Annotated in this window: 106 protein-coding genes and 1 other RNA gene (1 of these 107 only partly in view); 66 read left to right on the forward strand and 41 right to left on the reverse strand. The window is 65.4% G+C overall.

The window, feature by feature from the left end:
* Positions 1–130: 130 nt before the first annotated feature.
* Positions 131–1,483, reverse strand: coding sequence for a magnesium transporter (gene mgtE, locus E0702_RS06850; RefSeq protein ID WP_132042246.1), 1,353 nt, complete (start codon positions 1,481–1,483; stop codon positions 131–133).
* 155 nt (positions 1,484–1,638) lie between these two features.
* On the opposite strand from mgtE, the gene E0702_RS06855 reads away from it, so the two are divergent.
* Complete coding sequence (locus tag E0702_RS06855) at positions 1,639–2,655, forward strand: quinone-dependent dihydroorotate dehydrogenase (protein ID WP_132042247.1); 1,017 nt, start codon at positions 1,639–1,641, stop codon at positions 2,653–2,655.
* A gap of 129 nt (positions 2,656–2,784) precedes the next feature.
* On the opposite strand, the gene rmf is transcribed toward E0702_RS06855, so the two are convergent.
* Positions 2,785–2,991 carry a ribosome modulation factor gene (gene rmf / locus E0702_RS06860; RefSeq protein WP_132042248.1) on the reverse strand — a complete coding sequence of 69 codons (207 nt, stop codon included), beginning with the start codon at positions 2,989–2,991 and terminating at the stop codon, positions 2,785–2,787.
* Between the two features lie 243 nt (positions 2,992–3,234).
* Here rmf and rlmKL point away from each other — a divergent pair, with 243 nt between their 5' ends.
* Positions 3,235–5,433: a bifunctional 23S rRNA (guanine(2069)-N(7))-methyltransferase RlmK/23S rRNA (guanine(2445)-N(2))-methyltransferase RlmL gene (gene rlmKL, locus E0702_RS06865; RefSeq protein WP_132042249.1), complete on the forward strand. Its 2,199-nt coding sequence runs from the start codon at positions 3,235–3,237 to the stop codon at positions 5,431–5,433.
* On the forward strand, positions 5,430–5,777 hold the full coding sequence (locus E0702_RS06870) for a glutaredoxin family protein (RefSeq protein ID WP_132042250.1): 348 nt from the start codon (positions 5,430–5,432) through the stop codon (positions 5,775–5,777). The genes rlmKL and E0702_RS06870 overlap by 4 nt, the downstream gene beginning before the upstream one ends.
* A gap of 98 nt (positions 5,778–5,875) precedes the next feature.
* Here E0702_RS06870 and E0702_RS06875 read toward each other — a convergent pair whose 3' ends face one another.
* On the reverse strand, positions 5,876–6,154 hold the full coding sequence (locus E0702_RS06875) for a hypothetical protein (RefSeq protein ID WP_132042251.1): 279 nt from the start codon (positions 6,152–6,154) through the stop codon (positions 5,876–5,878).
* A 90-nt stretch (positions 6,155–6,244) separates the two neighbouring features.
* Here E0702_RS06875 and pdxB point away from each other — a divergent pair, with 90 nt between their 5' ends.
* Entirely contained in the window at positions 6,245–7,444 is a 1,200-nt protein-coding gene (gene pdxB, locus E0702_RS06880) for a 4-phosphoerythronate dehydrogenase PdxB (protein WP_132042252.1), read from the forward strand.
* A 73-nt stretch (positions 7,445–7,517) separates the two neighbouring features.
* On the opposite strand, the gene htpX is transcribed toward pdxB, so the two are convergent.
* The 11 genes from htpX to E0702_RS06935 form a co-directional block, all read right to left on the reverse strand.
* Positions 7,518–8,423: a protease HtpX gene (gene htpX, locus E0702_RS06885; protein ID WP_132042253.1), complete on the reverse strand. Its 906-nt coding sequence runs from the start codon at positions 8,421–8,423 to the stop codon at positions 7,518–7,520.
* Positions 8,424–8,549: 126 nt separating this feature from the next.
* Positions 8,550–9,779: a pyridoxal phosphate-dependent aminotransferase gene (locus E0702_RS06890; protein WP_132042254.1), complete on the reverse strand. Its 1,230-nt coding sequence runs from the start codon at positions 9,777–9,779 to the stop codon at positions 8,550–8,552.
* A gap of 35 nt (positions 9,780–9,814) precedes the next feature.
* Complete coding sequence (ylqF, locus tag E0702_RS06895; RefSeq protein WP_132042255.1) at positions 9,815–10,777, reverse strand: ribosome biogenesis GTPase YlqF; 963 nt, start codon at positions 10,775–10,777, stop codon at positions 9,815–9,817.
* Positions 10,778–11,044: 267 nt separating this feature from the next.
* Positions 11,045–11,446, reverse strand: coding sequence for a peptide-methionine (R)-S-oxide reductase MsrB (msrB, locus tag E0702_RS06900; RefSeq protein WP_132042256.1), 402 nt, complete (start codon positions 11,444–11,446; stop codon positions 11,045–11,047).
* 160 nt (positions 11,447–11,606) lie between these two features.
* Positions 11,607–12,698 carry a redox-regulated ATPase YchF gene (gene ychF / locus E0702_RS06905; RefSeq protein ID WP_132042257.1) on the reverse strand — a complete coding sequence of 364 codons (1,092 nt, stop codon included), beginning with the start codon at positions 12,696–12,698 and terminating at the stop codon, positions 11,607–11,609.
* 152 nt (positions 12,699–12,850) lie between these two features.
* On the reverse strand, positions 12,851–13,441 hold the full coding sequence (gene pth, locus E0702_RS06910; RefSeq protein ID WP_132042258.1) for an aminoacyl-tRNA hydrolase: 591 nt from the start codon (positions 13,439–13,441) through the stop codon (positions 12,851–12,853).
* 87 nt (positions 13,442–13,528) lie between these two features.
* Entirely contained in the window at positions 13,529–14,176 is a 648-nt protein-coding gene (locus E0702_RS06915) for a 50S ribosomal protein L25/general stress protein Ctc (protein ID WP_132042259.1), read from the reverse strand.
* A 129-nt stretch (positions 14,177–14,305) separates the two neighbouring features.
* Positions 14,306–15,247 carry a ribose-phosphate pyrophosphokinase gene (locus tag E0702_RS06920; protein WP_195689480.1) on the reverse strand — a complete coding sequence of 314 codons (942 nt, stop codon included), beginning with the start codon at positions 15,245–15,247 and terminating at the stop codon, positions 14,306–14,308.
* Positions 15,248–15,298: 51 nt separating this feature from the next.
* Positions 15,299–16,168 carry a 4-(cytidine 5'-diphospho)-2-C-methyl-D-erythritol kinase gene (gene ispE / locus E0702_RS06925; RefSeq protein ID WP_132042260.1) on the reverse strand — a complete coding sequence of 290 codons (870 nt, stop codon included), beginning with the start codon at positions 16,166–16,168 and terminating at the stop codon, positions 15,299–15,301.
* The gene (gene lolB, locus E0702_RS06930; protein WP_132042261.1) at positions 16,161–16,778 is read right to left on the reverse strand and encodes a lipoprotein insertase outer membrane protein LolB; all 618 of its coding nucleotides are present in this window, start codon (positions 16,776–16,778) and stop codon (positions 16,161–16,163) included. Before lolB ends, ispE begins: the two co-directional genes overlap by 8 nt.
* A gap of 13 nt (positions 16,779–16,791) precedes the next feature.
* Positions 16,792–18,558: a tetratricopeptide repeat protein gene (locus E0702_RS06935; protein WP_132042262.1), complete on the reverse strand. Its 1,767-nt coding sequence runs from the start codon at positions 18,556–18,558 to the stop codon at positions 16,792–16,794.
* A gap of 209 nt (positions 18,559–18,767) precedes the next feature.
* On the opposite strand from E0702_RS06935, the gene hemA reads away from it, so the two are divergent.
* The 13 genes from hemA to E0702_RS07000 all read left to right on the forward strand — a co-directional run bounded on the left by hemA (position 18,768) and on the right by E0702_RS07000 (position 33,077).
* Positions 18,768–20,039, forward strand: a complete 1,272-nt coding sequence (hemA, locus tag E0702_RS06940) for a glutamyl-tRNA reductase (protein ID WP_132042263.1) — start codon at positions 18,768–18,770, stop codon at positions 20,037–20,039.
* A 9-nt stretch (positions 20,040–20,048) separates the two neighbouring features.
* Positions 20,049–21,140: a peptide chain release factor 1 gene (gene prfA / locus E0702_RS06945; protein WP_132042264.1), complete on the forward strand. Its 1,092-nt coding sequence runs from the start codon at positions 20,049–20,051 to the stop codon at positions 21,138–21,140.
* Positions 21,141–21,153: 13 nt separating this feature from the next.
* Complete coding sequence (prmC, locus tag E0702_RS06950) at positions 21,154–22,005, forward strand: peptide chain release factor N(5)-glutamine methyltransferase (RefSeq protein WP_132042446.1); 852 nt, start codon at positions 21,154–21,156, stop codon at positions 22,003–22,005.
* Positions 22,006–22,204: 199 nt separating this feature from the next.
* Complete coding sequence (locus E0702_RS06955) at positions 22,205–22,705, forward strand: Lrp/AsnC ligand binding domain-containing protein (RefSeq protein ID WP_132042265.1); 501 nt, start codon at positions 22,205–22,207, stop codon at positions 22,703–22,705.
* 8 nt (positions 22,706–22,713) lie between these two features.
* Entirely contained in the window at positions 22,714–23,475 is a 762-nt protein-coding gene (locus tag E0702_RS06960; protein ID WP_132042266.1) for a HesA/MoeB/ThiF family protein, read from the forward strand.
* A gap of 268 nt (positions 23,476–23,743) precedes the next feature.
* Positions 23,744–25,030: an NAD(P)/FAD-dependent oxidoreductase gene (locus tag E0702_RS06965; RefSeq protein ID WP_132042267.1), complete on the forward strand. Its 1,287-nt coding sequence runs from the start codon at positions 23,744–23,746 to the stop codon at positions 25,028–25,030.
* Between the two features lie 113 nt (positions 25,031–25,143).
* Positions 25,144–26,253 carry an ABC transporter ATP-binding protein gene (locus E0702_RS06970; protein ID WP_132042268.1) on the forward strand — a complete coding sequence of 370 codons (1,110 nt, stop codon included), beginning with the start codon at positions 25,144–25,146 and terminating at the stop codon, positions 26,251–26,253.
* A gap of 10 nt (positions 26,254–26,263) precedes the next feature.
* On the forward strand, positions 26,264–27,187 hold the full coding sequence (locus tag E0702_RS06975; protein WP_132042269.1) for an ABC transporter permease: 924 nt from the start codon (positions 26,264–26,266) through the stop codon (positions 27,185–27,187).
* Entirely contained in the window at positions 27,184–27,981 is a 798-nt protein-coding gene (locus tag E0702_RS06980) for an ABC transporter permease (protein WP_132042270.1), read from the forward strand. The genes E0702_RS06975 and E0702_RS06980 overlap by 4 nt, the downstream gene beginning before the upstream one ends.
* Positions 27,982–28,020: 39 nt before the next feature.
* Positions 28,021–29,085 (forward strand): ABC transporter substrate-binding protein, encoded by a 1,065-nt coding sequence (locus E0702_RS06985; protein ID WP_132042271.1) that lies wholly within the window; start codon positions 28,021–28,023, stop codon positions 29,083–29,085.
* 52 nt (positions 29,086–29,137) lie between these two features.
* The gene (locus E0702_RS06990; RefSeq protein ID WP_132042272.1) at positions 29,138–30,502 is read left to right on the forward strand and encodes a glutamine synthetase family protein; all 1,365 of its coding nucleotides are present in this window, start codon (positions 29,138–29,140) and stop codon (positions 30,500–30,502) included.
* A gap of 52 nt (positions 30,503–30,554) precedes the next feature.
* Positions 30,555–31,631, forward strand: a complete 1,077-nt coding sequence (locus E0702_RS06995) for a polyamine ABC transporter substrate-binding protein (protein ID WP_132042273.1) — start codon at positions 30,555–30,557, stop codon at positions 31,629–31,631.
* A 153-nt stretch (positions 31,632–31,784) separates the two neighbouring features.
* Complete coding sequence (locus E0702_RS07000; protein WP_132042274.1) at positions 31,785–33,077, forward strand: NAD(P)/FAD-dependent oxidoreductase; 1,293 nt, start codon at positions 31,785–31,787, stop codon at positions 33,075–33,077.
* A gap of 59 nt (positions 33,078–33,136) precedes the next feature.
* Here the strand turns inward: E0702_RS07000 and E0702_RS07005 are convergent, their stop codons facing one another.
* Positions 33,137–34,876 carry a formate--tetrahydrofolate ligase gene (locus E0702_RS07005; protein WP_132042275.1) on the reverse strand — a complete coding sequence of 580 codons (1,740 nt, stop codon included), beginning with the start codon at positions 34,874–34,876 and terminating at the stop codon, positions 33,137–33,139.
* Positions 34,877–35,072: 196 nt separating this feature from the next.
* Here E0702_RS07005 and E0702_RS07010 point away from each other — a divergent pair, with 196 nt between their 5' ends.
* Positions 35,073–36,095: a GlxA family transcriptional regulator gene (locus E0702_RS07010; protein ID WP_132042276.1), complete on the forward strand. Its 1,023-nt coding sequence runs from the start codon at positions 35,073–35,075 to the stop codon at positions 36,093–36,095.
* Between the two features lie 5 nt (positions 36,096–36,100).
* Here E0702_RS07010 and E0702_RS07015 read toward each other — a convergent pair whose 3' ends face one another.
* Positions 36,101–38,668 (reverse strand): GcvT family protein, encoded by a 2,568-nt coding sequence (locus tag E0702_RS07015; RefSeq protein WP_132042277.1) that lies wholly within the window; start codon positions 38,666–38,668, stop codon positions 36,101–36,103.
* Between the two features lie 236 nt (positions 38,669–38,904).
* On the opposite strand from E0702_RS07015, the gene E0702_RS07020 reads away from it, so the two are divergent.
* The 3 genes from E0702_RS07020 to E0702_RS07030 all read left to right on the forward strand — a co-directional run bounded on the left by E0702_RS07020 (position 38,905) and on the right by E0702_RS07030 (position 41,887).
* A complete protein-coding gene (locus tag E0702_RS07020; protein ID WP_132042278.1) occupies positions 38,905–40,101 on the forward strand; it encodes a glycine cleavage T C-terminal barrel domain-containing protein in 1,197 nt (398 codons plus the stop codon).
* A gap of 6 nt (positions 40,102–40,107) precedes the next feature.
* Positions 40,108–40,974, forward strand: coding sequence for a methylenetetrahydrofolate reductase (locus tag E0702_RS07025; protein WP_132042279.1), 867 nt, complete (start codon positions 40,108–40,110; stop codon positions 40,972–40,974).
* Between the two features lie 214 nt (positions 40,975–41,188).
* Positions 41,189–41,887, forward strand: coding sequence for a glycine zipper 2TM domain-containing protein (locus tag E0702_RS07030; protein ID WP_132042280.1), 699 nt, complete (start codon positions 41,189–41,191; stop codon positions 41,885–41,887).
* Between the two features lie 136 nt (positions 41,888–42,023).
* Here the strand turns inward: E0702_RS07030 and E0702_RS07035 are convergent, their stop codons facing one another.
* Both E0702_RS07035 and E0702_RS07040 read right to left on the reverse strand, forming a co-directional pair.
* The gene (locus E0702_RS07035; RefSeq protein ID WP_132042281.1) at positions 42,024–43,517 is read right to left on the reverse strand and encodes a Na+/H+ antiporter NhaC family protein; all 1,494 of its coding nucleotides are present in this window, start codon (positions 43,515–43,517) and stop codon (positions 42,024–42,026) included.
* Between the two features lie 78 nt (positions 43,518–43,595).
* The gene (locus E0702_RS07040; RefSeq protein ID WP_132042282.1) at positions 43,596–44,972 is read right to left on the reverse strand and encodes a glutamine synthetase family protein; all 1,377 of its coding nucleotides are present in this window, start codon (positions 44,970–44,972) and stop codon (positions 43,596–43,598) included.
* Between the two features lie 268 nt (positions 44,973–45,240).
* Here E0702_RS07040 and E0702_RS07045 point away from each other — a divergent pair, with 268 nt between their 5' ends.
* On the forward strand, positions 45,241–46,554 hold the full coding sequence (locus E0702_RS07045) for an NAD(P)/FAD-dependent oxidoreductase (RefSeq protein ID WP_240721690.1): 1,314 nt from the start codon (positions 45,241–45,243) through the stop codon (positions 46,552–46,554).
* 94 nt (positions 46,555–46,648) lie between these two features.
* Entirely contained in the window at positions 46,649–47,392 is a 744-nt protein-coding gene (locus E0702_RS07050; RefSeq protein ID WP_132042283.1) for a gamma-glutamyl-gamma-aminobutyrate hydrolase family protein, read from the forward strand.
* A gap of 151 nt (positions 47,393–47,543) precedes the next feature.
* On the opposite strand, the gene E0702_RS07055 is transcribed toward E0702_RS07050, so the two are convergent.
* Positions 47,544–49,490 (reverse strand): Na+/H+ antiporter NhaC family protein, encoded by a 1,947-nt coding sequence (locus E0702_RS07055; protein WP_132042284.1) that lies wholly within the window; start codon positions 49,488–49,490, stop codon positions 47,544–47,546.
* A gap of 266 nt (positions 49,491–49,756) precedes the next feature.
* On the opposite strand from E0702_RS07055, the gene E0702_RS07060 reads away from it, so the two are divergent.
* The 3 genes from E0702_RS07060 to E0702_RS07070 all read left to right on the forward strand — a co-directional run bounded on the left by E0702_RS07060 (position 49,757) and on the right by E0702_RS07070 (position 53,009).
* Positions 49,757–51,157: an aspartate aminotransferase family protein gene (locus E0702_RS07060; RefSeq protein ID WP_132042285.1), complete on the forward strand. Its 1,401-nt coding sequence runs from the start codon at positions 49,757–49,759 to the stop codon at positions 51,155–51,157.
* Between the two features lie 26 nt (positions 51,158–51,183).
* Positions 51,184–52,671, forward strand: a complete 1,488-nt coding sequence (locus tag E0702_RS07065) for an aldehyde dehydrogenase (protein WP_240721693.1) — start codon at positions 51,184–51,186, stop codon at positions 52,669–52,671.
* 167 nt (positions 52,672–52,838) lie between these two features.
* A complete protein-coding gene (locus E0702_RS07070; protein WP_132042286.1) occupies positions 52,839–53,009 on the forward strand; it encodes a DUF6435 family protein in 171 nt (56 codons plus the stop codon).
* Between the two features lie 10 nt (positions 53,010–53,019).
* On the opposite strand, the gene E0702_RS07075 is transcribed toward E0702_RS07070, so the two are convergent.
* The 4 genes from E0702_RS07075 to gatC are packed head-to-tail and all read right to left on the reverse strand — an operon-like array spanning position 53,020 to position 56,836.
* Positions 53,020–53,571, reverse strand: coding sequence for a cupin domain-containing protein (locus tag E0702_RS07075; protein ID WP_132042287.1), 552 nt, complete (start codon positions 53,569–53,571; stop codon positions 53,020–53,022).
* Between the two features lie 36 nt (positions 53,572–53,607).
* The gene (gene gatB, locus E0702_RS07080) at positions 53,608–55,062 is read right to left on the reverse strand and encodes an Asp-tRNA(Asn)/Glu-tRNA(Gln) amidotransferase subunit GatB (protein ID WP_132042288.1); all 1,455 of its coding nucleotides are present in this window, start codon (positions 55,060–55,062) and stop codon (positions 53,608–53,610) included.
* Entirely contained in the window at positions 55,062–56,522 is a 1,461-nt protein-coding gene (gatA, locus tag E0702_RS07085; RefSeq protein ID WP_132042289.1) for an Asp-tRNA(Asn)/Glu-tRNA(Gln) amidotransferase subunit GatA, read from the reverse strand. Before gatA ends, gatB begins: the two co-directional genes overlap by 1 nt.
* A gap of 26 nt (positions 56,523–56,548) precedes the next feature.
* Positions 56,549–56,836 carry an Asp-tRNA(Asn)/Glu-tRNA(Gln) amidotransferase subunit GatC gene (gatC, locus tag E0702_RS07090; RefSeq protein ID WP_132042290.1) on the reverse strand — a complete coding sequence of 96 codons (288 nt, stop codon included), beginning with the start codon at positions 56,834–56,836 and terminating at the stop codon, positions 56,549–56,551.
* 173 nt (positions 56,837–57,009) lie between these two features.
* Here gatC and E0702_RS07095 point away from each other — a divergent pair, with 173 nt between their 5' ends.
* From E0702_RS07095 to tldD, 7 genes are all read left to right on the forward strand, one after another.
* On the forward strand, positions 57,010–58,047 hold the full coding sequence (locus E0702_RS07095) for a rod shape-determining protein (RefSeq protein ID WP_132042291.1): 1,038 nt from the start codon (positions 57,010–57,012) through the stop codon (positions 58,045–58,047).
* 75 nt (positions 58,048–58,122) lie between these two features.
* On the forward strand, positions 58,123–59,013 hold the full coding sequence (gene mreC / locus E0702_RS07100; protein ID WP_240721691.1) for a rod shape-determining protein MreC: 891 nt from the start codon (positions 58,123–58,125) through the stop codon (positions 59,011–59,013).
* The gene (gene mreD / locus E0702_RS07105) at positions 59,013–59,507 is read left to right on the forward strand and encodes a rod shape-determining protein MreD (RefSeq protein WP_132042293.1); all 495 of its coding nucleotides are present in this window, start codon (positions 59,013–59,015) and stop codon (positions 59,505–59,507) included. Before mreC ends, mreD begins: the two co-directional genes overlap by 1 nt.
* 13 nt (positions 59,508–59,520) lie before the next feature.
* Positions 59,521–60,120 (forward strand): Maf family protein, encoded by a 600-nt coding sequence (locus E0702_RS07110; protein ID WP_374708617.1) that lies wholly within the window; start codon positions 59,521–59,523, stop codon positions 60,118–60,120.
* A gap of 153 nt (positions 60,121–60,273) precedes the next feature.
* Positions 60,274–61,737, forward strand: coding sequence for a ribonuclease G (rng, locus tag E0702_RS07115; protein ID WP_132042294.1), 1,464 nt, complete (start codon positions 60,274–60,276; stop codon positions 61,735–61,737).
* Positions 61,738–61,741: 4 nt separating this feature from the next.
* Positions 61,742–65,581, forward strand: a complete 3,840-nt coding sequence (locus E0702_RS07120) for a YhdP family phospholipid transporter (protein WP_132042295.1) — start codon at positions 61,742–61,744, stop codon at positions 65,579–65,581.
* Entirely contained in the window at positions 65,578–67,032 is a 1,455-nt protein-coding gene (gene tldD / locus E0702_RS07125) for a metalloprotease TldD (protein ID WP_132042296.1), read from the forward strand. Before E0702_RS07120 ends, tldD begins: the two co-directional genes overlap by 4 nt.
* Before the next feature lie 141 nt (positions 67,033–67,173).
* Here tldD and yjgA read toward each other — a convergent pair whose 3' ends face one another.
* Entirely contained in the window at positions 67,174–67,710 is a 537-nt protein-coding gene (gene yjgA, locus E0702_RS07130; RefSeq protein WP_132042297.1) for a ribosome biogenesis factor YjgA, read from the reverse strand.
* Positions 67,711–67,822: 112 nt separating this feature from the next.
* On the opposite strand from yjgA, the gene pmbA reads away from it, so the two are divergent.
* Positions 67,823–69,163 carry a metalloprotease PmbA gene (pmbA, locus tag E0702_RS07135; RefSeq protein ID WP_132042298.1) on the forward strand — a complete coding sequence of 447 codons (1,341 nt, stop codon included), beginning with the start codon at positions 67,823–67,825 and terminating at the stop codon, positions 69,161–69,163.
* A 149-nt stretch (positions 69,164–69,312) separates the two neighbouring features.
* Here the strand turns inward: pmbA and E0702_RS07140 are convergent, their stop codons facing one another.
* The 11 genes from E0702_RS07140 to E0702_RS07190 form a co-directional block, all read right to left on the reverse strand.
* Positions 69,313–69,582: an HPr family phosphocarrier protein gene (locus E0702_RS07140; protein WP_132042299.1), complete on the reverse strand. Its 270-nt coding sequence runs from the start codon at positions 69,580–69,582 to the stop codon at positions 69,313–69,315.
* Positions 69,583–69,584: 2 nt separating this feature from the next.
* The gene (gene rapZ, locus E0702_RS07145) at positions 69,585–70,490 is read right to left on the reverse strand and encodes an RNase adapter RapZ (protein ID WP_132042300.1); all 906 of its coding nucleotides are present in this window, start codon (positions 70,488–70,490) and stop codon (positions 69,585–69,587) included.
* Positions 70,491–70,533: 43 nt separating this feature from the next.
* Entirely contained in the window at positions 70,534–71,001 is a 468-nt protein-coding gene (gene ptsN / locus E0702_RS07150) for a PTS IIA-like nitrogen regulatory protein PtsN (protein WP_132042301.1), read from the reverse strand.
* Between the two features lie 7 nt (positions 71,002–71,008).
* Positions 71,009–71,317, reverse strand: coding sequence for a ribosome hibernation-promoting factor, HPF/YfiA family (gene hpf, locus E0702_RS07155; protein ID WP_132042302.1), 309 nt, complete (start codon positions 71,315–71,317; stop codon positions 71,009–71,011).
* Positions 71,318–71,463: 146 nt separating this feature from the next.
* On the reverse strand, positions 71,464–72,870 hold the full coding sequence (locus E0702_RS07160; protein WP_132042303.1) for an RNA polymerase factor sigma-54: 1,407 nt from the start codon (positions 72,868–72,870) through the stop codon (positions 71,464–71,466).
* Positions 72,871–73,033: 163 nt separating this feature from the next.
* Entirely contained in the window at positions 73,034–73,759 is a 726-nt protein-coding gene (gene lptB / locus E0702_RS07165; RefSeq protein WP_132042304.1) for an LPS export ABC transporter ATP-binding protein, read from the reverse strand.
* The gene (gene lptA, locus E0702_RS07170; protein ID WP_132042305.1) at positions 73,756–74,301 is read right to left on the reverse strand and encodes a lipopolysaccharide transport periplasmic protein LptA; all 546 of its coding nucleotides are present in this window, start codon (positions 74,299–74,301) and stop codon (positions 73,756–73,758) included. The genes lptB and lptA overlap by 4 nt, the downstream gene beginning before the upstream one ends.
* Positions 74,298–74,882, reverse strand: a complete 585-nt coding sequence (lptC, locus tag E0702_RS07175; RefSeq protein WP_132042307.1) for an LPS export ABC transporter periplasmic protein LptC — start codon at positions 74,880–74,882, stop codon at positions 74,298–74,300. The genes lptA and lptC overlap by 4 nt, the downstream gene beginning before the upstream one ends.
* A gap of 4 nt (positions 74,883–74,886) precedes the next feature.
* Positions 74,887–75,444 carry a KdsC family phosphatase gene (locus E0702_RS07180; RefSeq protein ID WP_132042309.1) on the reverse strand — a complete coding sequence of 186 codons (558 nt, stop codon included), beginning with the start codon at positions 75,442–75,444 and terminating at the stop codon, positions 74,887–74,889.
* A gap of 21 nt (positions 75,445–75,465) precedes the next feature.
* On the reverse strand, positions 75,466–76,455 hold the full coding sequence (locus E0702_RS07185) for a KpsF/GutQ family sugar-phosphate isomerase (RefSeq protein ID WP_132042310.1): 990 nt from the start codon (positions 76,453–76,455) through the stop codon (positions 75,466–75,468).
* Positions 76,456–76,487: 32 nt separating this feature from the next.
* A complete protein-coding gene (locus E0702_RS07190) occupies positions 76,488–77,444 on the reverse strand; it encodes a calcium/sodium antiporter (protein ID WP_132042312.1) in 957 nt (318 codons plus the stop codon).
* A 148-nt stretch (positions 77,445–77,592) separates the two neighbouring features.
* Here E0702_RS07190 and E0702_RS07195 point away from each other — a divergent pair, with 148 nt between their 5' ends.
* The 9 genes from E0702_RS07195 (at position 77,593) to hisD (ending at position 84,460) form a co-directional block, all read left to right on the forward strand.
* A complete protein-coding gene (locus tag E0702_RS07195; protein WP_132042313.1) occupies positions 77,593–78,405 on the forward strand; it encodes an ABC transporter ATP-binding protein in 813 nt (270 codons plus the stop codon).
* Complete coding sequence (gene mlaE / locus E0702_RS07200) at positions 78,402–79,184, forward strand: lipid asymmetry maintenance ABC transporter permease subunit MlaE (protein WP_132042315.1); 783 nt, start codon at positions 78,402–78,404, stop codon at positions 79,182–79,184. Before E0702_RS07195 ends, mlaE begins: the two co-directional genes overlap by 4 nt.
* 35 nt (positions 79,185–79,219) lie before the next feature.
* A complete protein-coding gene (gene mlaD, locus E0702_RS07205; RefSeq protein WP_132042316.1) occupies positions 79,220–79,684 on the forward strand; it encodes an outer membrane lipid asymmetry maintenance protein MlaD in 465 nt (154 codons plus the stop codon).
* Positions 79,685–79,746: 62 nt separating this feature from the next.
* Positions 79,747–80,385 carry an MlaC/ttg2D family ABC transporter substrate-binding protein gene (locus E0702_RS07210; protein ID WP_439952324.1) on the forward strand — a complete coding sequence of 213 codons (639 nt, stop codon included), beginning with the start codon at positions 79,747–79,749 and terminating at the stop codon, positions 80,383–80,385.
* Complete coding sequence (locus E0702_RS07215; protein ID WP_132042320.1) at positions 80,382–80,717, forward strand: STAS domain-containing protein; 336 nt, start codon at positions 80,382–80,384, stop codon at positions 80,715–80,717. The genes E0702_RS07210 and E0702_RS07215 overlap by 4 nt, the downstream gene beginning before the upstream one ends.
* A gap of 149 nt (positions 80,718–80,866) precedes the next feature.
* Complete coding sequence (locus E0702_RS07220) at positions 80,867–81,121, forward strand: BolA family protein (protein ID WP_132042322.1); 255 nt, start codon at positions 80,867–80,869, stop codon at positions 81,119–81,121.
* Between the two features lie 14 nt (positions 81,122–81,135).
* Complete coding sequence (gene murA / locus E0702_RS07225; protein WP_132042323.1) at positions 81,136–82,398, forward strand: UDP-N-acetylglucosamine 1-carboxyvinyltransferase; 1,263 nt, start codon at positions 81,136–81,138, stop codon at positions 82,396–82,398.
* A 25-nt stretch (positions 82,399–82,423) separates the two neighbouring features.
* Positions 82,424–83,077, forward strand: a complete 654-nt coding sequence (hisG, locus tag E0702_RS07230) for an ATP phosphoribosyltransferase (protein WP_132042325.1) — start codon at positions 82,424–82,426, stop codon at positions 83,075–83,077.
* 63 nt (positions 83,078–83,140) lie between these two features.
* The gene (gene hisD, locus E0702_RS07235; RefSeq protein ID WP_132042326.1) at positions 83,141–84,460 is read left to right on the forward strand and encodes a histidinol dehydrogenase; all 1,320 of its coding nucleotides are present in this window, start codon (positions 83,141–83,143) and stop codon (positions 84,458–84,460) included.
* A 70-nt stretch (positions 84,461–84,530) separates the two neighbouring features.
* On the opposite strand, the gene E0702_RS07240 is transcribed toward hisD, so the two are convergent.
* Positions 84,531–85,796 carry a S1C family serine protease gene (locus E0702_RS07240; protein ID WP_132042328.1) on the reverse strand — a complete coding sequence of 422 codons (1,266 nt, stop codon included), beginning with the start codon at positions 85,794–85,796 and terminating at the stop codon, positions 84,531–84,533.
* 100 nt (positions 85,797–85,896) lie between these two features.
* On the opposite strand from E0702_RS07240, the gene E0702_RS07245 reads away from it, so the two are divergent.
* Positions 85,897–86,658: a Nif3-like dinuclear metal center hexameric protein gene (locus E0702_RS07245; protein ID WP_132042330.1), complete on the forward strand. Its 762-nt coding sequence runs from the start codon at positions 85,897–85,899 to the stop codon at positions 86,656–86,658.
* A gap of 76 nt (positions 86,659–86,734) precedes the next feature.
* Here the strand turns inward: E0702_RS07245 and E0702_RS07250 are convergent, their stop codons facing one another.
* Positions 86,735–87,193, reverse strand: coding sequence for a YhcB family protein (locus tag E0702_RS07250; protein ID WP_161422518.1), 459 nt, complete (start codon positions 87,191–87,193; stop codon positions 86,735–86,737).
* Between the two features lie 205 nt (positions 87,194–87,398).
* Between E0702_RS07250 and zapE the strand changes: the two genes are divergently transcribed.
* The 8 genes from zapE to E0702_RS07290 all read left to right on the forward strand — a co-directional run bounded on the left by zapE (position 87,399) and on the right by E0702_RS07290 (position 93,759).
* Positions 87,399–88,568: a cell division protein ZapE gene (gene zapE / locus E0702_RS07255; RefSeq protein ID WP_132042334.1), complete on the forward strand. Its 1,170-nt coding sequence runs from the start codon at positions 87,399–87,401 to the stop codon at positions 88,566–88,568.
* Positions 88,569–88,787: 219 nt separating this feature from the next.
* Entirely contained in the window at positions 88,788–89,216 is a 429-nt protein-coding gene (gene rplM / locus E0702_RS07260) for a 50S ribosomal protein L13 (protein ID WP_132042336.1), read from the forward strand.
* 13 nt (positions 89,217–89,229) lie between these two features.
* A complete protein-coding gene (gene rpsI, locus E0702_RS07265) occupies positions 89,230–89,619 on the forward strand; it encodes a 30S ribosomal protein S9 (protein ID WP_132042338.1) in 390 nt (129 codons plus the stop codon).
* A gap of 216 nt (positions 89,620–89,835) precedes the next feature.
* Complete coding sequence (gene petA, locus E0702_RS07270) at positions 89,836–90,435, forward strand: ubiquinol-cytochrome c reductase iron-sulfur subunit (protein WP_132042340.1); 600 nt, start codon at positions 89,836–89,838, stop codon at positions 90,433–90,435.
* Positions 90,435–91,694 carry a cytochrome b gene (locus E0702_RS07275; RefSeq protein WP_132042342.1) on the forward strand — a complete coding sequence of 420 codons (1,260 nt, stop codon included), beginning with the start codon at positions 90,435–90,437 and terminating at the stop codon, positions 91,692–91,694. The genes petA and E0702_RS07275 overlap by 1 nt, the downstream gene beginning before the upstream one ends.
* Positions 91,694–92,461 (forward strand): cytochrome c1, encoded by a 768-nt coding sequence (locus E0702_RS07280; protein ID WP_132042344.1) that lies wholly within the window; start codon positions 91,694–91,696, stop codon positions 92,459–92,461. The genes E0702_RS07275 and E0702_RS07280 overlap by 1 nt, the downstream gene beginning before the upstream one ends.
* 138 nt (positions 92,462–92,599) lie before the next feature.
* Positions 92,600–93,226, forward strand: a complete 627-nt coding sequence (gene sspA / locus E0702_RS07285) for a stringent starvation protein SspA (RefSeq protein ID WP_132042346.1) — start codon at positions 92,600–92,602, stop codon at positions 93,224–93,226.
* Positions 93,227–93,279: 53 nt separating this feature from the next.
* Positions 93,280–93,759, forward strand: coding sequence for a ClpXP protease specificity-enhancing factor (locus E0702_RS07290; protein ID WP_132042348.1), 480 nt, complete (start codon positions 93,280–93,282; stop codon positions 93,757–93,759).
* A 106-nt stretch (positions 93,760–93,865) separates the two neighbouring features.
* Here the strand turns inward: E0702_RS07290 and E0702_RS07295 are convergent, their stop codons facing one another.
* The 4 genes from E0702_RS07295 to E0702_RS07310 are packed head-to-tail and all read right to left on the reverse strand — an operon-like array spanning position 93,866 to position 97,165.
* A complete protein-coding gene (locus E0702_RS07295; protein WP_132042454.1) occupies positions 93,866–94,444 on the reverse strand; it encodes a BON domain-containing protein in 579 nt (192 codons plus the stop codon).
* Complete coding sequence (locus E0702_RS07300) at positions 94,444–95,037, reverse strand: phosphoheptose isomerase (RefSeq protein WP_132042350.1); 594 nt, start codon at positions 95,035–95,037, stop codon at positions 94,444–94,446. Before E0702_RS07300 ends, E0702_RS07295 begins: the two co-directional genes overlap by 1 nt.
* A 24-nt stretch (positions 95,038–95,061) precedes the next feature.
* Positions 95,062–95,430, reverse strand: a complete 369-nt coding sequence (locus tag E0702_RS07305; protein WP_132042352.1) for a YraN family protein — start codon at positions 95,428–95,430, stop codon at positions 95,062–95,064.
* Positions 95,414–97,165: a penicillin-binding protein activator gene (locus E0702_RS07310; protein ID WP_132042354.1), complete on the reverse strand. Its 1,752-nt coding sequence runs from the start codon at positions 97,163–97,165 to the stop codon at positions 95,414–95,416. Before E0702_RS07310 ends, E0702_RS07305 begins: the two co-directional genes overlap by 17 nt.
* A 51-nt stretch (positions 97,166–97,216) precedes the next feature.
* Between E0702_RS07310 and rsmI the strand changes: the two genes are divergently transcribed.
* The 14 genes from rsmI to E0702_RS07380 all read left to right on the forward strand — a co-directional run.
* Positions 97,217–98,074: a 16S rRNA (cytidine(1402)-2'-O)-methyltransferase gene (gene rsmI, locus E0702_RS07315; protein WP_132042356.1), complete on the forward strand. Its 858-nt coding sequence runs from the start codon at positions 97,217–97,219 to the stop codon at positions 98,072–98,074.
* Between the two features lie 91 nt (positions 98,075–98,165).
* Positions 98,166–98,518: RNase P RNA component class A (gene rnpB / locus E0702_RS07320), an RNA gene on the forward strand.
* Between the two features lie 72 nt (positions 98,519–98,590).
* A complete protein-coding gene (gene rsmH / locus E0702_RS07325; protein WP_132042358.1) occupies positions 98,591–99,544 on the forward strand; it encodes a 16S rRNA (cytosine(1402)-N(4))-methyltransferase RsmH in 954 nt (317 codons plus the stop codon).
* Between the two features lie 10 nt (positions 99,545–99,554).
* Positions 99,555–99,878: a cell division protein FtsL gene (gene ftsL / locus E0702_RS07330; RefSeq protein ID WP_132042360.1), complete on the forward strand. Its 324-nt coding sequence runs from the start codon at positions 99,555–99,557 to the stop codon at positions 99,876–99,878.
* Complete coding sequence (locus tag E0702_RS07335) at positions 99,875–101,596, forward strand: peptidoglycan D,D-transpeptidase FtsI family protein (RefSeq protein WP_132042362.1); 1,722 nt, start codon at positions 99,875–99,877, stop codon at positions 101,594–101,596. The genes ftsL and E0702_RS07335 overlap by 4 nt, the downstream gene beginning before the upstream one ends.
* Positions 101,597–101,637: 41 nt before the next feature.
* Positions 101,638–103,143 (forward strand): UDP-N-acetylmuramoyl-L-alanyl-D-glutamate--2,6-diaminopimelate ligase, encoded by a 1,506-nt coding sequence (locus tag E0702_RS07340; RefSeq protein WP_132042364.1) that lies wholly within the window; start codon positions 101,638–101,640, stop codon positions 103,141–103,143.
* Positions 103,140–104,507 carry a UDP-N-acetylmuramoyl-tripeptide--D-alanyl-D-alanine ligase gene (locus E0702_RS07345; RefSeq protein ID WP_132042366.1) on the forward strand — a complete coding sequence of 456 codons (1,368 nt, stop codon included), beginning with the start codon at positions 103,140–103,142 and terminating at the stop codon, positions 104,505–104,507. The genes E0702_RS07340 and E0702_RS07345 overlap by 4 nt, the downstream gene beginning before the upstream one ends.
* Before the next feature lie 9 nt (positions 104,508–104,516).
* The gene (gene mraY, locus E0702_RS07350; protein WP_132042368.1) at positions 104,517–105,599 is read left to right on the forward strand and encodes a phospho-N-acetylmuramoyl-pentapeptide-transferase; all 1,083 of its coding nucleotides are present in this window, start codon (positions 104,517–104,519) and stop codon (positions 105,597–105,599) included.
* On the forward strand, positions 105,599–107,011 hold the full coding sequence (gene murD / locus E0702_RS07355; RefSeq protein WP_132042370.1) for a UDP-N-acetylmuramoyl-L-alanine--D-glutamate ligase: 1,413 nt from the start codon (positions 105,599–105,601) through the stop codon (positions 107,009–107,011). Before mraY ends, murD begins: the two co-directional genes overlap by 1 nt.
* Complete coding sequence (gene ftsW / locus E0702_RS07360) at positions 107,008–108,228, forward strand: putative lipid II flippase FtsW (protein WP_132042372.1); 1,221 nt, start codon at positions 107,008–107,010, stop codon at positions 108,226–108,228. Before murD ends, ftsW begins: the two co-directional genes overlap by 4 nt.
* The gene (gene murG / locus E0702_RS07365; protein WP_132042374.1) at positions 108,225–109,313 is read left to right on the forward strand and encodes an undecaprenyldiphospho-muramoylpentapeptide beta-N-acetylglucosaminyltransferase; all 1,089 of its coding nucleotides are present in this window, start codon (positions 108,225–108,227) and stop codon (positions 109,311–109,313) included. The genes ftsW and murG overlap by 4 nt, the downstream gene beginning before the upstream one ends.
* A gap of 13 nt (positions 109,314–109,326) precedes the next feature.
* Complete coding sequence (murC, locus tag E0702_RS07370) at positions 109,327–110,808, forward strand: UDP-N-acetylmuramate--L-alanine ligase (RefSeq protein ID WP_132042456.1); 1,482 nt, start codon at positions 109,327–109,329, stop codon at positions 110,806–110,808.
* A complete protein-coding gene (locus E0702_RS07375) occupies positions 110,805–111,734 on the forward strand; it encodes a D-alanine--D-alanine ligase (RefSeq protein ID WP_132042376.1) in 930 nt (309 codons plus the stop codon). The genes murC and E0702_RS07375 overlap by 4 nt, the downstream gene beginning before the upstream one ends.
* Positions 111,731–111,825, forward strand: the start of a protein-coding gene (locus E0702_RS07380; RefSeq protein ID WP_132042378.1) for a cell division protein FtsQ/DivIB. Its footprint extends 631 nt past the window's final position; 95 of the gene's 726 nt are visible here — the first part of the coding sequence; the start codon lies at positions 111,731–111,733; its stop codon lies off the right edge, out of view. Before E0702_RS07375 ends, E0702_RS07380 begins: the two co-directional genes overlap by 4 nt.

Below are 111,825 nucleotides of genomic sequence, written 5' to 3' on the forward strand. Positions count from 1 at the left end.
TGGTACGGACCCGTATGCCCGGTGGTGTGGGAGGGCGCCGGGGGCAACCCCGGCCCCTACCCGATGTGTGGGGAGATGGCGGGCGAGATGGTGGGGCGGGCAGAAGTGGCCTGGCCTTGGGGGCGGGAGCCTAGAGCAGGAAGTAGGTGGCCAGGCCCAGAAAGGACATGAAGCCCACCACATCGGTCACCGTGGTCAGAATCACCGAACCCGACAGCGCCGGGTCGATACCCACACGCTTGAGTAGCAGCGGGATGAGAATGCCCGCGACACCCGCCGCCAGCATGTTGATCGTCAGGGCGGCGGCGATGATCACGCTGATGGCGATACTCTTGAACCACAGCAGGGCCAGTACCGCCACGACCAGTGCCCAGAGCACGCCATTGAGGATGGCGATGCCGATCTCCTTGCGCAGCAGCCAGGCGCTGTTGGTATTGCTGATCTGCCCCAGGGCCAGGCCACGTATGGCCAGGGTCAGGGTCTGGCTGCCGGCGATGCCGCCCATGCTGGCGACGATTGGCATCAATACCGCCAGGGCGACAATCTGGTCCAGGGCATTCTCGAAACGTCCGATCACCCCGGCGGCCAGGAAGGCGGTGAGCAGGTTGATGCCCAGCCAGACGGCGCGCCGCTTGGCGCTGGGCAGCACGGGGGCGAACAGGTCCTCCTCCTCGTCGAGGCCGGCCATGTTCATCAGCGCCTGTTCGGAATCCTCGCGGATGACGTCGACGATATCGTCGATGACGATGCGACCGAGCAGCAGGCCCGATTCGTCCACCACGGGCGCCGAGGCCAGATCGTGCGTCTGGAACAGGGTGGCCACGTCACGCGACTTCATGTCGACTCGGATGCTATCGACCTCGTGGTCCATCAGGTCGGCCACCGCCATCTCGGGCGGGTGACTGATCAGCCGTGCTACCGGCAGGGTGCCCTGGAACAGGCCGTCACGGTCGACCACCATCAACAGGTGGGTGTTGTCGGGGATCGACTCCTTCCAGCGCAGGAAGCGGCACACCGTCTCGAGACTGACGTCGCTGCGCACCGTGATGGTATCGGTGCGCATCAGCCGACCTGCGCTGTCCTCCTCGAAGGAGAGGGTCTCCTCCAGGCGTTCGCGCTGCAGGGCGTCCATGGAGCGCAGCATGTCCTCGGCCACCTGCTGGGGCAGGTCCTCGAAGATCTCAGCCAGGTCCGTGGTGTCCATGCTGGTAGCAGCGGCCACGATCTCCTCGTGGTCCATATCATCGAGCAGGGTGCTGCGTACTTCATCATGGACGTGCAGCAGCACCTCGCCGTCGACCTCCCCCGGAACCCGTTTCCAGAGCTGGATACGAGCCACTGGCGGCAGCGACTCCAGCAGCAGGGCAATCTCGGCGGGTTCCAGATCGGCCAGCACGGCGTCGACGTCGTCGAGACGGTTCTCCCCCAGGGCGCGATGGATCCGGGACAGGCGGTGTTCGAGGGTTTCGGTGGTGTCGGCCATGTCAGTCTCCCTGGCTCCTCGGCGGTGTGGCAGTGATGCCGCACCCTTGGCGGCCTACAGTAGATCATAAAATTGGCAGCGGCTGTGACGTCGTTTCTGGCGTGAGGCACTGCTATACTCTCGCCCGCTCGCGACCACCACCCGCCGGAGATGCCATGTATTCCCTCGCTCGCTCGCTGCTCTTTCGCCTGGACGCCGAAACCGCCCATGGCGTGGCCTTGAAGGGGCTGGATCTGGCCAACCGCCTGGGCGTGGCGGCACGCCTCGGGGGCGAGCGGGTGGAGCACCCGGTAGAGCTCATGGGACTGCGCTTCCCCAACCGGGTGGGGCTTGCCGCCGGGCTCGACAAGAACGCCGATCATCTCGATGCCCTGGGTGCGCTGGGGTTCGGGTTCGTGGAGGTGGGGACCGTGACGCCCCGGCCTCAGTCCGGCAATCCGCGCCCACGGCTGTTTCGCCTGCCGGAGGCGGGCGCCATCATCAACCGCATGGGGTTCAACAACGCCGGGGTCGACCACCTGGTGGCCAGGGTCAGGGCCAGTCGCTTCGACGGCGTGATCGGCATCAATATCGGCAAGAATCTGACGACCCCGGTCGAGCAGGCGGTAGATGACTACCTGGCATGCCTGGAGAAGGTGCACCCTTACGCTCACTACATCACCGTGAACATCTCCTCACCCAACACCCCTGGGCTGCGTAACCTGCAGTTCGGTGATCACCTCGATGGTCTGCTGTCGGCGCTACGCGAGGCGGGTTCGCGTCTCGATCGCGACAGCGGGCGCCGGGTGCCCCTGGCGGTGAAGATCGCGCCGGACATGGATGCCGACGAGGTGGGGCTGGTCTCCCAATGTCTGGCGGCGAATGACATCGATGGGGTGATTGCCACCAACACCACCGTCTTGCGGGAGGCCGTCGAGGGGCTGGCCCATGCCGACGAACAGGGGGGACTCTCGGGGCGGCCGGTATTCGAGCCCTCCAATCGCGTTATCCGCGAGCTTCGCCGCCGTCTTCCCGAGATGCCGATCATCGGGGTGGGTGGCATCGACAGCGGCGAGGCGGCGGTGGCCAAGCGCGAGGCCGGCGCCGATCTGGTACAGCTCTATTCGGGGTTCATCTACCGCGGCCCGGCGCTGGTGGCGGAGTGCGGCCGAGCCTTGCGCGAGGCGCGCTGAGAGATAAGTGTGCTGGATAGAAGTGTACTAGATAGAAGCGTGCTAGATAGAAGTGCACGGAACGCAAAAAGCCCGCGGCTCGCCGCGGGCTTGAGGAAGCGTGAATCTCGCTTGATTCAGGTTTCGGGTTCACACCACCATGGGGTTCTTGTGGATGCCGGAAATGCCGGTCATGCCGTCCCATTGATCCCCACGACCTTCACGCCAACCGCTCATCCAGTATTCACGAAGATTGACGTCCTGACTGGGACAGTCATCACGGGAACGTCCTGAGACACCTGCCTTGTAGCCATGCGTATAGGCACGCTGGAAGCGATCACGTTTCTGTCGTTTCATTGGACTACCTCTTGATAAGGTATCTAACTGGCTCGGGAGTGACTCGCGCCGAGCCGTAACAAGCCTCGAGCCCAGTAATGTGGTAAGGCGGGCTCGATGACAGCAAACGCATGCGTGTTCTTAGTAGCTACTGCCCTATTGATAGCCCAACTCGCTCCGCGTTGTCGACCAACGATTTGTAACAACTCGTTCACCTGCCTGACATGGTGCACATTTATCCTTCTGCCTTCGCGGTGATTGCCGATGACTCCGACTCCATCCGACCCTTCCCTTGATCTACAGGTAACCTGCCCCCGTGGCCTCGAGGAGCTGCTGAGCGAGGAGCTGGAAGCCCTCGGTGCCGTGCCCGTCAAGAGCACGGTGGGAGCGGTAAGTGCGCGAGCCGATCAGGTCACCGCCTATCGGGTCTGCCTGTGGTCACGTCTGGCCAACCGGGTGATCCTGTGTCTGGTTCGCGATGAGGGCATCGACACGCCCGAGCAGCTTCGAGAGGCGGTAGCTGCGATCCCCTGGGAGTCGCACCTGCCCCTCTCCGCCAGCCTGGCGGTGGACTTCCATGGTCGCAGCGAGGCGATCCGTCATACCCGCTTCGGCGCCCAAACGGTGAAGGATGGTGTGGTGGATCGCCTGCAGGCCCGCGGCCTGCCGCGCCCTTCGGTGGATCTCAAGCAGCCCGATCTGCGCTGTTACGCCAACCTGCATCGCGGTCGCCTGGTGGTGGGCATCGACCTCTCGGGCGTGAGTCTTCATCGTCGTGGCTATCGCCGCGATGTCGGTCATGCGCCGCTCAAGGAGAACCTGGCCGCGGCACTGCTGTTGCGTGCCGGCTGGCCCGAGCTGGCTCGCCAGGGCGCCCCGCTGGTGGATCCACTGTGTGGAGCGGGCACACTGTTGATCGAGGCGGCGATGATGGCGGCCGATATGGCCCCTGGTCTGGCGCGTGACCGCTTCGGCTTTCACGGTTGGGCGGGCCACGACGAGGGGGGCTGGCGAGAGCTCAGGCGCGAGGCCGAGGCGCGGGCGAGCATCGGCCGCAAGCGCTGTCGCTCGCGATTCTACGGCTTCGACCAGAGTCCGACGGCGCTTGCCGCCGCCAAGGCCAATGCCATGCGTGCCGGTATCCCGGCGCTGATTGAGCTTCGCGGCGCGGGGCTCGGTGAGCTGACATGCCCCCAGGGCCTCGAGGAGGCGTCACCGGGGCTATTGATCACCAACCCACCCTATGGCGAGCGCCTCGGCGAGCTGCCCGAGCTGGTGACCCTCTATGCCCGGTTGGGCGAGAGGGTGCGTGATGCCTTTCCTGGCTGGCAGTTGGCGGTTTTCACCGGTAATCCCGATCTCGGCCATCGCATCGGCCTGCGCGCTCACAAGCAGTACGCACTGCGCAATGGCCCTCTGGAGACCAAGCTGCTGCTGATGGCGGTGCCTGAACGGCAGGATGGGCAGGCGGAGGCTACGCCGGCGCGCTCTCAAGGGGCGCAGATGTTCGCCAATCGGCTGGAGAAGAATCGTCGGCGCCTGAAGAAGTGGCTCAAGCGCAGCGGCGAGCAGTGCTATCGCCTCTATGATGCCGATATGCCCGAGTATGCGATGGCGGTGGACGTCTACGCCGACTGGGTGCATGTGCAGGAGTATGCCGCACCGAAGTCGGTGGATGCCGATCAAGCCCAGAAACGGCTGTTCGAGGCATTGGCGGTGATCCCCGAGGTGCTCGAGGTGGCCCCCACACGGGTGGTGGTCAAGCGGCGGCAGCGTCAGAGCGGCCGTGCCCAGTATGAGAAGCAGGCCGCCACCGGCGAGCGTTTCGAGGTTCGGGAAGGGCCGGCCAGGCTGTGGATCAACCTGCGCGACTACCTGGACACCGGCCTGTTCCTCGACCATCGTCCGGTTCGCCGAATGCTTGGCGAGATGGCGGTGGGCAGGCGCTTCCTCAACCTCTTCTGCTATACGGGGGCCGCCACCGTGCAGGCGGCGCTGGGTAGCGGGGAGGCAGGCGGTGCCTCGGAAAGCGTCAGTGTCGACCTCTCCAACACCTACCTGCAATGGGCGCGAGATAACTTCGCCCTCAACCGTCTCGATCCGGGCCGGCATCGCGTGGTGCGCGAGGATTGCCTGCGCTGGCTGGAGCGTGCCAACGCCGAGTTCGATCTGATCTTCATGGATCCGCCCACCTTCTCCAACTCCAAGAAGATGGAGGACACCCTGGATATCCAGCGCGACCATGGCCGGCTGGTTCGCCTGGCCATGGCGCGCCTGGCGCCGGGCGGGACGCTGGTGTTCTCCAACAACCAGCGCCGCTTCAAGCTGGATGCCGATCTGGTCGAGCACTATGCGGTGAAGGAGATCTCGGGACAGACCTTCGATCCCGACTTTGTGCGCAATCCCGATCTGCATCATGTCTTCCTGATCCGTCATCGCGAGGACGGGGAGGCGTCGGCATGATCCAGCTGACTCTCTACACGACGCTGGGGTGCCATCTCTGCCAGCAGCTGGAGGGGCTGCTGGCTCAGCTATCTCGTGAGCCGGTGGCGCTCGAGCGAGTCGAGATCAGCGAGGATGATCTCCTGCTGGCTCGCTACGGGGTGCGTATTCCGGTACTGGTGGATGCCGTAGGCAACGAGCTCGACCGCGGCTTCGAGGCAGAGCGCCTGGCGACCTGGCTCGAGGCGCGTGGCTGGCTGGATGACAAGGCCTGGCAGGCGCTGCGTTGTGGGCTGAATGGTGAGGACGAGGCACCTGAAGCCTGTGGTTCGATAATGCGCGGTGGGCGGCGCTATCTGAGCTAAGCCGGCTTGAGCTTGAAGAGCGTCGCTTCGTTCCTGGAAGCGAGAAGCTTGAAGAAGAGGCTTGGCCCCCTGATGGGCCAACTCATGCTGCCTTCCAGCTACGGCTCAAGTAGGGATAGCTGGCTCATGGCTTCTCGTCCCTCGGGGCTGTGATCCTCCACTTCCAGCACCTTGCGAAAGCCTCGTGATGCCTGGATGGTGGCCTCATCGGCCAGCCACATCAGGGTTTGCTCGCGGTCATCGGCCAGCTGGTGCTTCAGCCCGCCGAACTGGGTGCCGATCTGCCCCCAGGCGCGGCTGAAGATCCAGTCGCCAAACATGTCCTGGTGGATATGCACCAGGACATAGTCATGGTCGGTTTCCCAGCGAATGATCATCGAAGCTCCCGAGCTGCTCTGTGCCGGCCTGGACGGCGAGGTGATAAGGTAGGACGTATTGTAATGCCTTGTCGGAGTGGAACAACGCCCATGAAGATCCTCGTTGATGCCAATGTGCCTGCCGCGGAGACGTGCTTCGCGGCACTGGGCGAGGTGGTGCGTCTGCCGGGCCGCGAGATCGATGCCGCGTCCCTGCGGGATATCGATGCACTGGTGGTTCGATCCATCACGCGGGTCGACGAGACGCTGCTCGCCGAGGCATCACGCTTGCGCTTCGTGGGCACCTGCACCATCGGGACCGATCATGTCGATACCCGGCTGCTGGCCGAACGCGGCATCACCTTCGCCAGCGCCCCGGGCTGCAACGCCGAGGCGGTGGTCGACTATGTGCTGATCAGCCTGCTGACGCTCGCCGAGCGGCAAGGCTGGCGGCTTGCCGAGCGCCGGCTGGGCGTCGTCGGAGCCGGCAATGTGGGCGGGCGGCTGCTGGCGCGTCTCTCGGCCATGGGCATTGATTGTCTGGCCTGCGACCCGCCCCGGGTTGAAGCAGAGAGTGTCGAGGCGGAGCGTGCCGGGAGGGGGGGCGCCGAGGACGAGGCGTCGGCCGGCTTCGTGAACCTGGATACCCTGATCGACGAGTGCGACGTGCTCTGCCTGCATACCCCTCTGGTTCGCCAGGGTCTCCATGCCACCCACCATCTGCTGGATGCCGAGCGCATCGCCGCTCTGGCACCGGGGTCGTTGCTGCTCAACGCCGGGCGCGGTGATTGTGTCGATGGCCAGGCCCTGCGCGCCCGCCTGAGCGGAGAGGGAGATATCAGCGCGATTCTCGATGTCTTCGAGAATGAACCGGGCGTCGACGCCTCGCTGGCCGACCTTGCCGAAGTCGCCACACCGCATATTGCCGGCTACAGCCTCGACGGCAAGCTGCGCGGTACCCACCAGATCACTCGTGCGCTCTGTCGCGCCTTCGGCCTGCCGTGCCGGATGACCCTGGAGGAGCTGCTGCCGACGCCACCGCTGCGCTCCCTCGAACTTGGTGAAGGGCTCGAGCAGGAGGAGGCGCTGCGCCTGGCCATGCGAGCCGTCTACGACCCGCGCCGTGATCATGACTCTCTGAGGCGTGCTAGTCGCCGGCAGGGCATGGCCAGAGGTTTCGACGCCTGCCGGGCCAACTACCCCCTGCGCCGTGAATTCGCCACCCTGGAGGTGGCCCTGGCCGAAGAGGATCGGCACCTGGCCACATTGATGGCGGGGGCGGGGTTTCGTATGAGGCGACGGCTTGAGTGACAGGACAATGTTTTCCTCCTAACGCAGAGGGCCCGCCATTGGCGGGCCCTCTGTGGTTGTGCATTGGGGAGGCTTACTGTCGGTAGGCGGCCTCCTTGAGGGCGCGGATGCGGTCATCCAGTGGGGGGTGGCTGGCGAACAGGCGCTCCACCAGCGAACGGGTCTGCCCCTTGGTGATGGCCATGGCACGCAGGGTATCGGGCATCTGGTCGGGCAGCTCGGTCTCGGCCTTGAGGCGGGCGAGGGCGTTGATCATCGCGCCGGAGCCGGCCAGCTCGGCACCGGCAGCGTCGGCGCGATACTCGCGGAAGCGCGAGAACCAGGCGACGATGGCGGAGGCGGCGATGCCGAAGATGATCTCGGCGACCATCACCACGGCGAAGTAGCCCATGAAGCCCAGGCCACCCTCGCCATCGCTGCGGGCACGCAGAAACTGGTCGACCAGCTGGGCGACCACCCGGGCGAAGAACATCACGAAGGTATTCACCACACCCTGGATCAGCGCCAGGGTGACCATGTCGCCGTTGGCCACATGGCCGATCTCGTGGGCCAGTACCGCGCGCACCTCTTCCGGACGCATTCGGTTGAGCAGGCCGGCGGAGACCGCCACCAGGGCATCATCCTTGTTCCAGCCCGTGGCGAAGGCGTTGGACTGCTGGGCCGGGAAGATACCGACTTCCGGGGTCTTGATGCCGGCATCCCGGGCCAGCTCCGCCACGGTGTCCACCAGCCACTTCTCGGTGGCGTTGGAGGGCGTCTCGATGACCACGGTGCCGGTGCTGCGCTTGGCCATCCACTTGGAGATGAACAGCGAGACCATCGAGCCGGCCATGCCGAAGATGAAGCAGAAGATCAGCAGGCTCTGGAAGTTGATGCCCTGGCCGCTGAGGTAGCTGTCCACGCCCAGCAGGCGCAGGGTGACACTGGCCACCAGTAGTACTGCCAGGTTGGTGGCCAGGAAGAGCAGGATTCGCATCATGTCGGTGGATCTCCATCGATCATCGAAAGGAAGCCGCCCGATGTGGGCGGCAGGAACAGACTATTGCTTAGATACGACCGGGCGGTGCGGGTTTCAAGCCCTGAATTCGCTCGGCTCGTTAGGGAGTTACTGGCGATAGCGCGACAGGAAGCGGGCGAAACGGTCCAGGGCATCGCCGAGCTGGTCGGCCCAGGGCAGGGTGACGATCCGCACATGGTCGGGGTCCGGCCAGTTGAAGGCGGTCCCCTGGACCAGCAGGATCTTCTCCTGCAGCAGCAGGTCGAGCACCAGCTGCTGATCGTCCTGGATGTTGTAGACCTTGGGGTCCAGGCGCGGGAAGGCATAGAGCGCTCCCTTGGGCTTCACGCAGGAGACGCCGGGGATGGCGTTGAGCCTTTCAAAGGTGATATCGCGCTGGGCCCGCAGGCGGCCGCCGGGCAGGATCAGGTCGTTGATCGACTGGTAGCCACCGAGGGCGGTCTGGATGGCATGCTGGGCCGGCACATTGGCGCACAGGCGCATGGAGGCGAGCATGGTCAACCCCTGGATGAAGTCGGCGGCACGCTGCTTGGCGATGTTGCCGGATAGGATCATCCAGCCCGAGCGGAAACCGGCACAGCGGTAGCTCTTGGAGAGACCGTTCAGGGTGACGACCAGCTGGTCCTCGCCGGCCAGGGCGCCGGTGGAGACGTGTTCCACATCGTCGTAGAGGATCTTGTCGTAGATCTCGTCGGAGAACACCACCAGATCGTGCTGGCGGGCGATCTCGAGCAGTTCACGCACCACCTCCGGGGGGTAGACCGCCCCGGTGGGGTTGTTGGGGTTGATGATCACGATCGCCCGGGTGTGGGCGGTGATCTTGGCGCGGATATCGTCGAGGTCCGGTGCCCAGTCCGCCTGTTCATCGCACAGGTAGTGCACGGCATGGCCGCCGGAGAGGTTGGCGGCGGCGGTCCATAGCGGGTAGTCGGGCGCCGGTATCAGTACCTCGTCGCCGTCGTTGAGCAGTGCCTGGAGCGTCATCACGATGAGCTCGGAGACGCCGTTGCCGATATAGATATCCTCGATTCCCACACCCGGGATTTCCCGGCGCTGGCACTCCTGCATGATCGCCTTGCGCGCCGAGTATAGCCCCTTGGAGTCGCAGTACCCCTGGGCCGTGGGCAGGTTGCGCATCACATCCTGCAGGATCTCCTCGGGGGCCTCGAAGCCGAATGGCGCGGGGTTGCCGATATTGAGCTTGAGGATGCGCTGGCCCTCCTCTTCCAGACGCTTGGCGTGGTCGAGTACCGGACCGCGGATGTCGTAGCAGACATTATGCAGCTTGTGGGATTTGCGAAGCGGAGGGGTGTCCATGTCGTTCGGTGTCCTGGTCGGCGAGGGCGATAGGATTAGGGGGTGTCTGGATCGGCGTCATCGCCGCCGTCCGGCTCCAGGGCGGGCTCGGGCGGGATATCATCCGGGGTTTCCAGGGTCAGGCGACCGAGTTTGCCGTCGCGCAGCTCATGCAGCAGCACCTCGGCGCCACGGTGCAGGTCCACTTCGCCGCCGGGACGCAGGCCACCGCGCTTGGCGGCGATCTCGGCCAGGATCGCATGACCGTCGAACCCGGCCACGGCGAGCAGGTCCACTCGCGCCGGGCCATCGGCCTCTACCCGGTCGGCATCGGGGTTGGCCTGGTAGCCGGGCAGCGCCTTGAGCCGGTAGCGTGCCGTGAGGGCCTCGGGGTAGCGCCTGGCCAGTTCGGCGGCGGTGACCATGGCGACATCCACGTAGTCGATGGCAGTGTCACGGATGGCACCGCTCGCCGCCAGGCGGTAGGCGCTGGCCTGGTCCTCGATCTTGGGCCAGAGCACCCCGGGGGTGTCGATAAGGGCCACGCGCCCGTTGATGCGAACCTTCTGCTGGCGCTTGGTCACCGCGGGCTCATTGCCGGTCCTGGCGATGCTCTTGCCGGCCAGGCCATTGATCAGGGTCGACTTGCCGACATTGGGGATGCCCATCACCATCACGCGCACGTCTCGGTCGGCGCGAATCTGGCCGGCAAGCTCGTGGCAGAGCCTGGGGATGCGCTTGAGTTCCTTGACCTTGGTGGTGGTCACGGCGAGCGCTCGCATATCGGGCTGGGCATCGAAGTGGGCGGTCCACTCCCGGGTTCGCTCCGGATCGGCCAGGTCGGCCCGGGAGAGGATCTTGAGCACCGGCTTGTGGCGCGTCAGCTCCGCCAGCATGGGGTTGGCGCTGGAGTAGGGCAGGCGGGCGTCGAGGACCTCGACCACCACGTCGATCTCCGGCAGCGCCTCGGTGATCTGGCGCCGCGCCTTGTGCATGTGTCCCGGGTACCAGCCGAGCATGGGCCTCTCCTGCCTGTAGAAATCGGCCGCCCATGTTAGCAGATACACGGCCCTGTCAGGGGCACCCTGGGTCATCGCAGATGGCAGTACCGCTCAAGGCTGTTCCGGCGACAGGCCGTCGAGGGGGCGCTACGAGTACTTCCCTGTAGGCTACCTCGGCCATCCCTGGTCCTCGGACCCCCTCTCCGACCTGCCCCCGGCGCCTTTCACTATCATCCTGTCAGTAACTGCGATACTGCTGGGAGGCACCCGGGCCGATTGCGCGGCCTACTCGCCGGCGTGGAAGTCGAGCGCCACGGAGTTGATGCAGTAGCGCAGGCCGGTGGTGTCGCGTGGGCCGTCGGGAAAGACGTGCCCGAGATGGGCGCTGCAGCGCGCGCAGGTCACCTCGGTGCGGCGCATGCCGTGGGAGGTGTCGACGTGCTCCTCCACGCAGGAAGGGGTCATGGGACGGTCGAAGCTCGGCCAGCCACAGCCGGCGTCGAACTTGTGCTCGTTCTCGAACAGGGGCGCGTTGCAGCAGACACAGTGGTAGATGCCGTGCTCGTCGGTGACCCGGTAGTCGCCGCTGAAGGGAGGTTCGGTGCCCTTCTCACGGGTGACGCGGTACTGTTCCGGGGTAAGCGTCTTACGCCATTCGGCGTCGGGCTTGTCGATCTTCAAGGGCATGGGGCTCTCCTTGTCATCGGGGTGATGTCTCCATTGTGGCATGCACCTGGCCAGGTGGGGGAGCCCCCTACCGGCAAGGATTCACGCCCCCTCAACGCAGACGCCCCCGGTAGGATGCCGGGGGCGACTGGCGTCGAGCGTGGAATGTGGCGGTGAAACGTTAGACGTTGAAACGGAAATGGATCACGTCGCCATCCTTGACGATGTACTCCTTGCCTTCCAGGCGCCACTTGCCGGCGTCCTTGGCGCCCTGCTCGCCACCCAGCGTGACGAAGTCCTCGTAGGCGACGACCTCGGCGCGGATGAAGCCCTTCTGGAAGTCGGTGTGGATCACGCCGGCGGCCTCGGGGGCGGTGGCACCCACCTTCACGGTCCAGGCGCGGACCTCCTTCACTCCGGCGGTAAAGTAGGTCTGCAGGCCGAGGAGGGCGTAGCCGGCACGGATGACGCGATCGAGACCGGGCTCTTCCATGCCCATCTCGTCGAGGAACATGGCGCGCTCCTCGTTGTCCAGCTCGGCGATCTCGGCCTCGAGCTGGTTGCACACCGGTACCACCACGGCCCCTTCCTCTGCTGCTATCTCCCGGACCACGTCCAGGTAGGGGTTGGACTCGAAGCCGTCCTCGTTGACGTTGGCGATGTACATGGTGGGCTTGAGGGTCAGGAAGCCGAAGCCCTTGAGCTGATGCTGCTCCTCCTCGTCCAGCCCGAAGCTTCTCAGCGGCATGCCCTCGGCCAGGTGGGGCTGGATGCGCTCGAGGATCGCCTTGGTGGCGATGGCCTCCTTGTCACCGCCCTTCGCCACGCGGACCAGGCGCTGGATGGCGCGTTCCACGGTGTCGAGGTCGGCCAGCGCGAGTTCCATGTTGATGATCTCGATATCGGCACGCGGGTCGACCTGGTTGGCGACATGGATCACGTTGTCGTTATCGAAGCAGCGCACCACATGGGCGATGGCCTGGGTCTCGCGGATATTGGCCAGGAACTTGTTGCCAAGACCTTCGCCCTTGGAGGCGCCGGCGACCAGACCGGCGATATCGACGAACTCCATCGTGGTCGGCAGCACCTTCTGCGGCTTGACGATCTCCGCCAGCTTGTCGAGTCGCGGATCGGGCATCGGCACGATGCCCACGTTGGGCTCGATGGTGCAGAAGGGGAAGTTCTCGGCGTCGATGCCGGACTTGGTCAACGCATTGAAGAGGGTCGACTTGCCGACATTCGGCAGGCCGACGATACCGCAGTTGAAACCCATGGGATCATCCTGGAAAGCGTGTTCGCGAGTGAAAAGTAGCGAGTATTCTACTCGACCGAGCGGTAAGCCATAAGCGGTAAGCCCTAACAAAGCCCTTCTGGCCAGCAAAGGGTGCGACTTACCGCGTGTACCTTCAGCCTGTGGCTGGCCTGTCAGCCGGCGGCTGAAAAGCTGTGCAGCCGGTTCATGGCCTTGGTCCAGTGGCCGTCGATGGCGTCGGGCAGGGTGGCCAGGCTCTCGTCGATGGCGGCCTCGATGGCGATATGCTCGGCCTTTCCGGGGCGGCCCAGCACGTAGTTGGTGACCTGGCGCGAGTCGCCGGGGTGGCCGATGCCGAGACGCAGGCGGTGGAAGTCCCGTGTGTTGCCCAGGGCGCTGATGATATCGCGCAGGCCGTTATGGCCGCCATGGCCACCGCCGGTCTTGAACCGGGCGCTGCCCGGCGGCAGGTCGAGCTCGTCATGAACGACCAGCAGCTCATCGGGAGCCAGCTTGTAGAATTGACAGAGTCCCGCCACCGCACCGCCGCTGCGGTTCATGAAGGTGGTGGGGTTGAGCAGATGGAGGTCGCGTCCCTCGAACTGGACCCTGGCATGCAGGCCCAGGAACTTGCGGTCGGCGCGCAGCTCACCCCCGGCGCGGCGCGCCAGGGCCTCCACCAGCCAGGCCCCGGCATTATGGCGGGTGGCCTCGTAGTCGGCGCCGGGATTGCCCAGCCCGATGATCGCTCTGACCTGACTCATGTGTCACCTCCAAAAAAAATCAAGCGCCGGGGCGCTTGATCATCGGCAGAGGGGCCGCGCCAGGCGCGGCCCCTGAGCGGGTAAGGATTACTCCTCGCCCTGCTCGCCTTCTTCGCCGCCTTCGGCATCTTCCGCGTCATCATCCGCGGAGCGCACCTTGGCCTTGACGATGCTCAGGATCGGACCGTCGTGGTCTTCGCCCAGTGACAGTGCCGGGATGGTGACGCCGGCCGGCAGGCTCAGGTCGGAGAGGTGCTTGATGGCACCGACCTCGAGATCGCTGATGTCGAACTCCAGGTAGTCGGGCAGGTCCTTGGGCAGACAGCTGATCTCGACGTCGGAAGCCAGCTGGTGCAGCTCGCCGTCCTGGTCCTTGATGCCCACACAGGCCTCTTCACCGGCGAGGTGCAGCGGCACACGGGTGGTGAACTCCTGGTTGGCTGCCACACGCAGGAAGTCGGCGTGGGTGATCAGCGGCTTGAAGGGGTGACGCTGCAGGTCGCGTACCACGACCTGCTCGCTCTTGCCGTCGACGACCAGGTTGATGATGGAGGAGAAGAACACCTCTTCCTCGATCGCCTTGTAGAAGGCAGCCTTCTCGACGGAGATCGGCTGTGGCTCCTTCTCACCACCATAGATAATGGCGGGAACCTGCTCGTTCGCACGACGCAGGCGGCGGCTCGCACCTTTCCCCAGGTCGTTACGAACGCTGGCATTAAGAATAAAATCGGACATGGAATTGCCTCTTGCTTGAAGTAGGAAAGCGTCAGGGACCGCGACCAGAGCCCTGACACTTCCGGGTGCCCCGAAGGGCGCTTTCCGGCGCCTGTCGTGCCGAGGTGGAGCTAACTAAGTGGAGCTCTCTCAGTGGAACATGGCGCTGACGGATTCCTCGTTGCTCACCCGGCGGATCGCCTCGGCGATCAGGCCGGCGACGCTCAGCTGGCGGATCCTGCCGCTGCGGCATGCCGTCTCGGAGAGCGGAATGGTATCGGCGACGACGACCTCGTCGAGCACCGAACCGACGATATTGTCCACCGCCGGGCCCGAGAGAATGGGGTGGGTAGCGTAGGCCACCACGCGCTCGGCGCCGTGATCCTTGAGCGCTTCGCCGGCCTTGCACAGGGTGCCGGCGGTATCGATCATGTCATCTACCACGACGCAGTTGCGCCCTTCGATCTCGCCGATGATGTGCATCACCTGGGCCTGGTTGGCCGCGGGGCGACGCTTGTCGATGATGGCAAGATCGGCATTGAGCTGCTTGGCGATGGCGCGGGCACGCACCACGCCGCCGACGTCAGGAGAGACCACCACCAGGTTCTCGTAGTTCTGACGCTCGATGTCATCGAGCAGGATCGGCGAGCCGTAGACGTTGTCGACCGGCACGTCGAAGAAGCCCTGGATCTGGTCGGCGTGGAGGTCCATGGTCATGACACGGTCAACGCCGGCCTTGACCATCATGTCGGCGACGATCTTGGCCGAGATCGGCACACGGGCGGAGCGCACGCGACGGTCCTGACGGGCATAGCCGAAGTAGGGCACCACGGCGGTGATCCGCGATGCAGATGCCCGGCGCAGGGCATCTATCATCAGGATCAGCTCCATCAGGTTCTCATTGGTCGGCGCACAGGTGGACTGCAGAACGAACACGTCCTTGCCGCGCACGTTCTCGTTGATCTCAACCGCTATCTCGCCGTCGCTGAACTGGCCGACCGTGGCATTGCCCTGGCGGGTGTCCAGACTCTCGGCGATCTTGCGGGCGAGTTCGGGATTGGCATTCCCGGCGAAAACCATCAATTTTGACACGCGCAGCCACCTATGCAGTGTGTTGGGTCATCGGGGGGGGATCGTCCGTGATCAGCGATCCAGAGCGTCATGCAGCGGAGAACGGTTCAGACCGCGGGCCTTGAAGGCTTGCCAGCGGCCATCGATCTCACCCAGCAGCCGGTCGGCTTCCTGTTCGTCTGCCAGACGGGCGAAGACGCAGGCACCGGTGCCGGTCAGCATGCTGGGGGCACGTCGAGCCAGCCAGTCCAATGCCGAGGTTACCGCTGGATAGAGCGACCTGACTGTTGCCTCGCAGTCGTTGCGCCAGCTGGACGCTCCCCCCTGCAGGGCGCGCGCCATGGTAATAGGGGGGGTGTGGCGTGTCAATTCAGGAGCCTTGAAGACTGCCGGTGTCGCCACCTCGATGCCGGGGTGAACCACCACGAACCAGGGCGTGTCGAGATCCACCGGGGTGAGGCGTTCGCCGACGCCTTCGGCCCAGGCGGCATGGCCGTGCACGAAGACCGGCACATCGGCACCCAGGGTCAGACCCAGCTCGGCGAGAGTGTCGAGCGACAGCCCCAGGCCCCATAGGGCATCGAGGCCAAGCAGGCTGGTGGCGGCATCCGAGCTGCCGCCGCCCAGGCCACCCCCCATGGGCAGCCGCTTCTCGAGATGAATGTCGGCGCCCAGGGTGCAGCCGCTCCGCTCCTGTAGCAGGCGTGCCGCGCGCACGATGAGGTTCCGCTCGTGGGGGACACCGGCAACTTCCGGCGCAAGGCGGATCTCTCCGTCTTCGCGTCGGGTGAAATGCAGGGTGTCATCGTGATCGAGGAATTGAAACAGCGTCTGCAGCTCGTGATAGCCGTCGGGACGGCGGCCGGTGATATGCAGCATGCGGTTGAGCTTGGCGGGGGCGGGCAGGCGAAGGCTCGCGCCTTGGGTGCTGTGTTCAGGCATCGTCGATCACCGGGCGCCACTCGTTGATCACCAGGGTGACGCGTAGATCCCCGTAGTGCATTACCAGCCGGCGTGGCAGCCACAGGCCGTCGGTATGGGTCCAGTCTCGGTAGTCGATCTCCCAGCCGGCCTGTTGTAGTCGAGCCGGGAACCCCAGCTCGTCCTTCTCGAGTCGATAGGGATGACCGTCACCCGGCAGGCCACGCACCCAGTCGGACAGGGCGCCGAGTGGCAGCGACCAGCCCAACTGCTGCTCCATCAGCGCCTCGGGGGTTTCGGCCTCGAATCGTCCCTCCGAGGTGGTCATCGAGAAGCGACCCTCGCGCCCCTCCAGGGTGCTGCGGCCGCTGCCGAAGGGCCCGCTGATCAGCAGTCGGTAGTAGTGGGGGTGCTGGCTCCAGTCGAGGTTGGCGCTGGTGGAGTCCTCGGGAGTGCGCAGTCCGGCCTTGCCGGCCAGCCGCCAGGTATCCAGTGCTTCGAGGCGCTGCTGCTGGGTCTGCCACTGCCCCGAGGCACGCTCCCCTTCGGGGAGTGGTGCCTGGCGTGCACAGCCGGCGACCAGGGTCAGCAGCAGGGTGGCGATGACAAGCGGCGAGTAGTGACGTTGCATGGTTGTCTCGTGGTCAGTTGGGTGTGGCGGCGGGGGCCAGCTCGGGGATCCGGCGCAGCAGGTCGTCGATCAGTGGGTGCTCATCGAGGCGATCGAGGATCCCGCGGATCAGCTCCCGGGCCTCGTCGCGTCTCTCCAGGGTCCATAGCACCTCGGCCAGGTGGGCGGCGATCTCCTGGTCGGGCATGGCGCGATAGGCTCGCTCGAGCCAGGGAAGGGCGCCCTGGGGGTCACCTTCGCGGTAGTGCACCCAACCCAGGCTATCAAGAATCGCCGGGCTGTCGGGGTCGAGGGCATGGGCTCGCTCGATCAGTTCGCGGGCCTCGTCGAGCCGTGCCCTGGATCCCTGGTCGACGAGGGTATAGCCCAGTGCGTTGAGTGCCAGGGCGCTATCGGGGTTATGCTCGATGATGCGCCGGAGATCACGCTCCATGCCATCCAGGTCATCCGCCTCCCAGGCGCGCATGCCGCGCAGATAAAGCAGCTGTTCGTCGGCAGGCGCGCGTGTCAGTTCGCGGTCGAGCAGGGCATCGGCCGCGTCGCCGAGCCCCTCACGATCGAGCAGCTCCACCTCCAGGGCGACCAGGTCGCTATGGCTGTCGGCATGACGCAGCCGCTCGCGGCGCAGGAAGACGCGTGCATCGTTCAGTCGGCCATTCTCCATCAGCATCTCGGCGGCACGCAGACGACTGAGCAGAAAGGCCTCCTCCGCCGGTACCTGACGGTAATAAAGCAGGGCGTTGTCGATCTCGCCTTCGTCACGGGAAATATCGCCCAGCAGCAGGAGCGCCTCGGCCGAGGGCTCGGGACGCGCCGCTAAAGGAAGAAGCAGGCGCCGCGCCGGCTCTCGGTGTCCCTCCTCCAGGTAGAGGCGCGCCAGGCCGATGCGCAGTGCGTTATCGCCGGTGTGCTTCTCGAGCAGGGCTTCGGTCTGCACCTCGGCAGCGGCGACATTGCCCAGACGAAGCTCGCTTTGCGCCAGCAGAAGAATGAAGCGCGCATCGTCGGGCGAGACGGCGAGGCCGCGGCGCGCGGCGGCGCGAGCGGCGTGGGGGTCGTCCGCCGCCTGGGCCAGCCGGGCTCGGGTCAGCCACAGGGCCGGCAGCTCCGGAGCCCGGGCATCGAGACGCGCCAGGCGTCTGCTGGCGGCGGCGGTTTCCCCGGCGGCCACTTCGAGCATCGCGGTGGCGAGCTCGGCATCATGGCGGCGGGCATCCTCGGGGGCCGTGTCCAGATGGTCACGCAGCCGGGCCAGCAGGGGTGCCGGGGCGGCGTTGGTGGCCAGGGCGGCCTCCACCAGCGAAGAGATCTCGCTGTCGCCGCCTTCTCGAACCAGTGCCAGTCGCTGGCGCAGCGCTTCATCCCAGTCGCCACGCTGCACGGCGAGGCCGGCCAGCAGCCGGGCCGGGGCGACGCTGTCGGGGGCCAGCCCCTGCCACTCCCTGGCGGCACGGTCGAGCAGCTCGCGCTCATTGCCGAAGCTTGCGGCCAGCGCCGCCCGCTCTGCCAGGCCGGCGCTGCGGTAGCGTTGGCTGGCTGTGAGGTAGCCCTCGGCGGCACGCCGGTAGTCGCCGCGCTGTCCGGCCAGCTCCGCGGTGATAAGGCCGGCCAGGCCCTCGGCGTCCAGGCCCTGCTCGATAGGCGGGGCACCGACCAGCGGGTCCTCCATCACCTGGGGCGCACCATCGTCGAGCGGCCACGACTGGCAGCCGGCCAGCAGCAACGCCAGTGCCGACGTCGCCAGCGATTGAGGTATCAGGGAGTAAAGGGCGCGGGCCATGGGTGTCTCGCTTGTGGTGCGGTGGTCTCAGCATAACGGCTCGGCCGGCGTGGGCAAAGGCACGCCCTGTCGTCGGAACAGCCTTGTGCGGTGCTGTCATCCGGGCTAGCCCGGATGGGCCGCCATCGGCTGTCGGATGTGATAGAATCCATGCGCCTCGATTGCGAGGTCTTAATGGCCGCACACCCCACGTTCAAGATGCCCGACGCATGACGCTGCTTGCCCTTGGAATCAATCACCGTACCGCCACCGTCGAGGTGCGCGAACAGGTGGCCTTTGCCCCCGCCGAGCTCGATGCCGCGCTAGGTGAGCTGCGCGGCCTGCCCGAGGTCAAGGAGGCGGCTGTCCTCTCGACCTGCAATCGCACGGAACTCTACTGCGTGACAGAGTCCGCAGGCGAGGCAGCCGTTCTGGAGTGGCTAGGCCGCTTCCACGGCCTGCCGGTCGAGGATCTCACCCGGTGTGCCTACCATTATCTGGACAACGAGGCCGCCCGCCACCTGATGCGCGTCGCGGTAGGCCTGGACTCGATGGTGCTGGGCGAGCCGCAGATCCTCGGTCAGCTCAAGGACGCCTATCAGGCCAGCCGCCTGGGGAAAGGACTCGGCAAGGAGCTGGAGTGCCTGTTCCAGCACACCTTCGCCGTGGCCAAGCAGGTGCGAACGGAAACCGGCATCGGCCGCAATCCGGTCTCGGTCGCCTATGCGGCGGTCAGCCTGGCGAGCCGAATTTTCGATGACTTCGGCCGTGCGCGAGCACTGCTGATCGGCGCCGGCGAGACCATCGAGCTGGTGGCCCGTCATCTGAAGGAGGCGGGTGTCAGCCAGCTGACCGTGGCCAACCGCACCCGAGAGCGCGGCGAGCAGGTGGCCGCGCCCCTGGGTGGGCAGGCGATCACCCTGGACGCCATCCCCGAAGCCCTGGCCGAGGCGGATATCGTCATCTCCTCCACCTCAGCCCCGCTGCCGATTCTCGGCAAGGGCATGGTGGAGCGGGCGCTGAAGAAGCGTCGCCACCGACCGATCTTCATGGTCGATATCGCCGTACCTCGGGATATCGAGCCCGAGGTGGGGCAGCTCGCCGACATCTTCCTCTATACGGTGGACGACCTTCAGGAGGTGATCGCCGAGAACCGCCGTCACCGCCAGGTCGCGGCCGACCAGGCGGAGTCGCTGATCGAGCACGGCGTGGGCGCCTGGCAACACGACCGACGCATCCGCAGCGGGGGCGAGCTGATTCATGACTATCGCTCCCGGGGTGAGGCGCATCGCGACCACTCTCTGGAGCAGGCGATGACGCGTCTGGCGCGTGGCGAGGACCCCGAGGCCGTGGTTCGACGACTGGCTCATCAGCTGACCAACCGGCTGCTGCATGGCCCCACCGTGGCGCTGCGCGAGGCTGCCTCTGCCGAGCGCCACGATCTGCTCGAGGCGGCCAGCGCGCTGCTGCTCGAGGCGACCCCCGATACGACCACCCGATAGGATCGACGAATGAAAGCTTCCCTGCGCCAGCGTCTCGACGACTTCGGCGAGCGCTTCGAGGAGCTCGCCGCCCTGCTGGCGGCGCCCGAGGTGATCGGCGACCAGGCCCGATTCCGCGACTACTCCCGTGAATACGCCGAGCTCGAGGCTCTGGTGGAAACATGGCGTGAGTATCGTGCCGTGGAGGGCAATATCGAGGAAGCCGAGCTGCTCGCCTCCGACAGCGACCCCGAGATGCGCGAACTCGCCGAGATGGAGCTGAGCGAGAGTCGCGAGAAGCGCGACGCCCTGGAGGGAGAGCTCAAGCGCCTGCTGGTGCCCAAGGATCCCGATGATGGCCGCGGGGTCTTCCTGGAGGTCCGGGCGGGCACCGGTGGTGACGAGGCGGCGCTGTTTGCCGGTGACCTGTTTCGCATGTACTCGCGCTACGCCGAAAAGCATGGCTGGAAGGTGGAGGTGGTCAGCGCCAACCACGGTGAACAGGGTGGCTACAAGGAGGTCATCGCGCGCATCAAGGGGGAGGGGGCCTATGCTCGGCTCAAGTTCGAGTCCGGCGCCCACCGCGTGCAGCGTGTGCCGGCCACCGAGTCCCAGGGGCGCATCCACACCTCGGCCTGTACCGTGGCGGTAATGCCCGAGGTGGATGCGGTGGGCGACATCGATCTCGACCCCAGCGACCTGCGTGTGGATACCTTCCGCTCCAGCGGCGCCGGCGGCCAGCACGTCAACACCACCGATTCGGCGATTCGCATCACTCACCTCCCGAGCGGTGTGGTGGTGGAGTGCCAGGAGGAGCGTAGTCAGCACAAGAATCGCGCCAAGGCGATGTCGCTGCTGGCCGCGCGTCTCAAGCAGCACGCCGTGGATAGCCAGCGTCAGCAGCAGGCCGATACGCGGCGAAGCCTGGTCGGTTCCGGGGATCGCAGTGAGCGCATCCGCACCTACAACTTCCCCCAGGGGCGGGTCACCGATCACCGCATCAACCTGACCCTCTACAAGCTCTCCGAGGTGATCGGTGGCGAACATCTCGACGAGGTGATCGAGCCCCTGATCCACGAATACCAGGCCGAACAGCTCGCCGCCCTGCAGCAGGAGGCTTGAAGTGCGGGGAGCAGTGACCCTCGATGCCCTGCTGGCCCATTCCTCGGCCAGGCTGAGCGCGGCTGGCTCCCCCACGGCGCGCCTCGACGCCGAGGTTCTGCTCTGCCATGTATTGGGCGTCGAGCGCACCTGGCTCTATACCTGGGGCGATCGTCGGGCCGATGTTGAGGCGGCGGCGCGCTTTCGAGCGCTGGTGGCACGTCGCGAGGCGGGGGAACCGGTGGCCTATCTTACCGGCGAGCGGGAGTTCTGGGGCCTGCGCCTGGCGACCGACCCCAGCACGCTGATCCCGCGACCCGACACCGAGACCCTGGTCGAGTCCGCCCTGTCGCTGGCGGAAGAGCCCGAGGGCAAGCTGCTCGACCTGGGCACCGGCAGCGGGGCCATCGCCCTGGCCTTTGCCAGCGAGCGCCCCGCCTGGCGAGTGCTGGGCCTGGATATCCGTCCCGAGGCGGTCGCCCTGGCGCAACACAACGCCACACGACTCGCCCTTGCCAACGTCGAGTTTCGCGAGAGCGACTGGTTTGCCGCTCTGAAGGATGAGGAGTGCAAAACACGCTTCTCTCTTATCGTCTCCAATCCGCCCTACATCGCCGAGGATGATCCCCACCTGGCCATGGGGGATGTGCGTTTCGAGCCACGTTCGGCGCTGGTGGCCGATGGCGATGGACTGGCAGACCTGAACCACCTGGTGACGATGGCGCGGGAGCACCTGCTGCCCGGCGGCTGGCTGCTGCTGGAGCATGGCTGGAGCCAGGCCGCGGCGGTGCGCGAGGCGCTCGTGGCGGCAGGTTACCGCGAGGTAGCCAGCCGCCGGGATCTCGGCGGCCATGAGCGGGTCAGCCTGGGGCGACTATCGCCTTGATTGGCCGGCTGGCCGTGGAGGGTAGAGCCAGTCGGGGTGCTCTCGGCGAGTCAGACCAAGCGTTGATAGCCGTCGATGCTTTGCTGTGGTACATCTTTTGTAGATGATATTTCCGTTAGCTGCCGCGGAGCAGGGTGAATCCTGGTAGATTCTGCTGTTGCGGCGGCGCTAATGCCCCTTCGACGGTGTCCCCCACTCCATGAAAGCCAAGACTCGTACCCTCGATCGCATCGACCTGAAGATCCTGCGCTGCCTGCAGGAGAACGCCCGCATCTCTTATGTCGACCTCGCCAGCCAGGTGGGGCTCTCCACCACCCCTTGCCTGGAGAGGGTCAAGCGGCTGGAACGTTCGGGGGTGATCCGTGGCTACCGGGCGGTGCTTGATCCCCGGGCCCTCAAGGCCAATCTGCTGGTGTTCGTCGAGATCAGCCTGGAGACCCAGTCGCCGGCGGTATTCGACGAGTTCCGTCGTGCCGTGGCGCGCCTGCCGCAGATCCAGGAGTGCCATCTGGTCTCGGGGCAATTCGACTATATCCTCAAGTGTCGCATTCCTGAGATGTCCGCCTATCGCCAGCTGCTGGGTGATGTGGTGCTGACCCTGCCTGGGGTCAAGGAGTCCAAGAGCTATGTGGTGATGGAGGAGGTCAAGGAGGAGTTCTCCCTTCACATCCCCGATATCGAGGAGCTTGAACACAAGTGAGCCGCGCCATGAATGACCAGGAACTGCTGCGTTACAGCCGCCAGATCATGCTGGAGTCCATCGACATCGAGGGGCAGGAGCGCCTGCTCGCCAGCCATGTTCTGATCGTCGGCGCCGGTGGGCTCGGTTCGCCGGTGGCCCTCTACCTGGCGGCTGCCGGGGTCGGACGGTTGACCCTGGCCGATGCCGATGAAGTCGAGCTCTCCAACCTGCAGCGCCAGATCGCCCATGGCGAAGCGGACCTGGGGCGCAACAAGGCCGACTCGGCGCGCGAAGCGGCACAGGCGCTCAACCCGAGGTGTGGCATCGAGACGCTCACCGATCACCTGCAGGGGGAGAGCATGGCGGCGGCGGTAGCCAGCGTCGACGCGGTACTCGACTGCACCGATCGCTTCTCCAGCCGTTATGCGATCAACGCCGCCTGCCGCGCGGCCGGGGTGCCGCTGATCTCCGGCGCGGCGATCCGCTTCTCGGGCCAGCTGGCGGTATTCGATCATCGCGACCCCGACAGTCCCTGCTATGCCTGTCTCTATCCGCCCGATGGGCAGGGCGATCAGGCGCTCTCCTGTGCCGAAAGTGGCGTGGTGGCACCGCTGGTGGGACTGGTCGGAAGCTTTCAGGCACTCGAGGCGATCAAGCTGCTGAGCGGCGCCGGGGCGACTCATCAGGGCCTCTCCACCTTCGATGGCCTGAGCGGGGAATGGCGCCGCTTCGGCATCTCCCGCGACCCCGCCTGCGGCACCTGCGGCGATCGAGCGTCTGCCCCGTGATGGTGGCTTCCTGACACGGTTGGCAACGCACCGGGTTCGGGTCTGGTGTCCTGCTGGCGGGTGATCCGGGGCTGAGCTGGAACTGAGATTGAGCTGAGTAGATGGCTCTCCATGTGACGCCCCGGGGGCTTGTGGCGTGGCTGGTCGGGGCAAGGTGTTATTGAATACTTGACATCAACGTGTCGCCTGGTATCAAACTGACACTCAGTCAGCACCCTCATGACAACAACGACAATATCCCATCAGTGCCCAACTCCGGGGAGCCTGCATGACCGACCACGCCGCACCGCCGAGTTCCTGGTATCGAGACTCCATCGCCGTTGACCCTGGCCCCTGCCCACCCCTCGAGGGGGAGGTGCGTGCCGATGTCTGTGTGGTTGGTGGGGGGATCACCGGCTGCTCGGCGGCCCTGGAGCTGGCCGAACGGGGCTATTCGGTGGTGCTGCTGGAAGCCGGCGAGATCGGGCACGGCGCGTCGGGGCGCAGCGGCGGACAGATCCTGCCGGGACTGGGCACCGATATGGCCACGGTGGAGAGGGCGCTGGGCCGAGAGGCCGCCCGTGATATCTGGGGCCTGAGCCGCGAGGCGGTGGCGTTGACCGCCGAGCGTGTCGAGCGTCACGCCATTCCCTGTGATCTCCAGTGGGGCTACCTGCATGCCGCGGTCAAGGGGCGTCATGTGCGCGAGCTGGCCGAGCACCGCGACCGCATGGCCCGCGACTATGACTATCACGACCTGGAGATGCTCGAGGGCGAGGCGCTGCGCGAACGGGTGGTCACCGATGCCTATCCGGCCGCCCTGTATGAATCCGCGGCCGGCCATCTGCATCCGCTCAACTACACCCTGGGTCTGGCCCGTGCCGCACGCGATGCGGGGGTGTGTATCCACCAGCATAGCGCCGCCGTGGCGATCGAGCGCGGCCAGCCGGCCAGCGTGCACACCACCAACGGCCGGGTCACCGCCGATTTCGTGGTGCTGGGGACCAATGCCTACCAGGCCGGCCTGGCGCCGGAGCTCTCGGGGCGGGTGATGCGCGCCGCCAACTACATGATCGCCACGGCCCCGCTCAGCGAGTCCCAGGCGGCCCGGGTGCTCCCCTACAATGATGCCCTGTCGGATGCCAACTTCGTGCTCGACTACTATCGCCTCTCCGGCGATCGGCGGCTGATCTACGGCGGCGAGGTCAGCTATGACGGCCGCGAACCCAAGGGCATCCAGGCGCGCATGGATGCCAAGATCGCGAGGCTCTTCCCGGTGCTCGAGGGGATTCCCATCGAATATCGCTGGGGGGGCGACGTGGCGATCACCTTGAATCGTGCACCGGACTTCGGCCGCCTGGGTAGTAATCTCTACTACGCCCAGGGCTACTCCGGTCACGGCATGGCTCTCGCGGGGCTGGCCGGGCGGCTGATGGCCGAGGCTATCGCCGGCCAGGCCGAGCGATTCGATGCCTTCGCCGCCATGCCTCACCGGCACTTTCCCGGCGGCTCCCTGCTGCGCACCCCTCTATTGGTGCTGGCCACCACCTTCTACAAGCTTCGTGATCGGCTCTGATGGGGAGACACGATGTTATGGCCCTCGACGCCACAACGAGCGATGCCATCACGACCGACTCCATACCAGCCGATTCCATAACAGCCGATTCCATAAGAACAGAGAGCAAGCCGATGACCGATACCCTGACCCTGGAGGCCGCCGATACCTCTTCAACCGAGATGGAGGAGTCGACTCGCGAGGCCTCTTCCATCGAGATGCAGGGGCTGCACAAACGCTTCGGTCGCAATACCGTGGCGTTGGATGGTGTCGACCTGGTGATCGAAGCGGGGGAGTTCTTCACCCTGCTGGGCCCCTCGGGGTGCGGCAAGACCACCCTGCTGCGCATCCTCGCGGGCCTCGAGGAGGCCGATGCCGGGCGCCTGGCCATCGGCGGCCGCGACGTTACCGAGGTGCCGCCCCATCAGCGCAGCGTCAATACCGTCTTCCAGTCCTATGCGCTCTTCCCGCATCTCTCCGTGCGGGAGAACCTGGCCTTCGGGCTCAAGATGCGCGGCATGCCTCCGGAGCAGCGCGAGGCACGCGTCGCCAGGATCGCCGAGTTCATCCAGCTGGGTGATCTGGTGGAGCGGCGCGTCGACCAGCTCTCCGGCGGGCAGCGCCAGCGCATCGCCCTGGCCCGGGCGCTGGTCAATGAGCCCGACGTGCTGCTGCTCGATGAGCCATTGTCGGCGCTCGATGCTGGCCTGCGCAGCCAGCTGCAGGTAGAGCTGTTGCGGGTCCAGAAGCGCCTGGGCATGACCTTCGTGTTCGTGACCCATGACCAGGATGAGGCGATGGTGATGTCCGACCGTATCGCGGTACTCAACGGCGGGGTGATCCAGCAGGTCGGACCACCCCGGGAGGTCTATGAGCACCCGGCCAATGCCTTCGTTGCACGGTTCATGGGCCATGACAATCTCTATCCCATCAGCGCCCGGGATGGCGACCGACTGACCACGCCCCTGGGCGTGCTCAGGGGCGAGGCGGTCGGTGAGGGCGATCTGCTGTTGATTCGTCCCGAGACCCTGGACCTGCTGCCTGGCGAGCAGCAAGGTGACAATCGTCTGCCGGCCACCGTGACCGAGCGGCTCTATCGAGGCAGCCATGCGGAATATCGGCTCGAGGTGGGTGAGACCACGCTGCAGGCGACCCTGAACAACCGCGGTCGACGCCTGCCCGAGGTAGGCGACCGGGTCACCGTATCGGTGGCGCCGGAAGACCTGGTCACCCTGAGTGAATAAGGAGCCATCCATGTCCTATGCCGGCGTGATTCCATCGGCCCGCAGCCGGGCCATGGTGCGCGAGAGTCGCCACCTGCTGTTGACCGTGGCACCGGGTGCCATCTGGATCATCATCTTCCTGGTGCTCCCCAGTGCCTATCTGATGGGGGTGGCCTTCATGACCAATGGCCCCTACGGGCTGCCCGAGATGCCGCTGTCGCTCGGGTCCTTCGAGCGCCTGGCCGGTTTCGGCTTTCTCGGCTGGAGCCCGGGTAACCTCTATACCCTGCTGCGCTCTCTCTGGCAGACCCTGGTCTCCACCGGACTGGTGGTGCTGGTGGCCTACCCCATCGCCTATTACATCAGCACCTGCCGCGAGAAGTGGCGACCGATCATGCTGCTGCTGGTGGTGGTACCCAGCTGGACCAATCAGGTGATCCGTACCTTCGGCTGGATGAACCTGCTGGCACCGGGCACTCCGCTCTCCAGCCTGGCCGAGGGACTGGGCCTGATCGCGCCCAACATGGGGCTCTATCCCTCCAACTTCGCCGTCACCCTGGGGCTGGTCTATAACTTCCTGCCGTTCATGGTGCTGCCGCTCTACGCCGCCTTCGAGAAGCTCGACACTGCCCAGGTGGAGGCCGCTCAGGATCTTTACGCCTCGCCGGTGCGTGCCTTCTGGCACGCGGTCTTTCCCCAGACCCTGCCGGGGCTGCTGGCCGGCGTCGTGCTGGTGGCGATCCCTGCCTTCGGCATGTACGTGATTCCCGAGCTGTTGGGAGGCGGCAAGGGCATGATGCTCGGCAACCTGGTGGCCAGCCAGTTCTCGGGCGGGGCCAACTGGCCGCTGGGGGCGGCCGGCGCGATCCTGATGCTGATCGCTACCTTCATCGGACTGTACGCCATGCGTCGCATCGGCAAGCGTCTGGGTGGCGGGGAAGAGGTGGTGATATGAGAAAGCGCACACTCAAGCGAAGCCTGACTGGCTTCTGGTGGTTCACCCTGGCCTTCCTCTATCTGCCGCTGGCCGTTGTCGCCCTGTTCTCCTTCAACGCCTCCAACAGTGCCGCACGCTTCACGGGGTTTTCCTGGCGTTGGTACGAGCGGTTGCTGGGCAACGAGGAGATCCTCTCGGCCTTCGCCAACAGCATGGTGCTGGCGATCGTCTCCTCGCTGATCGCGCTGGTGGTCGGCTGTCTGATCGGCTATGGCATGTACCGCCACCGCCATCGCAAGCTGGGCTGGCTGATCGTGCTGATCTATCTGCCCATCGTGCTGCCGGATATCGTCTTCGGCATCTCGGAAATGGCCTTCTTCGTGCAGGTCCACCGCCTGACCGGCTTCCTGCAGCCTGGCCTGGGGACCATGATCATCGCCCACGTCACCTTCCAGATTCCCTTCGTGGCGCTGATCGTCTACTCGCGCTTCGTGGGCCTGGACCCGACGCTGTTCGAGGCGGCCAAGGACCTCTACGCGACGCCCACCAAGCGCGTTATCAACTTCATGCTGCCGACCATCAAGCCGGCGCTGATCTCGGCCTTCTTCCTCTCCTTCACCCTTTCGGTGGATGACTTCGTCATCAGCTTCTTCACCGCGGGACCGGAGAGCGCGACCCTGCCGATCTATATCTGGGGCGCGATCAAGAAGGGGGTGTCGCCGGAGATCAATGCCATCGCCACCCTGATGATCGCGGCGGTCGCCATTGTCGCCGTCATCAGCCTGATCTTCAGCCGTCGCCGGCAGGCGTGAGCCGGCACTTGCCTTCACAGGGAAACCAGGAGAGTCATCATGACAATCAACAAGAGTGCACTCGCCCTATCCATCGGTGCCGCGCTGCTGGCCGGCAGTGCCCAGGCCCAGGAGAACAAGCTCTACCTGTTCAACTGGACCGAATACATGGACCCCGAGATCATCGAGGCCTTCGAGGCGAAACACGATGTCGAGGTGGTTCAGAACTACTTCAACTCGCTGCCGGAAATGCTCTCCAAGCTTCAGGCGGGTGGTGTCTCGCAGTACGACATCATCGTGCCTTCCAACTACTATGTGCCGAGGCTGATCAAGACCGGGCTGGTGCAGCCGCTGGACAAGTCGAAGATCCCCAACTTCGATAACCTGATGGACCAGTTCAAGGACCCGATCTTCGATCCGGGTGCCGAGTACACCGCGGCCTATCAGTGGGGGACCACCGGGTTGGTCTACAACAGCGAGACCTTCCCGAATGCACCCAAGAGCTGGTCGCTGCTCTTCGACCCCGAGGTCAATCCCGAACACCCCTTCGCACTGATGGGCGATGGCCAGGTCAATCTGGGGGGGGCCTGTGCCTATCTGGGGCATGGCTACGACTGCACCGACCCGGAGGGCTGGAAGGAGGCCGCGCGACTGCTGATCGAGACCAAGAATCGCGAGACCTTCAGCGGCTTCAGCGACGGTACGCCCCAGCTGCAGCAGTTGGCCCGGGGGGTGACCCATGCCGGCCTCACCTACAACGGTGACTACCTCTACTTCAAGGAGGAAGACCCCGAGACCTTCGCGTCGCTGCAGTTCATGATTCCCGACGAGGGCGCCGAGATGTGGGTCGACTCGATGATGATCACCGCCGAGGCCCCGAACCCTGACCTGGCGCATCAGTTCATCGACTTCATTCTCGACGCCGAAGTGGGTGCCCAGCTCTCCAACTTCAACTACTACGCCAGCCCCAACGCCGCGGCGGAGCCCTATCTGGATGAAGTGCTGACCCAGCCCCCGGTGCAGCCCAGCGAGGCGGATATGGAGCGCCTGCGCTTCACCCCGAGCCTCGAGGGCGAGTCGCTGCAGGTGTTCCAGCAGCTGTGGTCGGAAGTGCAGTCGCGCTGAGTGGACGGCCCCGGTGAGCGGGGCCGCCTTTCCATAAGCAAGGACATTCCCCATGAGTAACCGACAGGAACAGCCGCTTCTCAACGACTGGTTCCAGAAACATGGTATCACCGAGGTCGAGTGCCTGGTCAGCGACCTGACCGGCATTCTCAAGGGCAAGATCATGCCCGCCGGCAAGTACCTCAACGGTGGACGCCCCCGTCTGCCCGATTCGATCTTTATCCAGACCGTTACCGGAGGCTATCCCGACGACGAGGATATTCGCTTCTGGAACCAGACCGAGCGGGACATGGAGCTGGTGCCCGACCCCGGTGCCATCTACCTGGTGCCCTGGGCCGAGGATCCTACCGCGCAGATCATTCATGACTGCTTCTACCTGACCGGCGAGCCGGTGGATCTGGCGCCGCGCCATGTGCTCAAGCGGGTGTTGGGGCTCTACGCCGAGCGCGGCTGGAGGCCGGTGATCGCGCCGGAGGTGGAGTTCTATCTGGTCAAGACCAACACCGACTCCGACTACCCGCTGGAGCCCCCCATCGGGCGCACCGGGCGACAGGAGAGCAGTCGCCAGTCGTTCTCCATCGACGCGGTCAACGAGTTCGACCCGCTGTTCGAGGAGATGTATGACTACTGTGACGCCATGAGCCTCGATCTGGACACCCTGATCCACGAGGAGGGAGCGGGGCAGATGGAGGTCAACTTCCAGCATGGGGACCCGCTGGCACTGGCCGACCAGGTGGTGATGTTCAAGCGCACCCTGCGAGAAACCGCGCTGCGCCACGGCATGTATGCCACCTTCATGGCCAAGCCGATGGCCAATGAGCCCGGCAGCTCCATGCATATCCATCAGAGCCTGCTGGATAGCGAGCGCGGCCACAATCTGTTCGCCGACGACGGCCAGCCCAGCCGGCTGTTCCACCACTTCATCGGTGGCCTGCAGAAGTACCTGCCGGCGGCGATGCCGCTGCTGGCGCCCAACGTCAACTCCTATCGTCGCCTGATGCGTACCGACAGCAGCGGCTCGGCGCCGATCAACGTGGAGTGGGGCATGGATAACCGCACCGTGGGGCTGCGGGTGCCGGTATCGACACCCGAGTCGAGCCGCGTGGAGAACCGGCTGGCCGGGGCCGATGCCAACCCCTATCTGGTGATGGCGGCCTCGCTGGCCTGTGGCTATCTGGGCATGCTGAGCCAGCTCGAGCCGCGTCCGCCGATGACCGGTTCGGCCTGGTCAGGCGGCCACAAGCTGCCCGACGATATCGGGCCGGCACTGGATCTGCTGCAGGAGAGCCAGGCCCTCTCCGATATCCTCGGCGAGCGCTTCACGCACAGCTATCTGGCGGTGAAGCGGGCCGAGCATCGCGCCTACTTCCAGGTCATCAGCTCCTGGGAGCGGGAGCACCTGCTGCTAAGGGTCTAGGCTAGTGGCCGGGGGCCTGCGCCCTCGGCGATTCGAAACAGGGAGATTGACGATGCTGACACCAAGACACTGGACCCCGCTTGCGGGGCTGGGCCTGCTGGCCGTGAGCCTCGCCGCGGCGGCCGAGGATGGCAAGCTGCGGCTGTTCAACTGGTCCGACTACATGGACCCTGCGATCATCGAGGGTTTCGAGGCGGAGACCGGCCTCGAGGTGGTGCAGAACTACTACAACTCCAATGCCGAGCTTTTCTCCAAGCTGACTGCCGGCGGTGACGCCCAGTACGACCTGATCGTGCCCTCGGACTACTTTGTGCCGCGGCTGATCGAGGCCGGCCTGATCCGACCGCTGACGGTCGAGGGGAAAGAGCTCGAGGGGCACGACAATATCCTAAGCGAGTTCCGCGGGCCGAGTTATGACCCAGAGGGGATCTACACCGTGCCCTACCTGTGGGGGGCCACCGGTATTGTCTACAACACCGAGACCTGGCCTTCGCCCGAGCCTGGCTGGGGGCTGCTCTACGACCCCGAGGTCAATGACGACTATCCCTTCGCGCTGCTCAAGGGGGACGCCCAGTTCACCTTCGGCACCGCCTGCGCCTTCCAGGGGGCCGGCTTCGACTGTGTGGGCCAGGAGCCCTGGGTGGCGGCCGCCAGGCAGATCATCGAGACCCGCAACCGCGACAACTTCGTGGGCTTCACGGATGCCACGGCGGCTATCGAGCAGGTGGCCAACGGGGTGATCCACGCCGGCGTGGCCTACAATGGCGACCTGGCCAACAAGCGTGCCGAGGATCCCGAGATCTACGGCAAGCTGGGGTTCTTTATCCCCGATGAGGGTTCCCAGCGTTGGGTCGATGTGCTGGCGATTCCGTCGCGTGCCCCCAATGTCGAGGCCGCCCAGGCCTTTATCGAATATCTGCTGCGCCCCGAGGTGGCCGCGCGTCTGGCCAACTACAACTTCTACACCACGCCCAACGAGGCGGCGCTGGAGCTGGTCAACGATGCGCTGCGCGAACCGCCGGTGATGCCGGATTCGGCGGCGCGGGAGCGACTGCACTTCACCCCCTCGGTGAGTGGCGAGGAGCTGGAACTGCTGCAGGAACTCTGGAACGAGGCGCGCAGCCGCTAAGGTCACCGCCATCCACAGGGGATGCCGCCGACGGAGTGCTTGTCGGCGGTTTTCTTATGGTGAGTATCATGAGTCTTGATTGTTGTTATTCTGCCGTTTTGGCCGGTAAAATCGCGGCGTGGTGTCAAATAAAGTTACCAGCAAGGGGTCGCCATGTCCGTCTCGTTCGAACGCGGTCACGCCGCATCATGGTATGCCGATACCGCCAATCCGACACCCGAACGCCCCGCCCTCGAGGGTGATATCGACTGTGATGTGTGCGTGGTGGGAGCCGGCTTCACGGGAATCTCAGCCGCCCTGCATCTGGCGGAGCGTGGGCTTTCGGTGGTGGTGCTGGAGGCGGTCAGGATCGGTTACGGTGCCTCGGGGCGTAATGGCGGCCAGATCGTCAACAGTTACAGCCGCGACATGGATGTGATCGAGACCAGGTACGGGGCCGAGACCGCCCGGGCCCTGGGCGACATGGCCTTCGAGGGCAACCGCATCATCCGCGAGCGCGTGGCCCGTTATGACATCGACTGCGATCTGCGCGACGGCAACCTCTTCGCCGCCTGTAACGGTCAACAGCTCAAGGGGCTGCGCGAGCATCAGGCGCTGTGGGAACGCTATGGCTACCGGGAGCTCGAGCTGCTGGAGGGTGAGGCGCTCAAGCGCGAAGTGATAAGCGACCGCTATACCGGTGTGTTGGTCGATCATGGCGGTGGCCACCTGCATCCACTCAACCTGGTGCTGGGCCAGGCGGCCGCCGTGGAGTCCCTGGGTGGACGTATCTTCGAGCACTCGCCGGTCACGGAGCTGAAGCATGGTGACCTGGCGGTGGTGTCGACCGCCAGGGGGCGGGTGCGTGCCGGGCGGGTGGTCATGGCCGGCAATGCCTATCTCAAGGGTGTGCTGCCGGAAATCGAGGGCAAGTCGATGCCCTGCGGTACCCAGATCATCACCACCGAGCCTCTGGGCGAGGAGAGGGCACGTGGGCTGCTGCCCAACGGCCTGGCGGTGGAAGACTGCAACTATCTCCTCGACTACTACCGCCTGACCCGCGACAACCGGCTGCTCTATGGGGGAGGGGTCAATTACGGCGGTAGCGACCCGGCAGATATCGAGAGTGTCATACGGCCCAAGCTGCTCAAGACCTTCCCCGAACTTGCCGACGTCGGGATCGACTACGCCTGGAGCGGTACCTTCCTGATGACACTCAACCGGATGCCTCAGTTCGGGGTGATCAATGGCAATGTCTACTATGCCCAGGGCTACTCTGGCCACGGTGTGACCTGTACCCACCTGGCCGGCAAGCTGATCGCCGAAGTGATGCACGGTCAGGGAGAGCGCTTCGACGCCTTTGCCGGGCTGCCGCATCTGCCGTTCCCCGGTGGACGCCTGCTGCGGGTGCCGCTCTCCGCCCTGGGAGCCTGGTATTACCAGGCCCGTGACAAGCTCGGGCTCTGAGCCGTGATGTCGTCACGAGGGGCGCCGGGACCGACAGGGGTCGATAAGGTGAGAGGGGGTCAATACAGGCCCACGGTATTGCCCTCGTCATCGATATCGATTCGGGTGGCAGCCGGTGAGGCGTTGAGTCCGGGCATGGTGCGGATATCGCCGGCCAGGGCGTAGACGAAGCCGGCGCCGGCCGAGAGGCGCACCTCGCGTACCGGCAGACGCCAGCCGGTGGGGGCACCCAGCAGGCGTGCATCGTGAGACAGCGACATATGCGTCTTGGCGATGCACACCGGCAGCGCGCCATATCCCCGCGCCTCCCAGCCCACCAGACGCTCCTGTATGCCCGGGGCGAAGTCGACGCCATCCGCGCCATAGAGCCGGGTGGCGATGCGCTCGATCTTGTCCGCCAGGGGCAGCTCATCGGGGTAGAGGTAGTGAAAGGCGTCGGTGTCTCCGGCGGCCCCCTCCGTCGCCTCGACCAGCGCCTCGGCCAGCGCCACGGCTCCCTCACCGCCGTCGCGCACATGGGTGGAGAGTTCGGCGCGTACCCCCACCGAGGCACATAGCTCGCGAATGGCGGCCACCTCGCTCGGATGGTCCCCGGGGAAGGCGTTGATCGCCACGACCGGTGTCAGGCCATGGGCCCGCACGTTGTCGATCTGCTTGAGCAGGTTGGCGCCTCCCGCCATGACCTCTCCGGGGGCCTCGGCCAGCAGCGAGGCCGGCAGCGGCTGGCCGGGAATTACCCGGTGCTGGCCGCAGTGGTACTTCATGGCGCGCACCGTGACCACCAGCACCGCGGCGTCGGGGGTGAGCCCCGAGGCACGACACTTGATATTGAAGAAGCGCTCTCCCCCCATGTCGGCGCCGAAGCCGGCCTCGGTAACCACGAAGTCGGCGGCATGCAGGGCGATGCGGTCGGCGACGATGGAGGAGTTGCCGTGAGCGATATTGCCGAAGGGGCCAGCGTGGATCAGCGCCGGCGCATGCTCCAGGGTCTGCAGCAGGTTGGGCTTGAGCGCCTCCTTGAGCAGCACCGTCATCGCACCGGCGGCGCCGATCTGCTCGGCGGTGACCGGCTCGCCATCGCGGTCGAGCCCCACGATCAATCGCCCCAGTCGTTTCCGCAGGTCGGCCAGCGAGTCGGCCAGCGCCAGCACCGCCATCACCTCCGAGGCGGCGGTGATCTCGAAGCCCCCCTGACGAGGCACGCCGTCGCCGCGACCGCCGAGGCCCAGCACCAGGTGGCGAAGCACTCGGTCGTTGAGGTCGATCACCCGCTGCCAGCAGATGTCCCGAGGGCTGAGCTCCGGTGCGAGGCGGTGATGCAGATGGTTGTCGACCATGGCCGCCAGCAGATTGTGTGCCGCGGCGACGGCATGCAGGTCACCGGTGAGATGCAGGTTGATGCGCTCCATGGGCAGCACCTGGCTGTGGCCGCCGCCGGTGGCGCCACCCTTGAGCCCGAGGGTCGGCCCCATGGAGGGTTGGCGCAGGGCCACCGCCGCGCAATGGCCAAGGCGCTGGAGTCCCTGCACCAGGCCGATGGCGGTGGTGGTCTTGCCTTCACCGGGGGGCGTCGGTGTCATCGAGGTGACGACGACATAGCGCCCGCGAGGAGACTCGGCCAGTGCCGTCATGGCCGTAAGGTCGATCTTGGCGATGCCGCGCCCGTAGGGCTCCACCGCCTCGCCGGGCAGGCCCAGGCGGTGCGCGATCTCCTCGATGGGCCAGAGCCGTGCCGCCCTGGCGATGCTCAGGTTGTCGTTGGGTTGCGCGGTGATGGGGTCGGTCGCTTGGGTCGGCATGGCGATTGCTCCTGGGGAAACGCCGGTCGTCGGGTTCAGTATCGTCCGCCTCTTTCGCTTCTCTTGTCTGGCGACGTCGAGGGTCTATGGCTCAGCGACACGGTGATCGTGATTGTCACTCGCTTGCCCGAAACGACGAGGATAGGCTATCTCTGATGTCCAAGCGTCATCGCCTGCCTTTCGGGAGCCAGTGAGTATGTCAACCACCGCCGTGGCAGGTTGCCACTACGATATCGGGTTTCTGCTGCTGCCGGGCTTCTCTCAGCTCGCCTTCGCCTCGGCCCTGGAGCCACTGCGGATGGCCAACCATCTGGCCGGCCACCGGCTCTATACCTGGCACCTGGTGAGTCATGATGGGGGTGAGGTGCATGCCAGCAACGGCCTGGCCACGCTGGTGGACCAGGCGCTGGAGCCGATGCCGGCCCTGGACCTGATGCTGGTGTGCAGTGGGGTAGGAGTGCAGGCGCACTGCGAACGTCCGGTGCTCACCTGGTTGCGCCGCCTGGCCGAGCGCGGCACCCCGCTGGGAGCGCTGTGCACCGGTAGCTATGTGCTGGCGATGGCGGGGCTGCTCGACGGCTACCGCTGTACCCTGCATTGGGAGCATATCGGGAGCCTACACGCGGCGCGGCGCTTTCCCGCCGTGACCTTCTCCTCGCAACTCTTCGTCATGGATCGCGACCGCTTCACCTGCTCGGGGGGGATTGCCCCGCTGGACATGATGCTCAACCTGATTGGTCGCCAGCAGGGCCTCGGCCTGGCCGAGGCGATTGCCGAGGAGTTCATTCATGAGCGCATTCGCGGGGTCGACGACCGTCAGCGCACCCCACTGCGGGTGCGTCTGGGGCATAGCCACCCCAAGCTGGAGGAGGTGGCCACCCTGATGGAGGCCAACCTGCAGGAGCCGCTGGCACTGGATGAGCTGGCGCGTTATGCCGGCCTGTCGCGGCGTCAGCTGGAGCGGCTGTTCCAGCGCTATGTGGAGGTGCCTCCGCTGAAGTACTACCTGGCCCTGCGCCTGGCTCGGGCGCGACTCCTGCTGCTGCAGACCGATATGCCGATCACCGAGGTGGCGCTGGCCTGTGGTTTCATTTCGCCGCCTCACTTCACCAAGTGCTATCACGACCACTTCGGCCACTCGCCGAGCGGCGAGCGCAAGCGGCGGGCGCTGCGCCAGGCCGAGTTGACGATATCCCACGAACGGAGTCTGGAGGAGTAGGCCGCTCAACTGCGTGGTCGCTCGCCCAGCGGGTCGTATAGCGCCCGGTAGCCCACGGCGGCCACGCGCATGGAGTAGTGCTCGCCGAAGTACTCCAGCAGCAGTCGACGGCCCTCTTCGGCATAGGCCCTGGGCAGATAGCCCAGCGCGATATTGCACTCGAGCGAGGGGCCCCAGGCGATGCTGGTGGTATAGGAGCGCCGTCCCAGGGTATCCACCGGCACCTCACCGCTCTCGGGGTCGAGCAGTGGTGCCTGGCCGACCGGAAAGCGCGGTATGCCACTGCTGTCGTGGTGATCCTCCATCACCAGGGTGCAGAGGGTAGCCGGCTGATGCTCTCGACCACGTTGCGCGAGATGGGCGCTCTTGCCGTGGAACTCTGCACTCTTCACCTTGGGGCGGGCCAGGCCCGCCTCCAGGAGGTTGTAGTCGGTGAGCAGGTCGACATTCTGGAGGCGCAGGCTCTTCTCCAGGCGACGGCTGTTGGCGTAGGTGTCTATCCCCACCGGCGTGACGCCGGCCTCGAACAGTCGGTCCCAGAGCGCCAGCCCGTAGCTGAAGGGGACGTATAGTTCCCAACCCTGCTCACCCACATAGGAGATTCGGAAGGCCCAGACCGGCAGGCCCTGGACACGGATCTCGCGGGCGGTGGCGAAGGGGAGGTGGACATCGTCCAAGGCCTCTGGCAGATCGGCGAGTGCCTGCAGGGTGCGTCGGGCGTTGGGGCCCCACAGACCCAGGGTGGCCAGGCCGTCGGTGCGGTCCTCCAGGTGCCAGCGGCTCAGTCCCCACTCCTCGCCATGGCGGATGATCCACATCAGGTCGCGGTGGCCGGTATCGCCACCACAGATCACCCGCCAGCCGTTCGGCGCCAGGCGCACGATGGTGAGGTCGGAATGCACGCCGCCGGCGTCGTCGAGGAAGTGGGTGTAGACCCCCTTGCCGATGGGGGTGTCGCCACCGATGCGCGCCACCGATAGACGCTCCAGCAGTGCCTCGGCATCGTGTCCCGAGATATCGTAGATGGCGAAGTGGGAGAGATTGACCATGCCCACGTCATCGCTCATGGCGAGCTGCTCGGCATTGGCGACACGCCAGAAGTGGCGGGCATCCCATTCGGCGGGGCGCTCCGGGACTCGTTCCAGATAGGCGGCCAGACGCGTTTCGTTGGCGGCATAGCCGTGGGCGCGCTCCCAGCCAGCGGCCTCCATGAAGTAGCCCCCCAGCTCCTGCTCCCTCGACCAGAAGGGGCCGCGCCTGAGGTTGCGGCCGCTGGCGAAGGGCTCCCGGGGGTGTACCGGCGGGTCGTAGATCTTCTGGGCGATCTCCCGGCAGCGTCCATGGACGTGGTGCGGGGTCTTCTGCACCGGATAGAAGCGAGCGATATCGACGCTGCAGGGGTCCATGTCGGGCCGGCCCCGGGTGATCCACTCGGCCAGCAGCTTGCCCATGCCAGGGGCGTCCTTGACCCAGACCGCCTCGCAGAACCACAGGCCGCGGGTTTCCGGCGACTCGCCTACCAGCGAGCCACCGTCGGAGGTGACCGAGAGCAGGCCGTTGAAGGAGTGCTTCTCGTCCAGCCCCAGTTCGCCGAGCACCGGAGTGAGCGCCATGGCGCGCTCCAGCGCCTCGGCGACCTGGTCGATCTCCAGGTCGCGCATCGAGGGGGAGAGCCGGGCCCGGTGGCGATCGAGGATGGCATGCGGCTCCACCAGGCGTGGTTCCCTCGGCTCATAGTAACCCAGTTCGAGCTGACCGCCCTCGGTGCTGGCCGGGTCACCGGTATCGCGCAGATAGGCGGAGTTGCCCTGGTCGCGCAGCAAGGGGTAGCCGATCTCCTTGCCACTGCCGGCGAAGGTGTCGAAGGGACCGAAGAAGATCAGCGGGTGTTCCAGTGGCATCAGCGGCAGGGCGGCGCCGCCCATGGCGGCGGGAATCGGTCCCCAGATACCGGCGGTAACGATCACCAGAGGCGTCGAGACATAGCCCTTCAGCGTCTCGACGCCGTGAACCCGTCCATCGCGGACATCGATATCCAGCGCCGGGGTCTCGGCGAAGGCGTGCAGATGGCCGCTGGCAACGGCCTTCTCGATCAGCTCGCCGGCAACGCGCTGGGAGCGTGGTACCACCAGCCCGGCGTCGGGATCCCAGAGGGCGCCGAGCACCAGGTCGCGCTCCAGCAGCGGGAAGCGTGCCACCGTCTCGTCGGCATCGATCATGCAGGCGTGGGTACCGAATGCCTTGCCCGAGGCGACCTTGCGCTGGAGCTCGGCCAGGCGCGCGTCGTCGCCGACCCTTGCGATCTCCAGCCCGCCGGACTTGTGATAGTGGCCCATTGCTTCAAAGAAGCGCTGGCTGTAGGTGGTGGTATAGCAGCTCAGGCGGTCGTGGGAGGTCATGTAGCAGAAGTCGGAGGCGTGAGCGGTGGAGCCGACGTCCGAGGGCAGGGCGGCGGTCTCCAGACCCACCAGATTGGTCCAGCCCAGCTCGATGAGGTGGTGGACCACCGAGGCACCGACGATGCCGCCCAGGCCGATGATCACCGCGTCTGCCTGCGAGGGTAGGGTTGCCATGGTCAACCTCCTGAGAGCACCTGAGTTTCTGCCAGCATAAGGCAGCCCCGGCAGGTCACGCTGTCCCGCGACGACGCCTCCTTGTCCGCTGGCGACAGGCTGCCGCCGGGGCTGTCGCCTACGGCTAAGAGTGGGCCGCCCATGGCGAGATGGGTGGCCCCGGTCGGGTCTAGTGTCGAAGGCATGGGGCCGGCGCGGGGCCGGTACCTGTCACAGCGACCCATGAGGTGAGCGTCATGTCCCAGGTCATCGAAAGCGTCGAGCACGCCCGGGAAGCACCGGAGATTCTGCTCTATCCGCGTATCCGCAAGTCACCCTTCTTCTATGCCTCGCGGCGCCATGGGGTGCGAAAATATAGTGTCTACAATCACCACTATCATCCACGGCTCTATACCGACCCCGTGGACGAGTACTGGGCCCTGGTGCAGGGTGTGACCCTGTGGGATGTCGGGGTCGAGCGCCAGATCGAGATATCGGGGCCCGATGCCTTCGCCTTCACCCAGCGGTTGGTTCCCCGTGACATGCGCCACTGCCAGGTCGGGCAGTGCAAGTATGTCTTCGTCACCGGCCCCGATGGTGGCATCCTCAATGACCCGGTGCTGCTGCGCATCGAGGAGAACCGCTTCTGGCTGTCGCTGGCCGATAGCGACATCCTGTTGTGGTGCCAGGGGCTTGCCGTCAACTCGGGACTCGATGTCACCCTGCGCGAGGTGGATGTGGCACCGGTGCAGGTCCAGGGCCCCAGGGCCAAGGCGGTGATGGTGGACCTGTTCGGCGAAGCCGTGCTGGCGATGCCCTACTATCACCTGATGGAGGCGGAGCTCGACGGCATGTCGGTGGTGATCTCGCGCACTGGCTACTCGGGCGAGGTCGGCTACGAGATCTATCTGCGCGAGGCCAGTCGCTTCGGCGAGGCCCTGTGGCAGCGCGTGTTCGAGGCCGGACGTCCCCACGGCATGCAGGTGATCGGCCCCTGCCATATCCGTCGTATCGAGGGGGGGATCCTCGCCTTCGGCTGCGACATCTGGTACGACACCAACCCCTTCGAGGTGGGAATGGGATACGACTGGATGGTGGACCTGCGCGGGGATGATGACTTCATCGGTCGTTCCGCCCTGGAGCGCATCAAGGCCGAAGGAGTATCGCGCAAGCTGGTGGGGGTGGAGATCGACGGGCCTAGCGTGGGCTACTTCATCGATGGCAGCATGATCGACGTCTTCCCGGTCTTCACACCGGGCGGCGAGCGTATCGGTCAGGTCACCTCGGCCACCCGCTCGCCGCGCCAGGAGCGCAATATCGGCTATGCCATGGTACCCATCGAGCATGCCGAGCTGGGTACGGAACTACGGATCGAGGCCAATACCGGACTGCAGGATGCCGTGGTCGTGGAGAAGCCCTTCCATGATCCGACCAAGACCATTCCCAAGGAGTAAGAACATATGACGTCGATCCGCTTCGAGCTGATGCCCCTCGTCGGCATGCAGGAAGCGGCGCTATCCCTGCCCGCAGGCGCCACGGTCACCGTGACCTGCTCACCACGCCACGGCCTCGAGAGGACCCTCGAGGCCACCGAGTGGTTGGTCGATAGAGGGTTTTGCGTGGTGCCGCATCTGGCGGCCCGACGGGTACGGGATAGCGCCCACCTGGAGTCGCTGCTGGAGCGCCTGGTGGCCCTGGGTGTCGATGATATCTTCGTGGTGGGTGGCGATGGAGAGAGCCCGCTGGGCGACTACTCCCATGGCCTCGCTCTGCTCCAGGCCATGGAGGGCCTGGCACAACGGCCGGCGCGGGTGGGGGTTCCCGTCTATCCCGAGGGGCATCACGCCATCGACGGGGATGCCCTGGAGCGTGACCTCGTCGCCAAGGCGTCTCTGGCCGACTATGCCGTGACCCAGCTCTGCTTCGAGGCCGAGCCGCTGCTGGCCTGGCGCAGGCGTCAGTCACGGCTCGGGCTTGCCCTGCCGGTCTATGCCGGCATCCCCGGGGTGATGGAGCCCAAGCGGCTGCTGGCCATCGCCATGCGTCTGGGTCTGGGGCCCTCGATGCGTGCCCTGCGTCGCCAGTCGGGCTGGCTGAGACGACTGTTGAGCCCTTCGGACTTTCGTCCCGATGCCCTGCTGGAGAAGGTGGAGCCGCTTCTCGGTGATGGCGTCGACGGTTTCATCGGCCTGCACGTCTATACCTTCAATCGGGTCGAACCCACCCAACGTTGGCTGGAGGCGCGTCTGCGCCTGATGGCCGGCCGGCCAGAGTCGACGTCGTCTGTGGCTGATCCCGTCACCTCGGCCGGCGAACCCCTGGGCTGAGATTGAATGTTTCTTTCTGGCGACAGGTGGGGAAGCTCTGTGGAAGTCGTCGCCGCAGCCGCCTCGAGGGTACTCCTCGCCCTATACTGTGCCGGGTCGGGCAGCGCCGGATCGCGCTTCCCCTCTCATCGCCGCATGCCATTCGGGTCACGCTCGCCTTGAGCCCGAAAGTGTTTTCAGTGAATGGTATTCCGCTCTTATCAGGAGATGACAGATGAGCAAGACGTCGATCGTTGTCGGCGCGACGCTGGCCGTGCTGGGGATCGGGGGGCTGGCGTTCGGGGCCTGGCAGGTCCAGCAGCCACGTGGGCCGGTGTATGCCGAGATCCTGGCGGTCGAGCCCGTGACCCGAACCGTGGAGCGGCCTCGAGAGGTCTGCGAGGACGTTGAGCGGGTAGTGAGCGAGGAAGTCCCGGTCGAGGTGCCGGTTCAGGTTCCGGTGGAAGCGCCGACCCCGTCCGGTGCGGCGGCCAGCCGCGACCCTCACCGCATCGTCGGCAGTGCCGCCGGCGCTCTCGTCGGAGGACTGCTGGGCAATCAGGTCGGTGGTGGCAGCGGCAAGAAGATCGCCACCGTGGCGGGTGCCATCGGCGGCGCCCTGGCCGGACGAGAGGTTCAGGAGCGCGTCGAGGCGCGCCAGCATGCCCAGGCCGGTGGCCAGGTGCAGTACGAGACCCGCTATGAGACGCGTTACGAGACCCGCCAGCGGGTGGTGGTCGAGGAAGAGTGCCGGACGGTCGTGGAACAGCATGAGGAGTCGCAGGGCTATGAGGTCACCTACCGCCTCGATGGCGAGGAGCTGTCTCGGCGCCTGGAGACGCCTCCCCAGGCCGAACGTCTGCCGGTGATCGATGGCGAGGTGCAGTGGCAGGCCGAGTCCGACGCCACGGCCGAGGCATCCACCGAGGTGTGAGCCAAGGGCGCTGCCGCGGCACGGTGTGTCACGCTCCCACCAGGCCCTATCTATCGTTCAGTAACCATACCGCCCCCGAGCGAAAGGCTCGGGGGCGGTATGGTGTATCCAGGTGCCAGGGAGCTGGCCTGAGGGGTCAGGTCATCAGTATGCCCAGGGCGAGGAAGCCCAGGGTGGTCACCAGTGCCCCGATCAGGGCGTAGGGGATCTGCGTCAGCGCATGCTGCATCGGCTGACAACCGCTGCCCTGGGAGGAGAGCACCGAGGAGTCGGAGAAGAAGCAGGCGTGGCTGCCAAAGCTCGAGGCGGAAAGCAGGGCACCGACCACCAGCGGCAACGGGGCGCCCATGCTCTGCGCGATGGGGACCACGATGGGGATCGAGATCACGAACACCCCCCATGAGGAGCCGGTGGCAAACACCACGACGGCCATGGAGAGGAAGACGATGGCCGGCAGCATGGCGACCGTCAGATAGGGGGTAAGAGAGTCGATCATGAACGCCGTCATGCCGAGCTGGTCGTTGATCTCGCGAAGCACGAAGCCGACGGCGACGATGGCGAGCGGCAGCATCATGGTCCTGAAGCCGTCCATGATCGCATCCATCAGCGTGGCGAAGGTGGCCAGTCGCTGGATCAGGTAGAGCAGGATGGTAAACATGATGGCCACGATCACGCCCTTGAGAAGGTCGATCTCGAACCAGGCGCTGGCGCCGATCAGTACCGCCATCGGCAGCAGGAAGTTCATCACGCCGACCCATGGCCGCGTGATGGGCACATCATCCTCCCCGAGCGCGACCTCCGGGGCGTTGTCGGGGATCGGCTGGCCGTTTCTGGCACGCTCCTCGGCGGCCTTCATCGGGCCGATATCGGGCATGATGCCGATGGCGACGAGCAGGACCAGTCCCATGGCCACCCAGCCATAGAGCATGAACGGGATCGACTGGATATAGAGCCACATTCCCGGGCCATCGGTGGCACCGTTGGTTTCGAGTAGCTCGGCGAAGTAGACCGCCCAGGTGGAGATCGGTACCAGAATACAGACGGGAGCCGCCGTCGAGTCGACGATATAGGCCAGCTTTTCCCGGGAGACACCGAATCGATCGGTGAGTCGCTTCATGGCGGCCGAGGTGGCCAGCGCATTGAGATAGTCGTCGATGAAGATCAGTACGCCCAGCGTGGCGGTACTCAGCAACGACTGGCGGCGAGTCTTGACCAGCCGCGTCATGAAGTGACTGAAGCTCAGGGTGCAGCCCGACTTTTCCAGCATGGCAATGAAGCCACCCATCAGGCCGCACACCAGGATCAGCCAGGCGATGGTCTCATCCATCATGACCGCCATGGAGATGTCGGACAGCTCGCCGATGAAGTCGTCGGGTTGCAGCATGATCAGCCCCGAGAGGGCGCCGATGGCCAGCGCCTCCAGGGTGCGGTGGGTCGCGATGGCGACCACCAGCACGATCAACGACGGGACGAGGCTGATCCAGCCGAATGGCGTGCCGGGCTCATGGTTGAGGGTCAGGCCCCCGACCGTGAGCAACAGGGCAGTGACCAGGGCGAAGGTCTTGCCGGTACCGCGGCGGTCCGGCAGGGAAGGGGAGAAGGGGTGGCGCGCGGCCTGGTTGGAGCTCATGGGATTACCTCCCGGTCGGCAGTAGGGCGACGGGTCGACGTTGCTGTTGTGGTTGTCTCTCGTCGGAGCGGAAGAGAGTTAGACGTGACGCAGGTACCAGTCGATTTCCAGCTGACTGACCTCTTGCATGGCCTGGCTGCGCTCGACACGCCGATTGGCCAGAAAGACCGTCAGAAAGTCCTGGCCCAGTGCCTCGCGCAGCGACTCGCTCTCCTCGAGCAGGTCAAGGGCCTGGCGCCAGCTGTTGGTCAGGCTGGGGGCGAACTGATCGTAGGCGTTACCGGTCACCGCTGGGGGAGGCGTGAGCTCTCCGGCGATGCCATGCTCGATACCGGCGAGCAGGGCGGCCAGCAGCAGGTAGGGGTTGGCATCGGCACCCGCCACGCGGTGCTCCAGGCGCCGGGCGGCGTTGGGGCCGGAGGGAATGCGAATCGCCACCGAGCGATTGTCGAAGCCCCAGGTGGGGGTCATGGGCACATAGAGTCCCGGCTGGAAGCGTCGGAAGGAGTTCAGGTTCGGGGCGAACAGCGCCACGCTGGCCGGCATCTGCTCGAGTAGTCCGGCAACGGCATGCTTGAGGGTCGTGCTGCCCAGCACATCGCCATCGGCGGCGGCGAAGACGTTGTCGCCTGAGTCGTCGAGCAGGCTGATATGCACGTGGGTGCCGTTGCCCGCCTCCAGACCATAGGGCTTGGCCATGAAGGTGGCCTCGAAACCGTGATGCTGTGCCACCCCCTTGATCAGACGCTTGAGCAGCACCGCGGCGTCGCAGGCGGCCAGGGCGTCGGGTCCATGCTTCAGGGTGATCTCGAATTGCCCCGGCGCACACTCCTTCAACATGGTGTCCAGCGGCAGCTGCTGCGCCTCTGCGGCAGCCTGTACGGCCTCCAGGAAGTCGGCATATTCGTCGAGCTCGTTTACCGAGTAGAGCTGACTCTGGCTGGCACGCTCACCGGTAACGGGAGAGCGTGGGGGCTGGATCATCCCCCCCTCGGCCCGTTCGCGGTCGACCAGGTAGAACTCCATCTCCACGGCCACGACCGGGGTCAGCCGGCGAGCCTCCAGGCGCTTCAGTTGGCGCTCCAGCACATGCCGCGGCTCGGCGAAGAAGCCGCTGCCGTCGGCTTCCTCCATGGCCATCAGCAGTTGTGCCTGGCGTCCCTGGCGCCGCCAGGGCGTGGGCATCAGGGTGCCCGGGAGGGGGCGGCAGACACGATCGGCGTCCCCGCTGTCCAGGCCCAGGCCGGTCTCCTCGACGGTGTTGCCGAGAATATCCAGAGCGAACACCGAGGCGGGCAGGTTGATGCCCTGGGTGTAGGCCTTTTCGAGATTCTCTCGTGACACTCGCTTGCCGCGCAACACGCCATTGAGGTCGCTGATCAGCAGGTCGATGCTGGTGATCTCGGGATGCTGCTCGAGAAAGGTGTTCGCTTCGTCGGCATTGGGAGCGGTCATGTTGGCACCTGTTGTGTTGTCGTCGTGTTCATTTTTCAGACCGGCGACCGCTGTTGTCAAATTTTATATACCGTATAGATCGAGCCTTTAGTCGAATAAAACAATAAAATTCTTATTAAATGGTTTTAAAAACATGATGTTGTATTGAATTTGCGCGCCTGGGTGTTGGGTGGTAGCTTGTTGATGAAAGAGCAACACTAATCCCGCTGGTGAGAATTCTCGACTCGTCCTGAATAACACTCAACCAGCATGACGAATCAGAGGTCGCATGATGACGATGAAGAGACACCCCTATGCCGGCGATGGCAGCCATACCACGAGTTATTATGCTGCCTCTGCCAATCCTGCACCGGAGCGGCCCGAGCTGATCGGTGACCACCGGATCGATGTCTGTATCGTCGGTGCGGGTTACAGCGGCCTCTCGACCGGTCTGCATCTGGCGGAAAAGGGCTACAAGGTTGCCATCATCGAAGGCGCGCGAGTCGGCTGGGGGGCATCGGGGCGCAATGGCGGTCAGATCGTCAATGGGTTGAATGCCAGCCTGCAGACGATCAAGAAGCGCTACGGCCAGGATACGGCGACCTTCGTAGCCGGCCTGGTGCAGGAGGGGGGCGAGATCATCCGCGAGCGGGTGCGCACCTATGACATTCAGTGCGACCTGAAGGAGAGAAACATCTTCACCGGCCTGACCGGCGCCCACATGAAAGAGCTGGAAGAGCGCATGAATCTGTGGGCCAGCTACGGTATCAAGAACCAGGAGATGCTGGACAAGGAACAGCTGCGCGAGCATGTGAACTCCGATCTCTATGCCGGAGGCTTGATCGATCATTCCGGGGGGCATATGCATCCGCTGAACCTGGCCCTGGGTGAGGCGGCGGCGTTCGAGCGTAACGGTGGGGTGATCTACGAGATGTCGCCGGTGGTCGAGGTGGATCACGCCTCGCCACAGCCGGTGGTCAGAACCGCCAAGGGCTCCATGACCTGTCAGACCCTGGTCCTGTGCGGGAATGCGTACCTGGGCAAGGTGGTACCGACGCTGACCTCGCGGGTAATGCCGGTCTCCACGCAGGTAATGGCGACCGAGCCGCTGGGCGAGGAGCGGGCTCACGACCTGCTGCCGACCGATGCATGCGTCGAGGATATCCGCTATATCCTCGACTACTACCGCCTGTCGGGCGACAAGCGGCTGCTGTTCGGTGGTGGCACGGTCTATGGAGGCTCGGACCCCCGCGATATCAAGGCCAAGCTTGAGCGCAACATGGACAAGGTGTTTCCGCAGCTCAAGGGGGTCAAGATCGATTACGCCTGGAGCGGCAACTTTGCCCTCTCGTTCAGCCGCGTGCCACAGATGGGACGCATCGGCGATAACACCTACTTTGCCCATGGCTACAGCGGACATGGCGTCACCGGGTCACATACCTTCGGACGTATCCTCTCCGAGGCGATCGACGGTGACCTGACCCGGTTCGATGTCTTCGAGAAGGTGCCATGGCTCCCGTTCCCGGGCGGGCGTCTGCTCCGCGTGCCCTATTCGGTGATGGGGTCATGGTGGTACGGCCTGCGCGACAGGCTCGGTGTCTGATATTCGAGGAGCGCTCCCCGCGCGACCTCGCCGGCCAGCAACCCCTGATCGACGCCGGGTGTCGATGAGAGGGAACAACCCTGAGGAGAATCTCATGCAAAACCGTCCCCTGGTGGCAGTGATCGCCTGTCGTCGTGAGGTCGAAGGTCATCCGGCCCATATGGTGACCGACAAGTATCTGACGGCACTGCGCACCTACGGGCTGGACCCAGTGGTGTTGCCGGTATGGGAAGATACCGACCCCGACCATGCCCGGCGATTGCTGTCCCACTTCGATGGCCTGCTGCTGACCGGCAGCCATACCAACGTGGAGCCCGCACGCTACGGCGCCAAGAGGGCGCCGGAGAATACCCGTGATGACAAGGACCGTGATGCCGCGGCCATGGCCTGGCTGCCGGCCAGCCTGGAGCGAGGCATGCCCCTGCTGTGTATCTGCCGCGGCTTTCAGGAGCTCAATGTGGCCTTCGGCGGCACGCTTTATCAGGCGGTGCAGAATCAGCCAGGCAAGCTCGACCACCGTGAGCCCGAGGGCGATGCCGAGCAGCAGTATGCGCCGACCCATGAACTCTCCATCGAGCCGGGTGGGGTGCTGGCCGGCCTCTATCCCGAGCGCGGTGCCCGGGTCAATTCGCTTCATCAGCAGGGCATCGACCGGCTTGGCGATGGCCTGAGCGTCGAGGGCGTCGCGCCGGATGGTCTGATCGAGGCCATTTCCGTGCGTGATGCCAGTGCCTTCGCGCTGGGGGTCCAGTGGCACCCGGAGTGGCAGCCCACCAGCCATCCCCTGTACGACGCCATCTTCCAGGGCTTCGCCGCGGCCTGCGTCAACTCGCGCTAGTCACTATGAGAAGCAGGCTGGCGCGATGTCGTCAGCCTGGCATGCACCAAGCTAACATGCGCCAATTCACAGAGCCCGCGGCCATGGCCGCGGGCTCTGTGGTTCTATTGGAGGTTCCATTGGAGGTTCTAGGGGGATGGCGCCAGAGTCGTTATCGGGACGCCTGATCCGGGAGGTCGATGGCTGTCTGGGCAGTGGCGGGCTGTCGCTCGGGACGCCTGCCGACGACCAGCAGGGTACCCAGCAGCAGCAGGGCGCCGACCGCCAGTCCCAGCCACCAGCTGATGCCGTAACCGACCGCCAGGTTGCCGAAGATCAGCGCCACCGCCCCCACCAGCAGGGCATAGGGAAGCTGGGTGCGGACATGCTCGACCAGATCGCAGCCACTGGCCATGGCGGAGAGCAGGGTGGTATCTGCCAGCGGCGAGCAGTGGTCTCCCCAGACCGCGCCGGCAAGCACCGACGCCACCGAGGCGTAGAGGATGGGCATGCCTTCCGCCGTGCCGTTCATGCCGTTCTGCTCCAGCACGGCCCAGGCCAGGGGCACGACCAGCGGCATCATGATGCCCATCACGCCCCAGGAGGAGCCGGTAGCGAAGGCCGTAAAGCCGGCCAGCACGAAGATCACCGCGGGCAGCCATGCCGGGCTGAGGCTTTCCCCGAGGGCCGCCACCAGGAAGTCGCTGGTCTGCAGGGAAGCGTTCACGTTGGCCAGTGCCCACGCCATCATCAGGATGGTGATCGGCAGCAGCATCGACTTGACGCCCTCGAACCAGTAGTGGCTGGTCTCGGTCATGGCCATCAGGCGCTGGGCCTGGGTCATGATGACGGCGACCACGCAGGAAGCCAGGGAGCCCCACATCATCGAGCTGAAGGAGTCGCCCTCGCCGAAGATGTCGCGCAGGGAGTGGGAGCCGGGCCCCAGGGCCTCGAGGCCGGTGGTATAGATGCCGCCGAGGGTGATGGCGGCAAGCACCAGCATCGGCACGATGGCGTTCATGGCCCGAATCGGGATATTGGGCTTGGTATTGATCTCCGCTTCCTCGACGATCGCCTCGCGGTCGCTGAGGGTGGTGCGACGGCCGCCCGCGTCGAGGGCTCGGCGCTCGGCGGTGAGCATCGGACCGAAGTCGCGACCCAGCCAGGTGGTCATGAACACGAAGGCCAGGGCCAGGATCGGGTAGGCGTTGTAGGGAATGGCGTTGACGAATACCGAATAGGCCGATTCGTTCCAGTCACTGATGTTGCTCATCGCCTCGCTGATCAACCCCACTTGAAAGCCGATCCAGGTGGTCACCAGCATGATGGCGGAGACCGGAGCCGCGGTGCTGTCGATGATATAGGCGAGTTTGGCCCGGGAGACCGCCATCTTGTCGGTGATCGCGCGCATGGTGTTGCCCACGATCAGCGCGTTGGCGTAGTCATCGAAGAAGATCGCGATCCCCAGCAGGAAGGTCGAGGTCTGTGCCTGGCGTCGCCCGCGTATGACCCGGGAAATGCGTTGGGCGATGCCCTGGGTGCCGCCGTTGCGGGAGACGATGCCCACCATGCCGCCGATCAGCAGGCAGAACAGCACGATCGACATGTGCTCACTGTCGCTGGCAGCCTCAAGGACATGCACATTGACCGAGTCGCCGAAGGCGCTGGAGAGCGCGCCAAAATCCATGCCGTGCATGATCCAGCCGCCCAGCAGGATGCCGACGAAGAGTGCCAGGATCACCTGGCGAAACGCCAGTGCCAGGACGATCGCCACCAGGGCCGGCAGCAGCGATAGCCAGGCGGGAATTGCCGTCAGCGTCTCGCTGGCCAGCGTGCTCCCGCTGGCATCGATCAGCTCGAGGCTGGCGGCGCTGTCGTTCAGGGTGAGCCCCTCGACCAGCGCGCTGCCGCCATCGACACCGACCACCTCGAAGGTCTGGTCGTTGAGGCGCAGCGTGAGGGAACCTTCGGGGAGCTCTTCCAGGGTCAGGTCGAAGGCGACGCCCTGCAGGATCGTATCGGGCGTGCTGAGTGTTGCCGCCTGACTGGGCAGTGTGCCGAGACAGAGTGTCAGTAGTAGGGCCAGACGCATCGTCCAGCTGCTCAGGATCGTGGTCATGTTCGCTCCGGGTGCTTGTTGTTGATGGCGCCGAGCGAGTGTGCAGGGCGTCAATGAAAAATGACCTAGAGGGTTGGGGGCGTCAAGGTGTTTGTCATAACTTTAGTTGAATGTCGATTTTTTAAATTCTCAATATTTCCATATAAATCAATATTTTATAGAGATATTGTCGCCATGTTTTGGAAAGGGGTTGGCAGATGCCGCAGGGGAGGGTATGTTGATTAAACAATAACATCTTACACCATCGATCCCGGGAGGGCTTCGTCATGTCAGCCTCGAAGACTGGCCAGCTGCAGCGCCTCGATCGCGCGCATCATCTGCACCCGTTCACCGACTTCAAGTCTCTGGCGGAGGAGGGCAGCCGCATCATCGAACGCGCCGAGGGCGTCTATATCATCGACTCCGAGGGCAATCGCATCCTCGACGGCATGGCGGGGCTGTGGTGCGTCAATCTCGGTTATGGCCGTGAGGAGCTGGTCGCGGCCGCCGCGGAACAGATGCATCAGCTGCCTTACTACAATAACTTCTTCAAGACCACGCACCCACCGGCGGTGCAGCTGGCGGAAAAGCTGGTCTCGCTGGCGCCCGAGCATATGAATCGTGTCTTCTTCACGGGCTCCGGCTCCGAGGCGAATGATACGGTGCTGCGCATGGTGCGACGCTACTGGGCGCTCAAGGGCAAGCCCGGGAAGCAGTGGGTCATCGGTCGTGAGAATGGCTACCATGGTTCCACCGTGGCCGGCATGAGCCTTGGCGGCATGGCCCCCATGCATGAGCAGGGCGGTCCCTGTGTGCCGGGCATCAGCCATGTGCGGCAGCCCTACTGGTTCGGCGAGGGGCGACCGGCGGGGCAGGACCCGGACGCCTTCGGTCTCGAGTGTGCCGCGGCCCTGGAGGCGAAGATCCTCGAGCTGGGCGAGGAGAACGTGGCAGCCTTTATCGCCGAGCCGGTGCAGGGTGCCGGTGGTGCCATCATTCCGCCGCAGAGCTACTGGCCGGCGGTGAGGGCGGTACTCGACAAGTACGACATCCTGCTGGTGGTCGACGAGGTCATCTGTGGCTTCGGCCGCCTGGGGGAGTGGTTCGGTAGCGTCCATTATGATCTCGAGCCCGATCTGATGCCGATCGCCAAGGGACTCTCCTCGGGCTATCTGCCCATCGGAGGGGTGCTGGTCGGGGATCGCGTGGCCGATACCCTGATCGAAGAGGGGGGCGAGTTCTTCCACGGCTTCACCTACTCGGGACACCCCGCCTGTGCGGCGGTGGCGCTCAGGAATCTGGAATTGATGGAGGCCGAGGGCGTGGTCGAGCGGGTGCGTGACGACCTGGGGCCCTACCTGGCCGAACGCTGGGGAGAGCTTGGTGACCATCCGCTGGTCGGCGAGGCGCGTTCGCTTGGACTGGTGGGGGCCCTGGAGCTGGTGGACCCCGAGACCGGTGAGCGCTTCGACAAGGCGCTGGGGGCAGGCAACCTGTGCCGCGACCACAGTTTCGCCTCGGGGCTGGTCATGCGTTCTGTGGGCGATACCATGATCATCTCGCCCCCTCTGGTGATCAGCCGTGAAGAGATCGACGAACTGGTCGACAAGGCGCGCGCCGCCCTTGACGCTACCCATCAGCGGCTGGCTGTCACCACGCCCGACAAGATCAAGGAGAGCCTGACGTGAGTGATTCCGAGATGTTCAAGAACGAAATGCCCCAGACCCTGGCCGGCTGGCGCCAGCGTGCCGCCGACCTGACCTTCGAGTCCCGCGCCTTTATCAATGATGTCTTCGTCCCGGCGGCCAGTGGAGAGACCTTTGAGACGGTCAACCCGGCCACCGGCGAGGTGCTGGCGAAGGTGGCGAGCTGTGATGCCGCCGACGCGGATGTGGCCGTCAGCCATGCGCGTGCCGCCTTCGAGGGTGGCGCCTGGTCACGACTGGCCCCCGGCAAGCGCAAGCGGGTGCTGTTGCGCCTGGCCGACCTGATGGAGACCCACAAGGCGGAGCTGGCGCTGCTCGATACCCTCGATATGGGCAAGCCGATCCAGAGTGCCCTGGGTGACATGGCGGGCGCCATCGGCTGCTTCCGTTATCAGGCTGAATGCATCGACAAGCTCTACGGCGAGGTGGCCCCCACCGGTGAGGAGGCCCTTGCCCTGGTGCTCAGGGAGCCGCTCGGGGTGGTGGCCTCCATCGTGCCCTGGAACTTCCCGCTGATGATGACCGCCTGGAAGGTGGCCCCGGCGCTGGCGGCAGGCAACAGCGTGATCCTCAAGCCCTCGGAGAAGTCTCCGTTGTCGGCCCTGCGCCTGGCCCAGCTGGCTCAGGAGGCGGGGATTCCGCGTGGTGTCTTCCAGGTGCTGCCGGGCTTCGGTCACACCGTGGGCAAGGCGTTGGCGCTCTCCATGGACGTCGACTGCCTGGCCTTCACCGGCTCCACCGGGGTAGGCAAGCAGCTGATGCAGTACGCCGGCGAGTCCAATCTCAAGCGGCTCTATCTGGAGTGCGGTGGCAAGAGCCCGAATATCGTCTTCGCCGATTGCAAGAACCTGGATCGAGTGGCCAAGCACGCCGCCGAGGCGATCTTCCATAACCAGGGCGAGGTCTGCATCGCCGGCTCACGACTGCTGGTGGAGAACTCGATCCGCGAGACCTTTATCGACAAGGTGGTGGCCTGCGCCAAGACCATGCAGCCGGGCGACCCGCTGGACCCCGACAGCTTCATGGGCGCCATGGTCGACGAGACCCAGTACCGTCGGGTGCTCGAGTTTATTCGCCAGGGTCAGGAGGAGGGCGCCCGCTTGCGTGCCGGCGGCCAGGCCCTGGACGGCCCCGGGCTCTTCATTACCCCCACGGTGTTCGATGGCGTGACCCCGGAGATGGCCATCGGGCGTGAGGAGATCTTCGGCCCGGTGCTCTCGGTATTCGGCTTCGACAGCGAGGAGGAGGCCGTGCGGCTTGCCAACGATAGCGTCTATGGCCTGGCCGCAGGCCTCTGGAGTCAGGATATCGACCGCATCATGCGCGTGACCCGGCGCCTGGAGTCGGGCCAGGTGTTCGTCAACAACTGGGCCGGCGGCGACCAGACCATGCCCTTCGGCGGGGTCAAGCAGTCGGGCAACGGCCGCGACAAGTCTCACCATTCGCTGCAGGAGTATTCGGAGCTCAAGAGCGTGTGGATATCGCTCTCCAGCTGACGCGATGCCACGATGAAGCGATAAGCAGGAGGCCGGCACCCGGGTGTCGGCCTCTTTTTCTTACAGTATCGGAGTTTCAGTACAGCTCTTTTCAGTACAGCTCTTGTATAGATTTATCGTCATGGAGAGGATAGCCTGTGGAGACACGTCCCCACAGGAGGTGCCCCATGTTCGGACTCTTCAAGACGGATCCGGCGAAGAAGCTGCAGAAGGCCTACGAGCAGAAACTCGAGCAGGCGATGCAGGCCGCTCGCAATGGCGACATGCGCGCCAACGCCTCCCTCACCGAGGAGGCGGAGGCGTTGCGTGCTCAGATCGACAAGCTAAAGCAAGAGTGAGCTTTGGGCCCTAGAACGCTCGCGCCGGGGTGGCGCAGCTGACCAGGCGGCAGGGTTCGTCGCCCGGGTTGCGAAAGCGGTGGGGCACGTTGGTCTCGTAGTAGTAGGCTTCGCCGGCCTTGAGCGTGCGGGTCTCTGCGCCGATGGTGATCTCGATCTCGCCCTCCAGCACCACGCCGGCCTCTTCACCCTGATGGGTGATCATCTCGCGGCCGGTATCGGCCCCGGGGGGGTAGGTCTCGACCATGAAGGAGAGCGCACGATCACGACGGTCGGCGCCCACGAGCTTGAACACCACGTCCCCTGAGCCCACATCGGCCAGCTCCTCGGCCGAATAGAAGACGCGTCGTCCCGACTCCAGCTCCAGGGTGAAGAAGTCGCCGACGCTCATGGGGATGGCATCGAGGATCTTCTTCAGCGAGCTGACCGAGGGGCTCACCTTGCCCTGCTCGATCAGCGACAGGCTGGAGTGGGTCACGCCGCAGCGCTTGGCCAGCTCGCGCTGGGAGATGCCGCGCAGGGTGCGCAAGGCGCGCAGCCGTTCGCCTACATCATCGGCCATGCCGGACCTCCTTGGCTTGCTGGAGCATCCCGGGCATCAGCACAGGGCGTCCAGCTTGTCTTTGAGCAGCGCGTTGACCTGCTGTGGGTTGGCGGTGCCGCGAGACGCCTTCATCACCTGCCCCACGAAGTAGCCGATCATCTTGCCGCGTTTCTCGGGTTCGGCGTCGCGGTACTGGGCCACCTGGGCGGGGCTGTCGCCGATCACCTGGTCGATCATCGCCTCGATGGCGCCGCTGTCGGTGACTTGCTTGAGTCCCTTGGCCTCGATCACCTCATCGGCGCTCACGCCCTGGCCATTCCAGAGCGCCTGGAATACCTGCTTGGCGGCCTTGCCGTTGATGGTGTCGTCCATCACCCGACTGATCAGTCCGCCGAGCTGAGTGGCGCTGACCGGACTGTCGTGGATCGATAGCCCCTCACGGTTGAGTGCGCCGGAGAGCTCCCCCTGCACCCAGTTGGCGGCCTGCTTGGCATCGCCGCAGGTGTCCTTGACCACTTCGAAGTACTCGGCCATTTCGCGGCTCGCCGCGAGCACACCGGCATCGTAGGCGGAGAGCCCCAGCTCGCCCTGGAAGCGGGCGCGCTTCTCGTCGGGCAGTTCCGGCAGGCTCTCGCGCAGATGGTCGACGTAGGCCGCGTCGAGCACCACCGGCAGCAGGTCCGGGCAGGGGAAGTAACGGTAGTCGTTGGCCTCCTCCTTGGTGCGCATGCTGCGGGTCTCGTCGCGCTCGGGGTCGAACAGGCGGGTTTCCTGGACCACCTCGCCGCCATCCTCGATCAGCTCGATCTGGCGCTCCACCTCGAACTCGATGGCGCGCTCCACGAAGCGGAAGGAGTTGACGTTCTTGATCTCTGCGCGGGTGCCGAACTCGGCCTGTCCTCTGGGGCGCACCGAGACGTTGACGTCGCAGCGCATCGAACCTTCGGCCATATTGCCGTCGCTGATGCCCAGATAGGTCACGATGGAGTGGATCGCCTTGAGATAGGCGGCGGCCTCCTTCGCCGAGCGCATGTCCGGCTCGGAGACGATCTCCAGCAGGGGCGTGCCGGCACGGTTGAGATCGATACCGGTCATGCCATGGAAGTCCTCGTGAAGGGACTTGCCGGCATCCTCCTCGAGGTGGGCGTGGTGGACCCGGATGCGCTTGGTCGTGCCATCATCCAGGCCGATCTCGACCTCGCCGGGGCCCACGATGGGGTGATACATCTGGCTGGTCTGGTAGCCCTTGGGCAGGTCGGGGTAGAAGTAGTTCTTGCGGTCGAATACCGAGACCTCGGGGATCTCGGCGTGGATCGCCAGCCCGAACTGCACCGCCATGGCCACCGCTTGCTCGTTGAGCACCGGTAGCACGCCGGGCATGCCCAGATCCACGGCGCAGGCCTGGGTGTTGGGGTCGGCGCCGAAGGCGGTGGAGGCGCCGGAGAAGATCTTGGACTGGGTGGCGAGCTGGACGTGAACTTCCAGACCGATCACGGTTTCCCATTGCATCAGGCGTTCTCCTCGGCAAGCTCGGGGCGACGCAGGTGCCAGTCGGTGGCCTGCTGGTAGCGGTGAGCGACATTGAGCAGGCGCTGCTCGGCGAAGTGGGTGCCGAGTATCTGCAGCCCCACCGGGCGCTTGCCCACGAAGCCGGCCGGCACGCTGATGCCGGGAATACCGGCCAGGTTGACGGCGATGGTGTAGATATCCTGGAGGTACATGGAGACAGGGTCCTTCTGGGCGCCGAGATCGAAGGCCGGGGTGGGGGACGTTGGCCCCATCAGCACATCGACCTCCTCGAAGGCGTCGAGGAAATCCTGGCGTATCAGCCGGCGTACCTGCTGGGCCTTCTTGTAGTAGGCGTCGAAGAAGCCCTCGGAGAGGGTGTGGGTCCCGATCAGGATGCGTCGCTTGACCTCCTCGCCGAAGCCCTCGGCCCGTGACCGCTTGTACAGGTCGATCAGATCAGAGGGGTTTTCGCAGCGATGGCCGAAGCGCACACCATCGTAGCGCGACAGGTTGGACGAAGCCTCCGCCGGGGCGATCACGTAGTAGGCGGGGATGGCGTAGTGCGTGTGCGGGAGGCTGACCTCGCGAACCGTGGCGCCCAGTGATTCGTAGACCGCCACTGCCTCGCGCACGGCGGCTTCCACCGCGGGGTCGAGGCCGTCGCCGAAATACTCCCTGGGCAGGCCAATCTTCAGGCCGGACAGCGGAGCAGCGAGGTCGGCGGTGTAGTCGGGCACACCGCGGGCCACGCAGGTTGAGTCTCTGGGGTCATGGCCGGCGATGGCATTCATCAGCAGCGCACAGTCTTCGGCGGTTCGCGCCATGGGGCCCGCCTGATCGAGGCTCGAGGCGTAGGCGATGATGCCCCAGCGCGATATGCGCCCATAGGTGGGCTTGAGTCCGGTGATGCCACAGAAGGCAGCGGGCTGGCGGATCGAGCCGCCGGTATCGGTGCCCATGGCGGCAGGCGCCAGGCCCGCGGCTACCGCGGCGGCGCTGCCGCCGGAGGAGCCACCGGGTACGGCGGTGGTATCCCAGGGGTTCTGCACCGCACCGAAGGCGCTGCTCTCGTTGGAGGAGCCCATGGCGAACTCGTCCAGGTTGGTCTTGCCGAGGCTTACCGTGCCGGCGGCCTTGAGCCTCTCCACCACGCAGGCGTCATAGGGGGCGACGAAGTTGGCCAGCATCTTCGAGCCGGCGGTGGTCAGTACCCCATCGCTGCAGAACAGGTCCTTGATCGCTACTGGCAGGCCGGTCAACGGGCCGGCCTCGCCACGAGCGCGGGCGGCATCGGCGTGGTCCGCCGCTTCCAGCGCCGCGTCCGGCGTGACGGTGATAAAGCTGTTGAGGGCGCCATCGTGGCGCTCGATGCGGCCGAGCTGGTGTTCGGTCAGCTCGCGGCTGGTGAACTCGCCCGCCGCCAGGCTGGCGGCGAGTTCGGTCAGTGTCTTGTCATGCATGGGCCGGAGGCTCCGTAGGCAGTGGCTTACTCGACGACGCGGGGTACCAGATAGAGGCCATTTTCCACCGCCGGGGCACAGCGCTGGAAATGGTCGCGACGGTCGGTCTCGGTGACCTCGTCGGCGCGCAGCCGCTGGGTCGCATCCAGCGGGTGGGCCAGGGGCGCGATGCCCTCGGTGTTCAGCGCCTGGAGGTGGTCGACCATCTCGAGGATGCGGCCGAGGTCGTCCAGGTAGTGGGTGGCGTCTTCGTCGGAGAGGCCGAGCCGGGCAAGATGCGCGGCCCTGAGCACGTCAGCGTGTTCAAGCGCCATGAGTCGGATGTCCTCGATGAAAAAAATCAGGCCGCTGAAGGTACCATATTCGGCGTCGCGCGGGCAGGGTCTCGGTGCGCCCTTGCCCCGGGGTTTTGCTTGCTGCTGAGGGGGCGCGGTGATACCGTTTGCCTCCGCACAGGGCTCCCGGACTGCACTAGGTAACGACTTCCATGTTCAAACGCTTGAGGGGACTGTTCTCCAGCGATCTTTCGATCGACCTGGGAACGGCCAATACGCTGATTTACGTCCGCGGCCGAGGCATCGTGCTCGACGAGCCATCGGTCGTGGCCATTCGCCAGTCCGGCAACATGCGCAGCGTGGCCGCCGTGGGCTCCGACGCCAAGCGCATGCTGGGCCGCACCCCCGGTAACATCACGGCCATCCGGCCGATGAAGGATGGCGTCATCGCCGATTTCACCGTTACCGAGCAGATGTTGCAGCACTTCATCCGCAAGGTGCATCAGAGCACCTTCCTGACGCCCAGCCCCCGGGTACTGGTGTGCGTGCCCTGCATGTCGACCCAGGTGGAGCGTCGCGCCATCAAGGAGTCCGCGGAGGGCGCCGGTGCCCGCGAGGTATTCCTGATCGAGGAGCCGATGGCGGCCGCCATCGGCGCCGGTCTGCCGGTGGAGGAAGCCCAGGGCTCCATGGTCGTGGATATCGGTGGTGGCACCAGCGAGATCGCCATTATCTCCCTGAACGGCGTCGTCTACTCCGAGTCGATCCGCGTCGGCGGCGACCGCTTCGACGAGGCGATCACGGGCTATGTGCGTCGCCACTACGGCAGCCTGATCGGCGAGGCCACCGCCGAGCGCATCAAGGAGGAGATCGGCTGTGCCTATCCGGGCGGCGAGCTTCGCGAGATCGATGTGCGCGGCCGCAATCTGGCCGAGGGCATTCCCCGCAGCTTCACCCTGAACTCACACGAGATCCTGGATGCGCTTCAGGAGACCCTGGCCTCCATCGTCGCCGCGGTGAAGAATGCCCTGGAGCAGTCTCCCCCGGAGCTCGCCTCGGACATCGCCGAGCGTGGATTGGTGCTGACGGGGGGCGGTGCACTGCTGCGTGACCTCGACAAGCTGATCGCCGAAGAGACCGGTCTGCCGGTGATCGTGGCCGAGGACCCGCTGACCTGTGTGGCGCGGGGGGGCGGCAAGGCCCTCGAGATGATCGACAAACACACCTTCGAGCTGCTGTCCAGCGACTGACCCGGGAGACGCGTCATCAAGCCGCTGTTCTCGCAGGGATCGCTGCCCATCTATCGTCTGCTGGTCTGCACGATCATGGCGCTTGCGCTGATGGTTGCCGATCTTCGCCTGACCCGCATGGAGGAGGTGCGTGCCCAGCTCAGCACGGCGGTGGCGCCGATCCAGTGGATCGTCAGTCTGCCCAGTAGCGTACTGAGCTGGGGAACCCTGGCACTCTCCGATCAGCGTGACCTGGTCGACGAGAACCGGCGGTTGCGTGAACAGCTTCTAACGCTCTCCCATCGAGTGCAGCGCATGGCGGACCTGACCGCCGAGAACGTGCGCCTGCGCGAGCTGCTGGTCGCCGCTCGCCAGCATGATATGCCGTTTATGACCGCCGAACTGCTGTCACTGGACCCGGACCCTTTCGCCCACCAGATGGTGCTGGATCGCGGTCGCCGCGATGGGGTCTATGTCGGGCAGCCGGTGATGGATGCCGCCGGACTGGTAGGGCAGGTGACCTCGGTGCTCGCCTACTCCAGCCGGGTGCTGATGGTGGCCGATGTCAGTCATGCGGTGCCAGTACGCATCAATCGCAATGGCCTCCGTTATATTCTTCAGGGCAGCGGCCGTTATGATCGCCTCGATGTTCGACATGTTCCCGACACCGCCGATATCCGCAAGGGGGATCTGTTGGTCACTTCCGGCCTGGCCGGGCGCTTTCCCCCGGGCTATCCGGTGGCGAGGGTGAACGCAGTGGTGCATGATCCGGGCGAGCCCTTCGCCCGGGTAACCGCGGCCCCGGTGGCGCAGCTGCAGCGCTCGCGTCACTTCCTGTTGCTCTTCCCGCCGAGTCGATCGCGCTTCGATGACCCCGGCTGGGAAGGTGATGTCAGTTTGAGCGCCATCCAGGCCGCCCGCGCGGTGAGCGATGAGGCCGATACGCGTCGGGCTACCGCCCATGATGGCCACGAGGAGGCACGCTGATGGCCGTCCCGTCCGCCGCCAACCTGGCGCTTCCCTGGATCTGGTGCTCCCTGCTGCTGGCGCTCTGCCTGCAGGTGATGCCGCTGGCCGAAGGCTGGCAGATCTGGCGGCCTGACTGGCTGGGCCTGATGCTGATCTACTGGTGCATGAAGACACCCACTCGGGTGGGTGTCCTTCACGCCTTCGTGCTGGGCATCCTGCTCGACCTGATCGAGGGAGCCGTGCTGGGGCAGAACGCCCTGCTGCTGTCGCTGCTGGCCTTCCTGTGTGCCCTGGTCTATCCGCGATTTCGTGCCTACTCGCTGCTCCAGCAGGCTCTGATGGTGCTGGTGCTGCTGGGCTTTATGCAGCTGGGTGAGCAGTGGTTGCGAACCCTGCTGGGACCCTTCTCCATTCATCTCTCCTTCCTGACGCCGGCGCTGATCGGCGCGCTGCTCTGGCCCTGGTTCGCCACCCTGTTCAATGCACTGGGGCGGCGGCTTACCGGTGGCTGATCGGAGGCTATCCATGTCCGTCATGACTCCCCCTGTTCTCTGTCTGGCCTCTGCCTCTCCGAGACGACGTGATCTGCTGGTGTCCATCGGTGTGTCCCTGGAGATATGTCCAGTGGATATCGACGAGACCCCGGCTCCGAGTGAGGGGGCCGAGGCCTATGTCACCCGCCTGGCCCGCGACAAGGCGCTGGCCGGTGCCGAGCGCTCTCACCTGCCGACTCTTGGCTCCGATACCGCCGTGGTGCGTGATGGTGAGATTCTCGGCAAGCCCGAGGGGCCAGAGCACGCCGCCGCCATGCTGCGCTCCCTGGCCGGCCGCGAGCATCAGGTGCTCACGGCGGTGGCGGTGATCGGCCCCGCGGGCCTGCTCGAGCGCTGTGTCGCCACGCGGGTCGTGATGCGTGAGATCTCCGATGCCGAGATCGCCGCCTACTGGGCCACCGGGGAACCCGCCGACAAGGCGGGTGGTTATGCCATTCAGGGGCGTGCGGCGGTGTTTATCGCACATATCGCCGGCAGCCACTCCGCGGTGGTGGGACTGCCGCTCTACGAGACCGCCGAGCTGCTGCGACGTCAGGGGGTGGCACTTTGGGACGGGACGCTCGGGCCGTGATGCGCGGATTGCGATCGGCAGCCTCTCGCCGGAATCGCCTTGTCGAGTGGTGCTGCCATCGGCGATCGCCCTGTCATGATGAACGGATCAACGCCTTGGAGGCTTGACACTATGTCATAATGGCCGCAAGGCATTCTGGACAAGGATTTCCGCATGAGCGGCGAAGTACTGATCAATCTGACGCCGATGGAGACCCGCGTCGCCGTGGTGGAAAACGGCGTACTGCAGGAGGCCTTCATCGAGCGCTCCTGCCGTCGCGGCATCGTCGGCAATATCTACAAGGGCCGGGTGGTCAGAGTCCTCCCCGGCATGCAAGCGGCATTCGTGGATATCGGCCTCGACCGCGCCGCCTTCATCCATGCCCATGAGGTGATGCCGGCCGGTACGCCGGCCGAGGAGCAGCTCTCCATCGGGCATCTGCTCCACGAGGGGCAGGCGCTGGTGGTGCAGGTGACCAAGGATCCGATCGGCTCCAAGGGGGCGCGGCTGACCACTCACCTCTCGGTACCCTCGCGTTATCTGGTCTACATGCCGGATGCGCCCCACCATGGCGTCTCCCAGCGTATCGAAGACGAACGCGAGCGCGAGCGCCTGCGCAGCCTGATCGAGGAGGCCCAGGCCCAGCAGAGCCTGGAGGTGACTGGTGGCTTTATCGTGCGCACTGCCGCCGAGGGAGTGGGCGTCGAGGAGCTGGCCGCCGATATGCACTTCCTGCTGCGGCTATGTCGCAAGGTCAGCGAGCGCAAGGTCACCTCCTCGGCGCCCAGCGTGATCTACGATGACCTGCCGCTGTTCATGCGCATCCTGCGGGATGTGATGCGTGACGATATCGAGAAGGTGCGCATCGACTCCCGGGAGAACTACGTCAAGCTGGTGGAGTTCGCCGAGGAGTTCATGCCCGATGCGGTGGAGCGTATCGAGCACTATGCCGGCGAGCGACCGGTCTTTGACCTCTACAGCGTCGAAGACGAGCTCCACAAGGCGCTGGGGCGCAAGGTGCAGCTCAAGTCCGGTGGTTACCTGGTGATCGACCCTACCGAGGCGATGACCACCATCGATGTCAATACCGGCGGCTATGTGGGGCATCGTAACCTCGAAGAGACCATCTTCAAGACCAACCTCGAGGCGGCGACCGCCATCGCCCGCCAGCTTCGTCTTCGTAACCTTGGCGGCATCATCATCATCGACTTCATCGACATGGAGGATCCCGAGCACCAGCGTCAGGTGCTGCGCATGCTCGAGAAGTCGCTGGAGCGGGATCACGCCAAGACCAAGTGTACCGGTGTCACCGAGCTTGGCCTCGTGCAGCTGACCCGCAAGCGTACCCGCGAAAGCCTGGAGCAGACTCTCTGCGAAGCTTGCCCGACCTGCGGCGGTCGCGGAACACTCAAGACCCCGGAGACGGTCTGCTACGAGATCTTTCGCGAGATCCTGCGTGAGGAGCGGGCCTATAGCGCCGAGACTTACATGGTGCTGGCGTCCCAGGCGGTGGTGGACCGTCTGCTCGACGAGGAGTCGGCGGCGGTGGCCGATCTGGAAGAGTTCATCGGCAAGCCCATCCGCTTTCAGGTGGAGACCCACTACTCCCAGGAGCAGTACGACATCGTGCTGATGTGAGCCCATGCCCGTGACCCGCCAGGTGATGCGCTGGACCCTGACCCTGCTGGCCCTGGGGCTGGCAACAGTGGCGATCCTGACGCTGTTGGCGCGGCTGGCGCTGTGCCTGGCCGATGGCCAGACATCACGGCTGGAGGCCCTGCTGTCGGCGCGCTTCGCGGCACAGACCCGGATCGACTCCCTGGAGGCCGGGCTGGTGCGCTTCGACCCCTACCTCAAGCTTGGTGCACTGAGCCTGCGCACCCGTGATGGCGACCGACCGCTGCTGGAGGTGCAGGGGGGGCAGCTGCGCCTGGATACCTGGCAGAGCCTGCGTGAAGGGCTGCCGGTGGTGGAGAGCGCGCGTCTCGAGGGCATGACCTTGCACCTCTACCAGAGCGCGCAGGGGGGGTGGCACTGGCCCGATCCCGCCGAGCTCCCCCCCGAGCTTCAGCCCGAGGGGGAGTTCGCTCTCGAGCGTCTCGACTTCTGGGTCGGGGTGCTGCTGCGCCAACGGGCCTGGGCCGAGGATGTACGCGTGGTGTTGCATGGCCAGGAGCGACGCGTCGCCTTCGAGGCGCCACGGTTGCTGATGACCGGTGATGCCCGCCGTGCCCATCTCGAGGGCAGGTTGCGCCTGGTGGGCGACGCCGATGTGGCCATGCAGGTAGCCCTCGAGGTGCTGCCGGGCGAGGCCGGATTCCGTGACTTCAGTGCCGCCCTGCAGGCCGACATGCACCTCGATACCCTGGTGGAGCTGGCCGCGGTGCTGGGGCGTGATCAGCCGCTGCATCTCGACGAGGCGCGGGGTGAGGCTCGTCTGTGGGGGCGCTGGCACCGTGGCCGCTTGGCCGATGCCCGCCTGGCGCTGGATGTCGAGCGTTTGGCCGTCAGCCATCGCGACGCCAAGGGCGAGCGTCATCAACTGGCGCTGGATAGCGTGACCGGGCGCGGCCAGTGGTTGAGGGGGGAGAGCGGTTGGCAGGCCTGGTTTCAGGGTAATGCCGAGAGTCCCGAGAGGAGCGAACCGGACGAACTGGCGTCGCGCTGGGGACCTGCCTTGCCCTACCGATGGCATCTGAACGGCGATGGCGAGGAGTGGTGGCTCAATACCAGCGCCTTCGACCTGGGATCCCTGGCTGCCTGGCGCGATCGGGTGCCGCTGCCCGAGGCTCTGGCTCGGGCGGTGGACAGCCTCGATCCACGCGGCCGGGTGGCCGGTTTCGGGCTTGGCTTCCGGGAGGGGCAGTGGCAGGCCCGGGCGTCCCTGCATGGTGTCGAGGTATCGCCCTGGCAGCAGGCCCCAGGGGGCGGCCCCCTGGACATGTGGGTCGAGGCGCGGGGCGGTCACGGCCTGGTGCGCTTCAGTGGCAACGAGACATCCACCCTTCACTTCCCCGAGGTCTTCGCCGCCCCCATGGCACTCGATCACGCCTCCGGGGAGGTGCGCTGGGTCTACGATGGCCCCCGTAGCATGGTCAGTGGACGTGATCTGCGGGTGGGATGGAATGGTGCCGAGGTCAGCGGTGGCTTCGGTCTCTCTGTGGGGCAGGGGGATCGGGGAGGCTTCGGCCTGACCCTGGCCCTCGAGGAGGTCGATGCCGTGGAGACACCGCTTGTCGAGTGGCTGCCGGTAGCCATCCTCGATGATGATCTGCGCGACTGGCTTGCCGATGGTGTGGCGGGTCGAGTTCCCGAGGGCGCACTTCGCCTGCATGTACCGCTCTCCGGTGACGACGATGATCAGGATGATCAGCCATCGCCGAGTTTTGGCCTCGACCTTGCCATTCGCGACGGCCGTCTGCCCATGGCGCCGGGGTGGCCGATGCTGGAGGGCATTGAAGGGCGAATGCGGCTCGATGACACCTTTCTCGAGGCCGAGGTGAAGCATGCCGAGAGTCTCGGCGTGAAAGCGAGTGATGGCCGGGTACGGCTTGCCGACGAACGCCTGGAGGTCGCAGGCAATCTGGATGCCAGCGCCTCCGCGCTGCGACGCTTCCTGATGAGCATGCCGGTAGAGGGCAGGGCAATCATGGAAGAGTGGCAGGCCGAAGGACATGCCGAGGGCGCCCTGCAGCTCGAGCTGCCTCTGGAACGACCCGAGGCGCTGGACCTCTTGATCGAGACCCAGGCGAGTCTTGAGCTTCTCGAATATCGGCCGTTGAACCTGCAAGTCAGGGAGCTGCGTGGTCCCTTGACCTGGCGGCAGCAGGGCGCCGAGGGTGGGCTCACGGGACGGCTCGAGGGGCGCCTGCTCGGCGGACCCCTGCGTGCCGATATCGATACCTTGAATGGCGGGCTAGACCTCGCCGGGGCCGCCGAGGCCGAGGCGCTGCTCGAGCTGGGGGGCGCGTCGCTCCTTGCCGAGCGGCTGACCGGGCGTTTCGATTGGCGTGGCCGGCTGGGTATCGACGACGAGGTTTCTCTTCGTCTGCAGAGCTCACTCCAGGGGCTGGCCGCCGATCTTCCGGCGCCGCTGGGCAAGCCTGCGGCACAGTCTCGCCCGTTGCGGCTCGACATGAATCTGACCCATGGCTACCTGGATGGACGACTGGGGGAGGCACTCAAGCTGCGCTGGCGCTCGCTGCCCGGTGACGAGCGTAGCCAGGGACAGGTGTGGCTAGGCCGCCAATCCGCGCCGGCCTGGCCCTCCGAGGCGGGATGGTGGATCGATGCCTATCTGCCGCGCCTCTCTCCGGCCGCATGGAGCGAGGCGCTTGCGGGGGTGGCAGGAGGTCGTGGCACAGGGGGGGCAGGCCTTGACCTGCGCGAGGTGCGTGTGGCCAGCGACTGCCTGCAGCATAAGGATCGCTGCCTCGGCTCCTTCTATACCACCGCTCGCCCGCAGCCTGGCGGCGGCTGGCATCTGGCTCTGGATGGCAGTCTGCTCGAGGGAAGTCTCGACTATCGGCCCCGGCTCACCGAGCCACTGGACATCGGCCTGAGTCGCCTCTCGCTGGATGCGTTGATGCCCACCGGCCAGCAGGTCGGCTCATTGCTCGACGAGATAGCCACGCCTCCGGAGCCGCAGCCGCTTCCCGTCTGGGTCGCCGACCTGCCCGGCGGGCGCCTGCGCATCGCCGATATCGAGCGTCAGGGCCGGCGCCTGGGGCCCCTGACCGCGCGCTGGCAGGCGACGCCCGAGCGACTCAGCATCGCTCCCCTGGGGCTTACCGTGGGAGAGATCAGTGCCCATGGCGAGCTGGTCTGGGAGGCGGCGGGTCCCGAGGCCAGCCTGACCCGTGCGCGCCTGGAGCTGGTAGGACGGGACCTGGGAACGGCGCTGGAACGCCTGGCTCAGGACCCGGTGATCCGTAGCGGCGAGACAAGGGTCAAGAGCCAGTTGGCCTGGCCAGGGACGCCCTGGCAGTTTGCCCTGGAGCGCTCCCGGGGCAGCGTCGAGGCGGAACTGCGTGATGGCCGTTTCGTCAAGCTGGAGTCGGCCCCGGCTCGTCTGGTGGGGCTGCTCAATATCGATAACCTGGTGCGCCGTCTGCGGCTGGATTTCTCCGATATGACCGGGCGAGGAACGGCCTTCGACCGTGTCACTGGCGCGGCGACCCTGTATGGTGGCAGTCTCGAGACGCGGGGGCCGGTCCAGATCGTGGGCCCTGCCACTCGCTTCACTCTCGATGGCAGCGTCGCGTTGGCACGCCGGGAACTCGACATGCAGTTGGGCGTCACACTGCCTGTCAGCCGAAATCTGCCACTGGCGGCGGTTATCGCCGGTGCTCCGGTGGTGGGTGGGGCCCTGTTTATCGCCGACCGCCTGTTTGGTGATGCCATCGACAGTGTTACCCGAATTCATTATCGCGTGCGTGGTCCCTGGACCGCGCCGCGGATTTCAGTGGAAAGCGCCGAATGACCCAAGCGAGACACGCATTGATTGATGAAGCCGCCGGCATCCTGCTGACCCCCGGTGGTCTCTCTCTGGATGACCTGGACACCGGCCTCGGCCACGCGATGGGGGCGGGTATCGACTACGCCGACCTCTACTTCCAGCGCAGCTGGCATGAGGGCTGGGTGCTGGAGGATGGCGAGGTCAAGGAGGCCAGCTACAACATCGACGGCGGGGTGGGCGTGCGCTCGCTGGCCGGCGAGAAGACCGGCTTCGCCTACTCCAATCAGATTACTGCCGATGCGCTTGGCGAGACCGGGCGTACCGCGGCCGGCATCGTGCGTAGCGGCAACCGGCTGCCCTTGGGCACGCCGGTTGCCGTCGGTCCCCCGGCCCGCTATGCCGGGGTCGATCCGCTCGCCGGGCTCAGCGCCGAGGAGAAGGTCGCCATGCTCAAGGAGGCGGATCGCGTGGCCCGAGCCGCCGACCCGTCGGTTAGCCAGGTCAGCGCCTCGCTCTCGGGGGTCCATGAGGTGGTGCTGGTGCGCGCCAGCGATGGCACCCTGGCGGCCGACATCCGCCCCCTGGTGCGCTTCAACGTGAGCGTGATCGTCGTTCGCAATGGCCGACGCGAGCGTGGCAGCGCCGGTGGTGGTGGCCGCTATCCCATGTCGCGCCTGCGCGACGAGGGTGTCGCCGAACGCTTCGCCAAGGAGGCGGTGCGTCAGGCGCTGGTCAACCTGGAGGCCGTCGATGCCCCGGCGGGCCAGCTGCCGGTGGTGCTGGCGCCTGGCTGGCCGGGCATTCTGCTCCATGAGGCGGTAGGTCACGGCCTGGAGGGGGATTTCAATCGCAAGGGAAGCTCAGCCTTCGCCGGCCGTATGGGCGAGCGCGTCGCCGCACCGGGTGTGACAGTGGTCGATGACGCCACCCTGGCCGACCGTCGCGGGTCGATGAGCGTCGATGATGAGGGAACCCCGGGTCAGCGTACCCCGCTGATCGAGGATGGCATCCTCACTGGCTATATGCAGGACAAGTTGAACGCTCGGCTGATGGGCATGACGCCCACCGGCAATGCCCGTCGCGAATCCTTCGCCCACCTGCCGATGCCGCGCATGACCAATACTGTCATGCTCGCCGGGCAGGATGACCCCGACGACATCCTCAAAAGCGTCAAGCGTGGCCTCTATGCGGTGAGCTTCGGCGGTGGCCAGGTGGATATCACCTCGGGCAAGTTCGTGTTCTCGGCGAGTGAAGCCTATCTGATCGAGGATGGCCGGATCACCGCCCCGGTGAAGGGGGCGACGCTGATTGGCAATGGCCCCGAGGCCATGGGGCGAGTCTCGATGATCGGCCATGATATGGCGCTGGATCCCGGTATCGGCGTGTGTGGCAAGGAGGGGCAGGGCGTGCCGGTGGGTGTCGGCCAGCCGACCCTCAAGCTGGACGAGCTGACCGTGGGTGGCACGGCATCCTGATTGAGCGAGGGGCGCCGGGGGTAGGCCGACGAGGAGGTCCGAGGACCAGGGGTGGCCGAGGTAGCGTCCAAGGATGGGTCTACAGCGCCTCCTCGTCGGTCCGGCGGCCCGGGCCTGCCGCCGGACCAGTCCCGAGCGGCGTTAAAGCCCTGCGGTATCGCGGATCAGCTTGAACAGCTTGCGTGAACTGGCCGGTGGCTTGTCCTGGGCACGTTCGCGCTGGGCATTGCGGATCAGCTGGCGCAGGGCCTGGCGGTCGGCGTGGGGGTAGTCGGCCACGAAGGCCTCCACCGCGGCGTCGCCCTCGTCGACGAGGCGATCGCGCCACTTCTCGAGGCGATGAAAGGCGTGGTCGCGGCGCAGCGTCTCCTGCTCGATCTCGTCGTGAATGGCACGGATCGCCGCGAGGTCCTCGCGACGCATCAACTTGCCGATGTACTGCATGTGTCGCCGCCGTCCCTCGTGAGAGCGGATGCGTGAGGTCTCCTCCACGGCGGCGAGCATGTCGTCGGAGAGGGGAAAGCGCGCTCGCTCGCCGGGTGTCATGGCGATGATCTGTTCGCCCAGCGTCTGCAGCGCCTGCATCTCGCGCTTGAGCTGGGACTTGCTGGGGCGTTCGTCGTTGTCCGGCTGCTGAAGGATCTGATCGAGCAACTCGCGGGGAGATTCCTGGGACATGCCGCTTCCATCGGTTGGGGCTGGGTGTCCCGACAGTATACCAGCCCGTTTCACCGGGCTGAGAATGAACATTACAGGCGTGGCTCGCAGCCCCGCCGAAGGAGGATTAGAGATGACTCAGGCTTTCGATGCCGCCGCCCAGCAGACCCTGCTGGAGAGCCGTTCCCGACAGGCCGTGGAACTGGCCCGGAAGCTGGGGGCCGACGCCTGCGAAGTAGGCGCCAGCGTTGACCAGGGTGTCGGCGTCAGCGTTCGCGAAGGCGAGGTGGAAACCGTCGAGCTCTCGCGTGATCAGGGCATTGCGGTGACGGTCTATCTCGGCCAGCGCAAGGGCAGTGCTTCCTCCACCGATGCCGGCGAAGCCTCCATCCGTGCCGTGGTCGAGAAGGCCATCGCCATTGCTCGCTATACCGGCGAGGATCCCGCCGCCGGCCTGGCCGACGCCGCGCTGATGGCCACTCATCTGCCGGACCTCAATGTGCACCACCCCTGGGCCTTGACCACCGAGGAGGCGGTCGATCTGGCGCTGGCCTGCGAGGCCGCAGGCCGCGGCAAGGCCGGGATCAAGAGCTCCGACGGCGCCTCGCTCTCCAGCGGCGAGGGGGTAAGGGTCTATGCCAACAGCCACGGCTTCCTGGGCAGCCAGCGTGGCAGTCGCCACTCACTCTCCTGCATGCTGATCGCTGAAGACGATGCCGGCATGCAGCGTGACTACGACTTCACCAGCGCCCGGAACCCGCGCGATCTGCTGGCACCTGAACGGGTCGGCGAGAGTGCCGCAGAGCACACGCTGCGCCGCCTGGGAGCAAGGCGTCCGGCTACCGGGCGGATGCCGGTACTCTTCGACCCGAATCTGGCCGGCGGGCTGGTCGGCTCGTTGATGAGTGCCATCGCCGGCGGCGCGCTGTTCCGCCAGGCAACCTTCCTCTGCGACCGTCTCGGCGATGCAATCTTCCCGGAGTGGTTCAGCCTGCAGGAGAAGCCCATGGAAACCGGTGCCATGGCCAGTTCGCCCTTCGACAACGATGGCGTTCAGACTCGTGACAATCTCTTTATCGACAAGGGGCGACTGGCCAGCTACATGCTCTCGGCCTATAGCGCGCGTCGCCTCGGCATGCAGACCACCGCCAATGCCGGCGGGGCTCGCAACCTGCGGATCACGGCGCCGCTGGCATCACGCGATGAGCTGCTTGCCCGCATGGACAGGGGGGTGCTGGTCACCGAGCTGATGGGGCAGGGGGTCAATGGCGTCACCGGGGACTACTCGCGGGGGGCGGCCGGCTTCTGGGTCGAGAATGGCAGGATTCAGTACCCGGTGGAGGAGTTCACCATTGCGGGAAACCTGGAAACGATGTTCAGGGGGCTGGCTGGCGTGGGCAGCGATATCGATACCCGCGGCAGTATCCATACCGGCAGCTGGCTGGTCGACGAGATGACGGTGGCCGGTGCTTGACCCCTTCGGGGAGTTATACGCCATGAGCTTTAAGCGGTAAGAGAACATCACTGCCACCGGCAGAGTCGATGATATCCTCTCGGCTTACGGCTTACGGCTTACGGCTTACGGCTTACGGCTTACGGCTTACGGCTTACGGCTTACATCGTTCAGTCATCCTCGTCGAAGCGGGCGTCGAACAGGGCCTCGATGGCGTCGAGGGCCTGTTCGGCGTCCTTGCCTTCGGCACTGACGGTGAGCTCGGTGCCGCAGGGAGCGGCCAGCATCAGCAGCGACATGATGTTATTGGCTTCCCCCCGCATCGGGCCGTTGGCCACCTGAATGCGGGCAGTAAAGGGCTGGCAGCACTGGACCAGCTTGGTGGCGGCGCGGGCATGAAGCCCACGCTTGTTGGTAAGGGTCAACCTGCGTTGCGGCACGCTCAACTTCCTTGATGAGGTGGGGTCTCGGGGCCGGGCAAGGTGTCCTGAGTGCCCAGTTCGCGATGGCGCAAGCGTACCCGCGTCTGCTGCTGGGCGAGCTGCCTGGCCAGGCGCTCGGCGAGATAGACCGAGCGGTGCTGCCCTCCCGTGCAGCCGATGGCCACGGTGAGATAGCTGCGATGGCTGGACGCGTATCTGGGCAACCAGCGTGTCAGCCAGTCGTGGATGTCGGTGAGCATCTCCTGCACCACCGGGTAGTCCTCGAGAAAGGCGACGATCTCGGCATCCTGGCCGTTGAAGGGCCTGAGGCGTGGGTCCCAGTAGGGGTTGGGAAGGCAGCGCGCATCGAACACAAGGTCGGCGTCCAGGGGGACGCCGCGCTTGAAGCCGAAGGACTCCACCGTGAGGGTCAGCTGCTCGGGGCGATGATGGGCTACCTGGTCGGCGATACGGGCGCGTAACTCATGGACCGTCAGTCGTGAGGTATCGATTACCAGGTCGGCCAGGTCGCGAATCCCGGAGAGTGCCTGCTCCTCGGAGTCGATCGCCTCGGCGAGCGTCATCTCGCTCTCGCGAGTCAGCGGGTGTCGACGCCGGGTGGCGGAGTAGCGCTCGATCAGGATGCGTGCGTCGGTGTTCAGGTAGATGACCTGGCAGTCGATACCGCGTTCACGCACCTCCTCCAGGAGGCTGGGGAAGCGCTCCAGGGCCTGGGGGAGGTTGCGGGCATCGATGCTAACGGCGATTGAGGTGCGCTGGGACTCGGGGTTGCTCAGTTCGTCAACCAGCGAACCCAGCAGCATGGCCGGCAGGTTGTCGATGGCGTAGTAGCTGAGATCCTCCAGCGCTTGCAGGGCGATTGACTTGCCCGAGCCGGAGCGGCCGCTGATGATTACGAGTCGCATGGAGGTCTCCTGGTCGTTCTGGCTGAGGGGTGCTCGTTACCGCTCAACCCTGTCGTCGAATGGCCTCGATAAGGCTGTCGTGGAGGTCGCGCTGACTCGAGCTGCGGCGCAGGCGCGTGCGGGTATCGACGTCGTTCATGATGCCGGCCAGCTGGGCCAGCAGGGTCAGGTGGGCCGCATCGGCCTCTTCGGGAACCAGCAGCACAAACACCAGATCGACGGGCTCTCCATCGATGGCGTCGAAATCCACCGGCTCCGTCAACTTGAGAAAGCCGGCGATGGGCGCCTTGCAGTGCGGACTGCGCGCATGTGGAATGGCCACGCCGTTGCCGATGCCGGTGCTACCGAGACGCTCGCGGGCAATTAGCCTCGCGAAGACTTCCTGGCTGTCGAGGCTGGGCGTGTTCTGCGCAATGAAGGTGCTGAAGAACTCCAGCACCCGTTTCTTGCTGCCCCCGGGCACATCGAAGAGGGTGCGCTCCGGGGGAAGAATGGTTTCGAGTGAGGACATCGTGGGTTCAGCGGGCACCGGCGCCCTGGGCGCGAGCCTGGGCCTTTTCCTTGTGCTTGACCAGCTGGCGGTCCAGCTTGTCGGCGAGCGAATCGATGGCGGCGTACATGTCGACATCCTGGGCTTCTGCATGCAGCTCGGCACCGGCAACATGCATGATGCAGGCGGCGGCCTGGCGCTCCTTCTCGACAGATAGGGTCACCTGCACGTTGGTGATGTTGTCATAGTGGCGCTCCACGCGAGTCAGCTTCTCGTTGACATAGTCACGCAGGGCATCGGTCAGTTCCACATGAAGGCCGGTGATATTCACTTGCATGACACGCTCCTTGCTCGATGGTTGTGATTCGATTGTAACCCTTTTTCATGTCTTGCATACCCCCTGTCGGTCCCGGGGGAGATTCCCGCCATGTTCAAGGGGTTGGGCCGGTCGAGCAGGGGGTGATGGTGCCCTGCCCCATGTGCTCAGCGCAGGCGCTTGCGCTCGCTGGAGGAGGGGATGCCCATGGCCTCACGGTACTTGGCAATCGTCCGCCTGGCGACCTGGATGCCGGCCTCATCTAGCAGGGTGACCAGGCGGCTATCGGATAGCGGCTTGCGTGGCGGTTCATCCTGAATCAGCTTGCGGATGCGTGCACGAATGGCGGTGCTGGAGTGGCGATCGCTCTCGTTGCCGACCTGGCTGGAGAAGAAGAACTTGAGCTCGAAGACCCCGCGAGGAGTGTGGATGAACTTCTGGGTGGTGACTCTCGAGATGGTGGATTCATGCATCTCCACCGTCTGGGCGATATCGGCCAGGGTGAGTGGCTTCATGGCTTCTTCACCCTGCTCCAGGAAGTTGAGTTGGCGCGCCATGACTTCGCGACCCACTCGCAGCAGGGTGTCGTTGCGGCTGCTAAGGCTCTTTATCAGCCAGCGCGCCTCCTGGAGGTGCTCCTTGAGGAAGGTGTTGTCGTCACTCTTGTCGGCGCGGCGGACCAGTGCCGCGTAATCGGGCTGGATGCGCAGCCGTGGGATCGCCTCGGGGTTGAGTTGGACGTGCCAGCCACGTTGATCGTGGAAGGCAACGAGATCGGGAATCACGTAGTCGTCGGTGACGCTTGAGAAGGCGCTGCCGGGACGAGGATCCAGGCTGCGCACCAGGGCGATGGAAGCGTCGAGCGCCGTGTCATCCACCCCCAGGCGCCGCTTGAGCAGGCGGCGGTCATCGTTGCCGAGGGCCTCAAGGAACTGTCGGACCAGGCGTCGTGCCTGGGGTAGGTGCGGCGTATCGTCGGGGAGGGCGGCGAGCTGAAGCTGCAGACATTCACTCAAATCGCGGGCGAAGATCCCCGTGGGTTCGAACTGCTGCAGATGGCGCAGGACTCGCTCCATCTCCTGGCTGCGCAGGTCGGACAGTCCCTGCTGTCTCAGGCCGTCTCGAATCTCGTCGAGGGGAGCCGTTAGGTAGCCGGCATCGTTGACGGCGTCGATAAGGCTCTCGGCGATCTGGCGCTCCCGTGGGTCGAGGTCGCTCATCGCCAGCTGCCAGGAGAGATGACCGTGCAGGCTCTGGCCTTCCGCCTGGCGCTCGAAATCGGGTCCCTCTCCGCCGCTGGGCGCCGCCAGGTCCTGGTAGGTATCCGACCAGTCGCTGTCGGTGGCGAGCTGCTCGGGAATCTCGCTTGCCCAGTCGTCCTGCGCAGGCTCCTGGGTGGCCTGCTCACCGAACTCATCGTCAAGCTCCAGCAGCGGGTTGCTCTCCACCGCCTGCTGGACCTCCTGGCGTAGATCTAGGGTGGAGAGCTGCAGCAGGGCGATGGCCTGCTGCAACTGGGGGGTCATGGTTAGCTGGGTGCCGATCCGTAGTTGCAGAGATGCCTTCATGGCCATGGCAGGCGTCCTCCTGGCATGTCGGAAAGCCTTACCCTAGTGCCTGGCAGGGCATCGTGCAATACGACCTTAAGCAATAATCATGCCATTGGGTGAACGCTATCGCGCTGGCCTGCTGCTGCCACAGCCGTCACAACCGTCTCCAGGCGCGAGGGCGCTTGCGTCAGAGGCGGAAGTCGGCACCGAGATAGACCTCGCGCACTTTCTGGTTGGCAAGGATCGACTCGGCATCGCCCTCGGCGATGATCTGACCGTCGCCGACAATGTAGGCGGTGTCGCAGATGTCGAGGGTCTCGCGGACATTGTGATCGGTGATCAGAACGCCGATGTCGCGAGCCTTCAGCTGACGAATGACCCCCTTGATCTCGCCCACCGAGATGGGATCGACGCCGGCGAAGGGCTCGTCGAGAAGAATGAAGGCGGGCTCGGTCGCCAGGGCCCTGGCGATCTCTACCCGGCGGCGTTCGCCGCCGGATAGGCTCATGCCCAGGTTGTCGCGAATATGGGTGACATGGAACTCCTCGAGCAGCTGCTCCAGGCGCGCTCGACGTCCGTCGCGATCGAGGTCGCGGCGGGTCTCGAGGATCGCCATGATGTTGTCGGCCACCGACAGCTTGCGGAAGATCGAGGCCTCCTGGGGCAGGTAGCCGATGCCGGCCCGGGCCCTCTCGTGCATGGCGGCGTGGGAGAGGTCCAGCTCGTCGATGGTCACCGTGCCCGCGTCGGCGCGCACCAGCCCCACGATCATGTAGAAGGAGGTGGTCTTGCCGGCGCCGTTGGGGCCGAGGAGTCCGACGATGCTGCCTTGCCGGATCGACAGGCCGATGTCCTGTACCACACGGCGGCGCTTGTAGCTCTTGGCGAGATGGCGGGCGTGAAGGGTCTTCATGGTTCCCCTTGCTGCTGTTCCGGCTGGAGGGTCATGCGAATGCGCTGGCTGCCTTCGACCCCCTCGGCATCGGCGCGGGCCTGCACGACCCGGCGATCGAGGAAGTACTCCAGGTAACCGCCCTCGAAGGTGTCCCCCCCTTGGTGGAGTTCGGCGCGGTCGATCAGCTCAACACGACGCTCGGCCACATGATAGACAATGGTGCGCCCCCACCCCTTGATGACGGGCTCGGCGGGGTTCGGCTGCTGCTCGAGATAGGCTCGGTCGCCGATGGCGGTGGCCCGGGAGAGTTCACCTGCCGCGTTACGGCGGATCTCCACGCGATTCCCCGTCAGGCGCATGCTGCCCTGGCGAATATCCACGTTGCCGGTATACACGGCGGTGCCGGCGCGGTCGTCAAGGTCGAGACGGTCCGCCTCCACCAGAATGGGCGCACTGGCATCCTGGTTGTGAGTCTGGCTCTGTGCCAGGCTGGCAGGGGCAAGAGGCAGCAGCGTCAGCAACAGGGCACCGGTCAACAGTGAGGATAGGGGGCGCTTCATGACGAGGACTCCTCGAAGGTCTCGGGCGGGTGGTGGCCGCGCACATTGTCGGTCAGGCGTGCCCGGTTGTCATGGACCCAGGCATCGAAGCGCTCGCCACGCATATGCTGTGGAGGCTGGCGCAGGGTGGCAGGGGTGGTGCTCCAGGCGTGACCGGTGTCGGCATCATAGTGCAGGGTGTCGGTCTCCAGTGACCACCGCTCGGCGGGGGCGAGCAGCCTGGCCTCGCCCTCGAGCCGCAGCGGATTGCCCCCGGGCCCCAGCCGGCCGCTGTCGGCCTCGGCAAGCCAGAGCCGGCCGCCACGGTCGTGGAGCTTGATATGTGGTGTCTCGAGGCGGGTCACATCATCCTTGGGGGTGTGGACCAGACGGGGGGTCGTTACCTGCTGGTGCAGGCGCCCCTCGGCATCGAAGCGTGTCAGATGCGCATTCTCGAGATAAAAGTCGGGCTCCCCGGCGGCATCGCGCGGTATCTGCTGGATGGTGCCGGGGTCACGTAGATCGAGCAGCGCCAGCCCGCCTCCCAGTGCCAGCAGCAACAGGGCCAGTCCGGTGCGAAAGCCAGGGCGCGGCAGGCGCATGATCCTAACCAGCTCCGTGCAGGTAAGTGTCGACGACCGCATCCCAGTGCCCCTGGGCGCGCAGCAGGGTATCGGCGATCTCGCGGGCCGCTCCCTGGCCACCGCCGCGCTCGGTGACCCAATCCGCATGCTTCTGGATATAGGTCGGTGCGTTGGGCACGCTGATGCCGATGCCGGCACGACGAATGGCGCCGACATCGGGCATGTCGTCACCGCAGTAGGCCACCTGCTCGAGCTCAAGCCCCAGACGCTTGGCGAGTTCCCGCAGGACCGGAAGCTTCTTCTCGACGCCCTGGAAGACATGCTGGATACCCAGTGCCGCGGCGCGGTGACTGACCATGCTCGATTCGCGGCCGGTGATCAGCGCCACCTGGAAGCCGGCACGCTTGAGCAGCTTCAGGCCGTGGCCATCCTGTACATTGAACGCCTTGATCTCGATGCCATCGGCCTGAAAGTAGAGCTGCCCGTCGGTGAGCACGCCATCGACGTCCAGCGCAAGCAGGCGAACCTGGCGTAGACGGGCGGTGAGCTGCGGGTCCTGGAGGGGGGAGGTATGGGGCATGAGGGCTCCGTATCGTTGGGGTCAGATCACACCGCTGGCCAGCAGGTCGTGCATATGCAGGGCGCCAACCGGGCGCCCCTCATCATCGACCACGGCCAGGGCGGAGATGCGGTGGTCTTCCATCAGGCTGACTGCCTCGGCGGCCAGGGTGTCCGGGGTGGTTCGCTTGCCGGGGCAGGTCATCACGTCATCGACGCTCAGGCCGCTAAGGTCGCTGTGCAGGTCCAGGGTACGGCGCAGGTCGCCGTCGGTGTAGACCCCGGCGAGACGGCCGTCAGGTGCCACCACGCAGGTGAAGCCCAGACCCTGGCGGGTAATCTCCAACAGGGCGTCGCGCAGCGGACTTCCCAGGGGGACCTGCGGCAACCGACTACCAGTGTGCATCAGGTCGCTGACGCGCAGCAGCAGTCGCTTGCCGAGACTGCCCCCGGGGTGTGAGAGGGCAAAGTCCTCGGCGGTAAAGCCGCGGGACTCCAGCAGCGCTACGGCCAGGGCATCGCCCATGGCCAGGGCGGCGGTAGTGGAGGCGGTGGGCGCCAGGTCGAGGGGACAGGCCTCGCGCTCGACCCCGGTGTCGAGATGGGCATCGGCGTGGCGGCCAAGGCTCGACCTGGGTCGCCCGGTCATGCTGATCAGCGGTACCTTCATGCGCTTGAGCAGCGGCAGCAGAGCGGTCACCTCGGCGGTCTCGCCGGAGTTCGAGAGGGCCAGTACCACGTCGCCGGGGGTGATCATCCCCAGGTCGCCGTGACTGGCCTCCCCGGGGTGGACGAAGAAGGCCGGCGTGCCGGTGCTGGCAAGCGTCGCGGCGATCTTGCCGGCGATATGGCCGGACTTGCCCATGCCGGTGACCACCACGCGCCCGCGGCATGCGAGTATCAGCTCACAGGCGTGGTCGAAGGCCTCGTCGAGGCGTGCCGCCAGGGCGTCGATGGCTTGCTGCTCGAGGCGCAGGGTGCGTCGGGCGCTGTCGCGAAGGGCCGATCCGGCCCCAGGAGTTTCGGGTGTCATGATGCCGATTGTTGCCTGTTGTAAGGGTTCACTCAAGGGCTGCCGCCGAGACTGGCCGTGCCGAGCCAGGTCAGGTAACCGGCATAGGACGCGGCCAGCACCGCGCCGGGAAGTCGGCCGAGGTGGTTGCGGCGTTGCCAGAGCAGCAGTGCACCCAGCGCCAGAGTCAGCACCAGCAGCACGGGATAGTCACGCTCGCCGGCGGCGGGATCGGCGGCGCCGGGCGCCAGCAGGCCCGGGATCGGCAGTACTGCCAGCAGGTTGAAGAGATTGGAGCCGATCACATTGCCGATGGCGAGATCATGGTGACGCTTGAGCGCGCTGGCCACACAGGCCGCAAGCTCGGGCAGGCTGGTGCCGATGGCGACGATGGTCAGGCCGATGACGAGTTCGCTGATGCCCAGGTCGCGGGCGATCTCGCTGGCCCCCCATACCAGCCCGCGGGAGCCGGCTACCATCACGGCAAGTGTTGCCACCAGCCATAGCAGGGCACGAGTCAGCGGCATGTCGGGGATTTCGCCCGCCACTTCCTCCTCGGCATCCGGCGTATCGGCACGGAACAGCCACCACAGGCTGAACAGTAGCAGGGCAATCAGCAGTGCTGCATCCAGGCGGCCGAGGTGGCCGTTGGCCAGGGCGTAGCCGGCCAGGCCGGTGGCGCCAAGCAGCAAGGGGAGTTCGCGGCGCACCACGGAGAAGCGCACCGGGATGGGCACGACCAGGGCGGTGACACCCAGCACCAGGCCGATATTGGCAATGTTGGAGCCCAGGGCGTTGCCGGTGGCCAGGTCGGGAATGCCGTCGAGGGAGGCCATCAGCGACACTACGATCTCCGGTGCCGAGGTGCCCAGGGCAACGATGGTCATGCCCACCAGCATGGTGCTCATGCCCGCGCGGCGGGCGGTGGCGGCCGCCGCACCAACGAAATGGTCGGCGCTCCACAGCAGGGCCGCAAGGCCCAGCAGTATGGCGATCAGGGGGGACAGCATGACAACTCGGCTCGCTCAGTCGGTAGCGGAAGGTCGCCATTAAACGTGCTGGCCAGGCAGGGTGCAACCCGCCGCACCGCATCGGGCTAGCGTCTGGCAGGATGGTTAGGATACGATGTTCGATAATTTTTTCAGGATGGCTTGGCCGATGAGTGACACTCCCTTCGTGGTGGTGGAGGGGCTGCATTTCGCGCGTGGCGACAGGGAGATCTTTCGCGGCGTCGACATGACGATCCAGCGTGGTGGCGTTACCGCTATCATGGGCCCCAGTGGCAGTGGCAAGACCACCCTTCTCAAGCTGATCGGCGGTCAGCTCGTGCCGGATTCGGGGCGGGTGCTGATCGATGGCCAGGATGTCCATCGCCAGTCGCGGCGGGACCTCTTCACCATGCGTCGCCGCATGGGCATGCTGTTTCAGAGCGGTGCGCTGTTTTCCGACCTGAGCGTCTTCGAGAACGTGGCCTTCCCGCTGCGGGTACATACGGATCTGCCCGAGGCGATGGTGCGTGATCTGGTGCTGATGAAGCTCGAAGCGGTGGGACTGCGGGGCGCTCGAGAGCTGATGCCGGCGGAGCTTTCCGGGGGCATGGCGCGCCGCGTGGCCCTGGCGCGGGCCATTGCTCTGGACCCCGAGCTGATCCTCTATGATGAGCCCTTCGTCGGCCAGGATCCGATCTCCATGGGGGTGCTGGTGCAGCTGATCAAGCGCCTCAATCAGGCGCTGGGGCTGACCTCGATCGTTGTCTCTCACGATATCAAGGAGACGCTGAGTATCGCCGACTATGTCTATGTGGTGGCCGATGGTCGCGTGATGGCTCACGGTACGCCCGAGCACCTCGACGTGGATCGTGATCCGCGTGTCAGTCAGTTCGTGCATGGGGAGCCGGATGGACCTGTGCCTTTCCACTACCCATCGCAGGACTTCGTCAGCGACATGCTTGCCCCGGGGGGCGCCCGATGATCCATCGAATTCGACACCTGGGGCGCCGCGGCTGTGATCTGTTCGAGGCCCTCGGCCGTGCCGGTCTCTTCCTGTGTCAATCCGCCGTGGGGGTGCCGAGCAGGGAGGGGGTCTATCTCTGGGTGCGCCAGATGCACTTCGTCGGTGTGCTCTCTCTGGCCATCGTCCTCGTCTCGGGGCTCTTCATCGGCATGGTGCTGTCGCTGCAGGGCTATACCATTCTGGTCGACTTCGGTGCCGAGGATGCGCTGGGCCAGATGGTGGCACTCTCGCTGTTGAGGGAGCTGGCCCCGGTCGTGGCGGCCCTGCTGTTCGCCGGTCGGGCCGGGTCGGCGCTCACCGCCGAGATCGGACTGATGAAGGCGACCGAGCAGCTGACCAGCATGGAGATGATCGGTGTCGATCCGCTGCGCCGGGTGGTGGCGCCGCGCCTGTGGGCGGGCTTCGTGGCCCTGCCGCTGCTCACCGTGGGCTTTGGTGTGGTGGGTATCTACGGTGGCTACCTGGTCGGGGTCGACTGGCTGGGGGTCTTCGAGGGCTCCTACTGGTCCAATATGCAGGCCAGCGTCGACTTTATCGACGACGTGGGCAACGGCATCATCAAGAGTCTGGTGTTTGCCGTGGTGGTGACCTGGATCGCCGTGTTCCAGGGCTATGATCTGGTGCCGACGTCGGAGGGCATCTCGCGGGCCACGACACGCACCGTGGTCTACTCCTCGCTGGCCGTGCTCGGCCTTGATTTCGTACTGACCGCCATGATGTTCGGCGGGCTCGCCTGATGACAAGCGTCTGCCCTGTTGTATGGAGATTCTAGATGAAGCGCAGTAAAACCATGGAGCTGGGGGTGGGGCTGTTCATGCTTGCCGGTATTCTCGGCGTGCTCTTCCTTGGCCTGCGGGTCAGCGGCCTGGCGATGCAGGCCCCCAGCGATACCTTCCGCCTGGAGGCCAACTTCGCCAATATCGGCGGCCTCAAGACACGGGCGCGCGTGACCATGGCGGGCGTTACCGTGGGGCGCGTGGCGGCCATCGAACTCGATACCGACTGGTACGATGCCAGGGTGGTGCTGGAGATCGATGACGAACTGGAAGGTCGTCTTTCCAGAGATACCACCGCGTCGATCCTGACCTCGGGGCTGCTCGGGGAGCAGTACGTTGGCCTTTCCGTGGGGGGGGATCCCGAGACGCTGGCCGACGGCGATACCCTGCGTGATACTCAGTCGGCGCTGGTGCTCGAAGAACTCATCCAGCAGTTTGTGTCGAACATGGTCAGCGACTAGGGCGCCGATCGTCTGATGCAGGCTGACTCCTCCTTAATGACCCCGATATGGAGATGTTGAACATGATTCGTATCCCCTTGACCCTGGCGGCACTGCTGCTGAGCATGCTGTTCAGCCTGGCGGTCCAGGCGGCCCCCGAGCGGCAGCCCGACGAGGTCATCCGCCACAGTGTCGAGACGTTGACCGGCAAGATCGAGGGCAGGCGTGACCATTTCGCCGAGAACATGGCCGAGCTCGAGGCGCTGGTCGACGAGAGTCTCGACGAGATCGCCGATTTCCGTTATATCGGCGCCAGCGTGATGGGGCGTTACTTCTCCAATGCCACGCCCCAGCAGCGTTCGCGCTTCGTCGATACCTTTCGCCAGACCCTGATCGATACCTATGCCAAGGGGCTGGTCACCTTCGACTATCGTGAGCTGCGTGTGCTTTCCAGCCAGGGCTCCAGGCGCCATGAGGATCAGGCCAGCGTCGATATGGAAGTGGTAGCCAAGGATGGCACCGTCTATCCGGTCAGCTATTCACTGCGTCTCTCGGGCGATGAGTGGCGAGTGGTCAACGTCATCGTCAATGGCATCAATCTGGGACTGACCTTCCGTAACCAGTTCGATCAGGCGATGCGCGACAACGCGCGCGACTACGATGCCGTCATCGATGGCTGGTCGCCCGATGTCGGCGTCGAGGAACTGGAGCAGGGCGCGTGAGCAGGTTGCTGGCACGCAACGGCCTGGACCTCGAGGCCAGGGATAAGTGCCTGGTGGTCTGTGGTGCGGTGGGCTTCGAGCACGCCGCCGAACTCGCCGATGCAGGCAGCCGCTGGCTCGCCCGGCGCCAGGCCGGGGAGGTCGTCAGTTTCGATCTGCGCGGTGTCGCCGGCGTCAGCAGTGCGGCACTTACGGTATTGCTGGAGTGGGCGCGCGCGGCACGCCGGGCCGGCCTGACTCTCGAGCGAGTGCGCCTTTCCGCAGCGCTGTTGCGGCTCACTGATCTGGCCGGCCTCGAGCGCCTGCTGCCGGTGGAGTCGATGCGCGGCTAGTCGCGGCCAGCAGGGGCGATCGCCAAGAGCGGTGCTTTTCATTACCATGGGGCATCCATAATCCGCCGTCGACGATGAGATGATGTCATCGTGCGCGGTGTATTTGATCGTTTCCGCATCATATTTCGTACGATAAGGAGTGCCTGACCATGCAACCCAGTGACGTCAAGGAATTGCTCGAGTCACGTATCGATGACTGCGAGTTCCATATTCAGGGCGAGGGCTGCAACTTTCAGGTGGTGGCCGTTGGCGAACGCTTTGCTGATCTGTCGCCGGTCAAGCGCCAGCAACTGATCTATGGCGCTCTCACCGAAGAGATCGCTTCCGGCGCGCTGCATGCCGTGAGCATCAAGACCTATACCCCGGCGCAGTGGCAAGGTGCGCCGGAGAATTCCGGCGTCTGAGAACCCGAGCCCTCATGGACAAGTTGATCATTACCGGCAACGGGCCGGTCGACGGCGAGGTTTGGGCCAGCGGCGCGAAGAACGCCGCCCTGCCCATCCTCTGCGCCACCCTGCTGGCCGACGAGCCGGTGACCATTGGCAATCTACCGCATCTGCAGGACATCACCACCACTCTGGAACTGCTCGGGCACCTGGGTGTGGAAGCGGTGATGGGCGAGAAGATGACCATCCAGCTCGACGGTTCTCAGGTGGCGCACTGTGATGCCCCCTATGAGCTGGTCAAGAAGATGCGTGCCTCCATTTTGGTCCTGGGACCGCTGTTGGCTCACTTTGGCCACGCCGACGTCTCCCTGCCGGGGGGCTGCGCCATCGGCTCACGCCCGGTAGATCTGCATCTGAGAGGCCTGGAGGCCATGGGGGCGGAGATTCGCGTCGAGGGCGGCTATATTCGCGCCCGTGTGGAGGGGCGGCTGAAGGGGGTCACGATCTTCTTCGATACCGTCACCGTCACCGGTACCGAGAATCTCCTGATGGCCGCGGCACTGGCCGAGGGCACCACGGTGCTCGAGAATGCCGCACGGGAGCCCGAGGTGGTCGACCTGGCCGAGCTGTTGATCAAGATGGGAGCCCGCATCCGAGGTCACGGCACCGACACCATCACCATCGAGGGCGTGCCGCGTCTGCATGGTGCCTATCACGATGTGATGCCCGACCGGATCGAGACCGGTACCTTCCTGGTGGCCGCGGCGCTGTCGCGTGGCCGCGTCAAGGTGCGTCGCACCCGTGCCGATATTCTCGAGGCGGTGCTGGCCAAGCTCGAGGAAGCGGGTGCCGAGATCACCACCGGTGATGACTGGATCGCCCTGGACATGCACGGCAAGCGCCCGCGACCGGTCAATATTCGTACCGCGCCCTATCCGGCCTTTCCGACCGACATGCAGGCCCAGTTCGTGGCCATGAATGCGGTGGCCGATGGCAGCTCCCGGGTGGTGGAGACCATCTTCGAGAACCGCTTCATGCATGTTCAGGAGCTCAATCGCATGGGGGCGCGGATCGCGCTGGAGGGCAATACCGCGGTGATCGAGGGGGTCGAGCGGCTATCCGGCGCTCCGGTGATGGCCACCGACCTGCGTGCCTCGGCGTCGCTGGTGATCGCGGCGATGATGGCCGAGGGGGAGACTCTGGTCGACCGCATCTACCATATCGATCGCGGTTACGAGTGTATCGAGGAGAAGCTGCAACTGCTGGGCGCACGCATTCGGCGTGTACCCGGCTAGCCTGTACCCGGACCAAGGCAAGAGCATGAGCAAACAACTGATCGTGGCCCTCTCCAAGGGCCGTATCCTCGAAGAGACGCTGCCGCTGCTGGCCGATGCCGGCGTCGAGCCGGTGGAGGATCTGGGCAAGAGTCGCAAGCTGCTGTTCGACACCAACCTGCCCGACGTCAAGCTGGTGGTCATTCGAGCCACCGATGTGCCGACCTATGTGCAGCTGGGTGCCGCGGACCTGGGTATCGCGGGCAAGGACGTGCTGCTCGAGCATGGGGCGGCGGGTCTCTATGAGCCCCTCGACCTCGAGATTGCGCGGTGCAAGCTGATGACCGCCGGGATCGTCGGCGCCGAGCCGGCCAGCGCCAGGCGGCGGGTAGCCACCAAGTTCGTCAATATCGCCCGGCGCTGGTATGCCGAGCAGGGCATTCAGGCCGAGGTCATCAAGCTCTATGGTGCCATGGAGCTGGCACCGTTGATGAATCTGGCCGATGAGATCGTCGATATCGTCGATACCGGTAATACCCTGCGCGCCAATGGCATGGAGCCCCGGGAGCTGATTGCGCCGGTCACGACTCGGCTGGTGGTCAACAAGGCGTCCATGACCATGAAACATGCGCGCATCAAGCCACTGCTCGAGCGCCTCAAGCAGGCGGTTGTTGCCCGTCGCGAAGACGTTGCCGGCTGAGCTGCCTGACGACCGAATCGGACAGCTTGATATCAACAGGCCCGACACCATAGAGATACAGTCATGACCGAGACCAACGCCTCTTCCGGAATCTCCCGCCTCGCGACCGCCGACGCCGACTTCTCGGCACGGCTCGACCATCTGCTCGCTTGGGAGGGGGTCTCCGATGGCGAGGTACAGGCCCGGGTCGCCGAGATTCTCTCCGCGGTGAAGGAGCGCGGCGATGCGGCCCTGGTGGAGGCCAGCAATCGCTTCGATCGCCTTGCGGTCGCGGACATGGTCGAGCTCACCCTCGATGCGCCGCGCCTGCGCCGGGCCTATGAGGGACTGCCCGATGACCAGCGCGAGGCGCTGGCCCAGGCGGCGGAGCGTATCCGGCTCTACCATGAGCATCAGAAGCCCGAATCCTGGCACTACACCGAGGAGAACGGTACCGTGCTCGGCCAGCAGGTCATGCCGCTGGATCGTGCCGGCATCTACGTGCCCGGCGGCAAGGCGGCCTATCCCTCCTCGGTATTGATGAACGCGATTCCTGCCCATGTGGCCGGTGTTCGCGAGATCATCATGGTGGTGCCTACGCCGGACGGCGTGCTCAACGAGCTGGTGCTGGCCGCGGCACATCTGGCCGGTGTCGATCGTGTCTTTACCGTGGGTGGCGCCCAGGCGATTGCTGCGCTGGCCTTCGGCACCGAGACGGTGCCACGGGTCGACAAGATCGTCGGTCCGGGCAACATCTATGTGGCCACCGCCAAGCGGGCGGTATTCGGTCAGGTGGGCATCGACATGATCGCCGGTCCTTCGGAGATCCTGGTGATCTCAGATGGTGGCACCGACCCCGAATGGCTGGCCATGGATCTCTTCTCTCAGGCCGAGCACGACGAGGATGCCCAGGCGATTCTGGTGAGCTGGGATGGCGAACATCTGGATGCCGTGGAGGCGGCCATCGACCGCCTGCTGCCGACCCTGGATCGCCACGCGATCGTGCGCGAGTCTCTCTCCCGACGCGGGGCGCTGATTCGCTGTCGCGATCGCGCCGAGGCGGTGGCCCTGATCAATCGCATTGCCCCCGAGCATCTCGAACTCTCGGTCGCCAATCCCGAGGGGTGGCTACCCGAGGTGCGTCATGCCGGTGCCATCTTCATGGGGCGCTATACCGCCGAGGCTCTGGGCGACTACTGCGCCGGGCCCAACCATGTGCTACCCACCTCGGGAACGGCGCGATTCTCGTCGCCGCTGGGCGTCTATGACTTCCAGAAGCGTTCATCGATCATCCACTGCTCCGCCGAAGGTGCTTCAACCCTCGGTAGGGTTGCCTCGGTGCTGGCGCGTGGTGAGTCGCTGACCGCGCATGCACGTAGCGCCGAGTATCGCATCAAGACGTGAACCGCTGTGTCGGGATGAGCAAAAAAGGCCCTGCCGAAAGACAGGGCCCTTCGCCTGGTAGGGCGAGCGCTTACTGGGAGGGGGGGAGTTGAGGGGATGGTCGTTCGCCGACCTCTACCGTCAGCGTCAGCTCCTCGCCACCACGCACTACGGTAAGGGGTAGATTGTCGCCGGGTTCCACGGCAGCGATATCGGCCATCGTTTCCCGCGCATCGAAGATCGCCCGGCCATCGATGGAGACCAACACATCACCGGGGCGTAGGCCGGCCTGATCGGCGGGGCTGCCAGGCACGACGCCTGCGATGATCACGCCGCGCGGCGTCGTCAGGCCGAAGGAGGCAGCCAGCTCCGGATTGAGCTCCTGAGCCTCGACCCCTAACCAGCCACGGATCACGCGTCCCTGGATGACCAGTTGCTCGAGGATATTGCGTGCCAGGTTGGCAGGGATGGCGAAGCCGATGCCCTGGGAGCCACCGGAACGTGAAAAGATGGCGGTATTGATACCGACCATGGCGCCATCGGGGTTGATAAGTGCCCCCCCGGAGTTGCCAGGATTGATGGCAGCATCGGTCTGGATAAAGTCCTCGTAGGCGTTCAGTCCCAGGTGACTGCGCCCGGTGGCGCTGATGATGCCCATGGTGACCGTCTGGCCGACCCCGAAGGGATTGCCGATGGCCAGGGCCACGTCGCCGATGGCCACCTCCGTGGAGTCGGCCAGCTCGATGACCGGCAGATCATCAAGCGTGATGCGCAGCACGGCTAGGTCGCTTTCGGGGTCGGTGCCGATCACTTCCGCCAGCGTCTCGCGCCCGTCACGCAGTGCGACCTGGATCTGATCGGCGCCACCGATGACGTGATGATTGGTCAGCACGTAGCCCTGCTCGCTGACGATCACACCCGAGCCCAGGCTCGAGAGCATGCGTTGGCGGGCAGGCATGTCGTCGCCGAAGAATTGTCGAAAGAAGGGGTCCGACATTAGTGGATGTTGGTCGCGTTCGACGACCCGAGACGAGTAGATATTAACCACGGCAGGGGCGGCACGCTCCACCGCTGCGGCGTAGCTGGCCGGTCCCTGCTCGCGGGAGAGCGGTGGCGCCTGACGCAGCTCGGGTGCCGGGCGCGCGATGGTGTCACGGGGTCCCTCTGCTTCGGGGGATGTTGCAAGTGGTTCGCGGGATGCGGGAGAGGGCATTACAACCGGGGCGTCACTGCCATGGCGCCCCGACAATTGCGGGAAGGCATTGAGCAGTGCCACGGCAAGCAGGAGCCCGATCACGACGGGCAGCAGATAGGGCGCGAGCAAGCGAAGGTGATGGCGCGGCGATCGGTAGGGCATGCGGGGCACGATCCTCGTCAGAGCGGTCGCCGAAGCGTGGCGGCGACGGTTACAATCGGCGCATGGTAACACCTTCATTCCACAGCGTCCGGAGGAGACGATGGCTCATCGCGATGCCCTGGTAGCCGCCTGCGATAGCAGGCTGCAGGCCAGCCGCTTCAAAGACTACACCGTCAATGGTCTGCAGGTGGAGGGGCGAGAGGAGGTCTTGCGCCTACTTAGCGGCGTCACCGCCAGCCAGGCACTGCTCGACGAGGCGGTCGCCTGGGGAGCCGATCTGGTGCTGGTGCACCACGGTTACTTCTGGAAGAACGAGCCGGTAGCGATTACCGGCATGAAGCGCCGGCGTCTGCAGACCCTACTGATCCACGATATCAACCTGCTGGCCTATCACCTGCCGCTGGATGCTCACCCCGAGCTCGGCAACAACGCCGAATTGGGGCGGCGTCTCGGTTTTACGGTGGAGGGGTGCGCCGACGGTGCAATGGGAGAGGGATTGCTGTGGCTGGGGGCGCCACCAGCAGCCATGAATGCCCGGGCGCTCAGCGCTCATGTGGGCGAGCGCCTGGGGCGCGAGGCGCTGCTGGTAGAGGCGCCTCATGTTGGCGAGATTCGCCGCGTGGCTTGGTGCACCGGTGGGGCTCAGGACATGATTACGGCGGCCTGGGAGGCGGGGGCAGATGCCTTCATTTCCGGCGAGATCTCCGAGCGCACAACCCATCTGGCTCGCGAGCTGGGCATCCACTACCTCTGTGCGGGGCATCATGCCACCGAGCGAGATGGCGTTCGGGCTCTGGGGGAGTGGTTGGGCGTGGAGTTCAGCCTCGAGCACCGTTTCGTCGATATCGACAACCCGGCATAGTCCCAGGGAGTGAGCGCCCCGCCTCATGAAGCGGGGCCTCGATCGTGACAAAAAGTAGTGGCAGGCGTCGAACGGCTCAGTAGCGGGGAGCGTCGAACTTCTCGCCATCCTGGCTATCGGCTTCTTTGAGACCGAAGTCTTCGGACAGGGTGCCGCCCGAGCCGTCGGCGTAGTCACGGGGCGTTGGGGGAGTGTTATCGCTCCCTTCTTCGGTAGCTGTTGCGGCCTCATCCATGGCCAGACCACGGGCCGGTCGGGAGCGTACACCGAGGGTGTCGGCGTCTGCGGCGAGGCGCGCGGCCAGCGCCTCGCCATTCTGGCGCAGTGTCTCCGTCAGTCGTCCAATCTCGTCGAAGTGTTCGCCCATGCCGTCGTGCAGGGCCGAAAGCTCCCTGTCGCGTTCGGCCAGGCGCTGGCGCAGACGCTGCATACCGTCGGTACCGGCATAGAGCAGGTGGTATCCCAGTGCCCCCAAGCCGACACCGGCCAGCAGGCAGGCAATGGCTAGAATCCAGTTGATGTTGCTCTCGTCCACGTCGGTCTCCCTGCGGCGGTGAACGATCCTGCGGCCGACGTTACGGCGAGCGGATCCGATGGTGGGGCGGTGGCCCCGACGCGCACTATTATAGGGGCGAGCCTAGGCGATGGGTCAACGCGTGCTGGCACCAGCGATGCGCTTCGTTGTTCAGACGCGTATAATATGCCTCCTGTCGAAGCCGAAACAGGCCGTTTTCGTCCTCATGAATGCCGCCAATCGAGACACTCGCCCGACCCCCATGGCCCGCTATCGGGCCGACCTGGAACGCCACGACTTCCAGTATGATGCCGCCCAGGCCCAGGCCGTGGAGCATCTGCAGCGTCTCTATGACGATCTGCTGCGTTCGCCCCAGGCACCTGCCCGCGCCAGCTCAACGGGAGGCGGGCTGGCCTCGCGCGTGGCGGGGCTGTTCGGCAAGCGAGCGCGCAGTGAGCCCGCCGAGACGGACCCGCCGGCGATTCGCGGCCTCTACTTCTGGGGAGGCGTGGGTCGTGGCAAGACCTATCTGGTGGATGCCTTCTACGAGTCCCTGCCTTTTCCCGAGAAGATGCGCACCCACTTCCACCGCTTCATGCAGCGGGTGCATAACGAGCTCGAGCACTACAAGGGCGAGAAGAACCCCCTGCGCCTGATTGCCGCCAAGTTCGCGGCCGAGGCCAGGGTGATCTGCTTCGATGAGTTCTTCGTCAAGGACATCACCGATGCGATGATCCTTGCCAATCTGCTCGAGGCGCTGTTCGAGCGAGGCGTGGTACTGGTGGCAACGTCCAATATCGTGCCCGGCGAGCTCTACAAGGAGGGGCTGCAGCGTGCGCGCTTCCTGCCCGCCATCGATCTGCTGGAGCGGCACTGCGAGGTGGTCAATGTCGACTCGGGTATCGACTATCGGCTGCGGGCGCTCGAGCGTGCCGAGATATTTCATTCGCCGCTCGATGATGCCGCGGAGGTCGAGCTGGCACGTAGCTTCCGCGCAATAGCCGGCCAGGATGGCGAGTCCGATGTTCCTCTGGAAATCAATCATCGTGTGCTTCACGCACGTCGACTCCACGATGATGTGGTGTGGTTCGAGTTTCGCGAGCTCTGTGATGGGCCTCGCAGCCAGAACGATTACATCGAGCTGGCGCGGGAGTTTCACTCCGTGCTGGTCTCCAATGTGCCGCGCATGGATGGGAAGTCAGATGATCAGGCGCGGCGCTTCATCAACATGGTCGACGAGTTCTACGACCGGGGTGTCAAGTTGCTGATGTCCGCCGAGGTGCCTGCCGAGTCGCTCTATAGCGACGGCCGCCTGGAGTTCGAGTTCGAGCGGACCCTCTCTCGCCTGCAGGAGATGCAGTCCCACGACTACCTCGCCCTAGCCCACAAGCCTTAGCCGGACTGCACCCGGGGCTGTGAGCTCTGAACAGTAAGTTCCCTTGACCTAGGCTTGGCTTACGGCTTGCACCGGCATTGCACAGCAGGGCCGCATTCATGTAGAATTCGCGCGCTCTACTCGTTGGTCTCGCGCGTCGAGGCCAACCAAGAAGAATAGGGATGGTTCCATGCCGGTCATCCGGTGGCAGAACCCAATACACTTGATTGGTGAGATTTCATGAAGACGTTCACTGCCAAACCGCAGTCCGTCGAGCGCGACTGGTACGTCGTCGACGCCGCGGACAAGACGCTCGGCCGACTGGCCACCGAAATCGCTCGTCGCCTGCGCGGCAAGCACAAGCCGGAGTACACCCCCCACGTGGACGGCGGCGACTATATCGTCGTGATCAACGCCGAGAAGGTGAAGGTGACCGGCAACAAGGCCAAGGCCAAGACCTACTATCGTCACACCGGCTATCCCGGTGGCCTGCGCTCCATGACCTTCGACAAGATGCTTGATCACGCTCCCGAGCGTATCATCGAGAGTGCCGTGAAGGGCATGCTGCCCAAGGGTCCCCTGGGTCGCGCCATGTACACCAAGCTCAAGGTCTACGCCGGTGCCGAACATCCGCACGCCGCCCAGCAGCCGCAAGAACTGAACATCTGAGGGAATCTCCGCCATGACACAGCAATACTACGGTACCGGGCGCCGCAAGACCTCTACTGCCCGCGTTTTCCTGAAGCCGGGCACCGGCAAGATCACCGTCAACAACCGTGAGCTGGACCAGTACTTCGGCCGCGTCACCGGCCGCATGGTCGTTCGTCAGCCCCTCGAGCTGACCGAGACCCTTGGTCAGTTCGATGTCTACGTCACCGTCAAGGGTGGCGGTGGCTCTGCCCAGGCCGGCGCGATTCGTCACGGCATTACCCGTGCCTTGATGGCCTACAACGAAGACTTCCGTGCGCCGCTGCGTCAGGCGGGTTATGTGACCCGTGATGCGCGTGAGGTCGAGCGTAAGAAGATTGGTCTGCGCAAGGCGCGCCGTCGTCCGCAGTTCTCCAAGCGCTGATCACCAGCCGCCATGGAGTATGCGACGCCCGGGTTATCAACCCGGGCGTTTCTTGTTCTGCGTCAACAATTTGTGTGCATCAAGCCGTCTTGGGCAGGGTCCTTTTCCTTGTGCACGGCGGCGCGATTTCTTAACATGTACCGCATTTGGTGTCCGTGGTCGCGGGGATGATGCCCGTGATGGGTCAACGGGTAAGCTGATGGGAGAAACCTTGAAATGGCAGATAACGGCGTGAACAAGGGTCGGCGCCGTTTCCTCGTGGGTGCTACCACCGTTGTCGGTGGGATTGGTGCTGTCGGGGTTGCGGTCCCCTTTGTGGCTTCCTGGCAGCCGAGTGCCAGGGCGAGAGCGGCGGGCGCGCCGGTTCAGGCTGATGTGTCCAAGCTTGAACCCGGCCAGCGTATGACCGTGGAGTGGCGTGGCAAGCCGGTGTGGATCGTCAACCGCACTCCGGAGATGATCGAGCGCATCGAGTCGTTCGATGACTCGCGGCTTACCGATCCTGCATCAGACGTGCCGCAGCAGCCGGCCTACATCGATGGCCCCCTGCGCTCCATCAAGCCCGAGATCGGGGTCCTGATCGGCATCTGTACCCACCTGGGTTGCTCACCGCTGTTTCGTCCAGAGCCCGATGCGGACGATGTGGGCACCGACAACTGGCCGGGTGGCTTCTTCTGCCCCTGCCATGGCTCGCGCTTCGATCTGGCGGGCCGGGTATTCCGCGGGGTGCCGGCGCCCACCAACCTGGAGGTGCCGCCTTACCGCTTCGAGTCCGACGATATCATCATCGTTGGCGAAGATGAGGAGACTGCCTGATGGGTAACCCGAACAAGCCGATGGCGGAAAAGGGCTTGATGCGCTGGGTCGATGAGCGCTTCCCCGCGACGCAGATGTGGCAGGAGCACCTGTCCAAGTATTACGCCCCCAAGAACTTCAATTTCTGGTACTTCTTCGGCTCGCTGGCCCTGCTGGTGCTGGTCAATCAGATTCTTACCGGGATCTGGCTGACCATGAGCTACAACCCCTCTGCCGAGGGCGCCTTCGCCTCCGTCGAGTACATCATGCGCGATGTCGAGTGGGGTTGGTTGATTCGCTACCTGCACTCCACCGGCGCCACGGCCTTCTTCGTGGTCGTATACCTGCACATGTTCCGCGGCCTGCTCTATGGCTCCTACAAGGCGCCCCGCGAGCTGGTGTGGATCTTCGGCATGGCGATCTACCTGGCGTTGATGGCGGAGGCCTTCATGGGGTATCTGCTGCCCTGGGGTCAGATGTCCTACTGGGGTGCCCAGGTGATCATCTCGCTGTTCTCCGCGATTCCGGTCATCGGTCCCGACCTGACCCAGTGGATTCGTGGTGACTTCCTGATCTCGGGCATTACCCTCAACCGCTTCTTCGCCCTCCACGTGGTGGCGCTGCCCATCGTGATCCTGGCGCTGGTGGTGCTGCATATCATCGCCCTGCACGAGGTCGGTTCCAACAATCCTGATGGCATCGACATCAAGAAGAAGAAGGACGAGACCGGCAAGCCGCTGGATGGCATTCCCTTCCATCCGTACTACACGGTGAAGGATATCGTCGGCGTGGCTGTCTTCCTGTTCGTTTTCGCGGTGGTGATCTTCTATTTCCCCGAGGGGGGGGGCTACTTCCTCGAGAAGCCAAACTTCGAGCCGGCCAACCCGCTGAAGACGCCGGACCACATCGCCCCGGTGTGGTACTTCACGCCCTTCTACGCGATTCTGCGTGCGATCACCTTCTCGCTGTTCGGGCTCGATGCCAAGTTTCTCGGCGTGATCTTCATGGGCGCTGCCATCGCGGTGCTGTTCGTGCTGCCGTGGCTGGACCGCAGCCCTGTGCGCTCCATGCGCTACAAGGGCTGGATGTCCAAGGTGATGCTGGTGCTGTTCGCGATCAGCTTTGTCATTCTGGGGGTCCTGGGCGTGCTGCCGGCTACCGATGGCCGTACCGTGCTGGCTCAGGTGTGCACCGCCGTCTATTTCGCCTTCTTCCTGCTGATGCCGATCTATACTCGGCTGGAGAAGACCAAACCCGTTCCGGAGAGGGTGACTGGCTAATGAAAAAGCAACTGTTCGCACTGCTCTTCGCGCTGGTGCCCCTCACGGCCATTGCCGCTGGAGGCGCGAGCGTCCCGTACTCCATGACCCCCGACCTCGATGACAAGGCATCGTTGCAGCGGGGCATGCAGCTCTTTACCAACTACTGCATGGGGTGTCATTCGCTTGAGCACCAGCGCTTCGCTCGTGCTGCCGAGGACCTGGGGATGCCTCAGGATCTGGTCGAGGAGAATCTGATCTTCTCCTCGGATCTGGCCTTCAATGACCAGATGCATATCGCCATGAACAAGGACGATGCCGAGGCCTGGTTCGGTGCGCCGCCGCCTGACCTGACCCTCGAGTCACGACTGCGCGGTACCGACTGGATCTACTCCTACCTGCTCTCGTTCTACAAGGACCCGAGCACCGGTACTGGTGTGAACAATGCCGTGTTCGACATGGTGGCCATGCCCAATGTGCTCGAGCCGTTGCAGGGCGTGCAGGAGATGGTGTGCTCCGAGACCGATCGTCCTGTTGAGGGTGCCGAGCTCGATCCGTTGACAGGCAAGTACCAGTCCTGTGATGTGCTCCAGGTGACTCAGCCGGGCGAGCTGGAGCCGGATGAGTTCGAGGAGGCGGTCTACGACCTGACCAACTTCCTGGCCTATGTGGGTGAGCCATCCAAGCTGCAGGCCCAGGCTCTGGCCCCGAAGGTGCTGATCTTCATCTTCATCTTCGGCGTCATTGCCTACCTGCTCAAGCGTGAGTACTGGCGCGACATCCACTGACCGACGGGTTGCAGAGAGACGGGGGCGCATGGCCGACGGCCATGCGCCCCCGTGACGTATGTGTCGCGTCAATCGCTTCCCCGCGGAGCGAGGCCCGCGTGTTATCATGGTTATTCGATTTGATGCGAGGATTGTTTCATGGGTGTAGTGGCCAAGCGGTCGTCGATGATCTTCTATTCCGGTGGCTCCGATCATTTCAGCCATCGGGTGCGTATCGTGCTCGCCGAAAAGGGGGTGGCGGTAGACATCGTGGAGGTCAACCCGGACCAGCCCCCCGAGGATCTCGCCGATCTCAACCCCTACAACAGCGTGCCGACCCTGCTGGATCGAGATCTCGTGCTGTATGAGTCCAAGGTGATGATGGAGTACCTGGACGAGCGCTTCCCACACCCCCCGCTGCTGCCGGTCTATCCGGTGGCGCGTGCCCAGAGTCGCCTCTGGATGCACCGTATCGAGCGCGAGTGGTGCCCGCTGGTGGAGCAGATCGAGCAGGGGAGCAAGAAAGAGGCGGACAGGGCGCGCAAGGAGCTGCGTGAGAGTCTCGTCGGAATCTCGCCCATCTTCGAGGACATGGCGTTCTTCATGAGCGAGGAGTTCACCCTGGTGGACTGCTGCCTGGCACCGATTCTGTGGCGTCTGCCCGCCCTGGGCATCGAGCTGCCCGAGAAACAGGTAGTCCCCCTGCTCGACTACATGGAGCGAGTCTTCGAGCGAGACGGCTTCAAGGCGTCACTGAGCGAGCGCGAACGCGAGATTCGCAGCTGATACACTTTTCCCGGCCGCCTTCGGGCGGCCGGCCAATGCAGGAGGGAGAGGCGATGGACTCCAGTCGTCCCAGCCTATCCAGTCGCCCCTACCTGGCCAGAGCCTTGTTCGAGTGGCTGCTGGACCATGACCTCACGCCCCATATCGTGGTCGATGCCGAGCATCCCCAGGTGGAAGTGCCGCGACAGTTCGTACAGAATGGCCAGATCGTTCTCAACCTGTCGCCAAACGCCGTTCGTGAGCTGGCGATGGAGAACGACGCGATCAGTTTCGAGGCGCGCTTCGGTGGTCAACCCATGCGGGTGATGGTGCCGATTGATGCCCTGGTGGCCATCTATGGTCGCGAGAATGGTGTCGGAATGGTCTTCGGTCATGAACCGGTGATGCCCCAGCCGGCCGAGGACGAGCTGCCGACGCTGGCCGAGGTCGAGCGTGACGCCGACACCTCGCAGGAGAAGAAGGCGTCGGAAGAGAAGGATGAGGGCTCTCGACGGCCGCCCAAGGGAAGGCCTTCCCTGCGGGTGATCAAGTAGTTCTTATGCCAGCGCGGTGGTGGACCATGCAATACGGCAGGCCTTGGGGCCTGCCGTATTGCGTTTGCAGCGAGCAGTCGAGCTGTTTCGGTTCAGTCGAGCCGGCTTAGTCGAGATAGTCGAAGACCTTGACGATGCGCTGCATGCCGCCCAGCTGCGAGACCGCCTGGACGATGCGCTCGGCCTCGGCACGGGTCACGATGCCCATCAGATAGACGCTGGCATTCTCGGTGATCACTCGGATGCGGCTTGAGTCGATCGCCTGGTTGGCGGCCAGGTGGGTGCGGATGCGGGTGTTGAGCCAGGTGTCCGAGAGCCGCTGACTGGCGGGCAGGTTACCGGCGATGCTCAATTCGTTGTGGACATTGCGCACATTGCGTACCTGACTCGCCACTTCGCTGGCTTTCACCTTGAGTTCCTCGCTGGGTACCTGGCCAGTGAGCAGCACCAACCCCGCGTAACTGTCCACATTGATCCGCGCGTCACCCAGGCGGGCGTCGGTGCGGCCAAGGTTGTGGGTGATCTTGGTTTCGATGCTCTGGTCTTCGATCTGGTCGCCGGCAGTGCGCTTGCCGTAATTCTCCTCGATGGTGCCTTGATGGGTTACGCTGGTCACGGTGGTGCAGCCGGCGAGGCCCAGGGCGGCGATCAGCAGCAGGGCGCTGAGCAGGGGGAGGCGTGTCATCATTCACTTGCTCCAAAGAGTTGTTCGTCGATCAGGTCGCAGAGGCAGTGGATTGCCAGCAGGTGGACCTCCTGAATCCGTGCGGTAGAGGTCGCCGGGACGCGGATCTCGCAGTCGTCCTGGCCGAGCAGCGAGGCCATGTTGCCTCCGTCGCGACCGGTGAGGGCCACCACCGTCATGTCGCGGTCATGGGCGGCCTGGATGGCCTGAATCACGTTGGCCGAGTTGCCGCTGGTGGAGATCGCCAGCAGGATATCGCCGGGTTGGCCCAGGGCGCGTACCTGCTTGGAGAACACCTCGTTGTAGCTGTAGTCGTTGGCGATGGAGGTCAGGGTAGAGGTGTCGGTGGTCAGGGCCAGGGCGGGGAGGCTGGGGCGCTCCCGTTCGAAGCGATTGAGCAGTTCCGACGAGAAGTGCTGACTGTCGCCGGCGCTGCCGCCATTGCCGCAGGCCAGGATCTTGCCCTCGCTGACCAGGCACTGGACCATCATCTGGCTGGCGACCTCGATAAAGGGCGGCAGCACTTCGCTGGCATAGGTCTTGGTATCGATGCTGGCATTGAAGTGATCGAGAATGCGCTGCTGGAAATCCATGCTGAGTCAGGTTCCTGTGGCGGGTTAGTAGGCGTCGAAGGCGTTGACCACCCACTGGATGTCGAGTTCGGGTGGCAGGCCGATGACGGCCACCACATCGAAGCGGCAGGGACATGATAGCCGGTTGTTCTGTAGATAAAAACGTGCCGCCCTGATCAGGCGGCGCTGCTTGGTGGCGGTTATGGTCTCGAGGGGGTGGCCGTGGCGGATATCGGCGCGATGGCGCACCTCGACGAAGACCAGGGTATCGCCATCGCGCATCACCAGATCCAGCTCGCCTCCCTTGGCGTGCTGGTTGGTGGCCACCGGCTCGAGGCCGCGGTCGGTCAGCCAGGCCGCAACGAGGCGTTCGACCGCCTCGCCGCGGGCCCTGGCATCACGGGGTCCGCTCATCGCCGAAAGCCCCTGGACTGAGTACCGGTTGCGGGACGCCATCGACGAAGCGTGCCCAGGGCAGCGTGCGCTGGATGCGTCCATCAGGAGTGGCGCGCAGTGTGCCGGTCGCCCCGAACAGTTCACTGCTCGGGACCAGCTGGAACTGGGGTAAGCGTCGCGCCAGCTCGAAGGCGTCGACCCCCATGGCGCTTAGCCGGAACAGGTTGGGGTCCGTCTCCTTCTGCAGGGCGCGATAGCTTGATGCGAAGGGGAGGGCATCCTCCCCGCCCGCCGCGGCATCGGGGATCTGCCAGGGGATATCCAGGAACATGACGTCATTCAGGTCGCTGTCGAGGCGTGGATTCAACTGTCCGCTGAACAGGTGAGAAGTGGCATAGATCGGTAGTTTGTTGGCACCGTAGTAGTCAAGGGTCGGGGGTACCTGGCGCGCGTAGTCGGGCAGTGCCAGCATGAACAGGAGGTCGGGACGGCTCTCGGCGATGGTGCGGCGAGTGCTCTCGGTGGCGGATGCGCCGGGGTTATAGCGCACCGCCTTGGTGACCTTGCCACCCTGGGCGCGCCACTCATCCCAGAAGGCCTCGCCGACCCGCTGACCCCAGCCGTTGTCCGGGACCAGCAGGGCCGCGCGGCGATGGCCGTCGTCCCAGGCGCGACGGGCGACTTGCATGGCTTCGCCCTCGGCAGAGAGGCCATACTGGAAGAGACCTTCGGCGGCATTGGTGGCTCCCTTTCCATAGTTGAGAGCCAGAGTGGGGAGCGGCACCTGGTTGAGACGCTCCAGCTCGCTTACCCGATCCTTGCTGAGCGGGCCAATGACCACTTGGGCGCCACGGTTTTCGGCTTCGCGGTAGAGCGATTCGAGGTTGCCCGAGGTGCTGTCAATAAAGCTGAGACGGACGCTGGCATCATCCGATAAACGGTGTTGGGTACGGATACCTTCGCCGATCGCCGTGGCGATACGCGACAGTGGGCCCGATTCTGGCAGTAACACAGCGATGTGTTGCACCTCCTGACCCCTCAAGTTGCGTAGCGCGATGAGATCCGCCGGCAGGCGTCGTGCCGCCGGGTGACGCTGGTTACGACTACGCCATTCGTCCAGGCGAAGGAAGAGACGGTCGATATTGCCATCACCACTGCGCACCGTCTCCATCAGCTCCACCCAGCCGCGGGTCAAAGCGCCCTGGAGCTCGCCGAGCTGGGCTAGTCGGCGCTGTTCGACGCCACCCAGGGCTCGCCAGATGGGGTCATTGAGTGCCTCGTCATCGGACTCAGCCTGCACCAGCAGTAGAGCCCTGGCAGCGGCGAAAGGTTTGCCTTGCTCGAGCAGGGCCAGGCCGCGTTGCTCGCGCAGGGCCAGTGTCTGGCTGCGGTTGAGGGCGAGCCCGTCGAGACCCTGGGTGGCCTGGATGACGGCCTCGGGATCGCCCTCGCTCTCGCCGAGGTCGGCCAGCAGAAGCGCCCAGCGAGTCAGAGGGTCGCCGGCAAGTTGCGATCGATCAATCTGGCGGGCGATCTCGAGTGCCTGGGTGCGCTGGCCCTGGCGTGCTAGGATGTCCGCCGCGTCCAGTCGAGTGCGGGCCGCCTGGGCCGGTTCCTGTTGTTGGGCCTGTTCAAGTAGCGTGGCGGGGTCGTCATCGGTGACGCGCTCGACGATGCCCGGCTGGTAGGCGCAGCCGGCCAGCAGCAGCGCGAGAAGCGCGATGGCCAGCAGGCCGCGTGTCAGTTTGAGCATGAATCCTTCCTTTATTCATCCGTCGTATCGGGAGCCCGCCCAGGAGGCGACGTGTCAGAACCGAACTCAGCTTCATTGTACGTGGTCGCCACGCCAATTGGGAATTTGCAGGACCTGAGCCCGCGGGCCGCTACGGTGTTGTCCGAGGTGGCCATGGTGGCCGCCGAGGATACCCGGCACACCGCTCGCCTGCTGCGCCACCTGGGGGTGCGTGTGCCCATGCTGTCGCTTCATGAGCACAACGAGTCGGCGCGCGTCGACCGTATCGATGCATATCTGGCCGCGGGCGAGTCGATTGCCCTGGTCTCTGATGCCGGCACACCACTGATCAGTGATCCTGGCTTCGTGCTGGTACGCGAGCTGCGTGCCCGAGGGCGACGCATCGTGCCGGTCCCGGGTGCCTGCGCGCTGGTGACGGCGCTCTCGGCCGCCGGCTTGCCCACTGACCGTTTTACCTTCCACGGTTTTCTGCCGGCCAAGGGTGGCGCCCGCCGCGCTCAGCTCGAAGAGCTGTCGGGGCGCGCCGAGACCCTGGTGTTCTATGAGTCGCCTCACCGTATTCGCGATACCCTGACGGATATCGGTGAGGCTCTCGGCGGGCGCCATCTGGTCGTGGGCCGGGAGTTGACCAAGACCTTCGAGACCTTTCTGGAGGGAAGTGCCCTCGAGCTCGCCGCGCGCATGGAGGAAGACCCGAACCAGGCGCGTGGCGAGTTTGTGGTGATGGTGGCCGGTGCACCGCCTCGCGAGAAGGGAGTGGGTGTCGAAGTGGAGGGCGAGGCGTTGCTGGCGGCGCTGTTGGCCGAGGGGGCTGGCGTCAAGCAGGCCGCGGGAGTGGCGTCCCGGCTTCTGGGTGGTGCCCGCAAGGCCTGGTATGCCCGCGCCCAGGCGCTGAAGGATGGCGATTGAGTCTGGCCTGTTCCTTCCGTCAGCATTCGGCCGAAGGCGTTTGGTGTCACTTTTGTTGAGGGGGTGCCGGGGCGCTGGTATCCTTGCCGCGGGAGTCGGCCAGACAGTCGCCGCCGGAGTGATCCGGGGGAGGAAAGTCCGGGCTCCACAGGGCAGAGTGCCAGGTAACGCCTGGGCGGCGTGAGCCGACGGAAAGTGCAGCAGAGAGCAGACCGCCTACGTCTCCCTCGGGAGGCCGGTAAGGGTGAAAGGGTGCGGTAAGAGCGCACCGCGCGCCTGGCAACAGTGCGTGGCACGGTAAACCCCACTCGGAGCAAGACCAAATAGGAACCCGCTGGCGTGGCCCGCGTCGGGTTCGGGTAGGTTGCTTGAGGGCCGTGGTGACGCGGCCCCTAGATGAATGGCTGTCCACGACAGAACCCGGCTTATCGGCCGGCTCCCCCCTGTTTCAAGAAGGTGTCCATTTTCAGTCCGGCGGCGGAGCTCTCCGTCGCCTTACCGTGGATCGAGAAGCGCATGCAGTCAGCCCCTGACACACCCCCGCGGGGATTTCGACACGCCAGCGTCCTGCTCGACGGAGCGGTCGACGCCCTGATCCACGATCCCGAAGGCGTCTATCTTGATGGCACCTTCGGTCGCGGTGGTCACTCGCGAGAGATACTTTCACGCCTCGCCCCCCGGGGTAGACTGCTGGCCATCGATCGTGACCCCCAGGCGATCGCCGAAGCCGGCACCATCGATGACCCCCGTTTCACCATCGAGCGCGCCGAATTTGCTCGTCTCGCCGAGGTGGCCCGTGGCCATGAGCTGCATGGCCGCCTCTCCGGCGTGCTGCTCGATATCGGCGTCTCGTCACCCCAGCTCGATGACCCCGAACGCGGCTTCAGCTTTCTGCGCGATGGCCCCCTGGACATGCGCATGGACCCCACCCGGGGCGAGAGCGCGGCGGAGTTTGTCGCACGGGCCGGCGAGGCCGAGCTCTCCCGGGTCTTCAAGGAGTACGGCGAGGAGCGTTATGCCCGGCGCCTGGCCAGGGCGATTCTCGAACGTCGTGGCGAACGACCCTTCGAGCGCACCGCCGACCTGGCTGAGGTGGTCAAGGCAGCGCACCCCGCCTGGGAGAAGCACAAGCACCCCGCGACGCGGGTCTTCCAGGCCCTGCGTATCCAGGTCAACGGTGAGCTCGACCAGCTCGATGCGGCCCTGGAGGCCGCGCTCGAGGCACTGGCGCCGGGCGGGCATCTGGTGGTCATCAGTTTCCACTCCTTGGAGGACCGCCGGGTCAAGCGCTTCATTCGCCATCATGTGCGTGGCGATACCCACCTGCCGCGGGGCATGCCGATTCGCGATGACCAGCTGGAGCGCCGTCTCGAGGCCCTGGGCAAGGCTCGGCGGCCCGGCGAGGCGGAGGTCAAGGAGAACCCCCGCGCGCGCAGCGCGGTGATGCGAGTGGCGCGCAAGCGCTACTGAGGGAGATGGCATGACACAGGGAAGGTCCATTACGGCTCGTCTCGCCTGGCCCTCGGCGCTGCGCCTGAATCTGCCTGCACTGCTGTTACTGATGCTGCTGCTCGCATGCCTTGGGAGTGCCATGGCCGTCATCGCGGTCAGCCACCTGACCCGTGAGGAGTACGCTGCCCTGCAGCAACTCGAGCGTGAGCAGCAGCAGCTGCAGACCGAGTGGGGACAGCTTCTGCTCGAGGAGAGTGCCTGGTCGTCGCCGGCGCGCATCGAGCATCTCGCCGTGGAGCGTCTCGAGATGCGCCTGCCCGGGGTGGAAGAGGTGGAGGTGATCCAGCCATGAGTACCGAGGTACGCAGCGGTGTCTCGCCGCGTCGTCCATCGCCCGGTGCGCCCATGGGCCGGCTGCGCTATGGGGTGATCCTGGGGCTGGTGCTGGTTGGACTGGGACTGCTGGTGGGGCGCGTGGTGGTCCTCCACGTGCTCGACCGTCCCTTCCTGCAGGGGCAGGGTGACGCACGCACGCTGCGTACCGACTCGCTTCCCGCCCACCGAGGCATGATCGCCGATCGCCACGGCGAGCCACTCGCCATCTCCACGCCGGTGGTCACCCTGTGGGCCAATCCCCAGGATGTGCCCGAAGATCCCATTCAGCGCGTCCAGCTGGCAACGGCGCTGGGCGTGGACCTCGAGGCTCTCAATGAGCGCCTGGCACGCTATTCCGAGCGTGAGTTCATGTATCTGCGCCGTCAGATGACGCCCGAAGCGGCCCAGCGGGTTCTCGACCTGCGGGTACCCGGTGTCTATCGTCAGGATGAGTACAAGCGCTACTACCCGGCCGGCGAGGTAGCCGCCCAGCTGCTTGGCGTGACCAACGTCGACGACATGGGGCAGGAGGGGCTTGAGCTCGCCTATCAGCCCTACCTGGCGGGAACGCCGGGGCTGCGCCGGGTGCTCAAGGATCGCCGCGGTCGCCTGGTGCGTGATCTCGAAGTGTTGCGCGAAGCCAAGCCCGGTGGCGAGCTGACGCTCGCCATCGACCAGCGCCTGCAGTACATGGCCTATCGCGAGCTCAAGGCCGCGGTGGCGGAACACGACGCCGATGGTGGCGTGGTGGTGATGCTGGATGCTCGCACCGGCGAGGTGCTGGCCATGGCCAATCAACCCTCCTACAACCCCAATAATCGCGCCGGGCTCGACCCCCAGGGGCTGCGCAACCGTGCCATCGTCGATCCCTATGAGCCCGGCTCGGTGGTCAAGCCCCTGGCGTTGGCGGCAATGCTGGATGCTGGTGGCCTGTCGCCCGATACGGTGGTGGATACCGCCCCGGGGTGGATGCGTATCGACCGCTTTACCATTCGCGATATTCGTAACTACAAGGAACTCGACCTGGCGGGCATTCTGGAGAAGTCTTCCAATGTCGGCATGTCCAAGCTGGCGCTTCGCTACGATGAGCCGGTCATCCCCCAGCTTTACCGGCGTCTGGGCTTCGGGCAGCCGCCGGGAACCGGCTTCCCCGGAGAGGCCACCGGCGAGGTGCCGGCTCCGGTGCGGTGGTCGAGCAGCCAGTGGGCGGCACTCTCCTATGGTTATGGCCTCTCGGTCACACCACTTCAGCTGGCCAGTGCCTTCACCGCCATCGCCAACGAGGGTCGCCTGCTGCAGCCCTCGCTGCTGCGCCTGAATGAGCCGGTGGCGGGTGAGCAGGTCATCTCGCCCGTGGTGGCGCGCCGGGTGCTGGAGATGATGGACAAGGTTGTCGAGCCGGATACCGGGGCGCGCCGAGCCGAGGTGCCGGGCTACCGGGTCGCCGGCAAGACGGGCACCGTGCGCAAGACCGGTGCCGGCGGTTATCAGGAGAACGCCTATCGCGGCTTCTTCGTGGGCATCGCTCCGGTCAGCGATCCCCGTATCGTGACGGTGGTGATGATCGACCACCCGCGCGGTGACGCCTACTACGGTGGCGCGGTGGCCGCTCCGGTATTCTCGCGTGTCGCCGGTAGTGCGCTGCGGCTTCTCGATGTGCCTCCCGACCGGCGTGACCTCGTGAAGGTCGAATAGCATGCCTCTCCTGCCAACCTCTGTCTGAAGCGAGTCCAGCCATGATGATCGCCATGTCCCACCTCGACGCTACCCTGGCGCGGCTCTGGCCCGGTTGCGGGCTGAACGGTGCGCCAGAGGGGAAGACCCGACTACAGACCGACAGCCGGCGGGTGACGGCGGGTGATGTGTTCGTCGCGGTACCCGGGGTGCTGGTGGATGGGCGCGATTATATCGACAGGGCGCTCGCCGACGGCGCGGTAGGGGTGCTCTGCCACACCGGAGACGGTCGTGACTGTCCGGATGATGCCCGGGTGGTGGCGCTTGCCGGGCTGCGCGAGCGACTGGGAGAGCTCGGCCGTCTGCTCTACGGCGTGCCCGACGACCTGGAGCTGATCGGTGTCACCGGTACCAATGGCAAGAGTTCGGTGACCCACTACCTGGCCGAGCTGAGTCAGGCGCTCGGTGTCGATGCCGCGGTGATCGGCACCCTGGGCCATGGGCGTCCCGGTGAGCTGTCGGATATCGGTTTGACGACGCCGGGGCCGCTGGCGCTCCAGGCCTCGCTCGCCGAGCTCGCCCGGCAGGGCGTGGCGCGGGTAGCGATGGAGGTCTCCTCTCATGCCCTGGAGCAGGGACGTCTGGCTGCCTGCCGGTTGAAAGCCGCCGTGTTTACCAATCTGAGCCGAGACCATCTCGACTACCACGGCAGCATGGCCGCCTACGCGGCCGCCAAGGCGCGGCTGTTTCGACGCCCGGAGCTCGAGCTTGCCGTGGTCAATGGCGACGATCCCCTGGCGCGCCTGATGCTGGCCGGGGTGGCCGATGGCGTGCGGGTGCTGGCGACGGGGCGCGATGAGGCGGTGACCCTGCGGGTGCTGGAGTGCACTCCCCGCGCCACCGGCCAGCGAGCCCTGATCGCCACCCCCAAGGGTGAGCGAGAGCTGATGCTGCCGTTGGTGGGGCGCTTCAACCTCGATAACGTGCTGTTGGCCATGGCCACGCTGCTGGGCCGGGGGCATGATCTCGAGGCGCTGATCGAAGCGGCGGCCAACCTGGTGCCGGTACCCGGACGCATGGAGGTGCTGGCTCACCCCGGGGCGCCCACCGTGGTGATCGACTATGCGCACACCCCGGACGCCCTCAACAGCGCGCTGGAAGCACTGCGTGACCACCTGCCCGGGCGAGGCGAGCTCTGGTGCCTGTTCGGTTGCGGCGGCGATCGTGATGCCGGCAAGCGAGCGCCCATGGCCGCCGCCGCCGAGCACTATGCCGACCGCCTGGTGGTGACCGATGACAATCCACGCAGCGAGGACCCCCGCGTCATTCGCGACCAGGTGCTGGCAGGACTGAGTGAGGAGGCCAGGCGCAAGGCCTGGGCCATTTCCGGGCGCGGTGCGGCCATCCGGCAAACGCTCCGAGCGGCGGGACCCGAGGATGTGGTGCTGGTCGCCGGCAAGGGGCATGAGACCTATCAGGAGATCGCTGGTGTTCGCCACCCCTTCGACGATCGCGAGGTGGCCCGGCAGGCGCTTCGGGCTCGCTGCACGGGAGGGAGCACCTCATGACCCGCAGCGGTCTGACGAGCCTTGCCGAGGTGGCCGATGCGCTGGGTCTCGAATGCGCGGTGGATGATCTGCCGATTGAGGCGATCGTCACCGATACGCGCCGAGTGTCGCCGGGTGCGCTCTTCGTGGCCCTGCGCGGCGAACGCTTCGATGCGCATGACTTCGTGGCCGGGGCCCGCGAGGCGGGGGCCGTGGCCGCCGTGGTCGAAAGGGTGGTGGAAGATCCGTTGCCGCAACTTGTCGTGGCCGATACCCGTCTCGCCCTGGGGCTGCTGGGCCGGGCCAGGCGCCGGGCCTGGGGTGGCCCCGTGGCAGCGGTAACGGGCAATAGCGGCAAGACCACCGTCAAGGAGCTGCTGGCGGCCATTCTCGGCCGGCAAGGAGTGACCCATGCCACTCGAGGTAATCTCAACAACGATTTCGGTGTCCCTCTGACCCTGCTCGAGCTGACCCCGCGCCACCAGCAGGCGGTGGTCGAGCTGGGGGCCAACCATCTGGGCGAGATCGCCTGGACGGTGGGCCTTGCCGAGCCGCGCGTGGCTCTGATCACCAATGTCACCGGCGCCCATGTCGGCGAGTTTGGCGGCATGGGGCAGATCGCCCAGGCCAAGGCCGAGATCCTGGCGGGGCTGGGTCCCGAGGGCATCGCGGTACTCAATCGCGATGATGCCTACTTCGCTACCTGGCGTCGGCTCGCGGCGCCGCGGGAAGTGCTGGATTTCGGGCTGAGTGAGGGGGCCAGGGTCACGGCCCACTCGCTGGTCGCCGACGCTCTCGGACGTTATGCTTTCACGCTTGTCGTCGATGGCTGCCGGCTTGGCGATGTCAGGCTGCGATTGATGGGGCGGCACAGCGTCGCCAATGCCCTGGCGGCGACGGCAACGGCCCTCGCCATGGGTGCCTCCACGCATGATGTGCTGGCAGGGCTCTCGGCGGCCGAGGCGATGCCGGGCCGCCAGGATGTGGTGGCCGGTATCCGCGAGGCCCGAATCATCGATGATAGCTATAACGCCAACCCCGGCGCGGTGAAGGCCGCGCTCGAGCTCCTGGCTGCCTTGCCGGGACCGCGCTGGTGCCTGCTGGGTGCCATGGGAGAGTTGGGAGAGGCGTCCGCGGCGCTGCATGCCGAGGTCGGACGCCACGCACGGGAACTGGGGATCGATTTCCTGGGCACCCTGGGTGAGGCGGCACGCCCCGCCTGTCATGCCTTCGGTGAAGGCGGGTGCCATTTCGACGATCGCGAGGCGCTGGTGCGCCACGCGCTGGATCATCTTCCCCCCGGCGCCAGCGTGCTGGTCAAGGGGTCGCGCAGTGCCGCCATGGAACAGGTGGTGACGGCACTGCGCCAGGACACAACACGGTGAACGTGATACATGCTTCTCTATCTGGCTGAGTTTCTGGCGCAGTACTTCAGCGCCTTCAATGTCTTCGAGTACCTTACACTGAGGATGATCCTGGCCACCATCACGGCACTGGTGCTCTGTCTGTGGCTGGGGCCGGTAATGATCCGTCGCCTGGTCGAGGGGCAGATCGGCCAGGCGGTGCGTGACGATGGACCTCAGTCGCATCTCTCCAAGGCCGGCACCCCGACCATGGGGGGCGCCATGATCCTGATGGCCATTGCCGTGAGCACCCTGCTGTGGGGCGATCTGGCCAACCATTATGTATGGATCGTGTTGGCCGTGACGCTGGGCTTCGGCGCGATCGGCTGGGTCGACGACTACCGCAAGGTGGTGGAGAAGAATCCGCGTGGCCTGCCGGCACGCTGGAAGTATCTCTGGCAGTCGGTGATCGGCGTGGCCGCGGCGGTGCTGTTGTATGCCACCGCCGCCTCGCCGGTGGAAATCAGCCTCATCGTGCCGCTGTTCAAGGAGTTCGTGCTGCCGCTGGGCCTCTTTTATGTGGTGCTCGCCTACCTGGTGATCGTGGGCAGCTCCAATGCGGTCAATCTCACCGATGGCCTCGATGGCCTGGCGATCATGCCGACGGTTCTGGTGGCCATGGGGTTGGGAATCTTCGCCTATGCCAGCGGCAATGCGGTGTTTGCCGAGTATCTGCAGATTCCGGGCATACCCGGCGCGGGGGAGCTCGCCGTGTTCTGCGCCACTATCGCGGGGGCCGGTCTGGGCTTTCTGTGGTTCAACACCTACCCGGCCCAGGTGTTCATGGGCGATGTGGGGGCTCTGGCCCTGGGCGCGGCTCTCGGCGTGGTCGCGGTGATCGTCCGCCAGGAGATCGTGCTGTTTATCATGGGCGGCATCTTCGTGATGGAGACGGTATCGGTGATCCTGCAGGTGGCCTCCTACAAGCTTACCGGTCGCCGCATCTTCCGCATGGCACCGCTCCACCACCACTATGAGCTCAAGGGCTGGCCCGAGCCCCGCGTCATCGTGCGTTTCTGGATCATCACCGTGGTATTGGTGCTGATCGGGCTGGCCACCCTCAAGGTGCGTTGATGGAGCGCGCAGCGATCACCTCGCGGGTCGCCGAGGGCCGGGTGCCGCCGGGGTTCACCCTGGTGGTGGGGCTGGGGCTCTCTGGGCGTGCGATCTGCCGCCATCTGGCGCGCCGGGGCGTGCCCTTCATGGTGGCCGATACCCGCGAAGCGCCGCCCGGGCTGGATGACTTCCGGGCCGCACATCCCGGCGTCGCTGTGCACCTTGGTCCTCTCCAGGATCTCGACTTGATGGAGGCCGAGGAGGTGGTGCTGAGCCCGGGAGTCGACCCACAGACGCCCGGCCTCGAGGCGCTCGCCGGGCGAGTCAATCCTGCCAGTGGCGAGCCGCGCCTGGTGGGCGAGATCGCTCTGTTCGTGCGTGAGGCGGCGGCACCCATTGCCGCCATCACCGGCTCCAATGCCAAGTCCACCGTGACGACCCTGGTGGGTGAGATGGCGCAAGAGTCCGGTGTGAAGGTGGCGGTGGGGGGCAATCTGGGGAGACCGGCCCTCGACCTGCTGGATGAGGTGGGCGACGCCGAGCTGTATGTGCTAGAGCTCTCCAGCTTCCAGCTCGAGACAACTCCGCGACTGGGCGCCGAGTGCGCGCTCTTCCTGAATCTCTCCGAGGATCACCTGGATCGCCACGGTGACATGCCCGGCTATCGGGCGGCCAAGCTGGCCATCTTTCGTGGTGCACACCACGCCGTGGTCAATGCCGATGACCCCCTGACCTGGCCCGAGGACGAGCTTCCCGTCCTCGACCGCTTTACCGTCGGGCCGCCTCTGGATAACGAGTGGGGGGTGGCCAGTCACGCCGGAGCGGACTGGCTGATGCACGGCGAAAGAGCGCTGATGCCCGTGGCGGCCATGCGTCTGGCGGGGCACCACCACCAGGCCAATGCCCTGGCGGCGCTGGCCATGGGGCACCGGCTTGGCTTTCCGCTGTCTTCCATGCGCAAAGTGCTCGAACGCTTCCCGGGCCTGCCCCATCGTAGCGAGCTGGTGGCCGAAGTGGGGGGCGTACGCTGGATCAATGACTCCAAGGGGACCAACGTGGGGGCAACGCTCGCCGCGATCGCCGGCCTCGGCCCCACCCTCGAGGGGCGCCTGATCCTGCTGGCCGGTGGCGTGGGCAAGGGTGCCGATTTTGCTCCCCTGGCCGAGCCCCTGGCCCGCTTCGGCCGCGAGGCGATCCTGTTCGGTAGCGATGCGGGGCGTCTCGAGGCGGCCCTCGCCGGGGCATTGCCGGTGACCCGGAGCGCCGACCTGTCGGCGGCCCTGGCGCGAGCGGCGGCGATCGCCGAGCCGGGAGATGCCGTGCTGCTCTCGCCGGCCTGTGCCAGCCTCGATCAGTTTGCCAACTACCAGGCGCGTGGCGATGCCTTTCGTGACTGGGTTCACCATCATCTGGCACAGGAGGGGGCATGAGCCGTCTGGCACGACTCCGAGAGAGTCTCTCGACCCGCGACCATCCTTTCGATGGCTGGCTGCTGGTGGCCGCGATTGCCCTTCTGCTGACCGGCTGGGTGATGGTGACGTCCGCCTCAACCGGAGTGGCGGCCAGCCTGACCGGCAATCCCTGGTACTTCAGTGCGCGTCACGGCTTCTTCGTTGCGGTGGCGGTGCTGGTAGCGACCGGTGTGTTGCGCATCCCGTTGGGGTGGTGGCGAGCCAACGGGCCGCTGCTTCTGCTGGTGGGGGTAGTGCTGTTGGCGCTGGTCCTGCTGGTGGGGCGTGAGGTCAACGGCAGCAAGCGGTGGCTGTCGGTGCCCGGTATTCCCTTCAATATCCAGGCCTCCGAGATCGCCAAGCTGTGCCTGATCGTCTACCTGGCGGGCTATCTCGAGCGCTTCCTGCCGCAGGTCCGTCGCCATTGGGGGGCCTTTCTGCGTCCACTGGTGGTGCTCGGCCTGTATGGTCTGTTGCTGATCATGGAGCCCGACTACGGTGCGGTGGTGGTGATGACCGGCTGCGTGATGGGCATGCTGCTGATGGCCGGTGCCCCCTGGGGGCGGTTCCTGTTCCTGGCGCTGGTGGTAGCGGCAGGAGGCGCACTGCTGGCCATCGCCGAGCCCTATCGCCTGGCACGCCTGACCAGCTTCGTCGACCCCTGGGCCGACCAGTTCGCCAGTGGCTACCAGCTGACCCAGGCGCTTATCGCCTTCGGTCGTGGCGGGTGGCTGGGCGTGGGGCTTGGCAACAGCGTCCAGAAGCTCTTCTATCTTCCTGAGGCTCATACCGACTTCGTGTTCGCGGTGCTCGCCGAGGAGCTGGGCTTGCTGGGGGCCGTGTGCGTGATCGGCCTGTTCGCCCTGCTGGTGTGGCGTGCCATGGCGGTGGGGCGTCGCGCGGAACTTGCCGGACGGGCATTTTCCGCCTACCTCAGCTATGGCATCGCCCTGGTGATCGGTGCCCAGGCCTTCATCAATATCGCGGTAAGCAGCGGCATGCTGCCCACCAAGGGACTGACCCTGCCACTGCTCAGTTATGGCGGCTCCAGCCTGCTGGTCTGCACCTGCATGGTGGCGATGCTGCTGCGCGTCGATATCGAGACCCGGCGTGAACAGCGTCGCCGCTCCCCGGCGGCCCCACGAACGGCGGCGAAGGAATCGCCATCACTGGTCAGACAAGGAGCCCAGCAATGAGTCACACCTCCCCGCGTCGAGTGCTGGTCATGGCCGGTGGTACCGGTGGCCATGTGATCCCCGCTCTCTCCCTGGCCCGTGGCCTGCAGGCGAGTGGTGTGGAGGTGGCCTGGCTCGGCAGCCCGCGGGGCATCGAGAACCGTCTCGTGCCCGAGGCGGGCATACCCCTGCACCGGATCGCCGTGGCCGGGCTGCGTGGCAATGGCGCGGCCGGCTGGCTGCTGGCGCCAATCAACCTGACCCGAGCGGTATGGCAGGCGTGGCGGGTGATCCGTACCTTCGACCCCCAGCTGGTCGTAGGGCTGGGAGGGTTCGCCAGTGGCCCCGGCGGGCTCGCCGCCTGGCTGTCACGGCGGCCGCTGGTGATTCATGAGCAGAATGCCGTGGCCGGACTGACCAATCGTGCTTTGGCGCGACTGGCAAGGCGGGTCTACGCCGCCTTTCCCCAGGCCTTTCAGGGCCGCGGGGAGGTGATCGGCAATCCGGTGCGTGATGAGATCGCGCGCCTCGGCGAGGCGCCGCGCGGCGCCGCCGCGATGGCCGGTCGGCCGCTACGGCTGCTGGTGGTGGGCGGCTCCCTGGGGGCCCAGGCACTGAACGAGAGAGTGCCGGCGGCGCTGGCGCGTCTGCCCGAGAATCGGCGTCCCGTCGTGTGGCACCAGGCCGGTAGAGACAAGGATGCCACCACCCGAGACACCTACGCGCAACAGAACGTTTCGGCCGAGGTGACCCCCTTTATCGATGATATGGCCCGTGCCTATGCCTGGGCCGACCTGGTCGTATGCCGAGCCGGCGCGTTGACCGTTGCGGAGCTTGCCGCCGCGGCCAAGCCGGCCCTGTTTGTGCCCTTTCCGCATGCCGTGGATGATCATCAGACCGCCAATGCCAGGGCACTGGTGGAGGAGGGGGCCGCCGAGCTGCTGCCCCAGGCCAGACTTTCCGCAGCAACGCTGGCCGAGCGCCTGACGGTGCTGCTTGACCCCGACACCCTGGCCACCATGGCGTCGCGGGCTCGCGCCTGCGCCCATCTCGACGCCGTCGAGCGTCTGGTGGCCGGCTGCATGGAGACAGGTTTTGAGCGATAGCAGATCACATTCGATGTCCGGTCAGGCCGGGCCCGATCGCCATGGCCGCGGGCTGGGCATGCGCCGCATCCGGAATATCCACTTCGTGGGCATCGGGGGGGCCGGTATGTGCGGCATCGCCGAGGTGCTCGCCAACCAGGGCTACGTCGTCAGTGGCAGCGACCTGCGCGAGTCACCGGTGGTGGCCAGGTTGCGTGGCTGCGGAGTTCGCGTGGCCATCGGTCATGCCACCGAACATGTTGCCGGTGCCGATGTGGTGGTGGTCTCCACCGCCGTGGACGAGACCAATCCCGAGATACGCTGGGCGCAGGAGAATCGAGTGCCGGTGGTCAGGCGTGCCGAGATGCTTGCCGAGTTGATGCGCTTCCGTCATGGCATCGCGGTGGCAGGCACCCACGGCAAGACCACGACCACCAGCCTGACCGCCACGCTGCTCGGCGAGGGGGGGCTCGATCCCACCTTCGTGATCGGCGGCCGGCTGACCAGTGCCGGAACCAACGCGCGACTGGGGGAAGGCGACTACCTGGTGGCCGAGGCCGATGAATCCGACGCCTCCTTCCTGCACCTTCAGCCGCTGGTATCCATCGTTACCAATATCGATGCCGATCACATGAGTACCTACGGCGGCGATTTCGAGCGGCTCAAGGGTACCTTCATCGAGTTCCTGCACAACCTTCCCTTCTACGGGCTGGCCATCCTGTGCATCGATGACGAACATGTGCGGAGTCTGCTGGATCGCGTCAATCGCCAGTTCGTCACCTACGGTTTCAGCGAGGATGCCGACTACGGCATCGAGGGGTTCGTGCAGGCGCAGGGGGAGGTGCGTTTCACCGCTCGACGCCCCGGCGGGCTGGCGCCCCTCGAGGTGAGGCTGGCCATGCCTGGCCGTCACAATGCCCAGAATGCCCTGGCCGCCATCGCCGTGGCCAGTGATGCCGGGGTGGATGACGCTGCCATTCTGCGAGGCCTGGCCAGTTTCCAGGGAGTAGGGCGCCGCTTCCAGGTCCACGGCCACTTTCCGGTGCCCAGGGAAGAGGGCGAGCCGACCCCCGGGAAAGAGGGCGAAGTGATGCTGGTGGACGACTATGGCCACCATCCGCGTGAGGTGGAGATGGTGATTAAGGCGGTGCGTGCCGGCTGGCCAGAACGCCGCCTAGTGATGCTCTATCAGCCCCATCGCTACACTCGCACCCGTGATCTCTACGAGGATTTCGTGCGTGTGCTGGGCGATGTCGACACCCTGTTGCTGCTCGACGTCTACAGCGCCGGCGAGGCGGTGATTCCCGGTGCCGACGGACGCACCCTGGCCGGCACGATCCGCCAGCGCGGTATCGTCGACCCGATCTTCGTGCAGGAAAAGGCGGAGCTGCCCGAGCTGCTGGGGCGCGTGCTGAGGCCGGGCGATATCCTGATTACCCAGGGCGCAGGTGATATCGGCGGGATCGCCCAGGCGCTGGCCGGGTCTGCCCTGGCACTCGATAAGGTGATGCTATGACGCTGATGTCGGAACTGGGACGTGTTGCGGTGCTGTTCGGTGGCAGCTCCGCCGAGCGAGAGGTGTCCCTGAAGAGTGGGCAGGCGGTGCTTTCGGCGCTGGTCCGAGCCGGTGTCGATGCCGTCGGCTATGACCCCGTCGACGGCGGCCTGGTGGGGCTAGAGGCACTGGCCCCGGATCGCGTGTTTATCGCCCTGCATGGACGTGGCGGTGAGGATGGCACGCTGCAGGGCGCACTCGAGTTGATGGGGATTCCCTACACCGGCAGTGGTGTGCTGGGGTCGGCACTGGGTATGGACAAGCAGCGCACCAAACTGGTGTGGCAGGCGCTGGGACTACCGACGCCGGATGCCGAGATGCTGGACCCGGATGCCGACTGGCAGGCCGTGGTCAGGCGCCTGGGGTTGCCGTTGATCGTCAAGCCGGTACATGAAGGGTCGACGCTGGGGATCAGTGTGGTGGAGAGTGTCGAGGCACTGGCCACCGCCTATCAGGAGGCGGCGCAGTTTGATACGCGGGTAATGGCCGAGCGCTTCGTGCAGGGAGAGGAGTACACGGTTTCACTGCTCGGTGACGATGTGCTGCCGGCGATTCGCGTGGAGGCGGCCGGGGGCTTCTACGACTACGAGGCCAAGTACCTTTCCGACGAGACCCGCTACCACCTGCCCTGCGGATTGCAGAGCGAAGAGGAGGCCGCGCTGGGTGAGCTGTGCCGTCGGGCCTTCGTCGCGGTAGGGGGCGAGGGCTGGGGGCGCGTCGACGTGATGCGCGATGAGCATGGAGAATTTTGGCTGATCGAGGTCAATACCTCTCCGGGCATGACCGACCACAGCCTGGTTCCCCAGGCGGCGGCCCATATCGGCATCGACTTCGAGACGCTGGTGCTGCGTATCCTGGCCGCGACCCTGGAGAGTCCACCGGCATGAGTCAGCGCGGTGGCTGGCTGGGCGTGCTGCTGTTACTGGTGCTGTTCGGCGCCGGTGGCAGGGCCTTGTGGCTATGGCTCGACAGGCCCCT

It is taken from the genome of Halomonas marinisediminis, assembly GCF_004347715.1.
Taxonomy (GTDB): domain Bacteria; phylum Pseudomonadota; class Gammaproteobacteria; order Pseudomonadales; family Halomonadaceae; genus Halomonas; species Halomonas icarae.

What these genes read in the sequence shown, in the direction of transcription:
- E0702_RS06980 (WP_132042270.1), top strand. Translation starts at nt 27,184, where the DNA reads ATGAGAAAGCGCACACTCAAGCGAAGCCTGACTGGCTTCTGGTGGTTC.
- murG (WP_132042374.1), top strand. Translation starts at nt 108,225, where the DNA reads ATGAGTCACACCTCCCCGCGTCGAGTGCTGGTCATGGCCGGTGGTACC.
- murD (WP_132042370.1), top strand. Translation starts at nt 105,599, where the DNA reads ATGGAGCGCGCAGCGATCACCTCGCGGGTCGCCGAGGGCCGGGTGCCG.
- E0702_RS07340 (WP_132042364.1), top strand. Translation starts at nt 101,638, where the DNA reads ATGATGATCGCCATGTCCCACCTCGACGCTACCCTGGCGCGGCTCTGG.
- E0702_RS07195 (WP_132042313.1), top strand. Translation starts at nt 77,593, where the DNA reads ATGAGTGACACTCCCTTCGTGGTGGTGGAGGGGCTGCATTTCGCGCGT.
- murA (WP_132042323.1), top strand. Translation starts at nt 81,136, where the DNA reads ATGGACAAGTTGATCATTACCGGCAACGGGCCGGTCGACGGCGAGGTT.
- E0702_RS07210 (WP_439952324.1), top strand. Translation starts at nt 79,747, where the DNA reads ATGATTCGTATCCCCTTGACCCTGGCGGCACTGCTGCTGAGCATGCTG.
- ychF (WP_132042257.1), bottom strand. Translation starts at nt 12,698, where the DNA reads ATGGGTTTCAACTGCGGTATCGTCGGCCTGCCGAATGTCGGCAAGTCG.
- pdxB (WP_132042252.1), top strand. Translation starts at nt 6,245, where the DNA reads ATGAAGATCCTCGTTGATGCCAATGTGCCTGCCGCGGAGACGTGCTTC.
- E0702_RS07375 (WP_132042376.1), top strand. Translation starts at nt 110,805, where the DNA reads ATGACGCTGATGTCGGAACTGGGACGTGTTGCGGTGCTGTTCGGTGGC.
- E0702_RS07020 (WP_132042278.1), top strand. Translation starts at nt 38,905, where the DNA reads ATGTCCCAGGTCATCGAAAGCGTCGAGCACGCCCGGGAAGCACCGGAG.
- mraY (WP_132042368.1), top strand. Translation starts at nt 104,517, where the DNA reads ATGCTTCTCTATCTGGCTGAGTTTCTGGCGCAGTACTTCAGCGCCTTC.
- E0702_RS07005 (WP_132042275.1), bottom strand. Translation starts at nt 34,876, where the DNA reads ATGCCGACCCAAGCGACCGACCCCATCACCGCGCAACCCAACGACAAC.
- E0702_RS06935 (WP_132042262.1), bottom strand. Translation starts at nt 18,558, where the DNA reads ATGGCCCGCGCCCTTTACTCCCTGATACCTCAATCGCTGGCGACGTCG.
- E0702_RS07185 (WP_132042310.1), bottom strand. Translation starts at nt 76,455, where the DNA reads ATGACACCCGAAACTCCTGGGGCCGGATCGGCCCTTCGCGACAGCGCC.
- lptA (WP_132042305.1), bottom strand. Translation starts at nt 74,301, where the DNA reads ATGAAGCGCCCCCTATCCTCACTGTTGACCGGTGCCCTGTTGCTGACG.
- E0702_RS07275 (WP_132042342.1), top strand. Translation starts at nt 90,435, where the DNA reads ATGGGTAACCCGAACAAGCCGATGGCGGAAAAGGGCTTGATGCGCTGG.
- gatA (WP_132042289.1), bottom strand. Translation starts at nt 56,522, where the DNA reads ATGCATGACAAGACACTGACCGAACTCGCCGCCAGCCTGGCGGCGGGC.
- E0702_RS07290 (WP_132042348.1), top strand. Translation starts at nt 93,280, where the DNA reads ATGGACTCCAGTCGTCCCAGCCTATCCAGTCGCCCCTACCTGGCCAGA.
- E0702_RS07040 (WP_132042282.1), bottom strand. Translation starts at nt 44,972, where the DNA reads ATGACCGCTCCCAATGCCGACGAAGCGAACACCTTTCTCGAGCAGCAT.
- sspA (WP_132042346.1), top strand. Translation starts at nt 92,600, where the DNA reads ATGGGTGTAGTGGCCAAGCGGTCGTCGATGATCTTCTATTCCGGTGGC.
- E0702_RS06955 (WP_132042265.1), top strand. Translation starts at nt 22,205, where the DNA reads ATGAAAGCCAAGACTCGTACCCTCGATCGCATCGACCTGAAGATCCTG.
- E0702_RS07075 (WP_132042287.1), bottom strand. Translation starts at nt 53,571, where the DNA reads ATGGCCGATGATGTAGGCGAACGGCTGCGCGCCTTGCGCACCCTGCGC.
- mgtE (WP_132042246.1), bottom strand. Translation starts at nt 1,483, where the DNA reads ATGGCCGACACCACCGAAACCCTCGAACACCGCCTGTCCCGGATCCAT.
- hpf (WP_132042302.1), bottom strand. Translation starts at nt 71,317, where the DNA reads ATGCAAGTGAATATCACCGGCCTTCATGTGGAACTGACCGATGCCCTG.
- E0702_RS07035 (WP_132042281.1), bottom strand. Translation starts at nt 43,517, where the DNA reads ATGAGCTCCAACCAGGCCGCGCGCCACCCCTTCTCCCCTTCCCTGCCG.
- E0702_RS06975 (WP_132042269.1), top strand. Translation starts at nt 26,264, where the DNA reads ATGTCCTATGCCGGCGTGATTCCATCGGCCCGCAGCCGGGCCATGGTG.
- E0702_RS07190 (WP_132042312.1), bottom strand. Translation starts at nt 77,444, where the DNA reads ATGCTGTCCCCCCTGATCGCCATACTGCTGGGCCTTGCGGCCCTGCTG.
- E0702_RS07110 (WP_374708617.1), top strand. Translation starts at nt 59,521, where the DNA reads ATGTCCGTCATGACTCCCCCTGTTCTCTGTCTGGCCTCTGCCTCTCCG.
- mlaD (WP_132042316.1), top strand. Translation starts at nt 79,220, where the DNA reads ATGAAGCGCAGTAAAACCATGGAGCTGGGGGTGGGGCTGTTCATGCTT.
- E0702_RS07120 (WP_132042295.1), top strand. Translation starts at nt 61,742, where the DNA reads ATGCCCGTGACCCGCCAGGTGATGCGCTGGACCCTGACCCTGCTGGCC.
- lptC (WP_132042307.1), bottom strand. Translation starts at nt 74,882, where the DNA reads ATGCGCCTGCCGCGCCCTGGCTTTCGCACCGGACTGGCCCTGTTGCTG.
- E0702_RS06970 (WP_132042268.1), top strand. Translation starts at nt 25,144, where the DNA reads ATGACCGATACCCTGACCCTGGAGGCCGCCGATACCTCTTCAACCGAG.
- E0702_RS06855 (WP_132042247.1), top strand. Translation starts at nt 1,639, where the DNA reads ATGTATTCCCTCGCTCGCTCGCTGCTCTTTCGCCTGGACGCCGAAACC.
- E0702_RS07070 (WP_132042286.1), top strand. Translation starts at nt 52,839, where the DNA reads ATGTTCGGACTCTTCAAGACGGATCCGGCGAAGAAGCTGCAGAAGGCC.
- rng (WP_132042294.1), top strand. Translation starts at nt 60,274, where the DNA reads ATGAGCGGCGAAGTACTGATCAATCTGACGCCGATGGAGACCCGCGTC.
- gatB (WP_132042288.1), bottom strand. Translation starts at nt 55,062, where the DNA reads ATGCAATGGGAAACCGTGATCGGTCTGGAAGTTCACGTCCAGCTCGCC.
- E0702_RS06875 (WP_132042251.1), bottom strand. Translation starts at nt 6,154, where the DNA reads ATGATCATTCGCTGGGAAACCGACCATGACTATGTCCTGGTGCATATC.
- E0702_RS07280 (WP_132042344.1), top strand. Translation starts at nt 91,694, where the DNA reads ATGAAAAAGCAACTGTTCGCACTGCTCTTCGCGCTGGTGCCCCTCACG.
- E0702_RS07015 (WP_132042277.1), bottom strand. Translation starts at nt 38,668, where the DNA reads ATGGCAACCCTACCCTCGCAGGCAGACGCGGTGATCATCGGCCTGGGC.
- E0702_RS07060 (WP_132042285.1), top strand. Translation starts at nt 49,757, where the DNA reads ATGTCAGCCTCGAAGACTGGCCAGCTGCAGCGCCTCGATCGCGCGCAT.
- ptsN (WP_132042301.1), bottom strand. Translation starts at nt 71,001, where the DNA reads ATGTCCTCACTCGAAACCATTCTTCCCCCGGAGCGCACCCTCTTCGAT.
- murC (WP_132042456.1), top strand. Translation starts at nt 109,327, where the DNA reads ATGTCCGGTCAGGCCGGGCCCGATCGCCATGGCCGCGGGCTGGGCATG.
- E0702_RS06965 (WP_132042267.1), top strand. Translation starts at nt 23,744, where the DNA reads ATGACCGACCACGCCGCACCGCCGAGTTCCTGGTATCGAGACTCCATC.
- htpX (WP_132042253.1), bottom strand. Translation starts at nt 8,423, where the DNA reads ATGATGCGAATCCTGCTCTTCCTGGCCACCAACCTGGCAGTACTACTG.
- E0702_RS07245 (WP_132042330.1), top strand. Translation starts at nt 85,897, where the DNA reads ATGGCTCATCGCGATGCCCTGGTAGCCGCCTGCGATAGCAGGCTGCAG.
- E0702_RS07095 (WP_132042291.1), top strand. Translation starts at nt 57,010, where the DNA reads ATGTTCAAACGCTTGAGGGGACTGTTCTCCAGCGATCTTTCGATCGAC.
- E0702_RS07160 (WP_132042303.1), bottom strand. Translation starts at nt 72,870, where the DNA reads ATGGCCATGAAGGCATCTCTGCAACTACGGATCGGCACCCAGCTAACC.
- E0702_RS07295 (WP_132042454.1), bottom strand. Translation starts at nt 94,444, where the DNA reads ATGACACGCCTCCCCCTGCTCAGCGCCCTGCTGCTGATCGCCGCCCTG.
- petA (WP_132042340.1), top strand. Translation starts at nt 89,836, where the DNA reads ATGGCAGATAACGGCGTGAACAAGGGTCGGCGCCGTTTCCTCGTGGGT.
- tldD (WP_132042296.1), top strand. Translation starts at nt 65,578, where the DNA reads ATGACCCAAGCGAGACACGCATTGATTGATGAAGCCGCCGGCATCCTG.
- pth (WP_132042258.1), bottom strand. Translation starts at nt 13,441, where the DNA reads ATGAGTCAGGTCAGAGCGATCATCGGGCTGGGCAATCCCGGCGCCGAC.
- E0702_RS06870 (WP_132042250.1), top strand. Translation starts at nt 5,430, where the DNA reads ATGATCCAGCTGACTCTCTACACGACGCTGGGGTGCCATCTCTGCCAG.
- E0702_RS06890 (WP_132042254.1), bottom strand. Translation starts at nt 9,779, where the DNA reads ATGGACACCCCTCCGCTTCGCAAATCCCACAAGCTGCATAATGTCTGC.
- rmf (WP_132042248.1), bottom strand. Translation starts at nt 2,991, where the DNA reads ATGAAACGACAGAAACGTGATCGCTTCCAGCGTGCCTATACGCATGGC.
- lolB (WP_132042261.1), bottom strand. Translation starts at nt 16,778, where the DNA reads ATGCAACGTCACTACTCGCCGCTTGTCATCGCCACCCTGCTGCTGACC.
- E0702_RS06995 (WP_132042273.1), top strand. Translation starts at nt 30,555, where the DNA reads ATGCTGACACCAAGACACTGGACCCCGCTTGCGGGGCTGGGCCTGCTG.
- ftsL (WP_132042360.1), top strand. Translation starts at nt 99,555, where the DNA reads ATGACACAGGGAAGGTCCATTACGGCTCGTCTCGCCTGGCCCTCGGCG.
- msrB (WP_132042256.1), bottom strand. Translation starts at nt 11,446, where the DNA reads ATGCCCTTGAAGATCGACAAGCCCGACGCCGAATGGCGTAAGACGCTT.
- rpsI (WP_132042338.1), top strand. Translation starts at nt 89,230, where the DNA reads ATGACACAGCAATACTACGGTACCGGGCGCCGCAAGACCTCTACTGCC.
- ylqF (WP_132042255.1), bottom strand. Translation starts at nt 10,777, where the DNA reads ATGCTCGGCTGGTACCCGGGACACATGCACAAGGCGCGGCGCCAGATC.
- E0702_RS06915 (WP_132042259.1), bottom strand. Translation starts at nt 14,176, where the DNA reads ATGTCCGATTTTATTCTTAATGCCAGCGTTCGTAACGACCTGGGGAAA.
- E0702_RS07045 (WP_240721690.1), top strand. Translation starts at nt 45,241, where the DNA reads ATGATGACGATGAAGAGACACCCCTATGCCGGCGATGGCAGCCATACC.
- E0702_RS07065 (WP_240721693.1), top strand. Translation starts at nt 51,184, where the DNA reads ATGCCCCAGACCCTGGCCGGCTGGCGCCAGCGTGCCGCCGACCTGACC.
- hisD (WP_132042326.1), top strand. Translation starts at nt 83,141, where the DNA reads ATGACCGAGACCAACGCCTCTTCCGGAATCTCCCGCCTCGCGACCGCC.
- rapZ (WP_132042300.1), bottom strand. Translation starts at nt 70,490, where the DNA reads ATGCGACTCGTAATCATCAGCGGCCGCTCCGGCTCGGGCAAGTCAATC.
- E0702_RS07180 (WP_132042309.1), bottom strand. Translation starts at nt 75,444, where the DNA reads ATGCCCCATACCTCCCCCCTCCAGGACCCGCAGCTCACCGCCCGTCTA.
- E0702_RS06990 (WP_132042272.1), top strand. Translation starts at nt 29,138, where the DNA reads ATGAGTAACCGACAGGAACAGCCGCTTCTCAACGACTGGTTCCAGAAA.
- zapE (WP_132042334.1), top strand. Translation starts at nt 87,399, where the DNA reads ATGAATGCCGCCAATCGAGACACTCGCCCGACCCCCATGGCCCGCTAT.
- ispE (WP_132042260.1), bottom strand. Translation starts at nt 16,168, where the DNA reads ATGCCTGAACACAGCACCCAAGGCGCGAGCCTTCGCCTGCCCGCCCCC.
- gatC (WP_132042290.1), bottom strand. Translation starts at nt 56,836, where the DNA reads ATGGCGCTTGAACACGCTGACGTGCTCAGGGCCGCGCATCTTGCCCGG.
- hisG (WP_132042325.1), top strand. Translation starts at nt 82,424, where the DNA reads ATGAGCAAACAACTGATCGTGGCCCTCTCCAAGGGCCGTATCCTCGAA.
- E0702_RS07050 (WP_132042283.1), top strand. Translation starts at nt 46,649, where the DNA reads ATGCAAAACCGTCCCCTGGTGGCAGTGATCGCCTGTCGTCGTGAGGTC.
- E0702_RS07305 (WP_132042352.1), bottom strand. Translation starts at nt 95,430, where the DNA reads ATGAGCGGACCCCGTGATGCCAGGGCCCGCGGCGAGGCGGTCGAACGC.
- rlmKL (WP_132042249.1), top strand. Translation starts at nt 3,235, where the DNA reads ATGACTCCGACTCCATCCGACCCTTCCCTTGATCTACAGGTAACCTGC.
- E0702_RS07335 (WP_132042362.1), top strand. Translation starts at nt 99,875, where the DNA reads ATGAGTACCGAGGTACGCAGCGGTGTCTCGCCGCGTCGTCCATCGCCC.
- E0702_RS07000 (WP_132042274.1), top strand. Translation starts at nt 31,785, where the DNA reads ATGTCCGTCTCGTTCGAACGCGGTCACGCCGCATCATGGTATGCCGAT.
- E0702_RS07055 (WP_132042284.1), bottom strand. Translation starts at nt 49,490, where the DNA reads ATGACCACGATCCTGAGCAGCTGGACGATGCGTCTGGCCCTACTACTG.
- E0702_RS07010 (WP_132042276.1), top strand. Translation starts at nt 35,073, where the DNA reads ATGTCAACCACCGCCGTGGCAGGTTGCCACTACGATATCGGGTTTCTG.
- E0702_RS07240 (WP_132042328.1), bottom strand. Translation starts at nt 85,796, where the DNA reads ATGCCCTACCGATCGCCGCGCCATCACCTTCGCTTGCTCGCGCCCTAT.
- mreC (WP_240721691.1), top strand. Translation starts at nt 58,123, where the DNA reads ATGGCGCTTGCGCTGATGGTTGCCGATCTTCGCCTGACCCGCATGGAG.
- yjgA (WP_132042297.1), bottom strand. Translation starts at nt 67,710, where the DNA reads ATGTCCCAGGAATCTCCCCGCGAGTTGCTCGATCAGATCCTTCAGCAG.
- E0702_RS07030 (WP_132042280.1), top strand. Translation starts at nt 41,189, where the DNA reads ATGAGCAAGACGTCGATCGTTGTCGGCGCGACGCTGGCCGTGCTGGGG.
- E0702_RS07300 (WP_132042350.1), bottom strand. Translation starts at nt 95,037, where the DNA reads ATGGATTTCCAGCAGCGCATTCTCGATCACTTCAATGCCAGCATCGAT.
- E0702_RS06960 (WP_132042266.1), top strand. Translation starts at nt 22,714, where the DNA reads ATGAATGACCAGGAACTGCTGCGTTACAGCCGCCAGATCATGCTGGAG.
- mlaE (WP_132042315.1), top strand. Translation starts at nt 78,402, where the DNA reads ATGATCCATCGAATTCGACACCTGGGGCGCCGCGGCTGTGATCTGTTC.
- hemA (WP_132042263.1), top strand. Translation starts at nt 18,768, where the DNA reads ATGACGCTGCTTGCCCTTGGAATCAATCACCGTACCGCCACCGTCGAG.
- rplM (WP_132042336.1), top strand. Translation starts at nt 88,788, where the DNA reads ATGAAGACGTTCACTGCCAAACCGCAGTCCGTCGAGCGCGACTGGTAC.
- E0702_RS06985 (WP_132042271.1), top strand. Translation starts at nt 28,021, where the DNA reads ATGACAATCAACAAGAGTGCACTCGCCCTATCCATCGGTGCCGCGCTG.
- pmbA (WP_132042298.1), top strand. Translation starts at nt 67,823, where the DNA reads ATGACTCAGGCTTTCGATGCCGCCGCCCAGCAGACCCTGCTGGAGAGC.
- E0702_RS07220 (WP_132042322.1), top strand. Translation starts at nt 80,867, where the DNA reads ATGCAACCCAGTGACGTCAAGGAATTGCTCGAGTCACGTATCGATGAC.
- E0702_RS07025 (WP_132042279.1), top strand. Translation starts at nt 40,108, where the DNA reads ATGACGTCGATCCGCTTCGAGCTGATGCCCCTCGTCGGCATGCAGGAA.
- E0702_RS07310 (WP_132042354.1), bottom strand. Translation starts at nt 97,165, where the DNA reads ATGCTCAAACTGACACGCGGCCTGCTGGCCATCGCGCTTCTCGCGCTG.
- ftsW (WP_132042372.1), top strand. Translation starts at nt 107,008, where the DNA reads ATGAGCCGTCTGGCACGACTCCGAGAGAGTCTCTCGACCCGCGACCAT.
- prfA (WP_132042264.1), top strand. Translation starts at nt 20,049, where the DNA reads ATGAAAGCTTCCCTGCGCCAGCGTCTCGACGACTTCGGCGAGCGCTTC.
- rsmH (WP_132042358.1), top strand. Translation starts at nt 98,591, where the DNA reads ATGCAGTCAGCCCCTGACACACCCCCGCGGGGATTTCGACACGCCAGC.
- E0702_RS07345 (WP_132042366.1), top strand. Translation starts at nt 103,140, where the DNA reads ATGACCCGCAGCGGTCTGACGAGCCTTGCCGAGGTGGCCGATGCGCTG.
- lptB (WP_132042304.1), bottom strand. Translation starts at nt 73,759, where the DNA reads ATGAAGACCCTTCACGCCCGCCATCTCGCCAAGAGCTACAAGCGCCGC.
- mreD (WP_132042293.1), top strand. Translation starts at nt 59,013, where the DNA reads ATGGCCGTCCCGTCCGCCGCCAACCTGGCGCTTCCCTGGATCTGGTGC.